Source organism: Lacibacter sediminis (assembly GCF_014168535.1).
Classification (GTDB): Bacteria; Bacteroidota; Bacteroidia; order Chitinophagales; family Chitinophagaceae; genus Lacibacter; species Lacibacter sediminis.
In genome coordinates, this window is sequence record NZ_CP060007.1 from 4,959,752 (window position 1) to 5,075,094 (window position 115,343).

The window sequence follows — 115,343 nt, forward strand, 5'->3', positions numbered from 1 at the left end:
GGCATTTGGTGTAACTGTTACATTAACTGTAACAGGTAACGCACACAGCCCTGCTGTTGGTGTAAATGTATACGAACCGCTGGCGGTATTGCTTACTGTTGAAGGACTCCAGGTACCGGTAACTCCATTCGTTGATGAAGATGGTAATAATGGTGCAGTTGCTCCTTCGCATATACTTGTTGCAAAACTGAATGTTGGAGTAACGTTAGGCGTAACCGTTACATTCACTGTAACAGGTAAAGCACATTGACCTGCGGTTGGTGTAAATGTATAAGCACCACTTGCAGTGTTACTCACAGTTGAAGGATTCCATGTACCAGCCACCCCGTTATCTGAACTTGACGGGAGTGAAGGTGCAGTTGCTCCTTCGCAAATGCTTGTTGCAAAACTGAATGTTGGGGTCACGTTAGGCGTAACTGTTACATTCACTGTAACAGGCAGCGCACATTGACCCGCAGTTGGTGTAAAGGTGTAAGAACCACTCGTTGTATTACTCACAGTTGAAGGATTCCATGTACCGGCCACCCCGTTATCTGAAGTTGTTGGGAGTGTAGGTGCCGTTGCTCCTTCACAAATATTCGATGCAATAGTAAAGGTGGGTGTTACATTCGGCGTTACTGTTACATTTACTGTAACCGGTAAAGCACATTGACCCGCAGTTGGTGTAAATGTATAGGATCCGCTTGCAGTATTGCTAACAGCCGAAGGGCTCCATGTACCGGTTACTCCATTTGTTGATGAAGAAGGCAAACTCGGAGCCGTTGCTCCTTCGCATATGCTTGTTGCAATATTGAATGTTGGTGTCACATTCGGTGTTACAATCACATTAACGGTAACAGGATTTGCACATTCTCCTGAGTTTGGAGTGAATGTATATGAACCGCTTGCTGTATTACTTACAGTTGAAGGGTTCCATGTACCACTCACACCATTATTTGAAGTTGTTGGGAGTGTTGGTGCAGTTACTCCTTCGCAAATACTCGTTGCAAAACTGAATATTGGTGTTGTACGTGGAGTTACAGTAATATTAATCGTTACAGGTAAACCACATTGACCTGCAGTTGGTGTAAAGGTGTAAGAACCACTTGCGGTATTACTTACAGTTGAAGGATTCCATGTACCTGTAAGACCATTGTTTGATGTAGTTGGTAATAGTGGTGCAGTTGTTCCTGCGCAGAAAGCCGGTATTGCTGTGAACGATGGAACAATGATTGGATTTGATAAGATAACACCTGAAAACAAGTTCGTTGTATTTCCGTTTTCTGTGATTGTAAATCCTGCATACACGCCTGCATTTAACCCGTTAATGACTGCCTGCCCAGCGCCGTTCGCAACAATAGTAACGGGGCCAACTGCATTACCATCATCGGTATAAGTAATATCATAACTTGTACCGGGTGTTAATCCATTGATCGTTACCGATCCGTCGGTACCGTTACAGGTAGTAGGATTGGAACTTGAAATGGTAGGTGCAAAAAAGGCGTGATCACTTGCAGTACCAATTTGGTCATCGGTAAGATTCCAATTATGCAACAAAGGGAAATCACCAAGTGTAAACACAGCCGGGTTGGCATTGTCAAATACTTTTCCGGAAATGCCGATTCCGTTATAATCGGTTTGATTATAGTTTATACTTCTTGCGGAAGCAAATGTTCCGAACGATTGTGCATGTGAGAAGTAAGAAAGCACCAGGAACAATAACGTTCCTGCAAAGGAAATTGGATTTTTTGGGTTCATTTTTTAGCTGTTAGTTCAGGTTAATACGGAGAATTAACGCATAAACATAACACATTCAATATTATTTTTAAAGAGATACAGTATTTTTCCTTAAAAATTGTGTGTTTATACTTACGGTGTCGGGAACACGAAAATGCGTACTACTCATGCTCAAAAAACGTAAAACAGTTTTGCTGTAATTACTTTCTTGTATTGCTGATTTCACAGTTAACTAACCTATGTGCACACTGGTATCTACGTACTGCGCAGATAATTCAAAAAATGAAAAAGGGAATGTTTCAAAAAACCTTTAGTTATAATAAGGGCTTATCATTAAAAACACAATCACACCCGTAACAGCAACATAAAGCCACAACGGCCATGTGATGCGTGCAAGTTTTTTGTGTTTATGAAACTCTGCAGTAAGGCCTCTGTAAGCTGTAAATAAAATAAAAGGAAGGATCAATCCCGCAAGGACGATATGAGTAATGAGAATAAAGTAATAGACAATTTTAATAAGGCCTGATCCGCCATAACTTGTTTCTCCTGTAAATAAATGATGACAGATATAAGACACGAGAAACATCACCGAAAAACCAATTGCCCAAAGCATCAGCTTTTTGTGTGTGCGGTAACGCTTGTCTTTCACTGCGAACAATGCGCCCAGCAACAGCAACGCAACAAACGTATTGATCAATGCATTGAGTCTTGCAAAAATGTGCTTATCAAATCCGAGATTTACTTTCAGCTCTACACGACTTAGAAAAGCTACTGCTACAAACACGATAATACTTACCGCAAAAATCAGGATGTAAGCAAGCTTATCATTCTTCTCAATTGCCGGGGGTAATTTCCCACGTCTGTGTTCTCTACTGTACGACATAGTTGTTTATTCTTATAGCTTTATTTACGGAACAGGTTTCGCTTTTTCTTCTTGTCTTTCTCTAGAAACAATAACCCGATATCTCTCGCCATCTTCGCCATTGCAATTGAATCGGTTCCATCGTACCAGCCACGTATTACACGATCTCTATCAAGCAGGTAAAATTTATTGGTATGAAGAAAAGCAGTATCAACTTCGCCTCCATCAATTGTTGCTGCTTTAAATTCATCATAAGCAAGTTTGTAAATGGTTTGTTTATCGCCTGTTAAGAACCACCAGTTGTTATGCCTCACCTTATACTTATCAGCATATCGTTTCAGTGCTTCCACGCTATCTCTTGCCGGATCAACTGTTAACGAAATAAAATGCACCAGCGAATCTGTTTTCAGAAATGCATCCTGCATCTTCTTCATATTACGTGTAAGCGTGGGACATGGATTTGGGCAACGGGTAAAAAAATAATCCACTACCAGCACTTTTCCTTTCAACGAATCAACACTTACGACTTTCCCTAATTGATTCGTGAAGCTGAAGTTTTCTACTTTATGCCACACGGTATCCTTCACCAGTTTCCCCTTCACTGTTTTTTCTGTTACTGAATCAAAAAAATAGTGGCGGGGCATATCTACAACACCTTCGCTCTGGTACTTTACAATAAGATAAGCTGTAACAGGGATACCAACTGCCAGTAATAAACCGAGAATTCCTTTTTTACTCATACACTTTTCATTCGCTGCTAAAAAAATCGTCCCGATACTCCATGAAGGAAAACCGGGACGAATATGAATCAGACAAGATAATTATTTCAATCCACCTTCATGAGCGCCACCATGTGCCGGCTCCACCTTCTGTTCGTATTTAACCGGATCTTTAGGGCGATATTCATTACGAAGATTTTTCCATGAATCACCATCCCACAAAAAAGCAATGATGAACCAGATGAATAATGCCAACGGTACAACAATGGTCATGATCATATTACGGATCTCATCACCAAGGTGCATAAAAATAGAAACGATATAAAATGCCTTAGCCAGGGAAAGAATTACAATCACTCCTTTGACAGCAATATCTAATCCTGCACTGAAATCAGTTCCGTATAATAAATAGCCGAGTGCAAGTTCAACGATGGTAATACCAGATAGAATCCAGGTTGTTCTCCAGATCCTTTTTTTCGAATCATCGCCCGGTGCATCATGTGGTATTGTTACTTCCCCGCCAAATGTTTGATGTTCCATATATAAATTATTTCTGAGTAATAGTTATTGAATAGGGTTAAACAAGATAGAAGAATAAGAATACGAATACCCACACCAGATCTACAAAGTGCCAGTATAGACCGATCTTCTCGATCATGAGGTAATGACCTCTTCTTTCAAACACACCACGCCAAGCCATGATGGTTACAATAATATTGATTACCACACCTGAAAATACGTGGAAACCGTGGAAACCTGTAATGGTAAAAAAGAAGTTGGCAAAATTGCTTGAAGCAACAGTACCGTCTGCATTAGGGAAAGGATTGCGACCCCACCAAGCACCTTCATGGTGTAAGTGATTCCACTCCCATGCCTGGCAACTTAAGAACGCTAAACCACCAATGATTGTCCAGATCATCCATTTTACTACACCTTTCTTATTCCCATGATGACCTTCGTGAACAGCCAACACCATTGTAACCGAACTTACAATGAGGATAAATGTCATTAAACTCACAAACACCAACGGCAATCCATTACCTAAAAAAGGGAACGACTGAAACACAAAGTTTGGATCGGGCCATGAAATACTGGATACACGTACTGTACCGTACGCAATCAAAAATGCGCCGAATGTAAACGCATCGCTCATTAAGAAATACCACATCATCAACTTGCCATACTCCACATTGAAGGGGCTTTTACCGCCACTCCACCATTTTGTGTTTGCTGCTACTGTTTGTGCCATTTATCTGTTTTTAATTGTTCTCAAAAATTTTACTCTCAGGATACCAGTAAGAAAAATGCAAACAGGTAGATCCATAAGAGATCAACAAAGTGCCAATACAAACCGGCTGTTTCCACGGGCGCTGTGCTGTAGAATTTAGTTTTGGTATTATAGGCACGTAAAAATAAAACCACCAGTGCTATGATACCGCCAACTACATGCAAAGCATGTACACCGGTAATAATATAAAAGAACGATCCCGCTACACTATCCTTAAATGTTATTTTGCTTGCCCATAGTTCAGAAAACCCAATGAACTGTGTTGCAACAAAAGCTAAACCTAATACTGCTGTTACTGAGATCAGCAAACGGTATCTCGCCATTTCCCTTGCAGCCATTGCTTTTTGTGCAAGGAAAATACTGATACTGCTCAGCACGATCAACGCAGTTGATAAATAAAAGATCTTCGGCACTTGCACTGCTTCCCAACCTGCCTGGTTACTCTTTACAATATATGCGCTGGTGAACCCGGCAAACATCATTGTAATACTTCCAATAGCAATCCACAATGTAAATTTATGTGGATGCATTTTTTGTGTTCGTTCGCTACTCATAACCTTCTCCATCTTTCAAACGCTTTTATGATTACTGCCGAAACAGTTTCTTTTTCTTTATTACTGTGCAATTTTATCGGCCAGTAATGCAAGCAATACAATTGGTAAATAAATGTAACTGCTGAACATTACTCTTCTTGCATTCTTTACATCCATGTTGAAATATAACCGTACACACTGTATAACCATAAACAGGTTAGCAGCAACGAGTATCCACATGCTTACTACACCACTCATGTTAAAGAAAAACGGTAACATGCCCACAGGTATCATCAACAAAGAGTAAATCACTGTTTGAATGGCTGTAAATTTAGTTGGTCCTTGTTGCGAAGGCAGCAATTTGAATCCTGCTTTACTATAGTCTGTATGTGCCACCCATGCTATAGCCCAGAAGTGAGGAAATTGCCAAAGAAACTGGATGGCAAATAATATCCATCCACCTGTCCATGAAAAATTCTCTCCATCGTAAGCTGCTGCCCAGCCAATAAGGCAAGGCAATGCGCCGGGTATTGCTCCTACGAGTACAGCAATGGAATTTACTTTTTTCAACGGCGTGTAAACAAAGCCGTAAATAAATAAACTCAGCAATGCTAACCCTGCAGCATACCAACTGAAATACAACCACAAAATCAAAGAACCAATTATTGCAGCAATAAAAGCAAATGCTGTTGCCTCCTGCACACTCATTCTTCCACTTGCAACAGGTCTGTTACCTGTTCGCTTCATTACTGCATCTGTATCTTTTTCCGTTATCTGGTTTATTGCATTGGCGCTGCCTGTTACCAACATACCGCCTAGCAATAACAACAGAATACTTGCAAAATCATATTCCACCACATTGGGCGCAAGCATGTAAGCGATCACACTGCTGAACACCACTGTAAAACTGAGCGTAAACTTGATGAGCTGTTTGTAATCCTCGATCTTGCCCATCACTCCCGACTTCACCTGTTTCTTATCTTCCGGTTGACTGCTCAATTTGTTTTATCATAATGACACATTTGTGTCTGTCAATTAATGCTTGCTTTCATCAGCGCTAACCGGTGTGGTTTGCGGAATGAATTCTTTTCCATCTTTTGCATAATCATATGCCCAACGGTGTACTTCAGGAATTTCACCGGCCCAGTTACCATGGCCAGGATTGATTGGTGTAGTCCACTCCAAGGTATTTGCACCCCAAGGATTTTGTGTTGTTACTTTTCTTCCTTTCCAGATGCTGTAGAAGAAGTTAAAGATGAACAGTATTTGTACAAGGAATACAATGATGGCTACGATACTGATGAATTTATTCAACCCGTCGTAATGCTTGAATGATTCCCAGATATCAAACTTGTAATAACGGCGTGGCACACCTGCCAAACCTTGATAGTGCATTGGCCAGAAGATGAGGTACGCACCGATCATAGTTACCCAGAAGTGAATATAGCCGAGTGTATTGTTGAGATAACGGCCATACATTTTCGGATACCAATGGTAAATACCTGCAAACATTCCGAACATACTTGCCACACCCATTACAATATGGAAGTGCGCAATTACGAAATATGTATCATGCAAATGAATATCCAATGCAGAGTTGCCAAGGAAGATACCTGTTAAACCACCGGAGATAAACAAGCTCACAAAACCCAATGCAAAAAGCATGGCAGGTGTAAAGCGGATATTACCTCTCCAGATAGTAGTTAACCAGTTAAATACTTTGATGGCACTTGGCACCGCAATCAACAACGTTAACAATACGAAGAACGCACCGAGGAACGGATTCAAACCCGTTACAAACATGTGGTGAGCCCAAACGAGGAACGCAAGAATTGTGATGGCGAACAATGAACCAATCATCGCCATGTAACCAAAGATTGGTTTACGGCTGTTTACTGATAGAATTTCTGATGCCATACCCATCGCCGGTAAGAGAATGATGTATACTTCAGGATGACCTAAGAACCAGAACAAGTGTTGATAGAGAATTGCACTACCACCTTCGTTCGGCAAAGCTTGTCCGTTTATATAGATATCACTTAAGTAGAAACTTGTTCCAAAGTGACGATCAAAGATCAATAAGATAAAACCTGAGAACAATACAGGGAATGATAATACACCCAATACCGCTGTAAAGAAGAATGCCCAGATAGTAAGTGGCAATCTTGTCATGCTCATACCTTTCGTACGCATGTTCAATACGGTTGCAATGTAGTTGAGACCTCCAAGTAATGATGATACTACGAACAAGGCCATTGACACAAGCCATAGATCCATCCCCACTTTTGAACCGGGCGATGCCTCACCCAATGCACTCAATGGAGGATAGGCTGTCCAGCCACCACTGAAAGGTCCGGTTTGTACAAACAAAGAAGACAACATGATAATACTGGCAGTAAAAAAGAACCAGTATGAAAGCATATTCAAAAATGGTGAAGCCATGTCTCTTGCACCAACCTGTAAAGGAATCAAGAAGTTAGAGAAGGTGCCACTCAACCCTGCAGTTAATACAAAGAATACCAACACGGTTCCGTGCATTGTTACTAATGCATAATAAGCTTCGGCCTGGAGTTGTCCGCCCTTAGCCCACTCACCAAGGAGTGTTTCCATCCAGGGGAATTTTGCATCGGGGTAGCCAAGTTGTAAACGGAAAATAACCGAAAACAAACCACCCAATAAAGCCCAGAACATACCGGTGATCAAAAACTGTTTTGCAATCGTTTTATGATCCTGGCTGAATACATACTTCGTCAAAAACGTCTCATGGTGATGACCATGATGCACCTCATCATGCGTTTCATGCGGAACGCTTACTACTGAAGTGTGTACGTGTGATGTCTCGTTGCTCATAATCTCTTTTTTATTCAGTTCTATTGACTATACAATTATTTATTCATGGCTACAGTTGTCTTAACTGCAGCGGGTACAGCTACCGTTGAATCAGCAGCAGGTTTAGCAGCCGCTGGATCTTTGTCGGGGAAAGCCGCATAATAGTTTGGCTTTTGTTTCGCCATCCAGATGTCAAACTCTTCCTGTGTAACTACTTCAATAATACCTTTCATTGAGTAGTGACCGTTTCCACACATCTGATCGCAGGAAATCTCAAATGCAAAATTAGGATTACCTGTGCGCTCTTTCATTTCTTTGGTTGTGTACTTAGGTGTAAACCAAAGTGTAGTAGGAATACCCGGCACAGCATCCATCTTTAAACGGAAATGGTTCAAACCAACATCATGAATTACATCACGGCTGCCAATGATCAATTTCACCGGACGGCCTTTAACGATGTACATAGTTTGTGTGGTTACCACATCATCAAAGTTGGTAGCATCAGCTTTCAGTTTCAGATCAGCATTATCCTCCCAGATCTGTCCGAACGGGTTGCTGTTTTCATCACTGATCACTTTAAAATATGTTTTACCGAATGTTTTATCTTTTCCGGGGTAACGCATCATCCAGCCAAACTGCTTTCCAACGATCTCCACTTCCAATGCGCCTTTCGGAGCATCAGATGTAATACGGAACCAGAAACGCAAACCAAATACAACGAGTACAGTTAAGAAGATAGCCGGTACAACTGTCCAGATCAACTCCAGCTTATTATTGTGCGGGAAGAAGAATGCTTTGCGTCCTTCTTTCTCCTGGTATTTCCATGCGAAATAGAACAACAGGAATTGTGTGATGACAAATACCAATCCGGTAACTGCAGTAGTGATCATGAACATCTCATCGATCTTTTCACCTTCAACTGATGCAGATCCTTGAGGGAACAATGTTGTTTTGTACAACAACTTATTGCAGTAGTACACGCCAATGAACCCTACAATCATAAAACCAAGCAGCATAAAGCCGTTGATACGGTTGTTTTGTTTGCGTGATGTTTCTTCACCTTTTAATACACTCACATACTCGCTGGCCTTCGCAATCTGGAAGATAACAATGAACACCAGGAGGGCGGCTGCAATGATCAGATATGTTGTAGTAGTCATAGCTTGCGCAAATTATTTATAGTTCGTCAATTCTTTTTTCTTTGTTCAATCATCAGGTATGGTGAATAATACTTTCTTTCACCAACGGATGATTTTTCGGTAATAACGGTGCTTTTGTTAAGTGTTTTGCCGTGAGGTAAATCACTAAACCAAGAAAACCGGCACTCACACCCAAACTGTACACGAAATGACTGATCGGGTTTGAATCTTTACCTAATTCTTTCAAAGGACCAGGTGTAACCATCTGGTAGAAATCTAACCAGTGACCGAAGATGATGATCACAGACATTAATGTTACTACTGTATAGTTACGTTTTGAACCACGACGCATCAGGATGAGTAACGGTGCAAGGAAGTTGATGATCAGGTTGAGTAAGAACATTGCTCTGAACGGACCATCACCTTTACCGCCAAAACCTAAACGGTCAATAAAGTATTCAGTTTCTTCCGGTTGGTTACTGTACCAGATCAACATGAACTGGGAGAACCAGAGATATGTCCAGAAAATAGAGAATGCAAACATGAACTTACCAATATCGTGGATATGCTCTTCGTTCACAAATTCGAGGTAACCGTGGTTTTTCAAATACACCACAAACAACATCATCAATGATAACCCTGCAACCCATGAGCTTGCAAATGTGTACCAGCTATACATGGTGCTGTACCAATGTGCGTCAATACTCATCAACCACATCCATGGCAACGTACTCAAAACAGTTAAACCATAAGTAACGAGGAAGGCTGCTGCAATTTTTAACGACTTCCAATAGAAAGAACGGTCGCCCTGGCCGGCAAGATCTTCAGCCAGTGAATTTTTACGGAACCAGTTGCGGAACCATATCCACAAACCAACTGCAGCAATAGATAACACTGTATAGAAAACAGGATTTAAGAACCCGCTTTTCGCTTGTAATTTTTCATCAAGATGAGCTGCATCTTTCCAATGATAGATGTGATGATCATCAGAGATCCAAACATATGCAAGCAATATAACCAATGCAATAGGACCCAGCACATTTATACCGCCGGAGATCGCCTCAGGTACACGACGGAACACCAATGGAAAACCTGCCTGTGCAAGGGTGGTGGCACTCACAAAAAAGAAGCTCGCCGCTACTACCAGTAACCAATAGATACTGTTATGCATTAATGCCATCCAGAATTTGGTTGCACCATATGCTTCAGCTCCATGTTCTTCGCCATGACCACCGGAAAATGGATGCAGGAAAATAATCCCCAGTATGAGTGTTAACACACCCACACCCATCAATGCATAGCTCCATTTTTTTAATCCGCCCGGTATTTCAAATTGTTCTTTCAGTGCCATTGAACTTCGTTTATAGTTGAATGTTAGTTTGGTAATTCTTATTTCGACGCCTTGGTTGTATCTGCAACTGGAGCAGCAGTTGTATCAGCAGCCACTGCTACTGGTTTTGCACCACCCGGTTGCATACTTTTTACATAATGAATGATCATCCAACGCTGTTTGGTACTTAACTGAGATGCATAACTGCCCATCAGGTTTCTACCGTAGGTAACAGAATACATCATCTGACCTGCAGGCATGTTCTCATACTTTGCATCACCAACCAATGTAGCTGGTTTTGCAGGGTATGGACCATCGCCACCTTTATACAAAGGACCATTGCCATCCAATTTTTCACCATGACAAATGCCGCAGTTAATATTGTACAACCGCTTTGCTTCCAACATATCTTTTTCATTCAATGCAGGCAAAGGGTTTACAATTTGCTTTGATGCAACGTAATTAGCTGTATCACCGGCTTTATCAATTGCCAACGGGAAATAAGCAACGTCGCCACGTTTTACTGTACCTGCAACAGGTGTTGCATCGTAGTAAATATTAGCATCTTTTAAATTACTGTGATCGGCATAAGTTTCTACTGCACGGCTGTAAGCCATATCCGGCATGTAGATCCTTCCTGTATCACGGCGTGGGCCGTTGTTGCAGGCTGCTGCTGCCAATACTACTGTAACCAATCCAATTGTAACAATCTGTGTTGAACGCATTTCAATATGTTTATGCTGTAACGATTTCTTCTTTTTCAAATGCTTTTCTTGTCTTGTCGTAACGACCAAGCCACCAACCTGTTTCCGCATCTTTCTCAAATATTTCTACTGCACCTGCACTTTGAAAGAAAGCTTTTACTTCTTCAATATTTGTTTTCTCTGTGATCTCGATAGGCATTACAAACAGATCATCTGTTGCACGCAGGTGGAAATGATCTTTCCGTACAAACGGTGCCAGTTGGCAGAGGTAGCAGAATGTTAACACCATACCTACTGCAGCACACAATACCGTTAATTCAAACACGATGGGAATGAATGCAGGTAAAGGCAAATGTGGTTTACCACCAATATTCATTGGCCAATCTTTGGTAAACACCCAGCTCATAAATGTTAAGGCAGTTGTTGTACCTGTCATAGCATAAATAAAACCGGCAGTGTGTAAGCTGGTATCACGCAAACCCATTGCATGATCTAAACCATGGATCGGGAAGGGTGTGTACACATCATGAATCTTATAACCTGCCTTGCGTGTATTTTTTACCGCAGGGAACAGCGTTTTTTCATCATCAAAACAGCCAACTACGAATTTTTTTACAGACATATTTTTTAGCTTTTAGCTTTCCGTTTTATTCAATTAATGTGCATGCACCTGTTCGTGTGCAAATTCTTCCACTGATTGTGCTTCAATTGGATCCATTTGTTCCTTGTAGCTTTCACCATTTTTCTTGAGAATATGTTTGATCTCAGCAATGGCAATTACAGGGAAGTATTTGGAGAAAAGGAAGTAACAGGTAAAGAACAAACCAAATGATCCGAGGTAGAAACCAACTTCCCAAATAGTAGGACGATAGTAAACTGACCAGGAAGAAGGCAGGTAATCACGGTAGAGCGATGATACGATGATCACAAAACGTTCGAACCACATACCAATGTTCACCACAATACTCATTAAGAACGTAAAGGCGATGTTTCTGCGGAGTTTCTTCACCCAGAACAACTGCGGAGTAATTACGTTACAGGTCATCATCAACCAGTAGCTCCATCCGTAAGGACCGGCAATACGGTATTTGAAGAAGATATCCTGTTCGTATTTCACGGCACTGTACCATGCCATGAACAACTCCGTTAAGTAAGCACAACCCACAATAGAACCGGTCAATACAATAACCTTGTTCATGTTTTCAATGTGGCTGATAGTGATATAATCTTCCAGGTTCATGATCTTACGTGTCACCAACATCAGGGTTTGCACCATGGCGAAACCTGAGAAGATGGCACCCGCAACGAAATAGGGAGGGAAGATGGTTGTATGCCAACCGGGTATTACCGAAGTGGCAAAGTCAAACGATACGATCGTGTGTACTGATAATACAAGTGGTGTACTCAAACCCGCTAACACCAGTGATAAACTTTCATGACGCTGCCAGTGCTTGGTTGAACCTGTCCATCCGAAAGATGCAACACCATAAAATGCTTTTGCCCATTTCTTTTTTGCACGGTCACGAAGTGTAGCCAGATCAGGAATCAAACCACTATACCAGAATAAAAGAGATACCGTAAAGTAAGTAGAGATCGCAAATACGTCCCACAACAATGGTGAGTTGAAGTTCACCCATAATGGACCACGTGAGTTTGGATAAGGCATTACAAAGAAAGCCATCCATACACGACCCATGTGCCAGATCGGGAACTGGCCCGCACAAATAACCGCAAAGATGGTCATTGCTTCTGCCGCACGGTTTACACCTGTTCTCCAACCCTGACGGAAGAGCAACAAGATCGCAGAGATCAACGTACCGGCGTGACCAATACCTACCCACCATACGAAGTTGGTGATATCCCAACCCCATCCGATGGTTTTATTCAGGTTCCACATACCTGTACCGTACACCACCTCTTTGTAAAGGCTCACTACACCAAACAACAGCAGGGCCACCGAAATAATGAAACCGATCCACCACAAACGTGTGGGAGCAGCTTCCACCGGCTTACAAATATCCTCTGTAACATCGTGGTAGGTTTTGTGACCATCAACCAATGGTTCCCTAACCTGTGATTCGTACCTTAATAATGACATACTTGTTTTCGCTTTTAGCTTTCAGCTTTCACCGTAAGCTTTGGTTTTATGTTTTGTACTTAGCTCCAGATTCTTTGTTCGTCTTCTGTTGCGTCGCACTCTTCAACTTAGTTCAATTCTATTCAGCAAATCCCTCCTTCGTCGGGATGACAGCAGTGATTAATGTGCTGCTGGTGTTGCTGCTTCTTTTGCTTCTGAATGCGCTTCACCATGTCCGCCTTCTTCTTCGTTACCTACTGTACGGTCAGTGTTACGCAGCTTTGCCATGTAACTTACGTTTGGCAATACGTGCAGTTGCTCCAGTACATAATAAGTACGGTTTGCAGCTTCAGTTGTACGCACTTTACGGATCGCACTTTCTTTATCATTTACATTACCGAACACAATAGCGTTTGTAGGACAAGCCTGCTGACATGCAGTTTTGATATCGCTGTCAACCATTGGACGACTGTCTTTCTTCGCTGTTAATTTCGCTTCCTGTAAACGTTGTACGCAGAAAGAACATTTTTCAATTACACCACGGCTACGAACAGTAACATCAGGATTCAACACCATACGTGTCAGATCTTCGTTCATATCAAGTGTTACTTCGTTGATTCTTCCGCTTTCGATCAATGGATTCTGATTGTCTTTAAAGCTATCAGCGCCATTCCAGTCGTGCCAGTTAAAGCGACGAACTTTATAAGGACAGTTGTTGGCACAATATCTTGTACCGATACAACGGTTATACGTCATCTGGTTTAAACCTTCACTGCTGTGGTTTGTTGCTGCCACCGGACAAACGTTCTCACATGGAGCATTATCACAGTGCTGGCAAAGCATTGGCTGGAACACAACATCCGGATTTTCCATATCGCCACTGAAATAACGGTCGATACGTAACCAATGCATGTCATGATATTTCGCCACCTGAGTTTTACCAACAACAGAAACGTTGTTCTCAGCGCTACAAGCAACTACACAAGCTCCACAACCATTACACAAGTTCAGGTCAAGGCTCATGCCCCATTTAATACCTGGTTTGTCGTAAACCGGGTACATCGTTCCCTGTTCTTCCAACCCTTCTGTACCGCCGTAATCTTTCAATTCGGCCATACGTTCATTGATGAAATGCTTTGGATCTTTTTTGAAGACAGCAAGACTTGTTTCCTTCACTACTTCAATACGATTACCATAAGTGCTGTGCGTTTGCATCTGTGCAATGTCATACATCTTATCTGTCTTTTCGATGGTTACATCGAAAGCAGCGTAATCATATGTTTGTCCGTTGAAACTTGCAAACGGATAAATGTTTTTACCAACACCCTTTGCTGCACGTCCCACTTTTTCACTGCGTCCATAACCGGTTGCAATGGCAATGGTATTTGCATTCATACCGGGGATGATGAGGATTGGGAGTTCAATTGGTTCTCTGCCGGCAACTGTAATTTTTAATACAGGTTTTGGCGGATTTACTTCAAAATCATCATCAGCCACGTAACCCAATTCTTCTGCTGTTTTTACAGAAAGAATTGCATAGTTATCCCAGCAGGCACGTGTAATTGGATCAGGCATTTCCTGCAACCAGGGGTTGTTGGCCATTTTACCATCACCAATACTTACTTTTTGGTAGATCACTAATTCGTGCTTGCCTGTTTTCTTAGCAGCACTGAGTTTAGCAACTGCATCAGTTAATGCGGCGCCGTTAAATGAAGCACCTGCAACAACAGGAGCAGCCGGTTCAATTACACCATCCTGTAATGCTTTATCAAAAGCCAGTTGGCCGCCGAGTTTGTTGATCCAGTAATTCTTGAAATATGTTTCGTAATCCGCAACAGTGCTGCCGCTCCATTTCAACAATGAAGTTGCAAATGCTCTTGTTTTAAATAACGGATGAATAGTTGGTTGAATGAAAGAGAGGTAACCTGCTTTTGCTTCAGCATCGCCCCAGCTTTCTAAATAATGATGATCAGGAAGAACATAGTTACACTCTGCAGTTGTTTCATCTTCACGTTCGTTGAATGAAACGGTGAGTGCAACTTTCTTCCATGCTGCTACAAATTTCTTTGTGTCGTTGTAAGTGTATACAGGGTTTGCACCAAGTACCAATACAGCACCAACATTGCCGGCATTCATATCAGCAATCAGTTGTTCCATATCAGCATCAACGCCTTTGCGGTAGTTAACAGTTGTACCGAAGTTTACTGTTTTACCCAATGCACCAATTTGTGCATTGATAGCGTTTACAAGTATTTGTGCATTTACATTATTGCTGCGGCTTACTACCAATGCATTACCACCGGCAGCTAATAATTCTTTTGCAGCAGCATCAATACCTGCAGCTAAACGCTTATCAGTAATAGCAGGAGCTGTAACAGCGCCGCCAACTTTTGCATATAAGTTTAATAATACAGCACCCAGTTCGCTCGGACGGTGTGTATAACGCTCATCGGCACTTGCACCCGTCATGCTGTACATCGCTTCAAACTGGAAGTGACGGCTCATGGTTGGGTTCTTCTCATCGATCTTGCGGCCGGTAGCATATTGCTTGGCAAATTCAACCGGGCTCAACCATGTACCAAGGAAATCGGCACCAAAGCTTACGATCACTTTTGCCTGGTCGAAATGATAAGAAGGAATTGCACGTTGTCCAAATGATGCTTCGTTTGCCTGTAACATGCCGCTGTAAGAAACAGCATCATAAGTTACATGCTTAAACGTTGGATATTTTGCTTTGAATTCTTCAATTACTGCAGCAACAGATGGAGAATTCAATGTAGAACTTAATAAAACGATTTGTTTGCTTCCTACAGCTGCCAAAGCAGCGGCAATTTTTTTATCTACTGCTTCGTAAGTTGGAGCTTCTTTAAAACCGTCGCCTGCTTTTTCCATTGGGTAACGAACACGGGCAGTGTCGTACAAACTAAGTACAGATGCCTGTACACGTTGTGACGTACCACCTTTGGTGAAGCCCATTTCATTTCCTTCCAGTTTAATAGGACGGCCATCTCTTACTTTCGCTAATACAGGTACCACATCACCATCCTGTATGAATGTAGTGGCATAGTAATTCGCAACACCGGGAACAATATCAGCAGGTTTATTAAGAAAAGGAATTGCCTTTTTTACGGGAATTTCACAACTGGCAGCCAAAGTAGCGGCAGCCGTGCTGAAACCGAGATACTTTAAGAAATCACGGCGTGGCGTTTTGGCTCCGTTATCATCCATCTCAAACGGAAGATCTTCTTTAAACTCGTTCTCCGCATCATTGATGTATGCCTTGGTATTGTTCAGCTCTCCGAAACTTTGCCAATATTTTTTCTTGCTCATATGCTTGTTAGATAGCTAATTTGAAAATTTGTCCTTCGACTCCGCTCAGGATTAAAAATCAGACTCCGACTATTAATAGTGACATTTTTGACATTCAGTACCACCGATCTTTTCAACGGTTACACTATCCATTTTACCGTTCTTGATATCGTTGTGGAATTTCTCGTACATGCTGTAAAAGCCGTTTTCCTGAAACTTCACATTTGTTTCACGGTGACAGTTAATACACCAGCCCATGCTCAAATTGCTGAACTGATAAACTTCACCCATGTTCTGAATTTCACCATGACAGGTTTGACATTGTACGCCACCTGCTTTTGTGTGCTGTGAGTGATTGAAGTATACATGGTCGGGCAGGCTATGGATCTTGATCCACTCGATTGGTTTGCCTTCACCAGTGTATTTATTAGCGGCAGGATCCCATCCTGCATATTTATATAACTTTTGAATTTCTGCGGTACCGTTTACTTCTGAACCATCTTCTTTAACGATCTTTTCGCCTTTGTATTCGTTGATCGCCATGTGACAGTTCATACAAACATTCACACTCGGAATATTGGCATGTTTGCCTTCCATTGCACCGCCGTGGCAATATAAACAGTTTACCTGGTTGATGCCTGCGTGTACTTTATGCGAATAGTAGATCGGTTGTTCCGGTTGATAATTTGTCTGACGACCCAAACCAATTGCACCTTGTGCAAAGAAGTAACCTGCAACAATAAAGAAGAGGATGGTTAAGGTTGACATGTAAGCCTTGTTTCTCCAGAAAGGAATTGGCTCACCACGAACCACACCTTCTTTCTCATCGGTTAATTTCTTCAGGTTGCTGTTGATCTGTAATAAAATGAGGGTAACAATCGCTAACACCATTGCAAGGATACCGAAGAGGAGAGAATTATCTTCAGCTGGCGCTTCTGCTGTTACTGCACCCGTAGTTGCACCAGGAGCTGGCTTATTTGCTTCAGCATTAATATAAGTAACGATCGCATCGATCTCAGCTTCTGCTAAACCCGGGAAACCTGTCATCAACACACCGCCAAACTCTTTGATCAGGTTTGCAGCATAGGGTTCTGTTTTTGCAAAACCCGCCGGATTGTGGATCCATGCATATAATTTCTTACGGTCACTCCATGGTCCACGTCCCTCAACACCTGCAAGTGCAGGGCCGGTCAATTTCTTACCAACTGCATGGCAGCTTGCACAATTGGCCTGGAACAAAGCTTTTCCATCCTGCGCAAACAACTTTTCAGTAATCAATAATGAAACTAAGACCAGACAGAGCGTGACCGACTTTCGGAGTAGTAATTTTGGTTGATTCATAACGTTCTGGAACCGATTGTGATTAGGAAGAATATCCTTTTAACTGGCTGCAAAAATAGGGGAGGATACTGACATAATATCCACAGTTTCAAAAAAAATTTTACTTAGTTGTGACTTGAGAATGAACAAATTGCTGAGCTTAGAACCTTTCAATTCATCCTGAAAAAACTGAATGGCTTTGTGGCATCATGTTTTTTGTAATGTGGGCAATGGTTAAACAAAGTTTTCCCCGATTTTTGTGAGATGTTTGAAAAGCTGCGTAACAAATGGAAGGTGGGGCCACTTCAACTGGCTCTTATTTTATGCACGTTTGCTATTGGCGGCAGCTTAACCGGTTTTTTGGGCAAACGCATTATGCCACTGTTTGGCATTGAAGCACCCTGGCTCTACATTCCAGTATACATTATCGTGATCACACTCATCTGGCCGTTGATGGTATTAGTAATAAGTATCCCGTTTGGTCAATTCCGTTTCTTTGCCGGCTATTTAAAAAAGATGGGGCAACGGATGGGTTTCATGAAACCCCCTAAATCCTCCTGAAAGGGGACTTGCTTTGCACAACGCCAGCTTATTTGATGAGGTTTGCAAACTCAGAATGTGAAATGAGGTCGATGTAATTCTCCGAGCATCGTTTCAGCAGCCATATAACCAAAGCTTCCCCATTGCGTTCCTTCAGTTACTCTTCGGAGGAGATCTACTCCTTCTGCAGCGTGGCCAATACTCAGATAATAGGTCGCCAGGCCAAAACCGATAGCTGCATTTGAAAGCGGACTGGTATCATCCAAAAACTTCGTTCTGATCTCAGCCGGATTTTGTTCTCCCTTATATATTAATAAGATAGTTTGGTAATCGGTGTTTTCGATGAGCTTCGTTTTCTTGTGGATCTTTTTCAGTAACGCATTTGCCTTAGCTACCTTATCCAGCTTCCATAACGTAATATAATACCAGTTGGCTGTGGCCACATACATATCCGGGTTATTGGAAACTTTCAGGCAATTCTTATATGCTTCCTCGGCTTTTGCATAATCTCTCTTTAAATAATAGGCCAACCCAAGGTGATACCAGATATTCGATTGCAGACTGCTGGTGGGGGTATTCTTTGCATTGGGTATGCCATCGGGTTCCATTTGATCCTTTTTGCCTTTGATCAGTTCACCGGCTCTTTCAAAATCGGCAATGGCTTTATCGTAGCAACGGGTAGTGAGATAACGATGTCCACGGTGGCGGTACATCCTTGCATCAGTTGGGTGAAGGGCAATGCCTTTGCTGAAGATAGCAATGGCTTCATCATACCGTGCCAGGTAAGCCAATCTTCTTCCATACCATATTATATGATCAGCATTACTGCTATCGGCCTGGTAATTTGTTTTAGCGATCTGCAGGTTGGCATTCAATTTCAATAAAGCTGAATCTGAAAAAACAGGCGCAGGATATGTTTTGCCATTACAGATACTATATTGCGCATGCAGTACATGAAAAGAAATCAGCAGGGTACAAAAAAGAAACAGCTTTTGCATTAGAGAAAGTTACAATTTTGCACGAAATGAAACCGGGCACATTCATTCTCAAAAAAGAAAGAAATAGTTGTACGGTTACATCTGGTCGATAAACAATAATAAATAATCAGATGACAAGTATCGCCATTTTTGCTTCCGGTGCAGGGAGCAATGCCCGAAAGATCATTGAGCATTTTTCCCATCACCCAAAAGTACGGGTTGATTTGATAGTTTGCAATAAACCTAATGCCGGTGTTTTAAATATTGCCGATGAGCACGGTATTCCGACCCTACTATTAGATAAGGAACAGTTTTTTCGTGGCAATGCCTATGTTGATGAATTTAAGGTAGATGATATTGAGTTTATTGTATTGGCCGGTTTTTTATGGAAGATCCCCGATGCACTCATTCATGCTTATCCTGAAAAGATCGTTAACATTCACCCGGCCCTTTTACCAAAGTATGGCGGCAAAGGCATGTATGGAAATTTTGTTCACGAAGCTGTGATCGCCAATAAGGAAACAGAAAGCGGTATCACTATTCACCTGGTGGATGAAGTGTACGATCATGGCAAGATCATTTTCCAGGCAAAGTGTGAAGTGAAGAAAGATGATACCCCTGAATCATTGGCCCAACGTATTCATGAACTGGAACACAAGCATTATGCAAAAGTGATTGAGCAGTTGGTTTCGTAAAAGCTTCCTAAAATAATTACAAGAACCCATTTTTTCAGTTTTAGCGATTATCATTGCAACAGTTTTGAAAAAACTTACCCTTTATATCATTGTTTTCCTGTTCGCAAAAACCGGTGCCGCCCAAATACAATTAACGGGAACGGTGTACGACAGTACCAAGCGTAATGTGGTGATGAGTGTGCAGGTGATCTGTACCTGCGGCACCATGAGCTTTACAGATAGCGCAGGTAACTATTCCATTTATGTGGGTGCAAAAGATTCGGTGTTCTTTTTCTTCAGCAACCGACCCACACAGAAATTTGCTGTTGCTTCCATTAAAGATTATGCATCCTTTGATATTTCCATTCAGATGCATGTGCCCGGACGTTACAAACAGCTGAAAGAAATTATTGTGTATGGTAAAAACCGAAAACAGGATTCGATTGATAACCGTGTGCAATATGATAAAGTATTCAACTTCGATAAAGGTGGTGTCCGTTTCTCAGCCTCTAATCCTGAAGCAGGCATGAGTGCAGGTGTTGATCTTGATGCACTCATCAATGTATTTCGTTTCCGACGAAACAGGAGCATGGCCCGTTTCCAGGAACGATTGATACGTGAAGAACAAAACCGTTACATTGACTACCGTTTCAACAAAACGATCGTACTCCGTTTAACTACCTTAAAAGAAGGACCTGCACTTGATGAGTTTCTTCAACGTTATCGCCCCGAGTATGATATTCTCACGCAGGTATTGGATATTGAACTCTATCAATACATTCAAACAGCAGCGAAAGCTTTTCAGAAAGAGAAGGGTTTATAGAAATTCTCTCACGGTAACGCAACAAAATAATAATTCAGCTTTTGGTAATACTGTTCTTCAAATGAAGTTTTGCTGAGCGCTTGTTCTTCTTTCAAATAATTTTTTAATAAGGAGATGGTATAGCCAAGATCAGCAAAGAAAGTGAACAGTTCAGCAGGAGTTGTATCATATACATCGCTACCACCAAGACCACATTCAAATACGATCACCGGTCGGTCACGCCTGATCAATTCTGCTGCTCCTTTCAATACACCCAGCTCCGCCCCTTCCACATCTATCTTTATAAAACTGATCTTTTTATTCTGCGATAACAATACATCATCCAGTCTTGCTGTTTTTACTTCAATTGTTTCATCGGTTTCATTCGAACGATCGTAATTTCTTTTTTTAATTCCACTATACGATGGATTACTAGTGACATGGTTGAAGCTGCTGTTACCATTGATATCACTCAATGCCAAATCGTACAACACGATATTATTCTGTTGCTGATATTTTAAGCGAAGCGATTGATAAAAAACAGGTAAAGGTTCAAACCCATAATGTGTACCGTTGGGCGATTGCTGCAGCAATACATCAAGCAGATCACCATGATGTGTACCCACATCAACCGTGTTGCTCTGTGCAGTACATACTTTCCGGATGATCTGTTTGGTCTGGCTGTCGTACTGTTGATTTCTTGTAAGTACAACAGGCAGTTTTTTTACCAAACGTTTCAACCGAAGTAAGATGCCGGTATTGAAAAGCGGGGTCATAAAATACTATAAGGTTTCTTCATTAGTTCAAAGCAGCAAGATAGCCTCTTTTACAGAGAAAGATTTACTTTGCCGTAAATTCAGGAATGCAGCAGTTGAAAAAAATATACAATGCACTTGTTCGTCCGGCAAAACTGGCGCTGCTTGATTATGCTGTTCAACCTGTGCCTGTATACAACAAACAACAGCCGCATGATCTTTTGTATAAACAGATTGCCGCCAATAACAACGGCTACACACAACTGTTGAAAACAGCATTGCAATATCAGCAACAGTTCAATGCTATTCCAATGAACGAGGTAACGGATAATAAGGTTGCCTCATGGAAGAATGGTTTTTTTCCGGGGCTTGATATGATAATGCTTTACACATTGCTCACTCAACTGAAACCAAAACGATATGTTGAGATCGGCAGCGGCACCAGTACGAAACTTGCTGCTAAAGCAAAAAACGAACAACAACTTTCATTTTCCATTACCTGTATTGATCCATCACCACGCAAAGAGATTACTGCTGTTGCTGATGAGTGGTTGAATATGCCGTTACAACAGGTGCCACTTTCGTTGTTTGAAAACTTAGATACAAATGATGTATTGTTTTTTGATGGCTCGCATTTATTACATGCCAACAGCGATGTACAATGGTTTTTTATGGAAGTGATGCCACGATTAAAACAAGGCGTGGTTGTGCAGATACATGATATTTACCTGCCTTATGATTACCCGCAAAACATTTGCGATCGTTTTTATGCCGAGCAATATATGCTGGCAACAATGCTGTTGAGTAATCCTGATCGCTACGAAATAATTTCTCCGAATTTTTATTTGAGTGAAGATGATGAATTGAAACAGATTTTAGAACCATTGTGGAAAGAGTTGCCGGGAGTTGAGAAGCATGGGGGATCGTTTTGGTTTAAGATAAATTGATTTGCCTGCTGCGAAAACTCTACGCCGTTGTTGGTCGCCTGACCAATCAACAAGCAAACATCTTCTTCTAAAGAAATTACGAACACTGGTACGTAAACCTTATAAAACTGATTTTATGGCTAAGTTGAACGTTAAGTGACCGATTAGAGACTTTGAAATTTAAAGATTATCTCGTATAATAGTTGTACTATTTCTTTTACTATTACTTATTAAAGCTTCTAGTCAATGCCTCAAGGATACTGTAGTTTATGTGGTTCTTTTTGCGAGTTGACATTTGAACATGTACCTCCCAGGTCGGCATTTAACAAAAAAACAAGGTATAAAATCGTCCCTTTTGAAAAAGTACTAAAAAGTGAAAATATTCTTGAAGCAAATTTCAGTGCTAAAATTGAACAAGGTGGACTTGGATATTATTCATTGTGCAATAAGTGTAATAATTTTTTAGGACTTAACTACGTAAAATCATACTCCGCTTATAGTAATTCGTTTATTGAATTTGCTAAGAAAACTCAATTCAATTTCTTTTCCCTTACAATGCATGATTTTGAAGCAGCAAAAGTTTTGAAACAGATTGTTTCCATGTTCCTTTCATTAAACAGTTGGGATTTTGCAAAAGAAAACCCAGATTTAAGAGAATATGTACTTAACCCTGAAAGTAAAAATCTACCTCAAAAAATTAGAGTATTTAGTTACTTAAACTCGGAAGGGCAAATTAGAACTTCAACTTTTTCTGTCATCGGGAATTTGAAAAGTAGCGCCACTATATTAGCATCTGAAATTACATTTCCTCCGCTCGGACATGTTATGACTATCGATTTTAAAGGACACCTTCCAAATCATTTTGAATTGACAGAATTTAAAAACGTTAGCCACAACGAATTAATTACTACTGACTTCAACCTCTATCGCTTACCGACTTATTTACCTTTTCCACTTGATTACAGGCAAAAAACTGAAATCGAAGATGTCATTCAAAAAAATAAATAAACACTAACATTCTTCCCTCAACACAAAAATGCACGTGTGGTTGGTCGGGAGACGCAACCACGGCGTGCTTCATCATTCTATCATCTGCGTAGCAAACATCATCAATATTATTTCCCATTTCAGTTGTACTTTGCTCTTCCAAAATTTTCGAACATGGAACAAACAAACCTCGGCATTGGCACACGCCTGCAACATACACAACACGGTCCCGGTGTGATCGTTGGTATCCGTTATGCCACGTATTTAATTTCCTTCATCCATAGTGGTGTAAAAGAAATTGATAAGACCGATACGCATCTCGATGAGATCATTCCCGAAAACGTAACAGAAGAAATTGAAACGCACAGTGAAGTGGAAAAATCGCTGCTGAAAATTTTACGTTTGTGGAATGGCGTAAGCGAAGTGGTACCACTCGGCGAAAAATGGGAAGGCGGCACCATGCTCCTGCAACCAAAAGACAAATCACTCAAGCCCAAAGAAATTCCGGTAGAAGATTTCTTTCACAAAATTGTGATGCTGCGTGATCGTTTGCGTGTGTTGGAACAAAACATCAACAGTAACAAAACCCTCAGCGACGAAGAGAAAGTAAATATCCAGCAATACATCACCCGGTGTTACGGTTCACTTACCACCTTCAACGTACTGTTCAAAAACAAAGAACAGTGGTTTGTAGGCGAAAAGAGTAATAAAGAAGATTAACCAGAAAGGCTGCAGTATTGCGGCCTTTGTTTTTCTCATGTGATTCTTTACAGCCAATCGTTTATTTACAAATGGGCTTGAGCAATTACCTCCTGCTCCAGCGTTTTCGCTTTCGGGAACAGAATATTATTCTCCAGGTGAATGTGCGTGTGCAGGTCATCCTCAAACTCTTTCAGCTTGGCGTATAACACACGATACGTGTTGCAGGCTTCCGGTGGTGCATTGTACTGATCACTGAGCGTTGCAATTTCATGAAAATGATCGCCAGCAAATTCATGTTCCGCTTCCATCATCGTAATGGGATTTTTTACCGTACCGAAATGCGGTGCCTGAATTTTTACATTGTTTCGCTTGGCGGCTGCCAGTTGGTTTACATAGGGAAATAAAATGATCTCTTCTTTTTCGAGGTGATGCGCCAGTTCATCGGCCACCTCGTTGTACAAACGTGCAATAGCTTTTGTTTCCGGACGATGACCACCATGCACGAGTGCTACTTTATTTGCATACTGACGGATGAGTTCAAGATTACTAGTTACATAGCCATGATGTTTTTCCACGATATAGTTCGCCAGTTTATCCAACGACCACTCTTTGAAATCGGTATCTGTAGTTGGAGTTGATTGACCAATACGGTTCAGTTCATCGGTCAACTGTTCGTAAGAGATATTCTTTTTAACGCAGATCTCTTCCACGGTTACTTTACCGCCACAGCAAAAATCGATACCGAATTTCTTAAACACATCGGCCGTACGGTAATCTTCGGTAACCAGTTCGGCTACTGTTCTTTCGTTTGTTGCATTCATGATTGATAGAATTTGTTGTAACGAAGCTACCGCCCTTCAAAAACAGGTATTATGAGGCAAATCATAAATAAAAACTGTGACGGTAAGATTACAATGCAGGAATATCGGCTGTTAAGTCCTCACAGATCAACATATTTCACCGTGATCTTAATATCCCTGTTGCGGCCTTTATCGTCGGTACAGGAGATTTTGATACTGCCTTCGGTTGGCAAGAAGAATTGTTTACTGCCTGCGTCGGTTGTTTTGTAAAACTGATTGTTGATGTACCAATACACCCGGCTCACATCATTTCCTGTTTCGCAAACAAGTTGCAATGGCTCGGGATTTTTTTTGCTGATGAGATATTCGGTGCCATTCACAGGTGATTTGATCTGCGGCGCACCCGATGCAAAGATCTTTTCGCATTGCGGATTATGTGGTGGAATTTGTTCAAACGCTAAACCATTTCCCTGCATCCAGTTCTGCACTTCAGCAGCAATGAGTTTATAGCCTTTGCGTTTGAAACCGGTTTGGGGTTCGCAACTTTTGCAGTAACTGATCTTTTCATCGGCACTCACTGCTATCTCTTCAAAATTGTTGCATGTTTGAGTTGAGGAAATACCGGGAACAAAATAATCCAACACCAAATTGGTACAATGTGCTGATGGCGGCAAACCCGTTTCGCTGCAGATCTTCCGTTGCTCCAGTTCTTGCGGTGGCGTAAACCATGCACGGTCGGCGTCGTAATCGAGTGTATTAAAAATGCGGAAGAGTAAAGGTGTGGCTGTATGTGCACCGCTCAACTCTGCATTGCCTTCGCCTGAAAAATTGCCAACCCAAACTCCCACCGTGTATTTTTTATTATAGCCGATGCTCCATGCATCTCTTCGTCCGTATGAGGTGCCGGTTTTCCAGGCGATCTTCGGTAAGTGTGCAGTTGCATCCCAATGCAAGGGAAAGTCGGGGCGATTGATGCGACTTAAAATATCGGTGACCATATAACTTGCATCGGCCGATAAAATGCGTTGCGGTTTTGATCCGTCATCGTGTTGCACAAACAACGGACGATAATACATGCCTTCCGTTGCAAAACAACTGTACATACCCGTTAGTTGTTCCAGTGTTGCACCGCATCCACCAAGGATCAAACTCAAGCCCAATGCTTTTTGTTTTGCCTGAACTTGTTTGAAGCCGATGCTGCTGAGTTGCTGGATCATCTTGTCCTTACCCAGCATGTTCAATGCTTTTACCGATGGAATATTGAGCGAATGTTCTAACGCATATTCCACCGTAACGGGACCGTTGAAATGTTTATCATAGTTCTCCGGTGCATAGCCTGCATAATTCACCGGCACATCATTCATCATTTTCTTTGGTGTGAGCAAGCCTTCATCAAAACACAAACCATACAGCAAAGGCTTTAATGTACTGCCCGGCTGACGAACTGCTGCTGCACCGTTTACATGTCCGCCATCGGTTGTATCAGTAAAATCGCCACTGCCAACATAGGTAATCACTTTGTGCGTTTCATTATCGATGATGATTACTGCTGCATTGCGGATCTTGCTCAACCGCAACGTTCGCACATAATCTTCCACCAGCTTTTCAGCTTTGAATTGGGTATTAAGCTGAAGATTGGTTTTAATGATCGGTCCGCCACTTTGCTTTAGTTTGTAGGCAAGATGTGGCGCAAGCTTCGGCACCACACCACGTTTTGCTGTTAACGGTTCGGCCAATGCATCTTCAATTTCTTTTTTGGTAAACACTTTCTCTTTTGCAAAACGGTTGAGCCATTTGTTGCGTTGCTTAACGATCTCTTCATTGTTCTTACCAATCACCAGTGATGACGGGCGGTTGGGGATGATGGATAGTGCCGTGATCTCCGCCAACGACAGATGATCAGGATTTTTGCCGAAGTATAAAATGGAAGCTGACTTTACACCTTCGATGTTGCCGCCGTATGGCACGAGATTAAGATAGAGTTGCAGGATTTCAGCCTTGCTGTACTTCAGTTCTAGTTGCAATGCACGGAACATCTCGATTAGCTTATTACCGATGTTGCGTTTTTTCGGTTCCAGTGCTTTGGCCACTTGCATGGTAATAGTGCTGGCGCCTGATGTTCGCCGGCCTGTAAACACATTCATTACAAACGCCCTTCCAACAGCAATTGGATTAATACCGAAGTGGCGGTAGAAATACTTGTCTTCTTTTTGAACAATAGTCTTCCGCAGCAGCGGTGAAATTTCTTCCAGTTCGGTTTTCATGCGCCACTGCTCGTTGCCGGTAAGAAAGGCGTGAATTACTTCACCTTTATCATCAGTAATAACGGTGGAGTATTCAATTTTATCGGGAAGCGGAAAAATGAGATGCAGAATAAAAAACAAAACAACGAGGCCAAGAAGGGCAATGCCTGTTCGTTTAAAGATTTTTTTCCATGCCGGTTTGGGAAGCTTCATTGCTGTGGTAGTAGTTACCGCTATAAATGTAGGGCGTAAATATACAGCTACACAATTGCTCCGAAATAATTTACAAGCATTTGCAATTCTTTAATAAATAACACTTGGAAATGTGCCAACGATTGTATTAAATTCAACTTCAAATTATCTCCACTTCAAACGTCTTTCAACTTTAACCTTTATGCGCAACCATCTGCACCTGCTGTTTATTACAGTAGCAGTAGCCTCTTTTGTTTCCTGTAACCGTAATGCCGTAAAACTAACCGACAGCAATGCCATAGGCGAAATTCAGCAATTGCAAAACCTCGTCTTCCGCTTTAATAAAAACCTGGTGCCCGATTCCTTGCTCAATCGTTGGGATTCGATTCCCTATGTTGAGTTTGAGCCAAAGATCCCCGGACGATTCCGTTGGGAGCATGGTGATGAGTTAATCTTTTCACCTGCAGCACCGCTTTCACCTGCTACTTCGTACAAAGCAAAGATCAACGATGAAGTGCTGGCATTTACGAAATACAATAAGGTATCTGTTGATGAGCCGCTGGAGTTTCACACACCTGATCTGAAGCTGGAAAACTCAAACATCACCTGGGTAATGGATGATGCTACCAACAAAGCCATTCCGCAGGTGGACCTTTATTTCAACTATGTGGTTACCCCTGCTGCGTTAAAAGAAAAGCTGAAGGTAAAACTGGATGAACAGGAAAAAGATTACAGTGTACAAACCATCAACAACGATCGAAAGGTTTCCATCCGTTTGCTGAATGTAAAAACCGAAGACCGTGATTACAATACAACCGTAACACTCGATAAAGGGTTGGTACCCGATGGCGGAAAGAATGCCACCGCTGAATCCATTGAAGAAAAATTCACCATTCCATCGCCGTACACGCTCACCATTACCAATATGGAAGCAAGGCATGATGGGTTATCTGCTACGGTAAAAGTATTCACTTCGCAACAGGTAGTAGCCGATGTGTTGAATCAATACATCAAAGTGAACCCCGGTGTAAAGTATGATGTGGAAGTGGAAGACGATGGTTTCCTTATTACCGGCGATGCGTTTGATGTATCTAAAACATATGATCTCTTATTAACAAAAGGGCTCCGTGGTAAACTCGGCGGTACCTTAAAAGAAGATCATAAAGAAACCATTGCCTTTGGTGAACTCGAACCCGGTATTTCATTTGGCAACAGCAAAGCCGTTTATCTTTCTTCGCAAGGCAATAAAAATATCGAGATCAGGATCAGCAATATACCAAAGGTGAAAGTGATCATCTCCAAGATCTACGAAAACAACTTACTCGCAGCACATAAATATGGCTATTATCCTAAAAACAGCGAAGATGATTACTATTATGATGAAGAGGGTGGCGATGCAACCTTGGGTGATGTGATCTATGAAAAAGAAATTGACACACGCAGCTTGCCTAAACTCGGTGGTAGTCGTTTGTTCAATTTCAATATTGCCGACCGTGTGAAAGATTTCAATGGCATTTATCATTTACAAATACAATCAACCGAAGATTACTGGATCAGGGACCGGCGTTTTATTTCACTCAGTGATATTGGATTGATCGCTAAAGAAGGAAAAGAAAAAATGCTGGTGTTTGCCAACTCCATTAAATCGGCGGCTTCTTTAAGCGGCGTGAATGTAACGGTGTATGGCTCCAACAATCAACTGCTCGGTACAGGAACCACCAATAACGATGGTGTGGCCGAAGTTGCTTATGCACGCAAAGAATTCAGTGGTTTTAAACCGGCCATGGTGATTGCAAAAACAGCCGATGATTTCAACTACTTACCGTTTCATAATACAAAAGTAAATACCAGTCGCTTTGATGTGGGTGGCAAAGCATGGAGTGTAACGGGCATGGATGCATTCATTTATGCAGAGCGTGATATTTATCGTCCCGGTGAAAGAGTGAACGCAAATGTTGTATTGCGCACCAACGATTGGAAAACTCCCGGCGAATTACCGGTGAAGCTCAAGTTCATTATGCCGAACGGGAAGGAACTGAAAAGCTTCCGTAAAATGCTGAACGATCAAGGTTCTGCAGAAGTAAGCATTGACTTGCCTGTTGCAGCCATCACCGGCAGTTATCAACTCGAATTATATTCAGGTAACGATGTATTGCTCAGCAGCAAATCATTCAGCATCGAAGAATTTGTGCCCGATCGTATGAAAGTGGCCGCCTTACTCAGCAAAGAATTTTTAACTGTTGGTGATTCGGCTTCATTACGCATCAACGCTGTTAACTTTTTCGGACCGCCTGCTGCCAACCGCAAATACGAAACAGAAATACAATTCAAGCAGGCTTACTTTTCACCTGATAAGTACGATCATTATACATTCTCTTTAAGCAATCAATCTTCTTTCTTCGACAAAGTGGTAAAAGAAGGCACAACCGATGCAAACGGAAATGCAACAGAAGGCGTGAGTGTTCCTGCGCTTTACAACAATCTCGGTTTATTACAGGTAGATATTTATACAACTGTGTTTGATGAAACAGGTCGACCCGTTAGTAAACTCACCAAAGCCGATGTGTTTACACAAAAAGTGTTTTATGGGTTGGGTTACGATGGATACTACTATTACCCGCTGAATCAAAGCATCAAATTTCCATTGATCGCTTTAAGTAAAGATGAAAAACTGTTGAATGCACAGGCTCGTGTGCAGGTGATCAAACATGAGTACAGAACCGTGTTGAGCAAGAGTGGTGAATATTATCGTTACGAATCGCAGAAAGAAGATAAAGTGATGAAAGAAGATGTGGTGACCATTATGGGCGAGAATACAACCTATGCATTTGTGCCTCGCCAACCCGGCGATTATGAAATACGCATTTATGCACCGAATGCTGATACATACGTGAGCCGTAGTTTTTACAGCTACGGAAGCTGGGGTGGCAACAACAGTTCGTTTGAAGTAAACACCGAAGGACAAATTGATATTGAAACCGACAAGAAAGAATATGCTACGGGCGAAAAAGCAAAGCTCTTATTCAAAACACCATTCAGCGGTCGCATGTTGGTGACGTTTGAAACAGATCATGTGGTATCGTATCAATACATCAATGTTGAAAACCGTTCGGCTTCGCTTGATCTTAACATTGCTGCTGAGCATTTACCAAATGTATTTGTAACGGCCACTCTCATCAAACCACATACAACAGGCGATATTCCATTAACGGTGGCGCATGGTTTTCAATCGTTGAAAGTTGATGAGAAGAGTCGCAAGATCGATGTGCAGATCACAGCGAATAAATCAACACGGAGCAGAACACATCAGAAAGTAAAAGTAAAAGCAGCACCGGGCAGTTATGTTACACTCGCTGCTGTTGACAATGGTGTGTTGCAGGTAAGCAATATGCAAACTCCTGATCCATATAATTATTTCTATCAAAAGAAAGAGCTGGGTGTAAATGCATTTGATCTCTACCCGTTATTGTTTCCTGAATTGCGTGCACGACTCAGCAGTACAGGTGGTGATGGAAGCGATATGGAAAAACGCAACAACCCGATGCCGAACAAACGTATCAAGATCGTCAGCTACTGGAGCGGTGTACAAAAAGCAAACGGCAGTGGCGAAGCAAGTTTTGAATTTGATGTGCCACAGTTCAGCGGTGAAATACGTTTGATGGCTGTTGCCTATAAGAACGAACAGTTTGGTGCAGCCGAAGAAAATATGACAGTGGCCGATCCGGTTGTGATCAGTGCAGGGTTGCCACGTTTCTTAAGTCCGGGTGATACCGTGCTTGTTCCTGTTACATTAAGCAACACCACTAAGAACGCAAGCAGTGCGAGTGTAAAAATAAATGTAAGCGGACCGTTACAGGTTGTTGGTGTAAGTAATCAACAGGCACCATTGCCTGCCAATGCAGAAAGCAGGGCCGTGTTCCAGGTGGTGGCACAACAACGGATTGATTCAGGTCGTATTCGCATTGAAGTAAAAGCGATGGGCGAAACATTCTTTGATGAAACACAGATCACTGTTCGTCCGCCATCAACTTTACAAAAGGAAAGTGGAAGTGGCAGTATCAATGCCGGTGCAACACAAAGCATCAATATACCTGTCAACAGGTTTATGCAGGGTAGTGCAGACTATCAACTCATCGTCAGTAAATCACCTGCCCTCGAACTGGGAGATCAGTTGAAATATTTAGTGCAGTATCCATATGGTTGCACCGAGCAAACAATATCAGCAGCATTTCCACAATTATACTTTGCTGATCTGGCCGATCAACTCAAACAAAATAAAGGTGCTTCTGCAACTTCTGTTTCAAATATCAACGAAGCCATCCGCAAAATAAAAATGCGGCAGTTATACAATGGTGCAGTAACGTTATGGGATGATGAAGGCACTGTTCATTGGTGGAGTACGATCTATGCAGCACATTTTTTACTGGAAGCACGCAAAGCAGGTTATGATGTAGATAATAGTTTGCTCGAAACCATGATGGGTTATCTCATCACCCGTTTAAAAACAAAAGAAACCATCGACTATTATTATAACCGCACACAGAAAAAGAAAATTGCCCCGAAAGAAGTGGCGTATAGTTTATATGTGTTGGCATTGGGCAACCGTGCACAGATCAGCGTCATGAATTATTACAAAGCCAATCAAAACATGCTGGCACTCGATAGTCGTTATCTCTTATCAGCAGCATATGCATTGAGTGGTGATAAGAAAAGTTATGCAGCGATGTTGCCCTCTTCATTCAGTGGTGAAGTAAGTATGCCGCAAACAGGTGGAAGTTTTTACAGCGATGTGCGTGATGAAGCCATTGCACTGAATACGCTGATGGATGTTGATCCGGGCAATGCACAAATACCATTGATGGCAAGACATGTATCAGGATTTTTGAAAGAACGCCGTTGGTTAAGTACACAGGAACGTGCATTCGGATTTTTAGCATTGGGTAAACTTGCCCGTAATGCAGGCAAGAGTAATGTTACAGCCGATGTAACCGTGAATGGAAAAACTGTGGGCAAACTCAACGGAACAGATCTCAAGCTGAATGCAAAACAATTGGGTGCAGCCAACATACAGGTGGCAACAAAAGGTAGCGGACGTTTATATTATTATTGGGTGGCAGAAGGGGTAAGTGCAACAGGCGAGTATAAAGAAGAAGACAGTTATTTAAAAGTGCGTCGCCAGTTTTACAACCGTTATGGTCAGGCGGTTGCAGGTAATACGTTCAAACAAAACGATCTCATTGTGGTGAAAGTAACCATTGAAAAAAGTTTTGCTACAAGTGTTGAGAATGTGGTGATCACTGATCTGTTACCTGCCGGTTTTGAAATTGAAAATCCTCGCACCAAAGAATTGCCGGGTATGGATTGGATCAAAGATGCAGCTAGTCCAACAGCGTTGGATGTGCGTGATGACCGGATTCATTTCTTTGTTGATCTGAATAGTGGCAGACAAAGTTATTATTATGCAGTGCGTGCGGTATCACCGGGACTCTATCGCATGGGACCGGTTAGTGCTGATGCGATGTATAATGGAGAATATCACTCGTATCACGGAGCAGGGATTGTGAAGGTGATACAGTAACGCTTAGGTATGCCATATCTACATCAACCTGATTAAATTCATCAACATGGTATAGATATGGCATACCTAATAAAAAAGTCCGCATTTCATCAAACGATAAAATGCGGACTTTTTTTATTGATCAAATTCAAATCAAATCTTTCTCCATATATACCACTTCATCCAACGGATTTTCGTAGTAAGCGGTAGTTTCTACAAACCCGTATTGTTTGTACAAGCCAATAGCAGGTTGTAATTTTTCTAATGTGTCGAGTTTCATTTTTGTATAGCCCAGCATCTGCGCATCTTTGATCAGTTGCTCCACCAACACTTTCCCGATCTTATGCTTCCGGTAAAAGGGTTTTACATAGAGCCGCTTCATTTCACAGCTACCTCTTTCACGCAGTGGTTTCAATGCAACACAACCGGCCACTTCGTTATTCCATTTCGCCAGGTATAACACCCCTTTTGGCGGACCGTAATATTTCAATGGATCTTTCAACTCATCTTCAAAACTCTGGAAGCAAAGATTTTCGTCCAGCTCCGTTTCATATTCCCGAAACAGCTTCCTCACCTCGTCCATCAACCAGCCTTCCTGCTGTATATAAATTAACTCCGTCATTTTTGTATACCTTAACTGCAAACTTACAATCTTACCTGCTCATGTTAGTACGAATTCTGCTTTTATTACTGGTACCATCTTTACTTTTTGCCCAGAACTATAAAAAGATCCATAAAGCCGCCATATTGGTGGATACACATAATGATATTCCTTCATCTGCTATTGAAAAGAAACTTGCTTTTGATACTGATCTGAGAGGCAAAACGCACTCTGATCTCAACCGCATGTTTGCTGGTGGCGTGGATGCACAGATGTTCTCGATCTTTTGTGGCGGCGAACAAAAAGAACCCTATGCTTTTGCCAACCAGGAAATGGATAGTGTATATGCATGGGCAAACCGAAATCCTTCAAAGATGAGGTTGGTGTATACGCCTGCTGATTTTAAAAAAGCCATGAAAGAAAAAAAGCTGGCAACCATGTTTGGGGTTGAAGGTGGACATATGATTGAAAATGATTTAGCAAAACTCAATGCTTTGCATAAAAGAGGTATGCGGTATATGACCATCACCTGGAATAACTCCACGCCTTGGGCAACAAGTGCAGCCGATGAAACAACTCCCGGCGGTGCTGTTAACAGCGAAGGGAAAAAAGGGCTGACAGAATTTGGAAAGCAGGTAATCAAACGAATGAATGAATTGGGTGTAATGGTTGATATTAGTCATGTAGGTGAACAAACATTCTGGGATATTACAAAGCTCACAACCAAACCCATCATTGCATCGCATAGCTGTGTATGGAATTTATGTCCGCACAGAAGAAATTTAAAAGATGAGCAGATCAAAGCCATAGCAAAAAGCGGTGGTGTCATCTTCCTGAATTTCTATGCAGGATTTATTGACAGTTCGTATGAAGCCAAACGTAATCAACTGCTGCTGCAATACCAGCCTGAGATCGATTCGCTGATAAAGACAAACATGCAGCCTGATTATGCACGCATCATCACTGCAGAAAAATACAAAGATCAGTTGCTGGGTATTCGTCCATCGCTATCGGTATTGCTCGATCACCTCGATTATATTGTAAAACTTGTTGGTGTTGATCATGTAGGCATGGGTAGCGATTTTGATGGCATTGAAGCTCCACCGCTTGAGTTAAATGGTGTAGAAGATTATCCACTCATCACCAAAGCATTACTGGAAAGAGGTTACAGCAAGAAAAATATCCGCAAAATTTTAGGTGGCAATTTTATAAGAGTATTTGCAGCAACTATGAAGAATATTGCTCAGTAATTTTAAACAGAAACGTTCGGTTTTCTATTTATTAATTGTGATACGCCACTCCTGCGGTGTTACACCATACTCCTGTTTAAACACACGTGCAAAATAACCGGGATCGTTGTAACCGCAATCCAATGCAATAGCAGCAATGCTTAATGAAGGATCCGTCAGTAATTCTTTGGCTTTATTTAAGCGTATGATGCGGATAAATTTATTCGGCGGACAACCGGTAAGAGCTTCAAGTTTGCGGTGCAGTTGAGAGTGACTCATAAAGATCATCTTGCACAACTGCTCCACACTAAATTCATAATTGGTAAAATTAGCTTCCACCAGTTCTCTTACTTTTTTAACAAACTCATGTTCTGAAGGTTCTTCAATTGTTACAATTTCATCGGTTGATGCAGTTTCTGTTTGTTGTGCAATGCCAATTTGCTTACTGTAATACTGCTGCAAATTTTTCCGGAGCTCGAGTAGTTTTTTAATACGTAGTAACAACTCTTCTTTATGAAACGGTTTCTCTAAATATACATCCGCACCTTTCTCCAGCCCTTCGAGTTTGCTTTGCAGATCAGCTTTTGCTGTAAGCATGATGATGGGGATGTGACTGGTACGTTCATCCTGTCTTAATTTCCTGCACATTTCAAAACCATCAATGAATGGCATCATTACATCCGTAATAATTAAATCAGGAATTATTTCTACTGCAATTTCAAAACCTTCTTTTCCATCTTTTCCAACCGCCAGTTTATAGTTAGGCAGGCAGCTTGCAGTATAGGCAACCACATCTACGTTATCTTCTACCAATAAGATCAATGGTGTGGTTGGCGCAGCATGTTCATTGTTGATGATAACAGGTTTACTTCTGACAAAAGCAGGCTCAGGCGCAGGTTCTTTTGCAAATACAGGAACAGTGACTGCAACATCTTCCACACTTGCTTTTTTCATTGGTAATACTATGGTAAACTCAGTTCCTTTTGTTGCACCCACCGGCGGACTTTTTACAGCGATAGTTCCGTTCATGAGCTTTACCAGTTCTTTTGTAAGCGCCAGTCCAATACCGGTACCTTCTGCTTTGCGTGTATGACTGTTATCCAATTGATAAAAACGATCGAATATATGCTGCAATTGGTTTTCAGGAATACCGATGCCGGTATCTTTTACTTTCAAAACCATAAAGGTATAACCGGGCTCTTCCGTTGCTTCCTGCGAAATACTTATATACACGTTGCCGTGTGCAGGTGTGAACTTTAATGCGTTCGATAAAAGATTGGTAATGATCTGTCGCAACTTTTCTGCATCATAGGCTACCACCAATTCATCTGCATCCGCTAAAAAGTGAAATTGCTTTTGCTGGCTTGCTGCCAATGATTGAAATGATTCTACTACATATCGTAAAAAATTGATCACATCTCCTTTTACCAAATTCAATGTCATCTTTCCATCTTCCAGCTTCGACAGATCAAGCATTTCATTTACAAGATTGAGCAAATGATTTCCATTACGAACGATCATCTCCATGCCTTCATTGAGGTGCTCATCAGGTTTTGATTTCACCTGCTGTGCCATTCCCAAAATAACGGTAAGCGGTGTGCGGAACTCATGCGTGATATTCGCATACAGTTGTGTTTTCAATGTATCTAATTCCTTTACACGTTTTGCTTCCTGTTGCTCAAAATGCAATTGCGATTGCAGTTTTGCTTTATTGATCCTGAATAAAAAATACGCTCTCGCTGCAAAACCGATCAAAAGCACATAAATAACATAAGCCCACCAGGTACGCCACCACGGAGGATTGACAATAATTTTTAACTCAGCGATCTTACTGCTCCACATGCCCTGGCTGTTACTGCCCTGAACTTTAAATGTATAGTTGCCCGGTGGCAAGTGTAAATAAGTTGCGGTTCGTCTTGTTCCGCTTTCCACCCAATCTTTATCAATACCAACTAACTGGTAACGGTATTTATTTTGATCGGGCGCTGTGAAATCAAGTGATGAATATTCAAGTGTTAAAATATCCTGCGAATGATTTAATGTAATGGACGATGATTGTTCAATGGCCTGTTGTAAGATGCCTGTTTTATCATTCGGCACTACCACTTCGTTGCCTGCTAAAATATTGGTGATAAAAACATTTGGTACAAAGCCGCTTTGTAAAACGATTGCCGGGTTAAAAATATTTAGTCCGTTAACACCTCCAAAAGCCAGATCGCCATTGTTAAGTTTAGTGTATGCGCCGGTGTTAAACTCATCGTCCTGTAGGCCCGAAGTTTTTGTAAAATGCCGGAACAACCATTTGCCTTGTTGATCTTTTTCTTTATTCAACAAACAAAAAATACCATTATTGGTACTGCCCCATATATTACCAGCATCATCTGTCAACAGTCCATACACCACATTATTACAAAGACCTTCTTTAGTAGTGATATGAGTAAATTGATTATTTGTTTTATTAAGTCGATTAAGACCGCCGCCTTTTGTTGCCACCCATAAAATATTGCTGTCGAACGCATCATTAATAATGCATGTTACATGGCTGTAGTTTAAAGCTGTTTTATCGTCAACATTTGCTTTGTACCATGTTATTCTTGGTGGCGCTGCGGCACTGAATTGAAAATTAATTTTTGCGAGTCCGTTTTCTGTACCTGCCCAAAAAATACCGGTTGCATCTTCGTGCAAGGTGGTTATCTGTGCACCTTTTAGCATAGGATTAGCAGCATCGGTGTTGATCGTAATTTTTTTATACGCTCCTGTAAAAGGGTTTAATACGATCAGCCGTCCTCCAACACCCATAAGCCATATATTGCCTTTGCTGTCTTCCATTTTTGGATCCAGCAATTCTTCTTCCCTGTTAACATTGATCTTGTAGGTAGTTGAAACGTTTGTTACCAGGTTCAATTTTTCAATTACTTCAGTATAATTATTACTGCTGATACTATTTTTACGGAGTAACCCCCAAATGGTAAACTCCTTCCCCATAAAAAATTCACGGCTATTAAACAGCGTCTTTTCCTCTTTGCCTGTTAAGTTGTTTCCCTCCGTATCAAGCTTTTTTAATTCGCCCCAGCCTTTTATAAAAATCTGGTTGTTTGGCAGGCCCATAATTTTACGCACACTAAAACCACTGGCAATATGATGAAATTTTTCAGTGTCGTTGCTGTATTTACGTAATCCGTAACCGTTCGTGCCCAGCCACACAAGCCCCGAACGGTCTTTATAAATTTTTGTTGGTGTTACTTCCGAAAAACTATGCAGCCTTGTTTGTTCCGGGTCAACCGGGCTGCCCCGTTTCCAGTTTTTAATATCAAAAATTTCCAGCCTGCCCGAATCGGTGATGCCCAGCCAAAATCTCTTCTTATCTGTTTCGTGTAAAAAAGTTCTGCCATGACCTTTGGTAATATCTTTTGAAAACAGCGGATAGGCATTGGTATCCTGCACCTGGCTAAAGAAAATATCATCGGACCATACACTGCCATCGGCAGCCGGGGCAGTTTGTCCAAATACAAAGCTGTTCTTGCGCCATATAAGCGACATATCGTTTGGCAGCAGTTCATAAACCTTATCAGAAATGATCCAGACTTTTTTCTTGCCGTCCATATACATGCAGTTAATATTTTGCGCCCCGGGCGCTGTTAAATGCGTAATGACCGGCTGTGAATTATCTTCTAAAAAATCGTCGGGTAGCGAAATAACATTTAATTTTTTTTCCTCCGGAAATACTAAAAACCGTCCATCGGGCAGTTCAATTACAGGTACAGGTAAAGAAATTTTATTACCGGAAAGGCTGTTTGCATTTTTGGGGTTGTGTAAAATGCGTCGGAAATGATCTCGTCTTTTATCATAAATATTAAGACCATCATCTGTACTTACCCAAAGCCTTCCTTTACTGTCTTCAAAAAGGCGGTTAATGTTGTTATTACTTATTGAGTTTGGGTTATAGCTATCGTAGGTATAAACTTTAAAGCTGTACCCATCGTAGCGGTTAAGCCCATCTTTAGTGCCAAACCACAGGAAGCCATCTTTATCCTGCAGTATATCATAAATATAACCCTGCGATAAACCATGTGAGGTGGTTAGCTCCTCATACTTCAATTGTCCAAATGAAGACACAAATAGCCCCACAAAGAATAGAACAAACAGCAGCTTGGTTGTGGTTTGGCTTTGGGGCATTTGCTATAAAGATAATTGAAGCCCTGTTTTTTATTTCATCTGCCTTTCACGAAACAGGCTGTTTCCCCACAGAATGGTGAATTTATCCTGACGATGCACAATTTGTCCTGTTGATTGCAGAGAAACTGAAGTTGAATGGTGGATTCGTACTCACCAAAACATTGGTTTGATGTGAGCTTTACAAAGGTTCTTAACCACATTGTTCCTAAACCAAAACTCACATGTATGAAACAGAAAATTATTGCAACGCTCAGCGCATCTATTCTTTTACTGCTGCTGCTTCCTTTTGCCGGCATCGGCCAAGCCAAGAATGTAATTTCTACACACCGGGTGTTTCCGAAAATTGACAAGATCGCAGAATTTGAAAAGGCCGTTGCTAACCATGCCCAAAAATATCACAGCGGCGATAACCACTGGCGGGTGTTTGCCATTCAATCGGGGCCGGATCTTGGCGGCTATCATATTACCGAAGGACCAAAAAGTTGGGAAAGTGAAGATGCAAGAGGAGATATCAGTCCAGAACATCAAACTGACTGGAATAAAAACGTAGCCATCTGGTTAACTGATAAGCAGAGCGGTGGTTACTCCGTTTACCAGGAATCGTTAAGCACGATTGCTTTGGGCGATTTTACTGACAAGATCCAGATCAACCATGTTTATCCCAAACCCGGGCAAGGCGATCATGTAGCAGCTATCCTCAAGAAAATAAAAAAAGCGTGGGAAGCTTCGGGTGTAACTGTTGCTGTGTACATGTCCAGCGGATCGGGTCCAACACAATACACATTAACCACAAGGTATAAGCAGGGATTGAAAGAACGTGCACCGGGCTTCCGCAAACCGTTTAAAGAAGTGTATGAAACTGTAAACGGCGAAGGTTCTTATGAACAGTATTTAAAAGATATAGCTGAGTACACACAGGAAAGCTGGAGCGAATTACTTTTTATGCGTAAAGACTTAAGTTCGAAATAACCCTTTTTCCATGTTGATAGTTAAACAACCTCATCATACTTATAATTTGGTGGGGTTTGTTTTTTCCAAAATCCTTTCAAAAACAAAAGCCGCTTGTGCCGAACACACATTGTACTGCAGATTTTCTGTAACTGCAAACAGTTATATGCTTTATGATGTGAGTGAGGGAGCCGAAGGCATGTCTGCAGACGGGAACTTCTAAAACCAACCAACTTCATGAACGAAATCAAAACAAAAGCCAGAATTAAATCACTCGATTTGTTAAGGGGTTTGGCTTTAATCTCTTCATTGTATATCTGATACGGATAGCAATCATTGCCATGCTGTATCCCTTATGCAAAAAATTTTGATGGTTATAAACAAGCGAATAAAGAAAAATGGTGGCTTCGTTATTTATAAAAAGATAGACAATGAAACGAATCTTATTTCCACATATCGAAAAATGGTTGCTCCTATTGATTCCATTTGTAGCCATTGGCTTTTACCCAGGCTATTGGAGCAAGATATTAACCAACAAAAGCACCACTATTCAGCATGTTCATGCCTTCTTTATGTCTTTATGGGTAATCATGAGTATTGTGCAGCCGTGGTTGATCATGAAGAAGAAGACCCAGATACATAAAGTTGTTGGCAAGGTAAGTTATGTGTTGATTCCTTTCATCATCATTTCCGGTTATATACTCATTCAAGCCCGTTACGAGAGAATTCTTCTTCGGGTTCAGGATAAAGTAACGACTGGTGAGCTAAAGTTAACTGCCCAAGAGGTGCTGGACAGGGTGGCCAGTTCACAAACAATCGGAATTCTTTTCTTGCTCATGCTCATTATCTTTTACACGCTTGCTATTGTCAATCGAAAAAAATTCCTCCATCATGCAACATATATGCTTGGCGCTATTTTTACATCCATTGACCCTGCATTAGACCGTATGATTGGCCATTGGGCTAAAGCAAACAACATAGAGCCCAACTTCTTTATTGATTATGGTTCACAACTGTTTGCTCTTGTTCTGCTGGTTGCACTTGCTGTTTACCAACGCTCAAAAAAACAGTCGTTGAAGCCTGTATCCATTGTGATTGGCATTTATTCCATTTGTTTTTTGATCAATGATTTGGCAAGTGAAACTGCTATTTGGCGATGGTTTGTGGAAGCCTTTTTATTTCGATAAACCGCTCTGCTACGGCTTAGAAATTATTCTAATTAATGAACCAAATAAATAATAATTATGGCGCAACCAAATAACCTTCAGGTTTTACAAAAACCAACATCCTATCTAAGACTATCCATTTTACTACTTCTCGCTCTCTATATCTGTAAAGTTACTTTTCAGGAAATATTACCCTACTTAACGCTGAATAAAGAAAGTTATGGCAGGTTTTGGGATTATAAATGGCCTTTGTTTTTCCATATTTCAAGTGGAATTACAGCCATGTTAATCGGTCCGTTTCAATTCTGGAAGAAATTCAGAAGCAGATATATCAAGGCGCATAGACTGCTTGGTCGCATCTATCTCATCGCTATCTTAATCGGTACAATAAGTGCAACTTATTTAGCATGGACCAGTGGATACAAGATAAGTTTTTCATGGGCGTTTGGTCTGCAATGTTTAGCACTTGCCTGGATTATTACAGCATCTATGGCTTATGTTTCAGTGATGAGAAGACGTATAACTCAACATAAGGAATGGATGACAAGAAGCTATGTGGTAACTCTTGGATTCTTCTTTTTTCGCATATTAAATAATTCTGTTTTTGTAAAATCATTGATGCCGGAATTTAAAGAAAGAGGCGTAACGATTATTTGGTTTTGCTGGGCAATACCGTTATTGATCACAGAAATTGTAATAAACTGGAAAAAGAAATAACAAATAAAATGCAATTGTTGTCTTACGAAAAACAAGCAGGATTAGTACCAGAAAATAATTGAACTGTGCGTTTTAAGAATTAGATTTAAATAGTCGATTCTATCCCAAATCCATCTCCCCTTGAGAAAAGTGTGTACGCTTTCCTTTTAACTCCCTATTCGTCTGCTAATGATTTTACATTGGTAAACCATTTTTAAATAAACCATGAACATGAGAAAAATATTCCTGTCTATTATCTGTTTTCAATTTGTATGTATTGTCTCAACTGCACAAAAAACAAAACCCGGTAAAGGCATTGCCGGTATATGGCAGTTGGTTGAGTTTGCTGATTTGGATTCGGTCAGCAATACTTGGGTGCATCGCTACGGAAAAAATCCAAGAGGTTATTTTATTTACTCGCCCGGTGGTATATTAAGTATAAATGTTTCCAGCGATACACCTCTGAAAATAACAGAAGAAGGATCTAAAAATTACACGATCAATTTTCATGAATTTTTTAGCAGTCATGCTTTCGGATACTTTGGTACCTATACTTACGAACCGGCTAAGGGGCAGGTGATCCACCATGTAAAAGGAGGAACGCTTCCTTTCTATACCGATACAGAACAGCCCAGGCAAATTCAACTGAAAGGCGATACAGCAATCATAGGTGATAACATAAGAACCAGAAGGGTGCTTGTGCGGGTGGAATAACGAATATTAACCAACTAAAATCAAACAGTATGCAACGCAGAACATTCATCAAAAATTCATCACTCACAGTGATCAGCATCAGTACATTCGGAGGTTTAAACTGGAATGGAACAAATTATGAAGGCGACACGCCGACGACTACTGATATTCTTGGTCCTTTTTACAGACCCGGAGCGCCATTGCGAAACAATCTCAGACTTGCCAATTCAAATGGTACACCCATCGTATTAAAAGGGATCATTTTTAAAGAAGATGGAAAAACGCCCATCAACAATGCATTTGTTGAAATCTGGCATTGTGATGAGCATGAAGTGTATGATAATGCCTCTGACGACTATAACTATCGAGGCGCACAAAAAACAAAAGCAGATGGAACCTATGCGTTCAAATCTATTTTACCTGTTCCGTATAAAGCCAACCCAACTGATGAAGCATCGTGGAGGCCGGCTCATATTCACATGCGTGTATCGGTACCCGATCAACAGGACCTGATCACCCAACTTTATTTTAAAGGGGGTAAGTATGTTGAAACCGACAACTGGGCTTCTGCTCCGCAGGCAGTCAACAGAATACTTGCTGTAACAAAGAATACATCAGGAGAAAGTGAAATTGTATTTAATGTGATCATGCGCAAAGAGATTCCACTTGATAAAAAAGTGTATGATAAGATTACAGGATTATACAATATGAATGACGATAGCAAAATTGAGTTCATTCAGAACGATGACCTCTTGTTTATGAAACGCAATGGTCAATTAATTTCAGGATTAACGTACAAAGGGAACAATAGCTTTGAGGGAGGAATTGGGTTTCCAAAAGTTCGTTTTGAGTTGTTGACAAATGGTGGCTCAAAAACATTTGTTACAACTCAAACCAAAACTTATACGGGTGAAAAATTTTTAAAGTATAGTTAGTGAAAAACTAAGATGATTAAAATAAACAGTGAAGCAGCCTTGCCATATCATCGTTATTGCCAGCAGGCGTTAACAGATCGGTTGGTGCACTTGCATTCTTCCAAACTTCTCTCTACCTTATGCAATTCGTTTGAGCAATACTAAGAAAGCCCAACAGCCAAAACCAACCAGCATGTCCACAGCCTTTACACCCGTTCGTACAAGTGAACGTATCCATATTATGGATGCCCTCCGTGGCATCGCCATTCTGGGCATTTTTATTGCCAACCTTGGCGCAGGTTTTTCGTTTTACGATTCTTCGATTAATAATGTTGGCCCCTACTTTCATAAGCTTGATCATACATTTCGTTTTTGGGAACATGTACTCATCGAAGGAAAATTTTATTCCATCTTCAGCTTACTGTTTGGTTGGGGTATGGCCTTGCAACTGAAACGGAGTGAAATAAATGGATTAACGCCTGTAAAATTTATGCGCAGGCGGTTGGGTTTTATGTTTCTGCTTGGTCTTGCACATTTACTGCTCTTGTGGACAGGTGATATTGTTTGCTTTTACTCCTTGATTGGTTTCGTGTTTTTATGGATGCGTAAGTGGAACGATCGGAAACTATTTATCACCGCCATTGTTTTGTTATGCTTACCTGTTCTTATTTACTTCCTGCGCATGAAATGGAATGTGTTGCTGGCACCCGCAGGTTTGTTGTATGGAACAGGCACAACAATTGATTCGGCTTTAACCGGTTCAAAATCATTTGATGAGTTTTTGATCAATCTGAAAACAGAAAATTATTTTTTCCAGTTAAAAAGTCTAGTTGCCGGTGTGTTTTACCGCTTTGGCGATCTAATTTTTCAAAGCCGCCCTTTAAAAGTGTTGGGTATGTTTATTCTTGGTTATTTGCTGGGACGTAATGATCGTTACAAAACCATTCTTGCAAATAAACAATTGCTCTGGATGATCGCCGGCGGTGGTTTGCTCATTGGCTTACCTGCAAACTATCAGCTATCAAAACTGATGGAAACAGGGTTATACTATCAATTGAAAATAGAAGGCGTTTATCAAAGTGTTGCTTATGCATTAGGCGTTGCGCCATTAGCATTGGCTTATGTTGCATTGTTCTTCTTATTTGCGCAAACTGCAGTTGGTAAAAAAGTTGTAAGCATACTTCAGCCTGTTGGTAAAATGGCATTTACAAATTACATCAGCCATTCAGTGATCGGCACCATTGTTTTTTACGGCGCAGGCTTTGGCCTTGCACGTGAGGTTGGCCCTGTTTACTATACTGCTTTTGCATTACTGGTGTTTATCAGCCAGATCATCTTAAGTACTATCTGGTTAAAGTATTTCAATTACGGACCCATTGAATGGTTATGGCGAAGTGCAACATATAAAAAGTGGCAGCAGTTTAGAAAGAAATCCACAGCGAATTGAGTCAGGAATCTTACAAACAGAATCGTCTTATATAGATGGCTGAAGAAATAATGATAAACGAAAGTAATGAACAACAGTTGAACAATCCTTCAACTGAACCTATTGTTCCTGCTGCTGAAACATCAGAGATCATAAATCCTACATCAGAAATAAAAGACATGGAAGTACATCATCATGCACATGCAGCTCATGGAAAGAAAAGCTGGAAAACCTATTTCTGGGAATTTCTCATGTTGTTCCTCGCCGTGTTTTGTGGTTTTTTAGCAGAGTACCAGTTAGAGCATAAAATTGAACGGGACAGAGAAAAGGAATATGCAAAGGCTTTATATGATGAATTTTATGCTGATTCAATTGTATTTGCCAATAAAATATCCGGACGGCTGGGGAAAGAAAAAGACTGTGATTATCTGGTGAGTTATATCAGAGACAGTTCATTAACAAATTTGCCCAGAGACTTTTACCCTGCCTACACTGTTGTTATGTACCTGATCACAAGCTATACGTTTGAGCCGAAGGATGGTATTCTGAATCAGCTCAAAGGTTCAGGTTCTCTCAGGTATTTTAAAAGTGCATCACTACAAAAGTTGTTTGGAGAAATTGCTGTTTACATCAATAATGTTCGTGACAGGAACGACCAGGAATACCAATTCTTCGCAAGCCCCATCAAGCAATTCAGTTTAAAACATTACGACTTTAACTGGATGAATGAATTAAGAAAGACGGATGAAACAGGATATAACATGGCACTGATTGCCCGGTACCGTACAGGTAATACCAATATTAAAGCCGATATATTAAATCTCGCCTCTTTTGACAGAAGTGAAGCAATTAATATGATCCTGTTTTATAAACAAATGCTTGTATCAACCCGAACTCTGGCGATGAAAGATTACATGACAGCCAATCAAAAGCTATTGCAGGAGCTGCGTAAAGAATATCATCTTGAATAATGAACGTATGAATAAACAACGCATCATCAGATTCATAGTTTATATGTTCATTGCTTTTGCATGTGCCTTTTTGTATCGATACCTGAAAAAGTAAAAGCTTTAGTTTTTATAGCAACCAAAACAAATTCATTATAGCTCAACATTCATTATGCAACCAGCCCTCAATCTTAAACAAAAAAGAATAGAATCCATCGATCTTCTTCGTGGATTGGTCATGATCATTATGGCACTTGATCATGTCCGGGATTATTTCCATGCCGGTGCTTTTATGTACGATCCACTCGACCTTGAAAAAACAACTCCCCTTTTATTTTTTACAAGATGGATCACGCATTTCTGTGCCCCTGTTTTTATTTTCCTCGCAGGCACTTCTGCATTCCTGACCGGTCAAAAAAAATCAAAAAAAGAGTTGTCTCTTTTTCTTTTAAAACGTGGTGCCTGGTTAATACTGCTTGAATTAACGCTCATCAATTTTCTCTGGAATTTCGACCTGGCTTTTAATAATATTTATTTCATTGTTATCTGGACACTGGGCATCAGCATGATTTTTCTTGCTGCGTTCATTCATTTGCCAAATAAATTAATCCTGCTCATAGGGGTTGTATTAGTTGCAGGTCATAACCTGCTTGACCAGGTTCATGTGCCCGGTAACACATTCAAAGCATTTGGATGGTCTTTGTTGCACGATCAAATGTTTTTTACCTGGCAGGGCAAAAATATTCTTGTTGGCTACCCGGTTCTTCCATGGATCGGGGTCATGGCTCTCGGTTATTGCTTTGGCAGGCTATTCACCACTGCATACAATCAACAGCAACGAAAAAAAATACTGCTGTTGATCGGCGGCTCTGCTGTAGCATTATTTATCATCATTCGGTTCATAAATGTATATGGCGATCCGGTGCCGTGGAGTCAGCAACCATCTCCGCTATACACATTCCTTTCATTCATCAAAGCAAATAAATACCCGCCATCGTTGCTGTATATATTAATGACGCTTGGACCATCGATCCTGTTTCTTGCATTTACAGAAAATATACGCAATAGCATTTCAAGGTTTATTTCCATTTACGGAAGGGTGCCAATGTTCTATTATCTACTGCATATTTTCCTGGTTCACCTCCTGGCCATGCTGGCCGCAGGTTTATTTACCCAACACAGCTGGAACGTATGGATATTAGAACAACCACTTTGGTTTGCAGAAGATTTAAAGGGTTATGGATTTTCGTTAAGTGTTGTGTACCTGGTTTGGTTTATTGTTGTGGTTGCACTTTATCCCCTATGCAAATGGTATGACCGATATAAAATCAATCATAAAGAAAAACGATGGCTGAGTTATTTATAAAATGCTGATTATAATCAAATAAACAACATGCAAACCGCAATAAACGTTAGCCAAAAACGCATTGAGTCGATCGACTTGCTTCGTGGCCTGGTCATGATCATTATGGCGTTGGATCATACACGTGATTTTTTTCACAGAGAAGCATTTACCGGCGATCCGCTAAATCCTGAAACAACTACGGCTGCACTTTATTTCACACGCTGGATCACACATTTCTGTGCGCCCACATTTGTTTTTCTTTCAGGCGTTTCTGCCTGGCTGCAGAGCAAACGAAAAACAACAAAAGAGCTGAGTTGGTTCCTGATCACACGTGGTCTTTGGCTGGTACTCATAGAAATAACTGTAATGACGTTTGGTGTATTAGGCGATATCTACTTCAGTACGGTTGTTCTCGCAACAATATGGTCCATTGGTATAAGTATGGTACTGCTGGGGCTTCTGATCTGGTTGCCCTTCCGGGCAATGCTGATCATTGGACTATTAATTGTTTTTGGTCATAACCTCCTCGATTTTGCGGAAGCAGAACGCAACGGTGCTGTGCCTGTATGGTGGAGTTTTTTGCATCGTCCCGCTTTTCTTCAATTGGGCAGCAATTTTACATTAGGCATCATGTATCCTTTTCTTCCGTGGACAGGACTGATGATACTTGGTTATTGCTTTGGTAAACTTTTCAGCAACACCGAAACAGAACGCAGAAATAAATTATTACTGTGGATGGGTGTTGCTGCCTTGGTATTATTTGTCATACTCCGTTCAATGAATGTGTATGGTGATTCACAACCCTGGACTACGCAAAAGACAGGGCTGCAAACATTCTTTTCATTTATGAACGTGCAAAAATATCCGCCATCTTTACTCTTTATGTGTGCAACAATTGGTGGTGCATTTATCTTCTTATCATTTGTAAAAAACACAAGCGGACGTTTTGCAAAATTCGCCATTGTGTTTGGCAGGGTTCCGCTGTTTTATTATATCGTACATTTTTATGTGCTCCATCTCATTTCAATTATTCTGTTCCTGGCAAGAGGACATAGTGTAGCAGAAGGGATGAAGGTGCCTATTCCGTTTAAGTTCATTATACCGGGCGAAGGTTATAGTTTATGGATCGTATATATTGTTTGGCTTTCGGTTGTAATTGCCTTGTATCCTTTATGTAAATGGTACGATCGCTATAAAACCAATCACAAAGAAAAGAAATGGCTGAGTTATTTATAACGACAGCTTTCAACATTACCCAAATCTGCTGCAATGGAACTCATTAACAAACTACTCGCTATCAATCCCAATTATATCCTAATTGGATTAATGGTGCTGTTTTATTCGCTTGAACAATTGCTCGGCAATCAGTTCACATTTACCAAAAGACCGCAACACCTGTTTCAAAACAGTCTATTTTATGCGGTGTTTTTTCTTCTGGGTATTCTCTGGTCCTGGGTTTCTGTTTCCAGTATTGAATGGCTGAACAATCACCAAGTCGGACTTTTTTATGTTGTTCAATTGCCACTTTGGTTAAAATTGTTTCTCGGCGTTGCGATGTTTGACCTGGTGAGTTACTGGTTCCACCGCTTGTCGCATGTAGTGCCATTCCTGTGGCGTTTTCATCGAGTGCACCACAGCGATACAACCATGGATGCTTCCACTAATTTTCGTGGTCATCCGTTAGAGAGTTTTCTTTGGTTTGGCAGCAGCAGTATTCTTGCTGCAGGCATTTTTGGTCTCGACCTTCTTACGCTTGGTTTGTATTTATTTATTACGATGATTTTCTTTGTACTGCAACACTCCAATCTTCGTTTTCCCAAATGGATCGATAAAAGTATTGGTTTAGTTATAACAACACCTAATATCCACAAAGTACACCACGAACAAGATCAGCATTATACCGATTCAAACTTCTCCGACATTTTTATTGTATGGGACCGCCTCTTTGGTACATATAAACACAAACCTGTTGAGCACATCAAACTGGGTTTGAAAGAGTTTGATGAAGACAAAAAACAAACCTTCTGGTATTTAATGAAAAGTCCGTTCATCAATGTAAAACGGATCGGTTCTGATGAACTGAAAAGTAAGTAAAAACAGTACCGTATAATTCATAAAAATTGTAAATAAATTTAAATGAAGAAAAAACTATTCCTCCTTTTACTTGCTTTGTATGCATTTACTATTCATGCACAGCAAACTTATTTTCCTGATGCTGACTGGCAAACAAAGAAACCAGAGGAACTGAAGATGAATAAAGTTTGGCTCGATAGTGCTGTGAGCTTTGCCATGAAAAATGAAAACAAAGTTGAACGTGACTTGCGTATTGCCAATATGAAATCGTATTCACGTGAACCCGGTTATAAAATGATTGGGCCCATGAAAGAAAGAGGCGGACCGGCAGGACTTGTGATCAAGAATGGTTACATCGTTGCACAGTGGGGCGATGTGAGTCGTGTTGATATGACTTTTAGTGTAACAAAAAGTTATCTCTCCACTGTTGCAGGTTTAGCAGTTGATAATGGATTGATCAAAAACGTACATGATAAAGTGGGTCAATATGTGTGGGGCGAATTATTTGAAGGACCCCACAATTCAAAAGTTACCTGGGATCATTTGCTCACACAGTCGAGTGACTGGAGCGGTAGTTTGTTTGGGTTAGAGGATTGGGCCGATCGTCCACCAAGAGAAGGAACGATTGATGATTGGAAAAACCGCAAGCTGCTTGAACCGGGAACGAATTACGAATACAACGATGTGCGTGTAAATCTTCTTGCTTATTCTTTATTACAGGTTTGGCGCAAACCATTACCTGTTGTGTTCAAAGAAAAGATCATGGATCCCATTGGCGCATCCACTACATGGCGTTGGTTTGGCTATGAAAATTCGTTTGTAACAATGGATGGATTAACAGTTCAATCAGTTAGTGGTGGTGGTCATCATGGTGGCGGCATCTTCATCAACACACTTGATCATGCACGGTTTGGTTTGTTGTTTTTGCGAAACGGCAAATGGAAAAACCAGCAACTGCTTTCAGAAAAATGGATCAACGCTGCTATTCAACCATCAACAGCTAATAAAAATTACGGTTACCTGTGGTGGATCAATACTGAACAGGGATGGAAAGGCATTTCAGCCATAGTATATTACGCAGCAGGTTATGGCGGTAACTATATCATTGTTGATAAAGAACATGACCTGGTTGTTGTTACACGATGGATGGACGACAGTAAAATAGCAGAGATGCTTAGTCTCGTTATTAAATCAATTGAAGAAAAATAATTGCAGCATTAAACTCAAGTCACACTTAACCCAAACACATGAACCCTGTTGTTCAAAAAGAAAATCTAAAACGTGAAATCGGCGTACGGTCACTCACCTTAGCGATTGTAAACATCACAGCAGGTTCTGGCATTTTTGTTATTCCCGCCATTATTGCTGAAGACCTCGGCGCCGCTGCTATTCTTGGCTATCTTGTTTGCGGCGCACTTATTTTTTTAATTGCTCTTTGCTTTGCCGAACTGGGTTCTAAAACTTCTACCAGTGGAGGCGTTTACAGTTATATCGAAACGGCATTTGGTCCTTATGCCGGATTTTTAGCCAATAATATTTTTTGGATTGGCGGCTGCATTGTTGCAGATGCAGCTATTGCCAATGCATTAGTAGATACGTTGAAATATTTTTTTCCTGTATTAGGTACAAACGTTTACCGGGCTGTTTTTCTATGCCTTGTTTTCAGCATTATTGCATTGATCAATATCCGAAGTGTAAAGAACGGTGTGCGGTTAATTGAGTTTGCCACACTGGGAAAATTAATTCCAATGATCGGGTTGGTGATTGTGGGAGCAGGATTTATCTCGTCAGAAAACTTAGCATGGACGATCGATCCAAACTTCAGCAATATTGGTAACGCATCATTACTGTTGTTTTTTGCTTTTATAGGATTAGAAGGTCCGTTAAGCAATGGAGGCGAAATAAAAGATCCAAAACGCACCGTACCACTTGGAATATTTTTCGGTGTTACTGGCGTATTGATTTTATACATCTCCATTCAATTAGTAACACAAGGCGTACTCGGTTCAACAGTTACAGCTCATAAAGATGCTCCGCTTGCAGCAGTTGCTGATATTGCGTTTGGAAAATGGGGAGCCGCCATCATTATTGCAGCGAGTGCTCTTTCGATGCTGGGCGCATTGGGTGGAGAAATACTTTCCATTCCACGTATCCTGTTTGCAGGTGCAAGAGATGGCTTGATGCCAAAGCCATTGGCGAAAGTGCATCCACGTTTTTTAACACCGTATGTCGCTATAGCGTTTTATGCTTCGTTGGGTTTGATACTTGCCATCTCAGGCGGCTTTAAACAATTGGCTACGATTTCCAGTGCCGCTGTATTGATCATTTACCTTGGCGTTGTACTGTCTTCAGTAAAGCTCAGGAGAAAAGATACCATAACAACCGAAAAAACATTTCGTGTACCCGGTGGAATCATTGTTCCACTATTAGCTTCTGCCGGTATTATCTGGTTGCTATCGAATTTAACCAGGCCTGAGCTTATTGGCATTGGCCTGTTTATGATCGTATTCTCATTCGCATACGTCATTATGAAACAGGTAAAAAAGAAAAATCAAACGGGTAAAGAGACAAGTGATTTGAAAGACGAGTGAATACATTTTATGAAAGCAAAGACAAAACAATTCCGCATGATACAAAAACTAAATCTCCTGCTTGTTTTATTACTTCTTTCAGTAATTACATCTGCTCAAAATAGTGCCAAAGAAGAAGATGCCGTACATCAAACCATTGTAAAACTGTTTGATGCTTTATCTAAACGTGACTCTGTAAGCCTGAAAGAAGTGAGTACCGCAGATATTACATTGTACGAATATGGCGGGGTGTGGACCATCGACACGCTGATTCTGAAAGCGATTAAACTGAACACAGCAAAAGAGTTTGCACGTACAAACACATTTGACTTTATTCATACAACTGTAGACAACAAGATGGCATTGGTTAATTATCGTCTGCAATCAATAATAACGAGAGATGGAAAAGAGGCAACATTAGAATGGCTGGAAACAGTAGTTCTGATAAAAGTAAAGAACCAATGGAAAGTAAAACATCTTCATTCAACGCTCCTTAAAAGAAGTTAACATCAACAGCCCGTTTATCATACAATTTCTCAACGAACATTTATGCGAATAATCATTTCCTTTTTTGTAATTGCTTTCATGCTGACGGGTCCTGCATTTTCACAACTTAAATTCAGCGATGAAACAAAAAAATATATTGAGTACAACGACTCCATAACCGTTTTCAAAAACTGCTTGCTGATTGATGGGAAAGGTAATGCAGCCAACCCTCATCAAACAGTTATCATCAGCAAAGGAAAAATTGATTGGGTGGGTGACGATGATAAAGCCATCATTCCAAAAGGCGCCAACGTTATTGATCTGAATGGTAAAACAATTATGCCGGGTTTGGTGATGATGCATGAGCATATGTACATATCAGCAGCAGCAGTCGAAGCCCGTTATATTAATTTAAAACAATTGCCCTTTAGTTTTCCCAGGCTTTACCTCGCAGCAGGTGCTACCACTATCAGAACATGTGGCAGCATTGAACCATATTCGGATTTGCGTATAAAAAAAGATATTGATCTTGGTTTATTTCCCGGCCCAACAATGGAATTGACTGCTCCTTATATTGAAGGAAAGTCACCACGCTTTCCGCAAATGAAAGACAATAAATCAGCAGCGGAAGCAGCAGCTTTTGTAAACTATTGGGCAGATCAGGGATTTACTTCGTTTAAAGCATACATGGGCGTAGACAAAACAACATTAAAAGCAGCCATTGATGCAGCACATAAAAGAAAGTTGAAAATTACCGGGCATCTGGATGTTGTTACCTATAAAGAAGCGGCTTCATTGGGTATGGATCATCTGGAGCATGGATTTATGGCCAGTACAGATTTTGCTGTTGGTAAAAAAGAAAATGAACCGCCAGCTCCCGGTGCAGCTATCTTGTCGTTGAGTAATCTTGATATCAAAAGTGACAGCGTAAAACAATTCATTCAGTTTTTGATTGATAAAAAAGTAAACATCACTTCATCATTAGCTGTATTTGAAGGATCTACTACCACACAGCCGCTACCCAATCAGGAATCACTCTTTGCAATGTCGCCTGACACAAGAGATTATTACTTACAACGATTGGCAACCATCAAATCGGCGAAAGGTCTAACTCCATACGATAAAGCATTTGCCACTACTGCCAAAATGGAAAAACTGTTTTACGAAATGGGTGGCTTACTTACTGTTGGTACTGATCCAACCGGTAATGGCGGAATCCTTGCAGGTTATGGTAATTGGCGAGCCATCGAATTATTAGTTGAGGTTGACGGTTTCACTCCGCTTGAAGCAATTAAGATTGCTACGCAAAATGGCAGCATTGCTTTAGAATTAAATCAAACCATTGGAACCATTGAACCCGGTAAGTCTGCTGATCTCTTAATTATTAATGGAGACCCTTCTAAAGACATTCATGATCTGCGGAAAATTCTTTATGTATTCAGAAACGGCATCGGCTATAACTCAAAAAAATTATTCGAATCTGTAAAAGGGAAAGTAGGATTTAATTAAAAAGAAAAACTGTTTCATATGAAAAAGTATATCGTGTTTGCTGTATTCATGCTGTGCAACTTAATTGGCGCTGCACAGAAACCAAGAGCAAGAGATATTGCAATTCCTTTTGATGGTAAGCCGGGAAAGTTCAACTCTATTACCGATGTTAAAGGAGTTGAAGTTGGTTACAGCACCATCATTTCAGGCACAGGTAAAAACATAAGAGGTAAAGGGCCAGTGCGTACCGGTGTTACAGCTATCTTACCAAGAGGTATGAATAATAATCCTGTTTATGCAAATTGGTATTCACTAAATGGTAATGGTGAAATGACGGGAACTACCTGGGTAACAGAATCAGGTTTTTTAGAAGGCCCTGTTATGATTACCAACACAAACAGTGTGGGCACAGTGAGAGATGCCGTATTGAAATGGTATGTAAAGAAAGGATGGTACAAAGAAGATTTTTGGTACACTTATCCCGTTGTTGCAGAAACCTATGATGGCTTCTTAAATGACATTTATGGTTTTCATGTAAAAGAAACTAATGCGTACGAAGCATTAGATAATGCAAAGAGTGGATTGATTAAAGAAGGCAATGTAGGTGGCGGCACAGGTATGAGGTGTTTAGGATTTAAAGGTGGCAGCGGTACTTCATCAAGAGTTGTAAAAATAAAAGACTCCACTTATACATTGGGTGTGTTTGTACAGGCAAACTTTGGAAGAAAAAGAAATCTCCTGATTGCCGGCGTGCCTGTTGGAAAAGAATTGATTGACACTTTAAACAATGAACTAAATGCACCCCCATCTTACAGACAGGAAGGTGATGGTTCTATTATTGTTGTAGTAGCAACTGATGCCCCATTGCTTCCGCATCAGTTAAAAAGAGTTGTTCAAAGAGTGTCGCTGGGTATTGGAGCAGTGGGTGGACAAGGCACAAATGGCTCCGGCGATATTTTCATTGCTTTCTCAACCGCTAATGCAAACGCTTTTCAAAGAGCAGATTTTACAAACGTTGATGTATTGCCGAATGATTTAATAGATCCCTTGTTTGAAGCAACCATCCAGGCAACAGAAGAGGCCATCATCAATGCAATGGTAGCTGCTGAAACCATGGAAGGGATCAACGGCAATAAATCATATGCTCTGCCACATCAATTGGTGATTGAAATTTTAAAAAAATATAAGCGGATCAAATGATAAAAGAGCAATCCAAACTCTACGGACTTGACCACCTTAGAGCATTAGCTATTTTACTGGTACTAGGATTCCATTACCAGCTTGGATATTTTGGGTTTCCTGAATGGACCACACAGTTCAATCAATTTGGCTGGACAGGCGTTGACCTGTTTTTTGTGCTAAGTGGGTTTTTAATTTCGTCGCAGCTTTTTGCACAAATCAAAAAGGGCAAATCTATTTCGTTGAAAGAATTCTTTCTGAAACGCTTTTTCAGAATTATCCCCATTTACTTTGTAGTAGTTGCCATTTATTTTTGCGTTCCATTTTTTCGGGAAAAAGAAGCGCTGCCTCCACTGTGGAAGTTTTTAACCTTTACTCAAAACTTTGGGTTAGATGCAGTAAACTTCGGTACATTTTCACATGCATGGTCTTTGTGTGTAGAAGAGCATTTTTATTTATTCCTTCCGTTGATCTTAATTCTTCTTCAAACCGTACAACTTTTTAAAAAAGGTTATTGGGTTTTGATAATACTGTTTGCTGCCGGGTTTGCAGCAAGATTGTATAGCTGGCATCAAGAGTATCTTCCAACAGTTGCCGGCGAAAGTTCGTTGGCATCGTGGATAAGATTCGTTTACTACCCAACCTACAATCGGCTCGATGGACTATTGGTTGGCGTTTCCATTGCAGCCATTTATCAATACCTGCCAAACACGTGGAATAAAATCTCAGCCTATGGAAATCAGATACTGCTGGTGGGTCTTGTTCTATTAACCATTGCTTATTTCTTTTGCTCCGACCTTTCAACCTATACAACTTCAATTGTTGGTTTCCCTTTCATTTCAATAGGCTATGGATTTCTTGTAACGGGAGCCATTTGTCCAACAAGCATTTTGTATAAATGGAATTCAAAAGTCACCACACTTATTGCTACACTTTCTTATGGTATATACCTTTCTCACAAAGGAGTGATCCATATGGCACAGGAAATCTTTTCTGATTGGGGAATAGACAAAAACGGGAATGTGATGTTTTTAATCTGTATTGCATTTTGTTTTCTGGTTCCATGGCTTTTGCACCTCGCCATTGAAAAGCCTTTTATGAAGTTGAGAGATGTGGTGTTGAAGAATGGAAAAACAGTGAGCAATGTTTTTCCGGGGCAGGCGGTGTATGGGAAGTTTAAAAAGTAAAATAATCAAAGTGAAAAAAACAATTCATCAAATAATTGCAACCTGCTTTTTTATTGGAATAAGTGCAGGTGTAGGATATGCACAAAAAACATTGCCTCCGGGCTTCCCATCAGATTGTCCTGCGTTTTCGCACACATCAAAAAAGGAAATCAGCAATTCACCTGCCCGTATAGTATCGGATTCATTACTGAATAATGCAGCAGCATTACTAAATGAGCTCAATAAGCAAAATGTTTTAGAGGCTATTGCTATCCTCGAAAAAGCAGTAGCAATAGATACTACCAATGCCGGGGCTTATTATAAATTGAGTGATGCCTATGGTTCAGCACCCAGGTATGCAGGAATGCTTAAAAAAATGGGAGATGAAAAAAGTTTATTGTATTTTCTGAAAGCCTTTTCTCTAAATCCTAATGCCTTTGAAGGGCGTAGAGGAATGGCTAATTTTAAATTAAAGTTTCAAACCGATTATGCTTGTGCCGAAAAACTCCTCTTACGAATTTTAGAATCGCAGCCAAAAAATGCAAGGATACGATTTGAGTACGCCATTTTGGTAGCTGCTAAAGGCAAGTTTAATGAGGCGTACCAAATCAGAGAAAAAGCTCTTACCGATGCCGACAGTCTCACAAGACTATTCATCATGAACAACTCTTCCCGTATTCGATTTATGGCACATGATTACAATTGGGTCATTAAACATTGCGATAGCCTCATCACAAGTCAATATCCAAAAACAAATTCGTTGGCTCATTTTTACAAAGGGCTTGCATTGGCAGAACAAGGGAAATTTGAGCAGGCATTGGCAGAGCAAAAACTTGGTACGCCATCGCTTAAAGGCGATGCAGGTGGCGTTGCTAACTTTGCCCGTGCCTACATTCTGGCAGGCGAACTATCAAACGGCAAACTGGCTTTACAAGAAGTGCTTGACAGGTATGCAAGAGGTGAGGGTGTGGTGAAATATCAAATAGCCGCAGTTTATGAAGCTCTGGGCGATTTCGACAACACGTTTATTTGGTTAAACAGATATGCGGATGACGGTGGTGGTATTCATGACTGGTTGCAATGGCTTAACCATGACCCCCGCTGGAAACGCATTAGAAATGATGCAAGATTTAAGGAGCTTAAATTAAGGGCGGGGTTGTAATAGGCTCCCCAACATTACTCCTATTGTTTAGTTTAAGAAAATCAATTTTAAAATGAAAATCAAACCATCAACCTTTCTGCTTATTGCACTGATAAATCTTTTTTCTTTTCAGTTGTTGGCGCAAAAGAAAAACCAATTAGAGTCATTACTGGAACAGTACTCAAAAGAATACTATGCACTAAATCCATTGCAGGCTACAGAAGCAGGCATCAACGATTATAACAACCAACTTGAAATTACGATCAGCGAAGACTATATTAAAAAAGCAAAAGCACTCAATCAAAAATATCTCAGTCAATTAGCTGTTATTAACAAAGCAGGCTTAACAGCTTCGCAGTTATTAAGTATTGATGTGCTTACTTACAAATTGAAATCAGAAAACGAACGGCTAAATAATTCGTTAGGGTTTTACAGACCTGTTGATCAATTCGTATTTAGTTTTTCAACAAAGTTTGCAACGTTAGGTTCAGGAGCAGGCTTTGTTCCTTTTAATACCGAGAAAGATTACAGGAATTTTATCAGCCGTATGAAAGGTTTTCAAACCTGGGTTGATCAGGCCATCGCAAATATGAAAAAGGGTGTTGAGCAAAACAATACCAATCCAAGGGCTTCGATGGAAAAAGTGCCGGCACAATTAAAACCACTATTTCAAGGTGCGCTGGAGATGAATGTTTTTTATAAACCTTTACTAAAACTACCAACCAACTTAGATAGTGCTGCAGCCATTCAACTAAAAAAAGACTACTCGTCAGCCATTGAAACGATCATTCAACCTGCATATAAAAAACTGCATGATTATATTGTTACCGAGTACATTCCAAAAGCAAGAAAAACATCGGGCTTATTAGATAATTACAATGGAAAGAAAGAATATGAATTGTGGTTAAAGTATTACACCACCACCAACATCAGCGCCGAACAAATTTTCAATTTAGGACTCAGTGAAGTTGCACGTATTCGCAAAGAAATGGAAACGGTAAAAACACAAGTGGGCTTTAAAGGCGACTTAAAGTCCTTTTTTGAATATGTAAAAACCGACCCTAAATTTTTCCCCTTTAAAACCGAAGAAGAAGTACTGGATAGGTTCAGGAGTTTTTTGGATAAAATGTCGCCACAGCTAAACAACCTTTTTAATTTAACACCCAAGGCAAAATTTGAAGTAAGAGCTACTGAAAAGTTTCGGGCCGCCGGTGCAAATGCACAATACATGGCAGCATCAAGAGATGGAAAGAGACCGGGTATTTTTTATGAAGTGATTCTTGACCCGGCTACATACAATTATTTTTCGATGGAAGATTTATTTATACATGAAGCTATTCCCGGTCATCACTACCAGGTAGCTATTCAACAGGAAGCCGATATTCCGGAATTTAGAAAAGCTTATTTCACAAGTGCTTTTGGTGAAGGCTGGGCATTGTATGCAGAAAGTTTAGGTAAGGAGTTAGGCTTGTTTACAGACCCTTATCAATATTTGGGTAGACTAAATGGTGAAATAGAACGGGCTGTTCGATTGGTTGTAGATGCAGGTATCCATTACAAAGGATGGAGCCGTGAAAAAGCCATTGCTTATGTGTTGGAGAATCAACCCGTATCAGCTGTTGAAGCGGAGCAACGGATAGAACGGTATATGGTTACAGCAGGGCAAGCAGTAAGTTATAAAATAGGTGAGTTAAAAATTATTGAGCTGCGTGAAAGAGCAAAGAAAAAATTGGGTAACAGGTTCGACATTAAAGAATTCCATGGTGAAGTGTTGAAAGATGGCTGTTTACCGCTGATTATTTTGGAAGCAAAAATCAATCGGTGGATAGAAAGTAAAGCAGCTAAAAAATAATAAGATCATGCTCAATCGAATTTTCAAAATGAAAAGACGGCAAACAATAATCATGTTTATCGCATTGATAAATGTGTTTTCTTTCCAGCTATGCGTTCCATTCGATTTGACAGCACAGGATCATACAGTGGATTTTTCATCTGCATTGACAGTTGTAAATTCTTTAGACAGCACACAAAGAGCAAAAGCGGTTTTTCCTTTTGATGATATGTCCCGATACGATTGGCACTATCTTCCTCCCAGTTTAATTCCAAGAAAAGGTGTTTGTTTAAAAGATCTGGATAGCATACAAAAGAGTCATGTTTATGCCTTACTGAAAAACTTTTTAAGTGATAAAGGGTTTTTAAGAACACAGAACATCATGAATAATGAGTATTATTTGAAAGAGTTAGAACCGAACATGATACATCGGATACCTGAAAATCATTTCATCGCATTTTATGGTGAGCCGGCAAAGGACAGCGTTTGGGGATGGAAATTCAGCGGGCATCATATTGCGCTGAATTTTACAATCGTAAATAATCAATTAGCATTAACGCCCATCTTTTTTGGCGTATATCCTGCAGAAATTAAAGAAGGAAAAAATAAAGGAAGGCGCATCATAAAAGATGAAGAAGATATCGGCTTTGAATTAATAAACATGCTTACTAATGAGCAAAAGGCAAAAGCAATTTTTCAATCAAAAGCATTTAGCGACATCGTAACTACAAACGCTATTCAGGTTGGCCCGCTTGCACCAGTGGGGATAGTAGCCAACGACCTGACAACTCAACAAAAAACGATTTTAAATAAATTAATTGTTAGTCATCTTTCTTCAATGCCAACCAAAATTGCAGAGATGAGAATGAAGCGAATTGTATCAGAAGATTTTAATCAAATAAGATTTGGTTGGGCAGGAGGCTTACTAAAGGGAGTTCCACATTATTACAGAATACAAGGGAAAACTTTTTTAATTGAGTTTGATAATACAACGCACAATGCCAATCATATTCATATCGTTTGGCGTGATTTCAATGGTGACTTTGGGGTTGATCTTTTAAATGAGCATTACAAAAAAAGTAAGCATCATCATGAATAGCTGCCCCGGCTTGGGGAAGACACGAACCAAGGCAGAGAAAGCAAATTGAAAAATAAATAAACGTAAAACCAAAGCAATATGAATAAAGTAAATCATCACCTGCATTCAAGAAGAAACTTCATCGGAATGTTTGCTGCTGCTGTTCCTTTATTATCATTCGGTAAAATAGAACCTGAAATTATTTTATACAACGGAACTATTTTCACCGTTAACCCCAAAGAACCAACAGCACAGGCATTGGCAATTGCCGACGGAAGATTAATAGCTGTTGGCAGTAATGCCGACATTTTAAGAATGGCAACCGCCAAAACAAAGAAGATTGATATGGGCTATAAAACAATACTGCCCGGCTTTATTGATGCACACTCACATCCTGCTTATTCCGGCATCAAACATTTAAAAATGGTGGATTGTGATTTGCGTTCCATCGCAGCGATTAAAGAAGCCATCCGGCAACGGGCAGCTGTTACGCCAAAAGGCAAATGGGTAGAAGGATTTAAATATGATGACACAAAAACCACTGAAGGCCGTAAAATAAACATCGCTGATTTAGATGCTGCTGCTCCTGATCATCCGGTGAGAATAACACATCGTGGCGGTCATACTTATTATTGCAATTCACTTGCTTTTAAAATAGCAAACGTTGATGAAGCTATTCCAAATCCGCAGGGCGGAGAATTTGAAAAAACAAGCGATGGAAAATTAACCGGCTGTGTAAAAGAAACAGCAGCTGATGTTTTTGATAAAATCATCCCCGATATATCTAACCGTTCTGAAAAACAGGAAGGAGTGAAACTCATTTCAAAGATGATGGCGAAAACCGGTATTACATCTGTTACTGATGCAGGGGGAAATCCGGAATCTTTACAGGCTTATGAAGATGCATATGAAGCAGGAGAACTAGATGTACGCATCTACTGTATGATTCGTCACAATCATATCGATAAAATGATCGCTGCCGGTGTAAGAACAGGTATGGGAAATGATTGGGTAAAGATCGGCGGTATGAAGATGGCTTGTGATGGTTCTATTTCTGAGCGTACAGCAAGGTTGTCGCAACCTTATGCCGGCCGTCCCGATGATTATGGAATCATTATGATGGATGATGAACAAATGTATCCGGATGCAAAAAAAGCATATGATGCCGGCTGGCAAATCGGTATTCATGCAAACGGCGATGTAGGTATTGCTACTACACTCAAATTATATGAACGTCTCCACAAAGAAAATCCGAAGAAAGATCCACGGTTCAGAATTGAACATTGCACCATGATCAATGAGAACCTTGTTCAACGGATGAAATCGTTAGGTGTAATACCTACTCCTTTCTCTACTTATGTTTATTATCATGGAGAAAAAATGAAAGCATACGGAGAGGAACGTTTGAAAAATATGTTTGCGTTACGAAGTTTTTTGGATGCTGGTCTTCGTCCCACACAGACATCCGATTATCCACCCGGACCATTTGAACCAATGATGGCTTTGCAATCAAGTGTTACAAGAACTGATATGAAAGGAACTGTTTGGGGAGCCAATCAAAAAGTAACAGTTGAAGAAGCTATTAAAATTGGAACCATCAATGGAGCCTATGCTTCTTATGAAGAAAAGAGTAAAGGTTCTTTGGAGGCCGGTAAACTTGCAGATCTTGTAGTACTTGGCCGCAATCCATTTAAAGAAGATCCATCAACCTTAATTACAATTCCCATTGAACGGACGATGACGGGAGGTAAATGGGTGTATGAAAGCTGAAAATAAAAATAAACAGCATCACTCAATTTTCAGATACATCATCCATACAACAGAAACGAATTTTTAAACTGAACAACTTATGCAACGCAGAAACTTCATCAAACAATCATCACTCACCGTTATCGGCTTGGGTGTGTTCGGCTCACTGCTTTCCAATAATAAAAAAGCCGGAGCCGCTTTAAGCGTAAACGGCAAACGTATTGAAAGCCGCATTTTTGAATTGGCAAAATTTGGTGTGGATGAAAAAGGACGTAATTACAGAGTAGCTTATACCAAAGGTGATATCGAAGGCCGTGCATGGTTTATGGAACTCATGAAAAAAGCCGGGCTCAATCCTACCATTGATGCAGCAGGTAATATCATCGGTAAACGAAAAGGAAAAAATTCATCACTCAAACCCATTGCATTCGGTTCGCATATTGATATGGTTCCAGATGGTGGTAACTATGATGGTACGCTCGGCTCCATCAGTGCATTGGAAGTAATAGAAATATTGAATGAAAATAATGTTGTTACAGAACATCCGTTGGAAGTGATCATTTTTGCGAATGAAGAAGGCGGCACCATTGGCAGTATGGCCATGGCAGGTCATTTAACTCCGGAAGGTCTCAAACAAAAAAGCCAGAGTGGATTAACACAGGCAGAAGGCATTAAAGCTCTTGGCGGCAATCCTGGTAACATACAATCAGCGAAGCGTACGAAAGGCGATTTACACGCATGGATTGAATTGCATATTGAGCAAGGTGGCATTTTAGAAAGAGAAAAGATACAGATCGGTGTAGTGGAAGGTATTGTGGGTATTGTGCATTGGGAAGTAACGGTTGAAGGTTTTGCCAATCATGCAGGTGCTACGCCAATGAACCTTCGACAGGATGCGTTGCTGGCTGCATCAAAATTTGTTATTGCAGTAAACGAAGTGGTGAACAGTGTAAAAGGAACGCAGGTTGGTACTGTTGGAAAAATTAATGTACAGCCCGGAGCATATAATGTTATTCCTGGCAAAGTAGTGTTAGGATTAGAGATTCGTGATTTAAATGCTGCAAAAATTGAAATGCTTTTTAAAGAAATGGAGAAGCATGCTGCAACCATTGCCACATCCACCAAAACAAAGATCAGCTTTGAACGACAGGCCAATGAATCGAAACCGGCATTAACAGATAAAAAATTACAGCAAGTGATCAATACATCAGCAAAAGCATTGGGCTTTACAACAAAGTTTATGCAAAGCGGTGCAGGTCATGATTCGCAGGAAATAGCAGAGATAGCACCTGCTGCTATGATTTTTATTCCGAGCATTGGCGGCATCAGTCATTCACCCAAAGAATTTTCAACGGCAACGGATATGGCCAATGGAGCAAATGTGTTGTTGCAAACGATTTTGAAAATAGATAAAGAATAATTCAACTATGCAGGAAGAAGAAAAGAAAGATAGTCCACAGTCAAAAGACGATAGTCCACAGCAAAATGAACAGTTGAATAGTCCTTCAACTGATGAACCCATTGTGCCTGCTGCTGAAATATCAGAAATCATAAATCCACCATCAGACATAAAAGATATGGAAGTACATCACCACACTCACGACCCGGCCGCACCTCATCATAAGAAAAACTGGAAAAGTTATTTCTGGGAATTTTTGATGTTGTTCCTTGCTATTACACTTGGCTTTCTTGTAGAAAATCAACGGGAGCATTATATAGAACACCTCCGTGCAAAGGAGTTTGCAAAATCATTAATAAAAGATTTGGAAAGTGATAAATTGTCATCAGACTCACATCAAATAAAGTCGGAGCGTTATATTGTTTTTGTAGACAGCCTGCTTCAGGTTTCTAAAAGAAAGCTGGAAGGTAAAGATGCTGCTGTATTTTCCTTTTACACCCGATTTTTATACTGGACGGAAGCATTTTCGTGGAACCGGGCCACATTTGAGCAAATTAAAAATTCGGGTAGCCTTCGTTATTTTAAAAATTATTCGTTGTTAGAAAAATTAATGAAGTATGAAGCCATGGTAAACCAAACGGAAGCAGAATTCAGCAATCACCAAATAAGAGGCAATACGTTATTAAACAGCATCAATGAAATTATCGACCCATCTTACCATCAACTTTTATCAAAATACAGAATTGCATCCATTGATTCGTTGTCACCGGCACTAACCGAAAATTACTTTTCAATTAAAACGGAATCGCTCGAACCAAAAAGGGATAAAATAATGGTGCTGTTGAATATGGCTATTGTGCAGCAACGGAATCTTCGTTTTAATATTGATAGCCGGTTAAAGCCGACGAAGTTGCTGGCCGATGAATTGATAAATGAACTTAAGAATGAATACCATCTAAAGTAAAGAATGGAACAAAATAAACCCATCCCCAACGAAGAAGAAGTAAAGCCGCCAAACAATGAACAACAGTTGAATACCCCCTCAACCGATGAACCCATTGTACCTGCTGCTGAAACACCCGACATCATAAATCCACCATCAGACATAAAAGAAATGGAAGTACATCACCACGCCCACGACCCGGCTGCCCCACATCATAAGAAAAACTGGAAAAGTTATTTCTGGGAATTCTTAATGTTATTTCTTGCAGTGTTCTGCGGGTTTTTAGCGGAGTATCAGCTGGAGCACAAGATAGAAAGAGACAGAGCGAAAGAGCTGGCAAGAAGCTTTTATGGAGAACTTAAAAAAGATTCTGTAACTGCAGCGATAAAAGTAGAAAACAGACTAAAACAAGAAGCAGCATTAAAATATCTTATATCTTTTTTCAAGGATAGCAGTCTTAATAATGTTTCAAAAACATATGCCATCAACTTTGAATATGGAATAAGTTTTCGAAGCCCAACCCTATTTGAACCACGAGCCATGATGCTGGACCAGTTAAAAAACTCCGGGTCGCTTCGGTATTTTAAAAATGAAACATTGCAGGAACTGATTGGCGATTTAACCGTGGCTATAAAAAATATTTACAGCCGGCAAGATCTTGAACATGAACAACGGTTATTATATATAAACCCAATATTGATTAACCATTATGATTATGATTTTAATGATGTCATGAAAAAAGATGGGAAGACGATCTTTGAAGCAATTCATCAATATGAAACAAGCAACAAAACTCTACCGTATAAAATAAACCAGGTTGAAATACTTGACAGACAGAATACTATAAACAAACTGAATTTTTATTTAGGCAATGTATTAAGCTCAACCCGTCAGGTTCATATTCAAAAATATATTGAGGTTAATGCTGAGCTGCTTAAGCTTCTTCGAAAAGAATATCATCTCAAATAATTTATAGAAGAAAATAAACCCATCCACAACGAAGAGGAGGCAAAGCAGCCGATCTTATTGTGGTGATTAAATAAAAATTTATGAAAAAATTCATTTTAATAATCTTCGTTCTCAGCACTATCACAGGTCTTTCACAACAGTCTGCAGAAACAGAGAAAAAGATCATTCTCGAAAAAGTAAATTTGTTTTTTCAATCGCTGGAAAATCAGGACACTGCATTGTACAGCAGTCTTTTCCTGCCCGAAGCCCAGGGGTGGGCAGTACGTTTACGGAATGATTCTATCATATATACCTCCTGGCGAAACTCCGATCGTGTAAAAAGACTGATCAACCCATCGGCAATCGTACAGGAAAAATTAATCAGCTACGAAATAAAAGTGCATGAACAAATAGCTATGGCCTGGGTACCTTATACACTAAGTATAAGCGGGAAGTTTTCTCATTGTGGCGTGGATCTTTTCACCTTCATTAAAACGAGCCAGGGATGGAAGATAAATTCATGTTCTTTCACCATTGAGCCAAACGGATGCGGAGTATTTGAACCAAAGGAAAAACAAGGCAATCATTAATGTAAACCAGGTTAACCGGAATTATATGAGTGAAGAAGAAAACAAAGAAAGCCCACCCTCAACAGACGATAGTCCACAGCAAGAAGCACAGTTGAACAACCCTTCAACTGATGAAACCATTGCTAAAGCTGAGCAACCCATAACTCATAACCCACAACCCGTAACTGAACAAGATATGGAAGTACATCATCACGCCCACGACCCTGCTGCACCTCATCATAAGAAAAACTGGAAAAATTATTTCTGGGAGTTTCTCATGTTGTTCCTCGCTGTATTCTGCGGTTTTTTTGCTGAATACCAGTTAGAGCATAAGATTGAAAAAGACAGGGAGAAGCAATTCATGCAATCTTTGGTGGAGGACCTAAAGTCTGATATAGTTTCCATTACAAGTTTAAATCAATGGAGAGATACAAGGCTTCAGATGGCTGATTCTTTAACGAATACTTTAATTGAAAACAAGCAACTCCAAAACGGGTCTGAGGTTTATTACTGGGGGCGGAGTATTTCCCGTAGAGGTGTATTCTTTTCTGCTGATGGAACTATACAACAGTTAAAAAATTCAGGGGGGCTCCGGCTAATTCGGAATCAATCCATTGCTGATAAAATAATTGGTTATGATGTACTATACAGACGTATTCTCAGGCAACAGGAACAAGAAGAAACCCTGCTCACAGATTATCGTTTTTATTCCAGTAAATTGTTTGACGCTGCTGTTTTTAAAAAAATGACAAACTTGATGAAAGACACTGTTTTCGTTGCTAAACCAGAAGGGAATCCACAATTAAAAGAGAATCCCCCTACTGTTTTAAATGAAACAATTAATAAACTTAATTATTGGGCTACCAGTTCTACACTTTTACGCCAATTTTTAGAACAATTAAAAGAAAAAGCGGCCATCTTAATTGAGTTAATTCAAAAAGAATATCATCTAAAATAATTTATGGAAGAAAAAAGTCCACCGTCAACAAGCGATAGTCAACAGCAAGAACCGCAGTTGAATATTCCTGCAACTGATGAACCTATTATTGAAGGAGAACAACCCATAACTCATAACCCACCACCCGTAACTGAACAAGATATGGAAGTACATCATCATGCCCACGACCCCGCCGCACCTCATCACAAGAAAAACTGGAAATCATATTTCTGGGAATTTTTAATGTTGTTCCTCGCTGTGTTCTGCGGATTTTTAGCGGAGTATCAACTGGAGCAAACGATTGAGCGGCACCGGGAGAAAGAATTTATTATATCAATGATTGAAGATGCTGAAGCTGATACAGCTATGATTCATGAAGTCATTCCAGAAAACCTGAGCAGGATTGCTTATGCAGACAGTCAGGCAATTGCCAGCATTAATTATAAGGGTACACAAATTGAAAATTCACGTATCTATAGATTTCATAGATATTTTGTGTACCGCCCCGACCTGATTTATCCTACTGATCGTACTTTATTTCAGTTAAAAAACTCCGGTGGTATGAGGCTGATCAGGAATAAGAAAGCTGCAGCATGCATTGATGCATACGACAGAAGGGGTAAAATGGTTATTAACCAGCAAAGCTATTATGAAGAATATCTGACACAGACAACAGAAGCATCAGCAAAACTTCTGAATTATGTGGAGCTTCATAAAAAAAGCAAAACTTCTCGTTTAACATACGATTCTGTAAAACTTATCAATCCGGATCAAACAAAGTTATTAGAGCTCGCCAACAAGTCGATAATGTTTAAAGGCGTTATGCAGATGTATGTAGTCCGGCTGCAAGAAATGGAAAAAGAAGCGATCAATCTGATAGCTACTTTAAAAAAAGAATATCATCTTGAATAATATGAGCGAAGAAGAAAAGAAAGAAAGTCTATCGTCAACAGACGAAAGTCCACAGCAAGACTCACAGTTGAATATTCCTTCAACTGATGAAACTATTATACCTGCTGCTGAAACATCAAACATCATAAATCCTACATCAGAAACAAAAAACATGGAAGTACATCATCATTCACACGAAAGCCATGGAAAGAAAAACTGGAAAAGTTATTTCTGGGAATTTTTAATGTTGTTCCTTGCTGTGTTCTGTGGGTTTTTAGCAGAGTATCAGTTGGAGCATGTAATAGAAAATAGCAGGGAAAAACAATTCATTAAATCTTATATAGAGGATCTAAAAACAGATACGGCTTCCATCAACCGAAATCTTGTGTATCAAATATCAAGAAAAGAACAGTTGGATTCCATGATGAAGTTTTTAGAAACACAAACGATCAAAGGCAATGAGGGTGAATTTTATTATTTGGGAAGAGTTCTTATACGAACCAGGCGTTTTCAACCAAGTGACAGAACCATTACTCAGTTAAAAAATTCAGGAGCATTACGACTGATCCGGAATGAACAGGCAGCTGACAGTATCATCAGTTATCAGAAACTGGTTGAAACAATTCTTGGCAATATAGCAGATGAACGGGATGAGCGAAGAGATGTTGATCCTTTAATGTCAGCGATATTTGACCCCTATGTTTTTGATAAAATGCTGGACGATAACAATATCATTAATAAACCTGCCGGTAATCCGCCGTTACGTTCTTATGATGCCTCATTGCACCAGGATTTAGCTTATCGTATTCATCAATTAAAAGGGAGTAACCGGATTCTTGATACAAGGCTCACCCAATTGCGTGTAAAGGCAGTACGTATTATTGCTTTTTTAGAAAAAGAATATCATCTTGAATAAAAATAGTAACATGAAATCAATCACGTTTCTCCTGCTTTCTGCTTTCTTTATTCTTAGCTGCAACTCAAACAAACAACAACGTGCACCCGAAACATTTTACATGCCTGCCGAGTGGGAACAACATGATGCGGTATGGCTAGGTTGGGAAAAAGACAGTCTGCTTGATTACTATCCTGTGGTTGTAAATATTCTTAAATCACTTGCGGGGAATGTAAACGTAAAAATTGCTTTTCATAACGATACACTCATGCATCAAGCCAAAGCATACCTCAGTGCACATGGCATCGACAGTAACAGTTATCAATCTTACATTATGCCCGGCGACCGTTACTGGATAAGAGATCATGGTGCTGCATTTCTCATAAATGCTAATGGTGAATTAGGCGTTGCAGATTTTGGTTGGAATGGGTATGGCCTGCCTGGTTTTCTCGAAGAAAAATACAACGGCAACAAGGATAGTGTCAATAAATATCTTGACCGCAGGAAAGCGATGATGAATGCAACAGAAAATGTTGACAGCCTGATGGCAGTAAACGAAAAAGCGGCTCTGCTTACTACAAACGTTGTACACGAAGGCGGTGCCATTGAAGTAAATGGAGAAGGAACTCTCATCCTATGCGAAGCAACGGTACTCCAAAGAAATCCCGGCATGACGAAAGAATACATTGAAACAGAATTTAAACGTGTGCTGGGTGTTACAAAAATCATCTGGATGAAAAAAGGACTGGCCGATGATCCGCATCGTTATTTCAGAAGAATCAACGGAAACTACGTTGGCGGTGGCACGGGTGGGCATACCGATGAGTTTGTCCGTTTTGCAAACAGCAATACCATCCTGCTTGCATGGGTTGATGAAAAGGAAAAAGATCTCAACCCCATCAACCAAATGAATTATGAACGCATGAGTGAAAACCTGCAGATACTTGAACAGTCAACCGATCAGGATGGTCAACCGTTCAACATTATTAAAGTTCCTTTACCCGACCTGATCACTAAAAAAATTGTGGCTAGAGAAACAATCGGTGATACTGAAAAAACATTTGATGTAACCGTAAACAGTTTTGTTCCTAAAGAAGCACCAAAGGTGGGTGATAGTTTATTGCGGGTGCCTGCGTCAAGCTATATGAATTATTTAGTAACGAATGGCGTTGTGCTGTTACCAAAGTATTCGCACACAGGTTCGTCCAACGAAAAAGAAGAACAGGTGCGCAAAATATTTGAACAACAGTTTCCCGGACGAAAACTTGTGTTTATTGATGCCATGAATCTTAACTGGAGCGGTGGCGGTATTCATTGCAGTACACAGCAGCAACCTGCAAAGAAGAAATAAAACAATCTTTCATTTACAAATAATGCTGATTACATTAGTATAACCAAAACTCCACTTGTCATGAGTATCGAAACCAATTCATCTCCAGGCAATGAGCAACCAACGCTCAATCGAGTACTTGGATTAACTACCGGTATTTTGCTGGTAGCAGGAATGATGATCGGTTCCGGTGTGTTCAAGAAGATCGTTCCCATGGCACAAACCGGTTTGAGTGAAACATGGATTCTACTCGCCTGGGCGGGCGCAGGTATCATTACCATGTTTGGTGCTTTTACATTAGCCGGGTTAGCTTCTTTAACCGAAGAGTCAGGTGGTGTGTATGAATACCTGCGTCTTTCATTCGGCAATTTCTTTTCGTTTATTTTCGGCTGGACCGATTTCAGCATCATTGGCACTGCATCTGTTGCTGCATTGGGTTTCATCTTTGCACAAACAGTGAATGTGTTTATTCCGTTGGGTAATCCATTCCACTCGTTGGAACATCTGTCCATTGGCGGTTTTGTTTTTCCATTTGCGGAAGGAGGAATTAAGTTACTGGCAATTTCTGCTATTGTATTATTAACATGGATCAACTATCGTGGTATACAACATGGCGGTCTCGTAAACAATATTGTTACATCAGCCAAGATCCTCGGTATTCTTTTACTCATCGTCCTCGGTCTTTCGTATTCACATACAGCTGATGCGCAGGTAGTGATTGCAGCAGAAACAACTGCTCCTTTAACAGGTGTTCCATTATTAAGTGCGGTGCTGGCAGCCATGCTCAGTGCCTTTTGGGCTTACGATGGATGGAGCAATATTTCATTCATCACCGGCGAAATAAAAAATCCGAAACGAAATATTCCCATTGCCATTATGAGCGGGGTTGCTATTGCCATGTCGCTGTACCTGCTGGCAAATGCGGCATACATGCATGTGCTTCCGCTAAGTGCATTGAGAGCAGTAGAGCAAACCCAGATCGGTGCTGCAGTAGTTGCAGAAACACTGTTGGGTAAGGCAGGACAAACCTTGCTCGTTGCACTCATCATGGTATCTGTATTTGGTTCTCTCAACGGAATCATTCTGGCGCATGCCCGTATCTATTTCCGTATGGCACAGGGAGGTTTCTTTTTTAAACATGCAGCAAAAGTGCATCCTGTGCATCGTACACCTTCTGTTGCGTTGCTATATACAATGACATGGAGTTCTGTATTGGTGATGTCCGGTACGTTTGATATGCTTACCGACATGGTTATTTTTGTGGGCTTCCTCTTTTATGGTCTAGTGGCAGTGGCACTGTTCAAAATGAAAAGCAACGGAAGCATTAAGGTGAAAGTGATCGGCTATCCTGTTATACCTGCAGTTATTATATTATTCTCGCTTGCACTGGTCATCAATACAGTTGTTACACACCCAAAACATTCGCTCATTGGCTCCGGATTAGTGCTGATCGGGATGTTCTTCTATTTCTATTTCAAACATAAAAAAAGTAACACGGTATAACCGGATTGAAAGAGAACACCTTTAAAAGATCTAAGCCCATCATCTGCTGCATTTGAAGTGAACAGGAACAGCCAAAGTCAGTAAACTATCTTACATTGTAAAACAAACCCAACTCACCCTGCATGAGCCTCAAAAACCGCACTGATACTATAAACTGGAAACAGGTTTTAAAGTTGAGTAACCTGATGCAAACCATTATTGGTTGTGCGCTCGCAGTACTTGCTATGCGTGGTTTTATGATTCCCAACAAGTTTTTAGATGGCGGTATTACCGGCATCTCTATTCTTTTACATGAAGTGTTTCATGTAAATATCAGCTTACTGGTACTGGTGCTTAATCTTCCCTTTATTTATCTTGGTTATAAACGTATTGGTAAAACCTTTGCAGTACAAACAATTCTTGCTGTGTTGGTATTGGCAGCGGGGTTGCTGTTTATTGATATTAATCCCATTACTACAGATCGTTTGCTGATAGCCATTTTCGGGGGTTTGCTTATTGGCACGGGAGTGGGCCTGGTACTCCGCTCAGGTGGAGTGATTGATGGTGCAGAGGTACTGGCCGTTTTTACCAAACGAAAAACAGGTTTTTCGAACAGTGAGATCATTTTACTTTTTAATGCGCTCATTTTTGCGGCGGCTGCGTTCCAGTTTGGTTTAGAAACAGCGATGTACTCGCTCATTACTTATTTTACTGCTACACGTGCAACAGATTATGTGGTTGATGGTATTGAACAATACACTGCCATCAACATCATTTCAGCACAGCAGGAAGCTGTAAAAGACTACCTCGTTAATGAACTGGGTAAAGGTATTACCGTTTACAAAGGAGAAAGAGGATACCTGCCGGGCAGCTTTGAAATAAAAACAGATTGCGAAATTATTGTAACCATTGTAACCCGTTTAGAAGTTCATCAAATACAAAATGCCATTATGGGTATCGACAATAAAGCATTTGTATATGTTCAAAGCATTAAAGAAGCAGCGGGAGGCATTTTAAAAGCAAAAGCACATGGGCATTCCTGAAGCAAAAATGCAACAATTTCTTGCAAGCCTGTTAAGCAGCAAACTGCCTGCTCATTTTATATATCACAATTTTGAGCATGCGCTGTATGTTACAAAAAAGGCCGAAGAAATTGCCCGTCATGAGCATTGTACCGAAGAAGAGATAACACTCATCCGCACTGCCGGATTGTGGCATGATGCAGGTTGCATTGTAGTGTATAACGGTCACGAAGAAGAAAGCTGCAGACTTGCACAACAATACTTACCTCAATTCGATTTTTCAGCTAATGACATTGAGATCATTTGCGGAATGATCATGGCAACAAAAGTTCCGCAATCACCTACAAACAAATTAGAAGAAATACTGGCTGATGCTGATTTGGAATATTTAGGCACCAACACTGCAGCAGAAAAAGCAGTAGATTTATTTAAAGAGTTACAATCGCTGACTCCCTCTTTAACCCAGGCTGAATGGAATAAAATGCAAATTAATTTTTTGCAAAACCATCAATATTTCACATCGTATTGCAAAGAAAAAAAAGAGCACTTAAAACAGGCTTACTTAAAAGAGTTAATAGCTGCCAGCGAATAATTTTTTATCAGAAGCACTGTCCTGATTTAATATCCTTAATTAAAAGCCGCCACGCTTTTATATCTGTATTCTCCACCCAAATTCAATTTAATAAACCAGCTACACATGCGGGCTAAATCGCTTTGCGGAAACTCAACTGAAAAAATAAAAACTGAATTGGAGCAAATGGTGGCCAGTGGTAAGACGCCTGCGCCGGTAATCATTTTCATTCAACCGCCTGTTGCCGTGTAACATTAAAAGAAAAATAAGAACAACGCATTATAATAATAATCAAAACCCCAAAATTTACAATCATGCAAAACTTAACCATCATTAAAGACATGTATCAGGCAGTGGCCACCGGCGATTTCCCGGGTTTTTTAAACGGTATGGACGCAGCGATTGAATGGAACGAAGCCGAGAACTTTCCTTATGCAGACAACAATCCTTATATAGGACCTGGTGCTGTTGCAGCAGGTGTGTTTGGTCGTATTGCTGCCGATTGGGAATACTGGACCTTGTCTGATCATGAGTATCATGAATCAACCGGCGACAAAATTATTGTAACCGGCAGATACAATGCAAAACATAAGATCACAGGGAAAGTTATCAAAGCCCAGTTCACACATATCTGGACGTTGAGTAATGGTAAAGCAACAGGTTTCCAGCAATATACCGATACGAAACAGGTTACAGACGCTATGAAATAATTGTATCAACAGTTTTTAAAAAATTAATTTCTATCATGCAGGCAAAATCAATCAAAGGAAATTCAACCGAAGAAATAAAAAATGCCTTGCTGCAAAGCATGAATGATGGTTTTAAGCCCACCCTTGCGATCGCTTTTGTATCTATCAAACAAGACCGTAAAGCCATCTGCAAATTGTTAGATGAAGCAGACATAGCCATATTCGGCACCACTACCAATGGCGAGTTTATTGATGAAGAAACAGAAAAAGGTTCGGCAGCTATTCTTCTGCTCGAGATCAATAAAAATTACTTTGAATTGTACTTTGAAGAGTATCCTGAAAAAAATTATCGTGCCATAACAAATGCTGTTGCACGTAAAGCGAAAGAGAAATTTGCTACGCCTGCCTTTTTTATTGCAGGCAGCAATATGGAAACCGATGCAGAAGAATTATTATTTGGTTTCGAAGATGTGGTTGGAAAGGATGTAAATGTGTATGGTGGTATGGCTGGGGATGATTTTACTTTTTCCGATCAGTTTGTATTTACCAATGAACATGAAAGTTCACGGGGAATGGTATGTATTGCTTTCGATGAAGAGAAGGTAACGATCAAAGGTGTTGCTACCTGTGGCTGGAGAGCAGTGGGTACTGAACGAACCGTAACAAAAAGTACAGGCAATCACGTGTACACTGTTGATGATATACCTGTGCTGGATATTACTACCAAGTACGGTGGACTTGAAAACGTATCGCCGGATAATGAAGGACTCCTATTGGAAATTGCTGCTAATTTCCCGTTGCAGTTACAACGTGAAAAAGGCGATCCTGTTATGCGGCCGGGATTAGTGATCGACTGGAGCGACCGTTCATTTTACTGCAGTGGCTCAGTGCCCCAGGGATCAAAAGTTCGTTTTTCCCTACCTCCTGATTTTGATGTAATGGAAAAAGTAATTAAAGGCGTGGAAAATCTGAAAGCAACAAAAATGCCTGATGCTGATGCGTTGGTCGTGTTTAGTTGCGCCGGAAGAATACTTTCATTGGGTCCTTTGATGACACAGGAAATTGAAGGTATCAAAAATGTGTGGAATGTACCGATGCTGGGAATGTTCTCAAATGCAGAACTGGCAAGAGCTACCGGCGGAAATTTAGAAATGCATAATCTCACAACCTGTTGTGTGGCATTAAAAGAAAAATAAATGAATCAGCATTTACAAAACATATTGAGTTTAATTCAACAGGATGAAGCGTTAACAGGTGAACAGAAGAATGCGATTACAAAATTGCTGAAAGATGCGGATAAAGAATTAGAGATAACAGCGTTCAAACTGGACCGTACCGAAAAAGTTAAACGCACCACGGCTATTTTACTAGAGGAAACGATTGAAGAGCTGGAGCAGAAAAGAAAAGCCATTGAAGAAACAAATGCCGCATTGACAAAATCATTAGAAGAATTAAAAGCTGCACAGGCACAGTTGATCCAATCAGAAAAAATGGCAAGCCTTGGTGAACTCACAGCAGGTATTGCTCATGAAATTCAAAACCCGTTAAACTTCGTCAACAATTTTTCGGAAGTAAGTACAGAGTTGGTGGATGAAATGAATGAAGAGATCGAAAAAGGAAACTTAGAAGATGCAAAACAAATAGCAAATGATTTAAAACAGAATCTCGAAAAAATAAACCATCATGGCAAACGTGCAGGTGATATCGTAAAAGGAATGTTGCAACACAGCCGCAGCAGCAGTGGGCAAAAAGAACTGACCGATATCAATGCACTGGCCGATGAATATTTACGGTTAGCTTATCATGGCTTACGTGCAAAAGACAAAACATTTAATGCAGCCATGAAAACAGATCTTGATGCAACAATAGGCTTAATAAAAATTATTCCGCAGGATATTGGCCGTGTGGTGCTTAATCTGATCACCAATGCATTCTATGCCGTATCAGAAAGAAAAAAACAACAGCCCGAACACTACGAACCCGTTGTTTCGGTGAGTACAAAAAAACTGAACGATCGAATTGAGATCCATGTAAAAGACAATGGTACAGGCATTCCACAAAAAGCACTGGATAAAATTTTCCAACCTTTCTTCACGACTAAACCAACCGGACAGGGAACTGGTTTGGGCCTATCGTTGAGTTATGATATTGTAAAAGCACACGGTGGGGAGTTGAAAGTCGAAACAAAAGAGAATGAGGGGTCAATGTTTATTATTCAACTACCAGATTCGTTATAACTATGAAGCAACTCATCATCATACTTCTTTTTGTATCCGTTTCCCTTGCTGTAAAGGCTCAGCAAACATTGCCCGATAGTTTAAAAATTTCTTTTCAGGAAGCTCCAAATGATTCAGTGAGGTTTAAAGTATCCAGAGCCATCTATACTTTTTATGAAGAAACCAACCGTGATTCAGCACTTCACTATGCAGAGCTGCGGTATGCCATTGCTAAAAAGTATAATCGTCCAATTGAAGAAGCACATACACAAGGTCAAATAGCTTACCAGCAAATTTATCTTGGTCGCTTTAGCGAGGCATTAACCAATCTTACAGAAGCAATGCAAATTGCTTTAAAAAGTAAGAACACAGCAACCTGGGAACTTACCCCGTTTATTACACCGGGTAAAAGCCGGGAGATTGCCTTATCAATGATCAACCACATGTTTGGTCATTTAAAATTGCAAACCGGCAGTAAAGAAAGCATTCATTATTTCAAAGAAGGGAGAAGAATTGGTATAGAAATCGGCAATGCCTTTCGGGTTACTGTTGCCGATATGGTGCTGGCCACAAATTACTTACAGTTAAACCAGCCGGATTCTGCATTGCTATATGCAAATGAAGGTGAAGTGTGGGGCATTCGTGGCGGTATTTCAAAATACCTTTCTAATATTTATTCTGTTATAGGAGATATTTATTGGCAAAAACGACTTGACAGCATGGCATTGAATTATTATCACAAGTCGCTTCAATATGCCATCCCGGAAGCAAACTTTACTGTTGTTGCCGGTGTATATGAAAGCCTCACTAACTACTACAAAACAAAGAGCAATGCCGATTCATCGCTGCATTATGCAGCTAAAACCCTTGCAGTAGTTGAATCACTTGGCGGTGTTACTACCTTCTGGTCCAGAGACATAAACCTTGGTAAAGTGTACCAGAATCTTGCTATGGCCTATTCACTAAAAAGAAATACCGACAGCAGCAACAAATATCTTCAACTTGCAATTACGGTGAAGGATAGTTTAACAACCAATAAATTAAGCAGACTTTCGGCCTTTCAACGTTTAATATTAGATGAACAGATGCGGTTGCAGGAAGAAGAAAAGAAGCGAACAGAAGCCGAAAACAAACGAAGGATGTATATTTTGTTTGCAGGTATTGGGGTGGCCATGATTATCATTTTGCTGATCTATCGCAACAACCGGCAAAAACAGAAAGCCTATACTCTGTTGCAAATGCAAAAAGCTGAGACCGATTTGCAGAAAGAAAAAGCTGATGCTGCTTTGCAGGAACTGAAATCTACACAATCGCAACTCATCCAATCAGAAAAAATGGCCAGCCTTGGTGAGCTCACCGCAGGTATTGCTCATGAAATTCAAAACCCATTGAACTTCGTCAACAATTTCAGTGAAGTAAGTAATGAATTGATTGATGAAATGAATGAAGAATTAACGAAAGGAGATATTGAAGAAGCAAAAGCGATTGCGAATGATGTAAAACAAAACCTGGAAAAAATCAATCATCACGGTAAGCGGGCCGATGCTATTGTAAAAGGAATGTTGCAACACAGCCGCAGCAGCAGCGGCGTAAAAGAGCCAACAGATATTAATGTATTGGCAGATGAATATTTACGGTTAGCTTATCACGGTCTTCGTGCAAAAGACAAATCGTTCAATGCAACGATGAAAACAGATTTTGATGTAACCATCGGCAACATCAACATCATTCCGCAGGATATTGGAAGAGTCATTTTGAATTTAATTACCAATGCGTTTTATGCTGTGGATGAAAAATCGAGGCAAAATATTGCCGGTTATCAACCAACTGTTACCGTTACAACAAGTTCGATTCAGCCCCCTTCAAGGGGTCGGGGTGTTCAAATAAAAGTATCTGACAATGGGGGTGGCATTCCGCAAAAAGTACTGGATAAAATATTTCAACCCTTCTTCACCACCAAGCCAACGGGGCAAGGAACAGGATTGGGATTGAGTTTGAGTTATGATATTGTAAAAGCACATGGTGGAGAGTTGAAAGTTGAAACAAGAGATGGTGAAGGAAGTGAGTTTATTATTCAATTACCAATTAATACGACCAACGGATGAACGTAACTCCAGCACTAAAAGAAGAATTGGCTAATTGGCTTGATACCTATTGGACCACTTATTTAAAAGGTGATATCGAAACATGGTCAACATTCATTCGTGACGATTACCGGAATATAGGAGGAACGAAAGAAGAGATTTGGAACAGTAAACAGGAAATTATTGATTACACCAACAGCATCCTGGATCAAATGCTGGGCACAGTTGATATACGTAATCGTAAAGTAGAGTTGATCCCTTATGGCGAATACATGATGGTGCATGAATTCACCGATCTGTTTGTGAAAATTGAAGGCGAATGGACATTCTATGGTCCTTTTCGAATGTCAACCTTATTAGAAAAAACAGAAACCGGATGGATCGCTTTACATCAACATGGTTCCTATCCCGATATGAAAGCAATGGAGGGAGAAGCGTTTTCCATTGACGCATTAAAGGCAGAAAATGCAAAGTTGCAGGCAGCAGTGAAAAGCCGCACTGTTGAATTGGAAATTGAAACTGCCCTAGAAAAAGTAAGAGCTGAAGCAATGGGCATGAACAAACCCGATGACATTCTTGCGATCTGTAAAATAATGTTCACAGAATTGCAATCACTCGGTTTCTCCCAATTAAGAAATACGCTGATCAATTTTTGGGATGATGAAAGCAATTCACTAATTGATTATGATTATTCAGACGAAACAGGAGGAAATAAAGCCATCCTATCATACAGCAGTCATCCTGTGTTTGAGGAATTCCAGAAAACTATCAAAAACTCAAAGGATGCATTTGCTGAACTGATTGTAACAAATGAGCAATTGGAAAGCTGGAAACAACGGCGAAGAGATAGTGGTGAATACGAAGATCCACGGCTGAATAATATTACTGCACTTTACTATTATTTCTATTCCATTGAAGTGGGCGCTATCGGCATTTCAACATTCAGTCCTATTACAGAAGAACAACTGAATGTACTGAAGCGATTCAGAAATGTGTTTGACTTTGCGTACCGCCGTTATGCAGATGTGGCGCAGGCCGAAGCACAGGCCAGAGAAGCAGAAATAGAATTGGCATTGGAAAGAGTGCGTGCAAGAACAATGGCTATGCAACGCAGTGAAGAGTTGGTGGATGTTGCCACTGTTTTATTCCAGCAGGTAAAAGGGTTGGGAGTTCCTCAATGGAATTGTGGGTTTAATATCTGGAACATCGGTGATAAGGAGTTTACGTATTACCCCGGAAGCCCTGATGGTATCATATCTCCTTCGCCCTGCAAAATTCCATTAACTGAACATCCGGTTTTTAAGCGTTTCGATGAATCGAGAAGACGAGGAGAAGAACTTTTAGTATTTGAAAAAGAAGGCGAAGAACAGACGGATCATTACAGGTATATGCTTTCGCTTCCCGGAGTGGGTGATTTGCTGCAAAGTATGCTGGATGCCGGCTTTGAGTTACCCAAATTTCAAATTGATCACCTTGCCAATTTCGCATATGGTAACCTGATATTTATTACCTACGAGCATTTCCCAAAAATGCATGATGTGTTTAAACGCTTTGCAAAAGTATTTGAACAGACTTACACAAGATTTTTGGACTTACAAAAAGCAGAAGCTCAGGCAAGAGAATCACAAATTGAAGCTGCATTGGAAAGGGTGAGAAGCCGTTCCATGGGTATGCAAAAAAGTGAAGAACTGAAAGAAGTCATTAAAATTGTTTACCAGCAGCTCAGGCATTTAAACATTCATCTTGACCATGCCGGCTTTGTTGTTGACTATAAGCCGAAAGGCGATTGGTATTTCTGGATCGCTGATGAGCAGGACATTCCTTCTAAAATAACACATCCATATTTTGATTCTGTTTGGGCCAATCAATTTAATGAAGCAAAAGAAAAAGGAATAGATTTCTTTGCCACTCATTTAAATTTTGAAGAAAAGAACAAATTTTATAGAGAGCTTCTATCCTTCGTTCCCGGTTTACCGGAAGCATCAAAAGATTTTTATTTAAACTGCCCCGCTCTTGCAGCATCAACTGTGTTGTTAGAAAATGTTGCCCTGTATATCGAAAATTTTTCAGGCAATCCTTATACCGATGATGAAAACAATACGCTCTTGCGTTTTGGAAAAGTGTTTCAACAAACCTATACCCGTTTCCTCGATCTGCAAAAAGCAGAAGCACAGGCAAGAGAGGCAAAAATTGAAACGGCACTGGAAAGAGTAAGATCCCGGAGCCTGGCCATGCATCACTCATCAGAGTTATCTGCTGTGGTTGATACACTTCTCAGGGAGTTTACGAATCTTGAATTTACGCTTACCTTCTGTATCATCAACCTGATAGATGAGCAAGACAAGAGCAATACAGTTTGGGCAGCTAACCCCGAAACGGGAAAGGACCCTGAATCCTATTACATGAAATTCGAAGATTATCCTTTTCATGATGCGATGTGGGATGCATGGAAAGAACAGAAGAAAAATTTTATCTATACCATAGAGGGAGAAGAGAAAAAAATCTATGATGAATACCTTTATACAAAGACGGAATTCCGGCGTTTCCCAACACATGTTCAGCAAGCGAATAGAGCTCTGAAAAGATATGTGGCGGGTTTTACATTCTTCAAGTATAGCGGACTCCAAACAGTGAGTGAAAACTCGATATCAAACGAAGAATTGAATATTCTTGAACGTTTCGGCAAAGTTTTCGAGCAATCCTACACCCGCTTTCTAGATCTGCAAAAAGCAGAAGCACAGGCAAAAGAAGCACAGATAGAAGCAGCATTGGAAAGAGTGAGAAGCAGGAGTATGGCTATGCACAAAAGCGATGAGTTGCTCGAAGCTGGTGAAATACTTTTTTTAGAAATGCAAAAGCTCGGCATTGAAATCCTAACGGCCGGTTATGTATTAATAGATGAGGAAGAAAAGAATGGATTGAATTACACACCTCATCCGGGTACAAAAAAAATAATGCCAGTGCCTGTGATCATTCCGCATAATGAAACTATTCATATGCAACAGGTGGTGGAGAACTGGAAAAAAGGAAATTCTTTTTTCATTGTTGAAATGGATGAAAACGAAACGATCAAACACCAAACGTTTATTGCCGAACGAAGTACAAATTTTCCGTTAAGCGCAGCGGAACTGATTGCCATTTCGCCCGCAAAATTATTTCTGCATAATTTTTATTTTAAGGAAGGGTATATATTGATCGTTGGCGGCACAAAATTATCTGCGGAGCAAACAGATATTATGTTGCGTTTTGCGAAAGTATTTCAACAAACTTATACCCGTTTTCTTGATCTGCAGAAAGCAGAAGCACAGGCAAGAGAAGCTAAAATTGAAGCTGCTCTCGAAAAAGCAAGGTCACGAACAATGGGTATGCAATCCAGTGATGAATTGCCTGAGGTAGCCAACGTATTATTTTTGGAAGTGCAGGGATTGGGTATTCCTGCCTGGAGCTGCGGTTATAATATTCTAGCTGAGGATAAAACATCTGCTATCTGCTGTATGAGTAGTGAAGGAACATTACAAACACCGTTTAAGCTTCGGCTGTTTGGTGAAGCTTCCTTTGCTGAAATGGGTGATTTCATTCGTAGTGCACAAACAATGTTGGTGCAGGAACTCGGTGGTAAGGCATTGGAAGAACACTATGACTATATGAAATCCTTTCCCGATTTAAAACCCACGTTTGATCAGATCGACGAACTGGGACTATCGCTACCTACGTATCAGATCAACCATCTCTGTAAATTCACGCAAGGTTTTCTGCTGTTCATCACCTATGAAAAAGTTCCTGACTCACATGACATTTTTAAACGCTTCACAAAAGTATTCGAACAAACCTATACCCGTTTTCTCGATTTGAAAAGGGCAGAATCGCAGGCACGCCAGGCAAAAATTGAAACGGCATTGGAGAAAGTACGTGCAAGGGCCCTGGCTATGCAAGAGCCCGAAGAATTGATAGAAGTGGCTGAAGTACTTCGCCATGAAATGGGTTTGTTAGGTGTAGAAGAACTGGAGACCTGCAGCATTTTTATTCATGATGAAACAATTGACCGAACAGAATGCTGGTATGCGTTGAAAGACAGCAGGTCGGAGGAAAAGAAATTAGTCAGTGATCATTTTCCGCTGCAACTGCACGACACATGGGTAGGAAGAGAGATGGAAAAATTTTATAGCTCCGATGCAAAACAGGTATCCGTTCTGATGCAGGGAGCCAACCGGAAAGAATGGATCAACTACTGCGAAGAACAATCCATTTCATTACAGGGATATTATGGAGAGAGTATACCCGACAGAACCTACCATCTCTATAAATTCTCACATGGCGCCATTGGAGCTGCATCAGCCGGCGACATATCTTCTGAAAGCTGGGACCTTTTACAACGGGCTGCTTCTGTTTTCTCATTGGCCTATTCAAGGTTTAAGGATTTAACACAGGCAAGGTTTGACTTGCAACGATTGAAGGAAGAAAAACAAAAAGCGGAAACAGCTTTATCAGAACTGCAAACCACACAAAAGCAACTCATTCAATCCGAAAAGATGGCATCGCTCGGTGAACTCACTGCCGGCATTGCCCATGAAATTCAAAACCCGTTAAACTTCGTCAACAACTTTAGTGAAGTAAGTAAAGAACTGCTTGATGAAATGAAAGAAGCCATTGATAAAGGTGATACAGAAGAAGCAAAAGAAATCATGCAGGATTTAATTCAGAATTTAGAAAAGATCAATCATCATGGAAAACGTGCTGATGGAATTGTAAAAGGAATGTTGCAACACAGTCGTTCAAGTTCCGGGCAAAAAGAACCCAATGATATCAATGCATTGACGGATGAGTATTTCCGATTGGCTTATCATGGTTTACGAGCAAAGGATAAATCGTTCAATGCCTCATTAAAAACTGATTATGATGAAAGCATTGGCAAGGTAAATATCGTTCCGCAGGATATGGGAAGAGTAATTCTGAACCTAATTACAAATGCATTTTATGTAGTGAATGAAAAATCAAAACAAGGCATTGAAGGTTACGAACCAACTGTTTCAGTTAGTACAAAAAAGATTGGCGATAAAGTTCTGATTTCTGTAACGGATAACGGCAATGGCATTCCTCAAAAAGTATTCGACAAAATCTTTCAACCCTTCTTTACAACAAAACCAACAGGGCAAGGAACCGGCTTGGGCTTGAGTTTGAGTTATGATATTGTAAAAGCACATGGCGGTGAATTGAAAGTAGAAACAAAAGAAAACGAAGGAACATCTTTTATTATTCAATTACACACAAAAGAAAATTGAGTATGAGAAAATTTTTATTGCCCTTTTTATTGTTGGTTGTTATTGCTCAAATAACCACGGCACAGCTGCCACAGTTCAATTTACAGGTAGATGAAAAAACGCAACACTTTGGTCAGGCCAATGCATTGATACAGGATCAGCAAGGTTATATCTGGTTTAGCAGTTTTACAAAAGGCCTTATTAGATACGATGGCAAGACTTTTAAAACATTCAGACATGATCCTGAAAACTCAAATACTCCTGCCAGCAACTTCATCATTTCTATGGCATTAGATCCTTCGGGTAAAATTTGGCTATCACCCGTGGGTAGTGGACTTGATAGATTCGACCCCGTTACCAACAGTTTCACACACTTCAGGCACAACAAAGCTGACCCCAAAAGTATCATTTCCGATACTGTTTTTAGTGTCATGATTGATCATACAGGCAAGCCATGGCTTGGAACTAACAAAGGCTTGGAAACATTCGATGCCAAATCCAATAGCTTTATCCAAATCCCAATAATCGCTCAAGAAAAGTCGGCTAAAATCAGTGCATCAGTTTTTATAGTGTACGAAGACAAAAAAGGAATCATCTGGTTTTCGAGTGGTGACCCAATTAACAATGTCACGAAAAATGGAGGGCTTATTCGGCTTGATCCTGCTACAGGCAAACAAACGTTTTACAAAGCAGATCCGTTAAATCCGAACGCTCTTATTAATTCATTCATTGTGGCCATTTTTGAAGACAGTAAGGGTAATTTTTGGGTAGGTACAAGCGGAAACGGTTTACATACGCTCAACAGAGAAACGGGTAAGTTTACAAGGCATTTATTTGACCCTGCACAACCGGGAAAATTAAGTTCGCCAATTAAAAACGACACTACTGATGCCATTACTTTTATAAGCGAAGACAACGCAGGTAAAATTTGGATTGGATCGTATGCTAACGGTATCAATTGGTATGACCCCAAAGACCAACATACCTATCATTTTGGGATACCTCAAAGCAAAAAAAATATCTCCACATTTGAAAAGGACACGATTACAGGTTTTAAGGAAAATGGTGCTCTTCGTATACTGATAGCAGCCGATAGTACAACTTGGATTACGGGTGTTGCAGGCAATATTTATACAGTATCCTATGGCAAAAAATCAATTCCTTATTACCCGAATACAAAAGCAGTCAATGCATTCTATCTAGAGCCGAATGGTAAAATACTTTGGTTTGGTACGGAATCCGGGCTTGTACGAAAGGATCTTGCTGCTAATACCTTACAATACTTGACTCATGATCCAAAAAATTCCAATAGCATCAACCATAATTCAGTTGTAGCTGTACAACCCGATGAAAATGGTAAGCTATACATTGCTGCCCATGCGGGTGGGCTTGATCTTTTTGATCCGGAAACAGGGAAATTTACACACGTCAAACCGTTGAATGCAGGCCCTGGAAATACATTGGATTCTCTTCACTGCATTTTTATAGAAAACAAACAATACCTGTGGCTGGGAGGTGAACATGGTTTAGCAAGAGTTGATCGTTCTACTAATCAGTTCAAAGTGTATCGTTTCAACGACGAAGATAAAAAAGGTATCAGCGGCAACACTGTTTACAGTATCACCAAAGACAAAAACAACCATCTGTGGTTTGCCAATTTTGGCGGAGTGGATAAATTTATTAGCGATAGTAATTATTTCAAACACTATTTGAATGGTTACATTGTGAAAGCTGTATTAACCGATGCAAAAGGCATCGTATGGGCAGGTACTGATGTTGGCTTGTTTCAGTATGATGAAGTAAAAGACCAATTTGTGCCTTTTAATTCTCCCAGTTTTCCTGCAGGTATAGAGTCGATACTAAACATATTAGAAGACGACCAACAAACACTTTGGATTACAACGGCTAATGCTATCTTAAAAATTAATGCCAACCGGGAACGTGTGCAACTATTTAATGCAGACTATGGCATTTTTTCGTCCAATTGGAATTGGTTGAATAATTATAAGGCATCGGATGGTCGATTATTTATTGGTGGTCACAATGGGTATTACATGTTTAATCCCCAAGAGATTAATGTAAGCAGCCCGGCACCGGTATTAAATTTTACTCAACTCAGTATTGGAGGCAAAGAGATATTTCCAGGTGAAGATGGTATTCTTAAAAACCCTATTTGGAAAACAGAAGTAATCAACCTTGCTTATAATCAAAATTCATTTTCAATTGATTTTATAGCGCTCAACTACAATTCTTCGGAAGCTATCAAGTATAGCTATCAACTCGAAAATTTTGACAATGGCTGGAATAATCTGCTGACAGAACACAAAGCTTCTTTTTTTAATGTCCCTCCTGGTCGTTTTACCCTTCGGGTAAGAGCAATTAACAGTGAAGGTTCTGTAACAGAAAAAACAATCACCATTATTGTTTCTCCGCCATGGTGGAAAACCTGGTGGGCTTATGGATTATACGCTTTGCTATTTATCCTGTTAGGGTATTTCATTTACAAGTACCAAAAATATTATATCGTAAAAAGAGAAAGAGAAAGAACACAACAAAAAGAACTGGCACAAGCCAGGGAAATTGAAAAAGCATATACAGAGTTGAAGGCAACACAGGCACAACTGATTCAATCAGAAAAAATGGCTTCATTGGGAGAACTCACAGCCGGCATTGCACATGAAATTCAAAACCCGTTAAACTTCGTCAACAATTTTTCGGAAGTAAACAAAGAATTGCTGACAGAAATGAAAGAAGAAATGGAAAAAGGAAATCTGGATGATGCAAAAGCAATTGCCGATGATGTAATCAGTAACGAAGAAAAAATTATTCAGCATGGAAAACGGGCGGACTCAATTGTAAAGGGAATGTTGCAACACAGTCGTTCAAGTTCCGGGCAAAAAGAACCAACTGATATTAATGCATTAGCAGATGAATACTTACGACTTGCATATCATGGTCTTCGTGCCAAAGATAAATTATTCAATGCAACATTGAAAACAAACTATGATGAAAGCATTGGCAATATCAATATCATTCCACAGGATATGGGAAGAGTGATTTTGAATTTAATCACGAATGCATTTTATGTGGTGGACGAAAAAAAGAAATCTGGAGTGCAGGATTACGAGCCAACAGTTTCTGTGAGTACCAAAAAGAATAATGGAAGGATTGAAATAAAAGTAAGTGACAACGGTAACGGAATTCCTCAAAAAGTATTAGATAAAATATTTCAACCGTTCTTTACAACAAAACCAACCGGGCAAGGAACGGGTTTAGGTTTATCGTTGAGTTATGATATTGTAAAAGCACATGGCGGTGAATTGAAAGTAGAAACAAGAGAAGGACAAGGCACAACATTCAGTATTATTTTACCCATATAATCTTACATTGAACATGAAAATTTTAGTTGTTGACGACGAACAGGATGTACAGACATTATTCGAACAACGTTTCAGAAAAGAGATCAAAAACGGTGAGTTCAATTTTGTTTTTGCATTCAGCGGCGAGGAGGCACTTACTTATTTAAAGAATCACGAGCAAGAAGCGGTTCTCATTCTCAGCGATATTAATATGCCGGGCATGAGTGGACTCCAGTTGCTTGAAGAAATCAAACAAAAATATCACAAACCACCGCCGGTTGTTATGATGATCACTGCCTATGGGGATGCAGAAAATTTCAATACTGCAAAGCAATTAGGAGCAGATGATTTTTTAACCAAGCCCGTTGATTTTACTGTATTAAAAGAAAAACTCAAAACCATCAAGTAATGGCAAAAATATTAGTGGCCGACGACGAAGCGGATCTGGAAGTATTGATCAAGCAGAAATTCAGGCAAAAAATAAGAGAGCAGGAGTATGAATTTGTTTTTGCAGTAAACGGAACAGATGCACTGGAAAAAATTCTGCAGCACCCCGATGTTGATATTGTATTGAGTGATATCAATATGCCGGAAATGGATGGGCTTACACTACTCTCCCGATTGGGTGAATCAAATCCGTTGATCAAATCTGTGATCGTATCGGCCTATGGTGATATGGAAAACATCCGCACAGCCATGAACCGTGGTGCATTTGATTTTATTACCAAACCCATCAACTTTGAAGACCTGCAGCTTACCATGGAAAAAACATTGAAGCATGTACTGCACATCAAGGATACATTAAAAGCAATTAAGGAAAATAATATCCTGAAGATGTATGTAGATGAAACGGTACTCAATTTTATGGGCAGTCGTGAGTATGAAAGTTCGTTAATGGAAAATGAAACGCTGGAAGCTACGGTGATGTTTGTTGACATCTGCAGCTTTACTTCCATCAGCGAAACAACCAGTGCCGATGCAGTAGTACAACTGCTCAATAACTATTTTGATGTAATGGTGAAAGAAATTATTGCACAGGGCGGCCACGTTGATAAGTTTATCGGCGATGCTGTGATGGCTGTGTTTCGTGGCAATTTTCATCTCGACCGTGCCATTGATGCAGCATTGAGTGTTCGCAGCAAAGTAGCCATGCTTCCGTCTGTATCAGATGAATTTACACCCAAAGTATCCATTGGTATTAACAGTGGCGAAATGATCTCTGGTAATATCGGCTCTATCACATTGAAGCGGCTGGACTATACGGTTATTGGGGATGCGGTAAATACAGCTCAACGTTTACAGTCCATTGCAAAACCCAACCAGATCATCATCAGCGAAGCAGCATGGAAAAATGTAAAGGAATCATTCAACTGCAGAAAAGTTGGTGATGTAGCGTTGAAAAATAAACTCCAGGAGGTAGCTGTGTATGAAGTATTGGATTGATCCGGTATTTATGCAGCATTTCTTCTGACTGATTCAGGAGCTGAATGAATGATAAATAAAAGCCTGAACTGTCTAACTTCTATTGGTAACAGGTGTGACCAACGTCACATTTGTTCTTTCTGCGATCGGATAGCTTTGCAATTCGATCAAACTATACAATCGTTGAAACAGGTTTATCTTTTCGTTGTATTAATTTTCATCACAATATCCGCTGTTGCACAGGATAACCGTGAGGTGCAAACGCAAAACCACTTCTGGACAAGCGTCAATACACAGGCACGCATCAGTAATAAATGGTCGGTTATTGCCGATCTGCACATCCGCCGCACCAACTATTTAAAGAATAATAACTTTTATTATACAAGAGTTGGCGCAGCCTATCATATCAATAAAAATCTGAGTGTTTCGCTTGCGGGAGGGCATATGTGGCTCGCCAATAAAACGGCTACCACCGAACTCTTTGTGAATGAAAACAGGCTGGTGCAACAAATTCAACTCAATCAGCCTTTGGGTAAAATACAATTGTCGCAGCGTTTGCGGATAGAAGAACGTTGGATACAGAGAGTAGTGAACAGTGAACTGACTGATACCTACAGGTACAGCACCCGTTTCCGGTATCAGTTAGGTCTTTCCATTCCGCTCAGTAAAAAAAAATACATTCCTTCACTTGCGTTTGCGGATGAGCTGATGATGCAGACGGGTAAACATATTATCTACAACAATTTTGATCAGAACCGTTTCTTTGCCGGCATCAAGCAACAGATCACTCCTTCATTGGCTGCCGACTTTGGTTATATGTACGTATGGCAGCAACGGCTGAGTGGCTACCAGTATAACCGTAACCACACTATTCGCTTGTTTTTTTACTGGCAACCTGATTTCCGAAAAAAGCATACGGCTACTCCAACAGCACAAAACAACCTACCGCTTCTGTAAAGCTTTTTGCAGGCATGCAATGAATACTTAGCTTAGTGGAATTGACCAATCAAGCATGAGTTATGAAGTATTTATTGTTATTCTTTTTACTGCCATTACAAATTTTTGCGCAATCATTTTCACAATCAGAGATCAAACGCTGGAAACAACAGGCACAAGGTGTTACAATTATTCGTGACAACTGGGGTATTCCGCACATCTATGGAAAAACAGACGCCGATGCAGTGTTTGGTTTGTTATATGCGCAATGCGAAGATGATTTCAAACGGGTGGAAGCAAACTACATTGAGAAGCTTGGTCGTAAAGCTGAAGTTGCAGGTGAGAGTGAATTGTATAATGATCTGTATGTACGTTTAGTGATCGACAGTGCGGAAGCAGTTGCTGATTATAACAAAGCGCCGCAAGGGTTAAAAACATTATTACAGGCTTATGCTGATGGGATCAATTATTATCTCTACACACATCCCGATGTAAAACCTGCATTGCTCACTCGCTTCAAACCATGGTATCAATTATTATGGACCGATGGAAGTATTGGTGCCATCAGTACAGGTGATATAACGGCAGAAGATGTAAAGAATTTATATGGTAATACAAATGCAACGGTTGCCTATCGTCCAAAAGAATTTGAGGATAACAGCAGTGGTTCCAATGGTTTTGCCATTGCTCCATCAAAAACAGAAAGCGGCAATGCCATTTTGTACATCAACCCGCATGTAACATTTTATTTCCGTCCTGAAGTGCATGTGGTGAGTGAGCAAGGTTTGAATGCTTATGGTGCCGTTACATGGGGACAGTTTTTCGTGTACCAGGGTTTTAATGAATATTGTGGCTGGATGCACACCAGTGCAAATGTTGATGTAGCTGATATGTATGCAGAAAAGATGAGCGGCAGCGGTACTAATATGACCTATGAGTACAACAATGAAAAACGTGCGGTGAAACAAAAGCAGATCACGATTAAAGTGAAGCAAGGAAATGAACTCATCAGCAAAACATTCACCACCTATTCAACGCATCATGGTCCGGTAATGGCAAAACGTAACGGACAATACATCAGTGTACGCTCCAGCAATCGTATGATCAATGGATTGCTTCAAAGCTGGCAACGTACCAAAGCAAAAGGACTGGATGATTACAAAAAAGTAATGGCACTTCGTGGCAACACCAGCAACAGTACTGTGTTTGCAGATTCCAAAGGCAACATTGCTTACTGGCATGGCAACTATGTACCGAAGCGTGATACAAAATTCAATTGGGGTAAAGTTGTTGATGGTACAACACCTGCAACTGAATGGCAGGGTTTGCATGATGCAGAAGAAGCTGTGCATGTGTACAATCCATCAACGGGCTGGATACAAAATTGCAACTCTACTCCGTATACAGTGAGTGGTGAAGCAAGTCCAAAGAAAAAAGACTATCCCGTTTACATGGCGCCCGATGGTGAAAATTTTCGTGGCATCAACGCAGCAAGAGTGTTGAGCAAAGAGAATAAATTCACGATCGATAAAACCATTGCTGCAGGTTATGATACCTATCTGTCGGCGTTTGAAGTGCTGATCCCTGCGTTGGTGAAAGCCTATGAAACAGGCGTACAACCGGGCGACAGTCTGCACCGTTCATTGGCAGCACCTATTGCTGTATTAAAAAACTGGAACTACCATTCTTCCAATCATTCCATTGCTACAACATTGGCGGTAGAATGGGCACAACGTTTAAATGCATCGATCCGCAGAATTTATATTGAGGACGGTGATGATGACCAGGTTACTGCTACCAAACGTTTTGCTGCAACAGCTATTCCTTTACAATTATTAGCGCCTTTGAATGAAACAGTAAAACAATTGAAACAGCAATTTGGCACATGGGAAATTCCATGGGGCGATATCAACCGTTATCAACGGGTGAGTAATGATCTTGTTCAAAAGTATGATGATAGCAAGATCAGTTACCCGGTTCCATTCGCTTCAGCATTATGGGGCATGTTGCCTTCATACAACAGTCGCACTTTCACGGGAACAAAAAAACGTTACGGCTTCCATGGCAATAGTTTTGTGTGTGCTGTTGAGTTTGGAGATAAAATAAAAGCAAAATCGTTGCTGGCCGGTGGTAACAGTGGCGATCCCAACAGTAAACATTTCACTGATCAACTGGAAATGTATACGAAGGGTCAATTTAAAGAGGTGCTTTTTTACAAAGAAGATGTACTGAAACATGCTGAGCGAACTTATCATCCCGGAGAATAAGTTTTAACTTGTAATATCTCCTTGTGTGTCTCCATGTATTCTCTGTGAACTTTGTGTAACAATTTTTAGCAGCAGAGAAAACACGGAGTATTTCGCAAAGAACACAAGCAATCATAATTCAACGATATGAAATCATTTTTCAACCTACTGTGTCTGCTTCCGTTGTTTGCTTTTGCCCAACAATATGATATACTCATTACCAACGGAAAAATTCTCGATGGTACGGGCAATCATTGGTTCTATGCTGATCTTGCTGTGAAAGATGGAAAGATCATCGCCATCGGTAAATTAAAACAGCAGGATGCAAAACGTGTAATTGATGCAAAGGGATTAATGGTGGCACCCGGTTTTATAGATGTGCACACGCATATTGAAGGTGAAGAAAAACGAACACCCACAGCAGAGAATTTTATTTATGACGGCGTTACAACTGTGGTTACCGGCAACTGCGGTTCATCGCAGGTGGAGATGAAAAAGTATTTTGCATTCATCGACAGCTTGAAAACCTCTGTCAACATTGCAGCATTGATCGGACATAACGATGTTCGCAGAACAGTATTGGGCAGAGCAATGAAAGATCCAACTGAAAATGAAATGCAGCAAATGATCTTACTCGTGGAAGAAGCAATGAAGAACGGAGCAGTTGGATTTTCAACCGGGCTCATTTACATTCCCGGTACTTATTCCAAAACAGACGAAGTGGTGAAGCTTGCAGGTGCTGCTGCAAAATACAACGGTGTCTATGCAAGTCATATCCGTAACGAAGGTGATAGTATAGCTGTTGCTATTCGTGAAGCGATCCAGATCGGTTACTTAAATAAGATGCCGGTTGAAATTTCGCACTTTAAAGTGAGTGGTCAGCAAAACTGGGGGCGCAGCAAAGAAACAATTGCGATGATCGAAACTGCAAGAAGAGATGGAGTGGATGTAACCATCGATCAGTATCCATATACTGCCAGCAGTACATCACTAGGCACATTGATACCTGATGAAATTCTAGCTGATGGACAGGATTCTATTGTTGCACGACTGAATCGGCCTGATGTAAAGAAATATGTAATTACATCGATGCTCAAAAGTTTAAAGAAACGCAAGCTGAAACATTTCAGTTATCCTGTTGTCGCCAACTACCGTTTCGATACAACATTAAATGGAAAAAGTATTGAGCAGGTAAATCTCATCAAAGGAAGAAAACACAAAGCAAGTGCAGAAGCCGAAACAATCATTGAGATGGTGATCAACGGTGGCGCACAGATGGTCTTTCACGGAATGAGTGAGAACGATGTAAAACGCATCATGCAATATCCGTTCAATATGTTTGCAAGCGATGCGGGCATTCGTGCGTTTGGCAGCGGCGTTCCTCATCCACGTGGCTATGGCACCAATGCAAGAGTGTTGGCAAAATATGTACGTGACGAAAAAGTGCTCACACTGGAAGAAGCTATCCGCAGAATGACATCGTTGCCTGCACAAAAATTTCAATTGAAAGATCGAGGTTTATTGAAAGAAGGCATGGCTGCTGATATTGTGATCTTTGATGCAGCGACTGTAAAAGACAATTCTACATTTGAACTGCCGCATCAGTACTCAACAGGATTTTCGTTTGTGTTGGTGAATGGAGAGCTTGTTGTTGAAAACGGAAAACATACCGGTACAAGAAGTGGTCGTTCGTTGAAGGGACCGGGATTTCAATTGCAAACGAATCAATAAACAGGAATGAAGTTTTTTTCTCTCACCGTTTTTTTACTCTTATTTATTTCCGTTAAATCACAGCAGCGAAAATCTGCTGAAGCATACGGTATCAAAATAGGTGTGATGCAAAAAGGACCAACCAACTCTATTGTTGATGTGGCAGGAGTGAAAGTTGGCCAGGTTACATTGATCGTTGCTGATAGTATCCGCACGGGTGTAACAGCTATCCTGCCACATGGCGATAACCTGTTTCAACAAAAAGTACCTGCAGCAGTTTTTACCGGAAATGGTTTTGGAAAACTAGCAGGTACTACGCAGATAAAAGAACTCGGTAATATTGAATCGCCGATCATCTTAACGAATACATTAAGTGTTGCAGAAGGAATCAATGGCGTCATCAATTACACACTTGCGCAAAAAGGAAACGAACAGGTGCAATCGGTAAACGCCGTTGTTGGCGAAACCAACGATGGCGCATTGAATGATATACGAGGCAAGCATGTAAAAGTTGAGCATGTGTTGCAAGCCATCAACAGCGCATCAAGTCAAAAACCACAGCAGGGAAATGTGGGTGCAGGTACTGGTACTGTTTGCTTTGGATTTAAAGGAGGTATTGGTACAGCATCACGAAAACTACCTGCATCATTAGGTGGTTATACCGTTGGCGTGTTGGTACAAACAAATTTTGGCGGGGAGTTACAGATCGATGGCGTACCTGTTGGTGAAAAGCTTGGTCGTTATTCGTTTAGCGATCAATTACAAAATCCTGTTGACGGCTCTTGTATGATCGTTGTGGCAACTGATGCACCGCTCGACAGTCGCAACCTTGAACGTTTAGCAAAACGTGCATTTATGGGTTTGGCAAAAACAGGTGGCATTGCATCAAACGGCAGCGGCGATTATGTGATCGCTTTCTCTAACAATGCATCTGTGTTGATTGCCCACGACAGTAAAACAGCTACGATCACAACAACGGTGTTGCGTAACGATGTAATGAGTCCGCTGTTCATGGCCGTGATTGAAGCAACAGAAGAAGCCATCATCAATTCCTTATTTATGGCAACCGATATGAAAGGCAAAGGCGGACGAACCATTGAAGCCTTACCGTTAGATAAAGTATTACCGATCCTAAAACAATACAATCGCATCAACTGAGTATGTGGGCATTCATCAACAATCAATTTGTAACAGCAGATCAGGCAGTATTGCCTGTAAGCGATTTGTCGATTCAACGTGGCTATGGCATATTTGATTTTTTCCGTACAGTTGAGCACGTGCCGCTGTTCATCGATCATCATTTAGTTCGTTTGCAACATTCAGCTTCAGTTCTTCGCTTGCAACTTCCGTTTAGCAATGATGAGTTGAAAAATATTGTTCGTGAGCTCATCAATAAAAATAATCTTCCAACCTCCGGTATCCGCATAACAGTGACTGGCGGCAATGCAGCAGATACCTACACACCAACAACACCAAACATCGTCATCACACAAAGTCCGCTAACGATGGACGCTGCGTTTGATGCATCAAAAGGTTTGCACCTTATTACTGAAGAATATGTAAGAGAATTGCCCACCGTAAAATCAATCAACTACCTGATGGGCATATATCTGCAGCAAAAAGTAAAAGATGCTGGTGCAGATGATGTGCTGTATGTTAAGAATGGACATATCAGTGAGCTGGTGCGTTCGAATGTGTTTGCGGTAACACATCAAAACGAGTTAATCACATCCGACGCTAATGTGTTGTATGGCATCACACGAAAACATATTCTGCAGGTTGCAGCGCAAACGATGGGCGAAAAAGAACAGGCTGTATCGTTACACGATGTGCTGCATGCTAAAGAAGTTTTTGTAAGCAGTACCACCAAACGTCTGCTTCCTGTGTTCTCAATCAATGGAAATAAAATTGGTAACGGCATTGCAGGAACTGTCACCACTGATCTTTATCAACGTTTTCTTGAACTGGAGCATCAGGTCATCGGTAAAGGTTGGTAGCAAATTTATCGAAGCTAACTTTTTCTATTACTGATATAAAAATCACGCAGCAGTTCAGCGCCTTTTAGTTTACCCGGATCTTTCCACCAGCTTTGTTTCTGCCACTGCATATACTGCTTCCGTTCCTCTAACAAAAAAGATTGCAGAAAAGGAGCCGGTGTCTTTTGTTGTTTTTCATTTACTGATGCAGGAAATGGATAATTAACTGCAAGTGGTGCAATCGACTGAGCCTTTCCAAACCGGGTGGTTAATGGTTGACCATAATTTGTACTGAACTTATAAGTAACTGAAGATTGTGGTAATTGCTTTTGTTGCCAATTCTGCTGTTGCTTGTTATGATAGCCCGCAAGTTGCTGAAGCGTTGGCTTTCTCGGGAGATTTTGTGCGGTTACTGTAAAAGCATTTGCGAGTAAGAGCACTGCTAACCAAATTGTATTTCCCTTATCCGGGAACATTAGTTTCGGAAGATGATACTTACTGAACATACACTGATTTTTAATTAATGATCAATTACAGGGCATGATTAAACTGTAAAGAACTTGTTCTGTTAAGTTACAACACTAAACAAACAAATCAAATAGCTGTTATAAGAATCCGGGTCGACGAATCATTTTGTAACTTGTGCGCCTCTCTCACATAATATGAAAATACTCTGGCAATATTTAAAACCCTACCGTAAGCTGGTATTTGTTGCACTGCTGCTCGCAGGTATTGCACAAATACTTTCGTTATACGATCCTATAATTCTTGGCCGCATCATTGATGATTATACACTTAATCCCGATAGCAAAACTGAAGCAGAACAGATTCGTGGAGTGCTGGTATTATTAGGGATTGCGCTGGGTATTGCGCTGGCTGCCAGATTGTTCTTATCCTTTAAAGATTATGTGATGCGATTGGTGGTGCAGAAATTCGGGATGCAGATCTTTAACGATGGGCTGAGACAAATGCTGCGGCTACCTTACCAGGATTTTGAAGATCAGAGCAGTGGTGAAATTTTATCCATCCTGCAAAAAGTACGGAACGATACGGAACGTTTCATTACCGCCTTTATTAATATTTTATTTTCTTCCATTGTTGGTATTGCATTTCTTATCTGGTATGCATGTACTAAACATTGGGCGTTGATTCCTGTTTTCTTAATTGGTGTTGTGTTATTAGGTGGACTCACAAGTGTGCTCAGTCGTTCAATAAAACTCTTGCAACGTTCGCTCATCCGGCAAAACAGACAAATGAGCGGAACCATCACCGAAAGCTTACGCAATATTGAATTAGTAAAAAGTCTTGGCCTTACTTATCCTGAGATAAAACGATTACGTACACACACGCAGGAAATTTTTGATCTTGAAATGCAGAAGGTGAAAAAGATCCGTTCACTTTCTTTTTTCCAAGGAAGCATTCTAATTCTGCTGAAACAATCGATCCTCTTTATTTTATTATGGCTCATTTTCCGCAAAGTTTTATCACCCGGTGAATTAATCTCAATGCAATTCATTTCAACCGGTATCATTGGTCCTTTGCAGGATCTTGGCAGTATCATTCTTTCTTATCGTGAAGCAGAAGCATCGTTGCAATTGTTTAATGAGTTAATGTTGAAAGAAACGGAATATCGTCCGGAAGAACCGGTTGATGTGGGAGAAATTGAACACCTGCGTTTTGATGAAGTTACTTTTCGTCATCGCACTGCAACAACCAATGCACTGGAACGTATTTCGTTTGAGGCATCCTTGGGCGATACCATTGCATTTGTTGGCCCATCGGGTTCAGGTAAATCAACACTGGTAAAATTATTGGTTGGATTATATACGCCGGTGGGTGGTGATATTTTGTATGATGATGTTTCATCGAAAGACATCCGTTACAACCGCATGCGCAAACAGCTTGGCTTTGTGACGCAGGAAACACAATTATTCTCTGGCAGCATCCGTGATAATATGAAATTTGTAAAAGCTGATGCAACAGATGAAGAAATTTATGCTGCCTTGGAAAAAGCATCTGCACTCAGCATCATCAATAATAAAGACCTAGGATTAGATACGTTGCTGGGCGAAGGTGGAAAGAAATTATCGGGTGGTGAAAAACAACGTTTATCCATTGCACGTGCATTATTACGCAAGCCACGGTTATTGATCTTTGATGAAGCCACTTCTGCATTGGATTCAATTACGGAAGAACAGATCACACAAACAGTTCGTGAAATTTCGAGTTTAAAACAACAGATCACCATTCTCATTGCACATCGTCTTTCCACCATCATGCATGCAGATACGATATATGTATTGGAAAAAGGTAAGATCGTTGAACAAGGAAGTCATGATGTATTGGTCAGTAATAAAGGATTGTACTATGCCATGTGGCGGCAACAGATTGGTGAACGGAAGACAATGGTATCTGTTGTTGATGAAGAAGCAGACGAGATTGAAGAAACAGACTAACGGTTGTGTCCCACCGAAAAAAAATTTTGATCGACTTAGCAGCAGGCCCTGCAGATTTATACAGGAAGTGGCTGATTATAATTGCTGTTGTATATAACAATTAATACTCATTCTTATTTTTCATCATGAGTGTTAAATGTCTACGGGAAAAATACCCCTTCCGAGGTATTGCATACCATAGGAATTTTATCTTTCTTTAATGTATATCAGTATTCAGCTTACTTAATATTGATTTTTTACCTTCTAGATAATTACAGTCAAAAAAACGGTTTCAACTAATCATTGTAATTGTTATGTTTTCTTGTAAAGCATCTCGTTATCCATCCTTCTCTGAATAGCCAAAGAAAAATTTGATCAGCCCTCTGCAAACGACAGGTAATTCCTGCAACCCAAATCATATTGTATCACCAACAACTGTTATTATGAAAAAAGTTGTCTTCAGCATTCTAATGCTGTGTACTTACGTGGCAGCCATCTCTCAAAACCCGATTTTACTAAAAGATGTTTCTCCCGGCAACAATTCGGGAACTATTCAGCAGATTGTTAAAACAAGCAACTACACTTTTTTTAATGAAAATGACGGAGGGGCTGCTACCGACAGAAGCTTGTACCGTACAGATGGTACTCCTGCAGGCACTTTAAAATTAAATCTTACATATCCCGGTTATATAAGCACAAAAGCTGAAAAGCTTACAGCTTTAGGTAACAAAATAATTTTTGCAGGCGACAATTCTGCCAACTATGGTGAAGTGTGGATAAGTGATGGAACGCAGTCGGGCACGGTTGCACTGGAAAGATTTCAACCCAACTCTAACAGGATACCGGTTGTAGAAATAAATGCAATGGACTCTTATGCCTATTACAGTGTAATTAATAAAGATGCATCAAACGTTAACCATGCATATTTAAAAAGAACCGATGGTACTGCGGCAGGCACATCATTAGTTTATGATTTTTCAGCTTTTACAGGCGTTCCGCAGGTTGTATTTCTTACACCTGTAAATAATATCCTTTACTTTATAGTTTATGATCAGTTTGGAACGGGGGCTGATCAATTATGGCGAAGTGATGGTACTACGGCAGGTACTTACATGGTGTACGATTTTACCACTGCCGCTTTTGTAGAAGGATTCATTATGCCGGCGGGCAATGTTTTTTATATTCTTATTGGCAGTGTTGTTAGTGGAGTACGTCAGAATACATTATGGAAAAGTGATGGTACTGCTGCTGGTACTGCTCCTTTAAAACTAATAGGTACGGGCAACAACTATATTTATCCTGCTTTTGCAAGCATTGGCTCTACCTTATACTTTGCGGGGCAAGACGGCAACGGAAGAGAGCTTTGGAAAACAGATGGAACCGAGGTGGGCACAGTTCGCTTAGCAGATATTAACCCGGGTGCAGCCAGTGCTAACCCGATTAACTTTACTGTTTTCAATAACGCTCTTTATTTTTCTGCTAACAATGGAACAAACGGCACTGAATTATGGAAATACAACGGTACTGTTGCTGCAATGGTGGAAGATATTTTACCGGGATCGGGTAGCAGCAGTCCCTCTTTCTTAGTTGAATCCAATGGAACCATTTTGTTTCAGGCAACAAACGGCATAACCGGTAACGAATTGTGGATTACAGATGGTACTGCTGCTAATACTAAATTAGTAGCAGACATAAATATTGCCGGCTCTTCTTTACCAAACCTGTTAACAACAGGCAATCCGGTTTATTTCGCAGCAAATGATGGAGTGAATGGCTTTGAAGTATTTAAATACGATAACTCTGGGGGCATACAGAATATAAAAACCAAATTATATGTAAACGATAACAGCACTGCAGGTGATGTGTTTACAACCGCCATTGGTAATAACGAAAATGCAGGTACAGCAGCAGCGCCCTATGCAAGTTTGCAATATGCAGTATCGCAAGCAGCTCCCGGTGCTGTTATTTATGTAGATGCAGGCGCCTTCTCAGAACAGGTAATTATTGATAAAGGCATTTCTATTATTGGTGCCGGAGCCACACTTACCTTTTTTACACCACCGGCTTCATCATTAGTACCTGCTCCCGGTCCGTTTACCGAAATAGGATTATTTGAAACAACGCAGAATATTGGTGATGTGCATATCTCCGGTCTTTCTTTAAACAGTAACAATGCTTCACAAAACATCATTATACAAAGCGGAGGCAGCGTAAAGAATTGCTCTTTACTTAACGGAGGTCAGGGAATTTTCTTCCGTATTGAATCGGCAACAAAAACAGCAGTCATTGAAAACAACTTTATTCAGCCGCAGGGTATTGGAATTAATTGCCAGGGAGCAGGGTTAACGGCACTTATAAAAAACAATACCATTACAAATACTACAGAATTTTATTCCGGCATTTTTGCAGGGCTTGATTTCGGGCCCCTGCCATCACTAACGGTTACAAACAACATCCTCAATAATTATGCTTCGTATGGCATTGGAATTTCAGGAGCCAGTTATAATGGCACGATTAACCAGAATAGTTTCACAGGCGCAGGTGTTGCTATCAACCGAAATGGAAACGGAGGCAATACCCTGCTTGCATCTTGTAATTGGTTTGGTTCCTCTGATGCAGGAACTGTAGCATCGAAAATAATTGGAACAGTTAACTACACACCTTTTCTCACCAGTGGAATTGATGGCAGCAGCAATGTGGGCTTTCAACCAACCGCTACTTGTCCTGCAGGTAATACATGGTATGTAAATAATAACAATTTAAGTGGTGATCTGTTTACAACTGCTGTTGGTAATAATGCCAATGCAGGAACTAAGACAGCTCCATTTGCCACTATACAGTACGCAGTAAATATTGCTGCTACAAATGATATCATTTATGTAGATGCGGGAACATATACCGAACAGGTAACCATTACAAAAGGAATAACAATTATAGGTGCAGGTCAAAACCTCACTTTCATTTTGAAACCAACTACAACAGCTCCACCTCCAGGTCCGTTTACCGAACAGGGGGTAATACAAACCTCACAAAATATTGGTGATGTAAACATAAAAGATTTGTCTGTAACCGGTGATTATAATATTAATGTAACACCTCTGATTATTCAAACTGGGGGAAGCGTAAGAAATTGTAAACTGCAGAATGGCAATCAGGGCTTATTTGTAAGGATTGATCCTGCTACCAACCCCACTTCAAAAACATTCGTCATAGAGGGAAACACAATTGATGCAGAATATATTGCCGTAAATGTAGCTGGCACAAATCTTAGCGCTACGCTAAATAACAATACACTCACTGCAAATAACACAGGGTTCTCTTCGGGCCTGTGGGCTGGGATGGATTTTGGTCCATTAGGTCGATTGACGGCAACTAATAATTTATTCAATAAATACGTTACTAGTGGCATACAAATCTCCGCCTCCAATGCAAGTATTACACAAAATGCATTTATAGGTACTGGTACATTAGCTATTAATAGAACAGGTGGTGCTAATATTACCGCCAACTGTAACTGGTACGGCACAACTAACCCAACATCTATTACAACAAAAGTAAATGCAGGTGTTACTTATTATCCCTGGTTTACCGACGGTACAGATGCCAGCAGCCAACCCGGATTTCAGCATAATGAAACTTGCGGAGCAAGCAGCAATATTTATTATGTAAATGACAACAGCACCTCAGGGGATCTTTTTACAACTGCAGTTGGTAATGATGCGAATGCAGGCACCACACCCACATCTCCACTTGCAACAATTAATGCAGCACTTACAAAAGCATCTCCAGGGGCTACCATTTATATAGATGCAGGAACCTATTCAGCACAAAACACGACAATAGGTAAACAGGTTCAAATCATTGGAACAAATTATAATGCATCACCCAATAATCCATCTGATCCTTTGTTGATAAATCCTGTACGTAATGCAGAATCAATCATCGATAACTCAACCTGGACAATTGGTGCTGATGGTATAAGTATTACAGGTTTAACCTTTACCCCAACAGGTAATGCTGTTGTAGTAAATAATACATCTTTTGGGGGTATTACTTTGAACAGAAACCGGGCAAAATTAAACAGCATATTCCCTGCATTCGTTTTCCTTGGCTCAGGCACCGGTACGAGTATTTCTTCCCTTGTTAACTGGGGTTTGACTATAAATGAAAACAGATTTGAAAAAGAAGATGCTTCCTCAGGAAATTCAGTGAGGGTAAACCGTTTTGGCAATGTGAATATTAATAATAATTCATTTGTAGTAACGGGTAGTACAGAGCGTACACAAAACAGTATTGCAATTGGTAATGCAGGTGTTGTAGCATATCTATTTGTAAACAATAACATTTTTGACAGGGCTGCAATAGCGTTAAACACAAACAGCCTGGGCTTTACAAATATTAATAAGAACATATTCAGTAACACAGGCTCTGCGTTTGTTGGAAACAACAGCTTTGCTGAATCTTCTGATGTTTTGTTTACTAATAATACGCTCGATGGCAGTGGTGGTATTGTACCTTTTGTGCAATATACCCGACAAGGCGGCAATGCGGTTGGCGCTACATCATCGTTTACAGTTGAAGGTAATAGTATTACGGGTACGGCTATTGCAGGCACAACTACTCTGTTGGGCAGTATGAATTTAATTTTCATGAACAGTGTTTTAAACCCGTCATTAACAGTACGGAATAATAAAATATCATACAGTGGAGATTTAAGTTCGGTGCCGGCGCATCTCATTCGTCCCATTATGCTTCGTGGAAACCTGCTAAACGCTGTAGTTGAAAAAAATGAAATCACTTTAACAGGAACCAATCAGCAACCAAAAACAGCAGGAATTGATTTACCCGTGAGCCCTGCAATTACATTACATCCGGATAACGGAAATAATTCGTTCCTTCAAACCGGCTCTGTTATTAACATCCGCAACAATAAAGTACATGGTTTTAAACACTCCTTTGTAGTGTTTGATAATTCAACAGGAGCAAATCCATATGTAGGGTTTGGTAATCTTCCGTTTGGTGCTACGGTAAACGTAAATAACAACAGTTTTACTGGAGACTCTATGAGTATTAATCACAGCAATGTTGGAGAGGTGGTGAATGCTTCCTGTAACTGGTATGGTTCAGCAGCAGCACAAGAGTTTATCAATAAGCTTTCATTGCCTACAGTTGATATTGCTCCCTGGTTAACTAATGGTACAGATAATGATGCAGCAACAGGTTTTCAACCGGTGCCAAATTCATGTGATGGTTATCCTACATTAATCACATTAAACGGATCAACCAATGTAACCTGTAATGGAGCTGCCAATGGTACGATTAACATTACCACATCTTATGGTAAGGTACCATTTACTTACACATGGACAAAGGAAGGCGATGCGAATTTTGTTTCGCATGATGAAGACCCAACCGGATTAGCATCTGGAACTTATCATTTAGCAATACTTGATGGTAATGGTTCAAACATATACATCACAGATCCTGAAGCTGACGGACCGGGCACCATTACCATAACCATTACCGAGCCGGATGTATTAACAGCATCTGCAGGCGGCAGCAACAATGTTTGCTTCAATGGTACCATTGGTACGGCATCGGTTCTTCCTGCTGGCGGTACAGCTTCTTATACGTATCTGTGGAGCAATGGGGCAACAGCCAATGAGATCACGAATCTTGCAGCAGGTGTTTACAATGTTACGGTTACAGATGCAAAAGGTTGTACAACAACAGCATCTTATGAAGTAACACAGCCAACTCAGGTAATCGCATCCATCACCAACACTTCAACTGCATGTTCAAATATTGCAACAGTTGCAGCAGGTGGCGGCACAAAGGGTTACACTTACCTGTGGAGTAATGGCTCTACTTCTCCAACTATCAGTGGTGTTCCGGTTGGTACTTACAATGTTACCGTAACAGATGCAAACGGATGTACCGCAACAGCAAGTGTTACACTAACAGTGGCAGAAGCATTTAATCCATCAGCATCTGTAACAAATGTTACCTGCTTTGGTGCAAACAATGGCATCATTACAGTAACCAACGCAAACGGTACAGGACAATTAATGTTCAGCAAAGATGGTGGCGTAAGTTTTGTAAATGGGTCATTGCCATTCAGCTTCACAAACCTTGCACCAGGTACATACAATATTGCAGTGAAAGATGTAAATGGTTGTACAGGCTTTGTAGAAAAGACCATTGCACAACCAACAGTATTAACGGCAACAATTGGTAGTGTTCAAAGCACTTGCTTTGGTACAAGTACAGGCGCAATAAATATAACAGTGAGTGGAGGTACTCCTTCTTACAGCTACAGCTGGACTGGTTTGGGCGGCAGCTTCTCATCCTCTCAGCTGAATATAAGCAGTCTGGCCGCAGGTGATTATACATTAACTGTTAGAGATAATAATAATTGTACTTACAGCTTGCCGGTAACAGTTCCCTCCATTGCTGCAATACTTGTAAGTGAAACTATAAACAATGTAACCTGCCGTGGTGCAGCGAACGGGTCTATTACTGTTAATGCAAGTGGCGGAACAAATTACCCGCCTCCCAGCTTCAATTACTTGTGGAATACAGGCGCAACTACAACAACAATCAGCAATCTTGCACCGGGTAATTACAGTGTACGTATTACCGACAATGGAAGTGGTTGCTTTATCAACAAGTCTTATACTGTTACACAACCTGCGTTGGTATTGGCTCTTACAACAACGAAAACGAATGCAACAGGTTGTAACAGTCTTGGTACTATTACAGCAACGGGTAGTGGTGGTACTGCGCCCTATACTTACACTGTGAACGGTAATGTTATTAATGAAAGTAGTATTGGTGGATTATATGCAGGAGATTATACCGTAACGGTTACTGATGCTAATGGATGTACAACAAGTAAGATTGTAACAATTACAGATAACGGTAGTGATGAATATGAAGGAAATAACAGTAAAAATCAAGCGAAGCAAATACCCACCAGCGGATCATTAACAGCACGGCTTGCTTTAGCTAATGATGCAGCAGATTGGTTTAGGTTTACCGCTCCGGTTAGTGCTTCCGGTTTGTATAGTATTAAAACAATGACAACCGCTCCTAATGTCGCTTACGCTATTAATGTATATGCATCAGGTAATAATACACCTGCCATCGTTCCAGTAAATGTGATCAATAATGGTGAGAAACATTACCAGCTTACAGCAGGTACTACTTATTTTGTAAGTATTACAACAGCAACCCTTTCATTTATTTGTTATAATCTAACAGTGAGCGCACTTGAACCTGTTGAAATAACGGCGAATACTCCTCAAAGCAGAATTACTGTTGAGGCGACTCCTGTTATAGATATGCTCAAAGCGTTTACTTATCCTAATCCACACAACGGCAACTTTACATTAAGCATTGAATCGCCGGAAGAAGGTGTAGCTACTGTTGAAATGTATACAGTTAATGGACAGAAACTAAGCGAACGGAAAGCAAATGTTACAAAAGGCAAAGGAAATACAGTGAAGTACAGTAACATGAATTATGCAATACTCTTCTATAAGGTGCGTATTGGTAAGCATGTTGCAACAGGTAAAATTATCAGTCCGAATTAGAAGGTGAAGATAGATACCAACAAAAGCCTCCGGATCTTTCCGGGGGCTTTTTAATTGATTTGAAGTTTTCGCCTACAGTTACCGCACAGATTCTTTTCTCTATCTAATTTCATCTGTCCTTCAGCATCAACCATAATGCAGGTTTCAGTTGGACAATGATGCAAACCGAAATTGTGACCCATTTCATGCACAACTACTTTGAACAGTCGCTGCTGAAAATGTTTTTGTGATGTAGCTGTTTTCCCTAACCGATATGTTGAAACAACGCAAGACTTGCCGGGTTTATATCCCAAACCCATAACACCATAATCTTTATGTGCGCCTTTATTAACAGAAACATCCTCATTGGTAATTCCAACAATTGTTCGGGCTGAATCAGGTTTGATCTGTCTTAACCACTTGATGGTTGAATCAGCACGGTAGCGGTTACGTGGTTTGTAATAAGAATTTGCCGGAAAGTTTATTACATCAGCAATTATAATTTCAACAGGATAGAATTTCTCAATACTGTCTTTCAGGTAGGCAAGCATTTTTGTATCATCAAACTGCAGGGGTTGTAAAATAACAATTGGCTTTCCCTTCATATTCTGCTGTTTGATTCTTTGCTGTTCGCAAGCAAAAAGAGAAATAAAGGAGAAGCCAATTATATAGAAGATGCTTTTACGGTATGAAAGCATTTCTATTTTTTGAAATAAGGAGTGTGCCTGTCTGCAAAATCTTTATCTGCCTTATTGTATGTATTGATGATATTTGATTGCGTATCGCCAATAAACTTACCCGTGCTGTTAAAAGTATTTACAGCAGCATTCATTTCGTTCACTGCTTTATTATAGGCATCAATATCCTGTTGTGTTCTGTCTCTTTGCGATTTGCTGTCGAATGATTTTTTTACTTTTTCAAAGTTTTCGCTCTTCAAAATAAAGTCGGTCATTTTTGGCACATCGTTTTCACTCATGCGTTTAAACTGGTTGAGTGCATACTTGCAGGCATTGGCAAGCGAAGGGTCACCTGAAAAGTTTTTCATTGTATCTAATACGGCAAGCCCTTCTTTCGCATAAGTGATCACTGCATTACGAGCCTGCTCAATATCAGTTACTTTATTTGTTTTGATAGCCTTGTTCAGTTCATTCCACTGCCAGTTGCATTTGAAGAACAGGAGATAAACAGTGTTTCGGTATTCAACCACATCGCCTGCCTTTTTCATTTTTTCTGCAAATTCATCTGTTCCTCCATCAACCAACTGTACATTATTTCTTGCGGCAAATTCTTTTGTTGCTAGCTGGCGTTTCATATTTGCTTCTGATAATTTTTCTGAAGTTTTTTCCTGCAGCAAAAGATAAGCCTGCATTTCGTTGAACGATTGCTCGGCAATATCTTCCATGTTAACGATCTTCGCATAGTCTTCGCTGAAAACGAGGTATAACAGTTTCAGATAATCAATACTGCTTTGCCAAAGCGTTTTATCGCTTTTGTAAATTGGTAAGCCTATTACTTTGTTACGGCTGCTCACAATACCATCTAATACCTGTTGACGCATACGTTCAATTTTTTTAACCCTGCCGCTATGTGCCGCTGTGCTTATATAAGCCAGGTATTTTTGGTTGGCTTCCTCTTCAGCCTTCTCGATCATATTCATATACTCAACCGGGTTGTCCGGTTGTGCAGTTACGTTTACAAGACAAAATAGTTGAATCAAAAAAAAGAGTGTCAGATGTTTCGCTTTCATATGCTATTTTTATAATGAAGATTTATTTTGTTGTCATTTGCATAACCAATTGGTAACAGATCTGGATATAAGGATCAGTAGAAATAAGTTCTTTTGTTTCTTCGTCTGATTCAGTGAGCCACTCACTTGCTTTCAATCGCTGCTTTCTTAATTGATGATTATCGACTGTAAAAACTGAAGCAGGCTGATACTCTTCAAAGAAAAGAATATACTCCTGCTGTTTCTTTTTCAGCATCAGCATGTCATCAAGCTTCAATGATATTTCTTTCAGCTGTTCAATTGATTTCAGCCACAACACATATTCTTTTACTTTTTTAAAGTAGGTGGATGTATCAGTTGTTGAAAGAGCAACCTGCGTTAATTTTTCTTTACCTGTTGCTGCCAGTGGCTTGTAATATTTATTTGGCTCAATGGATGTGAGTTTGAACGAAGTTGTTTTGTCCTTCTCTTTTTCTCCAATTGATTGCAGCAGATCAGGCAACACAACATCGGGTTGCACACCTTGTTGCTGTGCGGTTGTACCGGTAAGCCTGTATAAAGCAGACGTTGTTATTTTCAAATAGCTTTCAGCCTTTACCTTACTGAATGTTTCATTGGTAACAGTTGTATCAAGTGGAAAAATGATCTGCCCCGTTGATTTTCCGTATGTAGTTGTACCGGCTATCACTGCACGGTTATAATCCTGCATGGTTGCTGAAAAGGTTTCTGAAGCCGATGCACTGTATCCATTCACCATTACCAACAATGGTCCATCAAAAATGCGCCCGCTGTTGACATCTTTCAAGGTATAAGGTTTGGGCTCTTTTGTTTTTAATTGAGCCACCGGACCACCATCAATAAAAATTCCTGCGAGATCAACCGCTTCTTGCAAAGAACCTCCACCATTAAAACGGATATCAATAATAAGACCTTCAATATTTTCCTTTTTAAGTTTGATGATCTCTTTCGCTACATCATTGGCGCAACCATTGATACCGGCGCTTGTATTTTCCCAATCAAAATAAAAATCAGGAATTGAAATATAACCGATATTTTTTGTTCCTTTCAGCACATATCCCTGTACAACATCTTCTTCATCTTCTTCTGTTGAGAAACGTTCTTTATAAAGTGTGACTACTCTTGTTGTGCCATCAGGTTTTTTAACCGTTACAAGAAGTTTGTCTGACTTCATTTCACTCATTACGCTATCAACTACCAACATAGCAGAGGTGCCGGTTTGTACAACTTGTTTACCGGGTTCCTGTATGGCAACAATTTTATCACCGGGGTTAATGGCTCCGCTTTTAAATGCCGAACTTCCCGGTTGCAACCGATCAATCACAACATCGCCATTTTCGTCTTGATCCAACTCAAAACCAAAACGTTTGGGTGTTTGTCCAACTCCTTCATCAAAGCTTTCTTTTTCTTCTTCAGGCAAAAACACAGTATGAGGATCGTAACAGTTAGCCAATACCTTGCAGAAAAGATTACTGATAACTTCTTCGTTACGACCCGGTACTTGGGCTGTTGTCATCTTCTTTTGCGAAGATGTTTGTATCCGTTTCCGGAAAACATTTTCCAAACTGTCGATCAGTTTTTTTTGCGTAGCCCGCTCAGGAAACTCAGCAAGAATATCGGTTATCAGATCCAGCGTTTGCCACTTTACCTGTTTATAGAGCTTTTGTTGTTTTGCAGTAACTGACACAGAAAACGAGCTGTCGTCTTTCAACACAATTTTATCAGGTGCAGAAAAGTTGAAAGGCGTTTTGCAAATAAGTTGAATAAGCGAGTCGTTTTCACGAACACGTTTCTTCATGATGGAAGCAGCTGTTTGCAGGAAATTTGTTTTGCGTTGAAGAATCTCTTCATCAAGTGTATTTCTGAAAGCTGAAAGTGTTGCAATATCATCGGCCTGGAAAATAAGATGATCTTTATCGGCCGCAGCAATGAATTGTTGAAATAAATATTGACTGAATGCATCATTCAATGGCTTTGGTTGAATGTGAAATTTCTCCACCATTCTTGTAATAAGAAAAGCCTGTTGCATTGCTTTTGGAAAATCCTGGGCACGAACCGTAAAGATGTTTGTAACAAAAAGGAGGATCAGCAATAAACCCTTCATTTTAAATGCTGTGTTTTTGGTCAGGAAAAATAATTGAAATCTCTGGTTTTTTAGGTGATTGTGGATTAATAATCGACCAGTTTTTGCAACACTTCGTGCAGTCTTGCTTTTGCCAAGAAGTTTTGTTCCAGTTCAATATTGAAAGGAATAGGTGTATCCAAACTTGCACAACGCATCACCGGTGCATCCAGTAATTCAAAACAATGCTCAGCGATCCATGCTGCAATTTCACCACCAATACCACCGATCAACGTGTCTTCATGCAACAATAACACACGACCGGTGCGTTGCACGGCTGCACGGATGGCTGCATAATCCAACGGAGCAAGCGAACGTAAGTCGAGTATGTCAATTGAAATTTCCGGATGCTCGGCTGCATAATCTTCGGCCCAATGCACCGCTGCACCATAAGTAATGATCGCTACTTCATCACCACTTCTTACATGACGAGCCTTGCCAATTTCAATTTCATAATATTCTTCAGGCACTTGTCCGCTTATTGCACGGTACAATGCTTTGTGTTCAAAATATAAAACAGGATTGGGATCATTGATGGCAGCGATCAGCAAACCTTTTGCATCCATTGGCGTTGATGGATATACAATTTTCAAACCTGGTGTTTTGGTAAACCACGCTTCATTGCTTTGCGAGTGAAACGGACCAGCGCCAAGGCCGCCACCTGTGGGCATTCGAATCACTACATCAGCATTTTGTCCCCAGCGGTAATGGATCTTGGCGAGATTATTTACGATTTGATTAAAGCCTACTGTAACAAAATCAGCGAACTGCATTTCCATAATGCCTTTGTAACCTTCCAGACTTAAACCGAGTGCTGCACCAACAATGGCGCTCTCGCAAATAGGTGTGTTGCGCACACGCTCTTTGCCAAACTCCTGTACAAGCCCTTCTGTTATTTTAAATGCACCACCATATTCAGCAATATCCTGTCCCATCAAAACAAGATTGGGATGTTGGGTCATGCTTTGATGAAGGGCTTCTTTGATAGCATCAACGAAACGTTTGTCGTGAGTGGTGAGTGGTGAGTGGTGAGTGATGTCCGAATGATCGATCTTTACTATCGACTTATTCCTATCGGCTATCGGCTGAAAAAGATCATCCAACTCTTCTTCCGTATCTACTTCCATTGGCTTCGCTTGATTCGCCAAGAGAAGCTCACTATCAATTAAGTTTTTCAATTCTGCTCGGATCGATATTACATCGTCTTCTGTTAACACCGCTTCACTCAATAAATAATTTTCATAGTTTTTGATGGGATCTTTTTCTTCCCAAATCTCAAACAAATGCTTGGGTACATATTTTGTGCCGCTGGCTTCTTCATGTCCACGCATGCGGAAGGTCATACATTCGATCAAATATGGTTTCTGATGTTCGATGCAATATTCACGCACTCCTTTGATAGTATCCATCACCGAAAGAATATTATTGCCATAGATCTTCACCCCATCCATGCCATAACCTCTTGCACGTTCCACTAAACTTTCGCAACGGTATTGTTCGTTGGTAGGTGTGCTCAACCCATAGCCGTTGTTTTCAATGATAAAGATCACGGGCAGATCCCATACAGCAGCCACATTCAATGCTTCATGAAAATCGCCTTCGCTGGTACCGCCTTCACCGGTAAACGCAAGCGAAACCTTTTTATCCTTTCTTAATTTATGAGCTAATGCCACCCCATCAGCAATGGCCAGTTGCGGACCGAGATGCGAGATCATACCACAAACATGATGCTCTTTACTGCCGAAATGAAAACTGCGTTCACGTCCTTTGCTGTACCCTTCTTTGTTACCCTGCCATTGCATAAAGAGTTTGTGCAGCGGCATATTCCGTGTGGTGAACACACCAAGATTTCGGTGTAAGGGCATGATCCATTCGTCAGAATCCAGCGCTAACGTGGCTCCCACGGCAATTGCTTCCTGGCCAATTCCACTAAACCATTTGCTAATTTTTCCCTGCCTGAGCAATAAAAGCATCTTTTCTTCGATTAATCTGGGGTACAGCAAGCTTCTATAAATACTCGTTAACTCGGTATTGGTAAGGTTTTTGCGTTCGAAGAGCATTTTAAAATTCAATATCTGATGAGAAACAAAGTTCAGGTTTCGTTCTGTTTAAAAAAGGATTTTCTTTTACTAATGTTTGTAATCGGTTGCCAGCTTCCGGCAACGATAAGGGCACAAGGTCAATCTGCCGAGAACAGCAATACCAAAGTCATTATTAAATCAGCTGAATTAAAGGTGAAACAGCAGGGCAGTAACTGGCAATTTGCCTTTCCCCGCATTCAGTTCAGGTCAGCACTGAAAGTGACCAACAGTAATGGAGCTGTGGTAAAAGCAGTAATGGTTGATGAAGGATTGGAAGCCATCAATGTTTCACTCAACAATCTGCCCAAAGGCATTTATCAATGTGTGTTGGAAAACCGCACGCAACGGTTTGCAGCCAGAGTAATGGTTCGTTAATTTATTTATTCTCCTTCCCTTCTTCTTTCAACACCATCTTGTGTACAATGGAGTTGATGATGGATAAACAGATGCTGAACAGTAATGCATACCAAAAGCCATCAACAATAAATCCTTTTACAAAATAAGCATCGAGCAGGATGATACAGGCGTTGATCACAAACAGGAACAAGCCTAATGTAAAGATGGTGGCAGGCAACGTAAACAGTACAAGAATAGGTTTCACCACCGCATCGAGCAGTGCTAACACAAATGCCACTGCAATTGCCGTAAAGAAATGATTGATGCTGATACCTGGTAACAGGTAAGCTAATACAAAGGCGTTAACAGCGGTAATTAGAACTTTTAAGACAAACTTCATACGTTATTGCTTTCTGATAAAGGAAACTAAAGATACTATTTACTGCTAATGATTTTCCAAATTATATAAATGTAAAACCGGCTTGCTTAATTGAAAGCAAGCCGGTTTGTATATACCTATCAGTTGAATTACTTGATGTTAAATGAAACCCGTGCAAAGACAAACCTTCCGTTAAATCCCATTTGCTGTACACGACGACTGTACATAAATCTTCCTAACGACATGTTGCTTGAATGTTTGTGCAGATCCTGGTATTCATCAAACAGATTATTTGCACCGGCAGTAACTGTAAAGAACTTGCCTATCTCATAACTCACAGAAATATCTGTTACCGTTTTTGGTGCAAACTCCTGGTCAAGCGTTTCACGTTGATTATTATTAAATGCATTCATTGGAAAAGCACCCGGGTTAGCAGGATTTATACTTGGATCGAGATAAGTAACTTTTCCAAAATAGGCCGTACGCAACATTACCCCTAGTTTTTTGAACTTATAATTCAACATAAAACTTGCTTTTGATTGTGGGTTGGCCACTTCAATACGACTTTGATCTTCACGATTAAAATAATTACCGAGCTGACCACTGTTGATCAAAACCTGGCTTGCTTTGATGATCGGCTTTCCATCTGCACCTTTACGAACTTCGTTCTTAATAAATGTTGCCGCCGCTGTAAAACGGAATTTATGTTCTCTTGCAATGTTGAATGAATAATTCACCACCGCTTCTATTCCTTTGTTACGTGTATCAATTGCATTGGTAAAGAAGTTGGCTGTTTGTGCACCTGCTGCACTTAGCAAAGCCTGCAATGCAGGATCGTTACCACCGTTAAAATTGTTGGTTAATACAATTCTGTTATCGATCTCAATAATATAACCATCCACTGTTATTTCAAGACCGGTAAACGGTTTTGCTGTAATGCCTGCACTATAGTTTCTGCTTGTTTCCTGTTTTAATTCCGGTATACCAAGAATTTTTGCAGGTGCACTTCCATTTGGAAATGTTCCGCTTTCAGTTGCTACTAATCCACCCGGGCCTGAAACAAACAACGTGTTTGTTTTTGCATAAAAACGTTGCTGCATACTTGGTGCTCTGAAACCTGAACTTGCTGCTGCACGGATTGTAAACTTATCGGCGATCTTATAACGGGAAGCGAGTTTGTAATTCAACGTGCTGCCAAAGTCGCTGTAGTTTTCAAAACGCAATGCTCCTTCAACCATCCACTCTCTTGTGAAATCCTGCTCCACATCAGCATACAATGCAATGTTATTTCTGCTGAAAGTTCCTGCAAACGGAGGTGTAAAGCCTGCAAATACCTGTGCGCCTGCTGCTGCACCGGACGGTACGTCGTAATTCCTGTAGGATGATTCCTCGCCGGCTTTCTGTCCGTACTGATCAACCCTCAGTTCAGAACCAAATGCCAGATTCATGCCATGCAGTACATTAAAATTCCTGCTGAAATCGATATTGGAAGTGATCTGTTGAAACTTCAATTCACCTGCATTAAATTTTGTTTGAGCATTGGTTGGTGTTTGCACAGCAAACTGCGAATAGTTCACAGAATTATCAACCGTAAAACCAAATGTGTTTACACCAAAGGTTTCACTGAAGCTTGCATTCCATTGTCCCACTTTTCCTTCAAATGCTGCGGATATAGAATAATCCTGGATGTTTGTTTGAATGAGCGGAAGAAATCCTTCAGGATAAAGTTCTAACGCTTCACCTCTGTAAGTTGAACCTGCACCGCTGAATACTGAACTCGGGTATCTGTAAAAACCTGCGGCCTCACCATTTTTCTTATTGTATCCACCAAACACATTCAGGTTCCAGCCACCACCTAACGGAAACTGGCTGTTAACCATCAAAGAACCACCGGCAATTTTAGAGTTACCGATACGCATGTCAAATGTATTACGGTTGGTTCCTCTTGCTGCCATGATGCTGTCGTCTTTATTTTGTCCTCCAACCGATGGATAGATCTGTCCTGTGTATGTGCCGGTGCGGTTACTGAAATCACGCAGATTGTATTCACCACTGAAATTCATGTACCCTTGATTTTTAAATCCAATACCATAATTCAATCCGGCCTGGAACGTACCACCATCATTCACCTTTTGATCGGGAGCCTCGCCTCTGTTTGTGGTTTTAAATAATGCATAATCTTTTGGGTAAGCAGTAATATTTTGTCCGTATGAAACACTGCCATTCAGAATGCCTGTACTTTTTTTCAATACAATATTTATTACACCTGCTATGGCATCGCTACCATATTGTGCTGCTGCACCATCACGTAATACTTCCACACGTTCAATTGCGGTTACCGGAATTGCACTCAGATCTGTTCCCACCTGTCCACGGTTTACAGTCCCGTTTACGTTTACCAATGCACTTTGGTGACGTCGTTTTCCGTTGATCAAAACAAGGATCTGATCTGTACCCAAACCTCTTAGTTGAGCGGGATCCACATGATCTGTTCCATCAGCAATAGTTTGTCGGCTACTTTGAAAGGATGGCGCAACATAAGTAAGTATCTGGTTCAGATCTGTCTGCCCCACCTGGTTAGCAATTTGCGTGATGGGGATGATGTCAACCGCAACCGGTGTCTCAGTTCTTGTTCGGCTAAGATTGCGGCTGCCAACCACAACAATATCGGTTAACTGTTCTGTTGGTACGAGCGAAATTTCAAGTCCTGATGTTACAGAAGAAATAGCAATGTCTTTGCTTTCATAACCTACATAACTTATGGTGATTGTTTTTGCCTGGTCAGAAACAGACAACGAAAACTCACCGGCCGTATTGGTGCTTGTTCCTCCCGTTCCTCCCTTTACCACAACGGATGCGCCTTGCAGTGGTTGCTTTGTTTTGTAGTCTTTAACCGTACCGGTAATAACTTTTTGTGCCACAGAAAAGATTGGCAGAAATAATAACACGATGTAGAAGATTCTCTTGCTCATATGCATTTGCTTTAGTTAGTGAAATAATAAGGGGACGGAACTACAATGTGAATAGAGAGGGGATCAGGTAAGGAGTTTCACACAGATAAGAAACAGCTAATTCCTATATGAAATTTAAGCATTAATAGCCGAAAAAAAATGGATAGCTGTTATTTATTTTTCGACGGCATAGAACAGGTATCGGTGAGCAGTATGCGTAAAAAACAAAAGCATCTTACTTTGAGTAAAATGCTTTTGTTGAAGTAGAATAGAAATTCGTTACACCACCACCAGTTCATAAAACTTCTCCGGATGTAAATATTTATTCGCCAACTCCTGTAATTCTTTGGCTGAAATGTTTTTGATGATGTTGACAGATTTATAAAAATACTGTTCATCCAATCCGTTCAGAATTAAATTTTTCCAACGGCCGATGATATGAAACGGTCCGTCGAGATCGCCAAGGATAGTACCGATTAGATAGTTCTTCACCAGTTGCAGTTCTTCCTCATCCACCAGTTCTTCACGCAGGTCTTTCATTTCATTGTATATCTCAGTGATCGTTGCTTCACTTACATCCCTTCCTGCTTCTGTACTCACCATCCATGCAGTTGTAGAAATATGATTGAGAATATAACTGTGAATACCATAGGTATAACCTTTGTCTTCACGGATATTACTCATCAACCGTGAGCCAAAGAAACCACCAAACAAGGTATTCAACACCTGCACGGGTTGAAAATCGGGGTGATGACGGTTTGGGAATGGTTGTGCCAAACGAATAGCGCCCTGCACGCCATTGGGATCATTTGCAATTCTGTATTTCTTTTCAACAGCAGGTGTTACCGGGTGAAGAATCGTTGGAATTTCTTTTTGATTCAACGGCAGTTGACCAATTGTTCTGTTGAGCTCCTGTTGAAAATTGGCAGGTAATAAACCCGCTGCAAAGATGATA

Annotated in this window: 85 protein-coding genes (2 of these 85 running past the window's edge); 56 read left to right on the plus strand and 29 right to left on the minus strand. The window is 40.4% G+C overall.

Features of this window, described 5'->3' with window-relative positions; all coding sequences use genetic code 11:
* The 15 genes from H4075_RS20955 to H4075_RS21025 all read right to left on the minus strand — a co-directional run.
* A protein-coding gene (locus H4075_RS20955) for a T9SS type B sorting domain-containing protein (RefSeq protein WP_182802759.1) crosses the window boundary here: on the minus strand, nt 1-1,737 show its start. Its footprint begins 1,773 nt before the window's first position; 1,737 of the gene's 3,510 nt are visible here — the first part of the coding sequence; its start codon is at nt 1,735-1,737; the stop codon falls past the left edge of the window.
* A 289-nt stretch (nt 1,738-2,026) separates the two neighbouring features.
* Nucleotides 2,027-2,599: a DUF420 domain-containing protein gene (locus tag H4075_RS20960; protein WP_182802760.1), complete on the minus strand. Its 573-nt coding sequence runs from the start codon at nt 2,597-2,599 to the stop codon at nt 2,027-2,029.
* A gap of 20 nt (nt 2,600-2,619) precedes the next feature.
* Nucleotides 2,620-3,318 carry an SCO family protein gene (locus H4075_RS20965; RefSeq protein WP_182802761.1) on the minus strand — a complete coding sequence of 233 codons (699 nt, stop codon included), beginning with the start codon at nt 3,316-3,318 and terminating at the stop codon, nt 2,620-2,622.
* Between the two features lie 81 nt (nt 3,319-3,399).
* Nucleotides 3,400-3,837 (minus strand): cytochrome C oxidase subunit IV family protein, encoded by a 438-nt coding sequence (locus H4075_RS20970; RefSeq protein WP_182802762.1) that lies wholly within the window; start codon nt 3,835-3,837, stop codon nt 3,400-3,402.
* Between the two features lie 37 nt (nt 3,838-3,874).
* Nucleotides 3,875-4,546 (minus strand): cytochrome c oxidase subunit 3, encoded by a 672-nt coding sequence (locus H4075_RS20975; RefSeq protein WP_182802763.1) that lies wholly within the window; start codon nt 4,544-4,546, stop codon nt 3,875-3,877.
* 35 nt (nt 4,547-4,581) lie between these two features.
* On the minus strand, nt 4,582-5,151 hold the full coding sequence (locus tag H4075_RS20980) for a cytochrome c oxidase subunit 3 (protein ID WP_255460255.1): 570 nt from the start codon (nt 5,149-5,151) through the stop codon (nt 4,582-4,584).
* A gap of 48 nt (nt 5,152-5,199) precedes the next feature.
* Nucleotides 5,200-6,117, minus strand: coding sequence for a heme o synthase (gene cyoE, locus H4075_RS20985; RefSeq protein WP_255460257.1), 918 nt, complete (start codon nt 6,115-6,117; stop codon nt 5,200-5,202).
* A 36-nt stretch (nt 6,118-6,153) separates the two neighbouring features.
* Nucleotides 6,154-7,968 carry a cytochrome c oxidase subunit I gene (locus tag H4075_RS20990; protein ID WP_182802764.1) on the minus strand — a complete coding sequence of 605 codons (1,815 nt, stop codon included), beginning with the start codon at nt 7,966-7,968 and terminating at the stop codon, nt 6,154-6,156.
* Nucleotides 7,969-8,003: 35 nt separating this feature from the next.
* Nucleotides 8,004-9,107, minus strand: coding sequence for a cytochrome c oxidase subunit II (locus H4075_RS20995; RefSeq protein ID WP_182802765.1), 1,104 nt, complete (start codon nt 9,105-9,107; stop codon nt 8,004-8,006).
* Between the two features lie 52 nt (nt 9,108-9,159).
* On the minus strand, nt 9,160-10,437 hold the full coding sequence (locus H4075_RS21000; RefSeq protein ID WP_182802766.1) for a quinol:cytochrome C oxidoreductase: 1,278 nt from the start codon (nt 10,435-10,437) through the stop codon (nt 9,160-9,162).
* A gap of 38 nt (nt 10,438-10,475) precedes the next feature.
* On the minus strand, nt 10,476-11,141 hold the full coding sequence (locus H4075_RS21005) for a c-type cytochrome (RefSeq protein ID WP_182802767.1): 666 nt from the start codon (nt 11,139-11,141) through the stop codon (nt 10,476-10,478).
* Between the two features lie 10 nt (nt 11,142-11,151).
* Nucleotides 11,152-11,742: a DUF3341 domain-containing protein gene (locus H4075_RS21010; protein ID WP_182802768.1), complete on the minus strand. Its 591-nt coding sequence runs from the start codon at nt 11,740-11,742 to the stop codon at nt 11,152-11,154.
* A gap of 33 nt (nt 11,743-11,775) precedes the next feature.
* Nucleotides 11,776-13,218 (minus strand): NrfD/PsrC family molybdoenzyme membrane anchor subunit, encoded by a 1,443-nt coding sequence (gene nrfD / locus H4075_RS21015; RefSeq protein ID WP_182802770.1) that lies wholly within the window; start codon nt 13,216-13,218, stop codon nt 11,776-11,778.
* Between the two features lie 159 nt (nt 13,219-13,377).
* Nucleotides 13,378-16,527, minus strand: coding sequence for a TAT-variant-translocated molybdopterin oxidoreductase (locus H4075_RS21020; protein ID WP_182802772.1), 3,150 nt, complete (start codon nt 16,525-16,527; stop codon nt 13,378-13,380).
* 72 nt (nt 16,528-16,599) lie between these two features.
* Nucleotides 16,600-17,847 carry a c-type cytochrome gene (locus tag H4075_RS21025; protein ID WP_182802774.1) on the minus strand — a complete coding sequence of 416 codons (1,248 nt, stop codon included), beginning with the start codon at nt 17,845-17,847 and terminating at the stop codon, nt 16,600-16,602.
* Between the two features lie 243 nt (nt 17,848-18,090).
* Here H4075_RS21025 and H4075_RS21030 point away from each other — a divergent pair, with 243 nt between their 5' ends.
* Nucleotides 18,091-18,387, plus strand: a complete 297-nt coding sequence (locus H4075_RS21030; RefSeq protein WP_182802776.1) for a DUF6787 family protein — start codon at nt 18,091-18,093, stop codon at nt 18,385-18,387.
* A gap of 50 nt (nt 18,388-18,437) precedes the next feature.
* Here the strand turns inward: H4075_RS21030 and H4075_RS21035 are convergent, their stop codons facing one another.
* Nucleotides 18,438-19,364 carry a tetratricopeptide repeat protein gene (locus H4075_RS21035; RefSeq protein WP_182802778.1) on the minus strand — a complete coding sequence of 309 codons (927 nt, stop codon included), beginning with the start codon at nt 19,362-19,364 and terminating at the stop codon, nt 18,438-18,440.
* Nucleotides 19,365-19,474: 110 nt separating this feature from the next.
* Between H4075_RS21035 and purN the strand changes: the two genes are divergently transcribed.
* On the plus strand, nt 19,475-20,038 hold the full coding sequence (purN, locus tag H4075_RS21040) for a phosphoribosylglycinamide formyltransferase (protein WP_182802779.1): 564 nt from the start codon (nt 19,475-19,477) through the stop codon (nt 20,036-20,038).
* Nucleotides 20,039-20,102: 64 nt separating this feature from the next.
* Entirely contained in the window at nt 20,103-20,840 is a 738-nt protein-coding gene (locus tag H4075_RS21045; protein ID WP_182802781.1) for a hypothetical protein, read from the plus strand.
* Between the two features lie 8 nt (nt 20,841-20,848).
* Here the strand turns inward: H4075_RS21045 and H4075_RS21050 are convergent, their stop codons facing one another.
* Complete coding sequence (locus H4075_RS21050) at nt 20,849-21,595, minus strand: FkbM family methyltransferase (protein ID WP_182802783.1); 747 nt, start codon at nt 21,593-21,595, stop codon at nt 20,849-20,851.
* Nucleotides 21,596-21,681: 86 nt separating this feature from the next.
* On the opposite strand from H4075_RS21050, the gene H4075_RS21055 reads away from it, so the two are divergent.
* From H4075_RS21055 to H4075_RS21065, 3 genes are all read left to right on the plus strand, one after another.
* Nucleotides 21,682-22,521: a class I SAM-dependent methyltransferase gene (locus H4075_RS21055; RefSeq protein ID WP_182802785.1), complete on the plus strand. Its 840-nt coding sequence runs from the start codon at nt 21,682-21,684 to the stop codon at nt 22,519-22,521.
* 225 nt (nt 22,522-22,746) lie between these two features.
* Nucleotides 22,747-23,508: a hypothetical protein gene (locus tag H4075_RS21060; protein ID WP_182802787.1), complete on the plus strand. Its 762-nt coding sequence runs from the start codon at nt 22,747-22,749 to the stop codon at nt 23,506-23,508.
* Nucleotides 23,509-23,661: 153 nt separating this feature from the next.
* Nucleotides 23,662-24,207 carry a hypothetical protein gene (locus tag H4075_RS21065; protein ID WP_182802788.1) on the plus strand — a complete coding sequence of 182 codons (546 nt, stop codon included), beginning with the start codon at nt 23,662-23,664 and terminating at the stop codon, nt 24,205-24,207.
* A gap of 65 nt (nt 24,208-24,272) precedes the next feature.
* Here H4075_RS21065 and ric read toward each other — a convergent pair whose 3' ends face one another.
* Nucleotides 24,273-25,010: an iron-sulfur cluster repair di-iron protein gene (gene ric / locus H4075_RS21070; protein ID WP_182802790.1), complete on the minus strand. Its 738-nt coding sequence runs from the start codon at nt 25,008-25,010 to the stop codon at nt 24,273-24,275.
* Nucleotides 25,011-25,129: 119 nt separating this feature from the next.
* Nucleotides 25,130-27,445, minus strand: a complete 2,316-nt coding sequence (gene pbpC, locus H4075_RS21075; RefSeq protein ID WP_182802792.1) for a penicillin-binding protein 1C — start codon at nt 27,443-27,445, stop codon at nt 25,130-25,132.
* A 181-nt stretch (nt 27,446-27,626) separates the two neighbouring features.
* On the opposite strand from pbpC, the gene H4075_RS21080 reads away from it, so the two are divergent.
* The gene (locus H4075_RS21080) at nt 27,627-33,002 is read left to right on the plus strand and encodes an alpha-2-macroglobulin family protein (RefSeq protein WP_182802793.1); all 5,376 of its coding nucleotides are present in this window, start codon (nt 27,627-27,629) and stop codon (nt 33,000-33,002) included.
* Nucleotides 33,003-33,129: 127 nt separating this feature from the next.
* Here H4075_RS21080 and H4075_RS21085 read toward each other — a convergent pair whose 3' ends face one another.
* The gene (locus H4075_RS21085; protein ID WP_220494818.1) at nt 33,130-33,603 is read right to left on the minus strand and encodes a GNAT family N-acetyltransferase; all 474 of its coding nucleotides are present in this window, start codon (nt 33,601-33,603) and stop codon (nt 33,130-33,132) included.
* Between the two features lie 41 nt (nt 33,604-33,644).
* On the opposite strand from H4075_RS21085, the gene H4075_RS21090 reads away from it, so the two are divergent.
* A complete protein-coding gene (locus tag H4075_RS21090) occupies nt 33,645-34,832 on the plus strand; it encodes a dipeptidase (RefSeq protein WP_182802795.1) in 1,188 nt (395 codons plus the stop codon).
* 24 nt (nt 34,833-34,856) lie between these two features.
* Here H4075_RS21090 and H4075_RS21095 read toward each other — a convergent pair whose 3' ends face one another.
* A complete protein-coding gene (locus tag H4075_RS21095; protein WP_182802797.1) occupies nt 34,857-38,987 on the minus strand; it encodes a hybrid sensor histidine kinase/response regulator transcription factor in 4,131 nt (1,376 codons plus the stop codon).
* Between the two features lie 225 nt (nt 38,988-39,212).
* On the opposite strand from H4075_RS21095, the gene H4075_RS21100 reads away from it, so the two are divergent.
* From H4075_RS21100 to H4075_RS21315, 45 genes are all read left to right on the plus strand, one after another.
* Nucleotides 39,213-39,956 (plus strand): hypothetical protein, encoded by a 744-nt coding sequence (locus tag H4075_RS21100; protein ID WP_182802799.1) that lies wholly within the window; start codon nt 39,213-39,215, stop codon nt 39,954-39,956.
* A gap of 410 nt (nt 39,957-40,366) precedes the next feature.
* Nucleotides 40,367-41,122: a hypothetical protein gene (locus H4075_RS21105; RefSeq protein ID WP_182802801.1), complete on the plus strand. Its 756-nt coding sequence runs from the start codon at nt 40,367-40,369 to the stop codon at nt 41,120-41,122.
* Nucleotides 41,123-41,179: 57 nt separating this feature from the next.
* Nucleotides 41,180-41,818, plus strand: a complete 639-nt coding sequence (locus tag H4075_RS21110) for a DUF2306 domain-containing protein (RefSeq protein ID WP_182802802.1) — start codon at nt 41,180-41,182, stop codon at nt 41,816-41,818.
* A 210-nt stretch (nt 41,819-42,028) separates the two neighbouring features.
* Complete coding sequence (locus tag H4075_RS21115) at nt 42,029-42,511, plus strand: lipocalin-like domain-containing protein (protein WP_182802804.1); 483 nt, start codon at nt 42,029-42,031, stop codon at nt 42,509-42,511.
* 29 nt (nt 42,512-42,540) lie between these two features.
* Nucleotides 42,541-43,425 carry a dioxygenase family protein gene (locus H4075_RS21120; RefSeq protein WP_182802806.1) on the plus strand — a complete coding sequence of 295 codons (885 nt, stop codon included), beginning with the start codon at nt 42,541-42,543 and terminating at the stop codon, nt 43,423-43,425.
* A 172-nt stretch (nt 43,426-43,597) separates the two neighbouring features.
* The gene (locus tag H4075_RS21125; RefSeq protein WP_182802808.1) at nt 43,598-44,851 is read left to right on the plus strand and encodes a DUF418 domain-containing protein; all 1,254 of its coding nucleotides are present in this window, start codon (nt 43,598-43,600) and stop codon (nt 44,849-44,851) included.
* 35 nt (nt 44,852-44,886) lie between these two features.
* Nucleotides 44,887-45,801, plus strand: coding sequence for a hypothetical protein (locus tag H4075_RS21130; RefSeq protein ID WP_182802810.1), 915 nt, complete (start codon nt 44,887-44,889; stop codon nt 45,799-45,801).
* Between the two features lie 148 nt (nt 45,802-45,949).
* Entirely contained in the window at nt 45,950-47,143 is a 1,194-nt protein-coding gene (locus tag H4075_RS21135) for a DUF1624 domain-containing protein (RefSeq protein WP_182802811.1), read from the plus strand.
* Nucleotides 47,144-47,170: 27 nt separating this feature from the next.
* Nucleotides 47,171-48,358, plus strand: coding sequence for a DUF1624 domain-containing protein (locus H4075_RS21140; protein WP_182802813.1), 1,188 nt, complete (start codon nt 47,171-47,173; stop codon nt 48,356-48,358).
* A 33-nt stretch (nt 48,359-48,391) separates the two neighbouring features.
* Nucleotides 48,392-49,216: a sterol desaturase family protein gene (locus H4075_RS21145; RefSeq protein WP_182802814.1), complete on the plus strand. Its 825-nt coding sequence runs from the start codon at nt 48,392-48,394 to the stop codon at nt 49,214-49,216.
* Nucleotides 49,217-49,258: 42 nt separating this feature from the next.
* Complete coding sequence (locus H4075_RS21150; protein ID WP_182802816.1) at nt 49,259-50,404, plus strand: serine hydrolase domain-containing protein; 1,146 nt, start codon at nt 49,259-49,261, stop codon at nt 50,402-50,404.
* Nucleotides 50,405-50,442: 38 nt separating this feature from the next.
* A complete protein-coding gene (locus H4075_RS21155; protein WP_182802818.1) occupies nt 50,443-51,786 on the plus strand; it encodes an APC family permease in 1,344 nt (447 codons plus the stop codon).
* 36 nt (nt 51,787-51,822) lie between these two features.
* On the plus strand, nt 51,823-52,272 hold the full coding sequence (locus tag H4075_RS21160; protein WP_182802820.1) for a nuclear transport factor 2 family protein: 450 nt from the start codon (nt 51,823-51,825) through the stop codon (nt 52,270-52,272).
* 42 nt (nt 52,273-52,314) lie between these two features.
* Complete coding sequence (locus tag H4075_RS21165; protein ID WP_182802822.1) at nt 52,315-53,760, plus strand: amidohydrolase family protein; 1,446 nt, start codon at nt 52,315-52,317, stop codon at nt 53,758-53,760.
* 18 nt (nt 53,761-53,778) lie between these two features.
* Complete coding sequence (locus H4075_RS21170) at nt 53,779-54,939, plus strand: DmpA family aminopeptidase (RefSeq protein ID WP_182802823.1); 1,161 nt, start codon at nt 53,779-53,781, stop codon at nt 54,937-54,939.
* Nucleotides 54,936-56,105, plus strand: a complete 1,170-nt coding sequence (locus H4075_RS21175; protein ID WP_182802825.1) for an acyltransferase family protein — start codon at nt 54,936-54,938, stop codon at nt 56,103-56,105. Before H4075_RS21170 ends, H4075_RS21175 begins: the two co-directional genes overlap by 4 nt.
* A gap of 10 nt (nt 56,106-56,115) precedes the next feature.
* On the plus strand, nt 56,116-57,246 hold the full coding sequence (locus H4075_RS21180; protein WP_182802827.1) for a tetratricopeptide repeat protein: 1,131 nt from the start codon (nt 56,116-56,118) through the stop codon (nt 57,244-57,246).
* 52 nt (nt 57,247-57,298) lie between these two features.
* A complete protein-coding gene (locus tag H4075_RS21185) occupies nt 57,299-59,077 on the plus strand; it encodes a DUF885 domain-containing protein (protein WP_182802829.1) in 1,779 nt (592 codons plus the stop codon).
* Nucleotides 59,078-59,129: 52 nt separating this feature from the next.
* Nucleotides 59,130-60,155, plus strand: a complete 1,026-nt coding sequence (locus tag H4075_RS21190) for a DUF3500 domain-containing protein (RefSeq protein ID WP_182802831.1) — start codon at nt 59,130-59,132, stop codon at nt 60,153-60,155.
* Nucleotides 60,156-60,233: 78 nt separating this feature from the next.
* Nucleotides 60,234-61,904: an amidohydrolase gene (locus H4075_RS21195; protein WP_182802833.1), complete on the plus strand. Its 1,671-nt coding sequence runs from the start codon at nt 60,234-60,236 to the stop codon at nt 61,902-61,904.
* A gap of 79 nt (nt 61,905-61,983) precedes the next feature.
* Nucleotides 61,984-63,303 carry a Zn-dependent hydrolase gene (locus H4075_RS21200; RefSeq protein WP_182802834.1) on the plus strand — a complete coding sequence of 440 codons (1,320 nt, stop codon included), beginning with the start codon at nt 61,984-61,986 and terminating at the stop codon, nt 63,301-63,303.
* A gap of 7 nt (nt 63,304-63,310) precedes the next feature.
* Nucleotides 63,311-64,246, plus strand: coding sequence for a hypothetical protein (locus H4075_RS21205; RefSeq protein ID WP_182802836.1), 936 nt, complete (start codon nt 63,311-63,313; stop codon nt 64,244-64,246).
* Between the two features lie 150 nt (nt 64,247-64,396).
* Complete coding sequence (locus H4075_RS21210; RefSeq protein ID WP_182802838.1) at nt 64,397-65,194, plus strand: hypothetical protein; 798 nt, start codon at nt 64,397-64,399, stop codon at nt 65,192-65,194.
* 80 nt (nt 65,195-65,274) lie between these two features.
* On the plus strand, nt 65,275-65,763 hold the full coding sequence (locus tag H4075_RS21215) for a hypothetical protein (RefSeq protein ID WP_182802840.1): 489 nt from the start codon (nt 65,275-65,277) through the stop codon (nt 65,761-65,763).
* Between the two features lie 25 nt (nt 65,764-65,788).
* A complete protein-coding gene (locus tag H4075_RS21220; RefSeq protein ID WP_182802842.1) occupies nt 65,789-66,700 on the plus strand; it encodes a hypothetical protein in 912 nt (303 codons plus the stop codon).
* Between the two features lie 3 nt (nt 66,701-66,703).
* A complete protein-coding gene (locus H4075_RS21225) occupies nt 66,704-67,591 on the plus strand; it encodes a hypothetical protein (RefSeq protein ID WP_182802844.1) in 888 nt (295 codons plus the stop codon).
* A 1-nt stretch (nt 67,592) separates the two neighbouring features.
* Nucleotides 67,593-68,486 (plus strand): hypothetical protein, encoded by an 894-nt coding sequence (locus H4075_RS21230; protein WP_182802846.1) that lies wholly within the window; start codon nt 67,593-67,595, stop codon nt 68,484-68,486.
* Nucleotides 68,487-68,496: 10 nt separating this feature from the next.
* Complete coding sequence (locus tag H4075_RS21235; RefSeq protein ID WP_220494819.1) at nt 68,497-69,816, plus strand: agmatine deiminase family protein; 1,320 nt, start codon at nt 68,497-68,499, stop codon at nt 69,814-69,816.
* A 60-nt stretch (nt 69,817-69,876) separates the two neighbouring features.
* Nucleotides 69,877-71,298, plus strand: coding sequence for an APC family permease (locus H4075_RS21240; protein WP_182802847.1), 1,422 nt, complete (start codon nt 69,877-69,879; stop codon nt 71,296-71,298).
* 122 nt (nt 71,299-71,420) lie between these two features.
* Nucleotides 71,421-72,320, plus strand: a complete 900-nt coding sequence (locus H4075_RS21245) for a YitT family protein (RefSeq protein ID WP_182802849.1) — start codon at nt 71,421-71,423, stop codon at nt 72,318-72,320.
* Nucleotides 72,307-72,891 (plus strand): HD domain-containing protein, encoded by a 585-nt coding sequence (locus H4075_RS21250; protein ID WP_182802851.1) that lies wholly within the window; start codon nt 72,307-72,309, stop codon nt 72,889-72,891. The genes H4075_RS21245 and H4075_RS21250 overlap by 14 nt, the downstream gene beginning before the upstream one ends.
* Before the next feature lie 105 nt (nt 72,892-72,996).
* Nucleotides 72,997-73,122, plus strand: a complete 126-nt coding sequence (locus H4075_RS21730) for a hypothetical protein (RefSeq protein WP_255460259.1) — start codon at nt 72,997-72,999, stop codon at nt 73,120-73,122.
* A 62-nt stretch (nt 73,123-73,184) separates the two neighbouring features.
* On the plus strand, nt 73,185-73,580 hold the full coding sequence (locus H4075_RS21255) for a nuclear transport factor 2 family protein (protein ID WP_182802853.1): 396 nt from the start codon (nt 73,185-73,187) through the stop codon (nt 73,578-73,580).
* Nucleotides 73,581-73,615: 35 nt separating this feature from the next.
* Nucleotides 73,616-74,755: an FIST signal transduction protein gene (locus H4075_RS21260; protein WP_182802854.1), complete on the plus strand. Its 1,140-nt coding sequence runs from the start codon at nt 73,616-73,618 to the stop codon at nt 74,753-74,755.
* A complete protein-coding gene (locus H4075_RS21265; RefSeq protein ID WP_182802856.1) occupies nt 74,756-75,796 on the plus strand; it encodes a sensor histidine kinase in 1,041 nt (346 codons plus the stop codon). It abuts the gene before it with no gap.
* Nucleotides 75,797-75,798: 2 nt separating this feature from the next.
* Nucleotides 75,799-77,880: a sensor histidine kinase gene (locus H4075_RS21735; RefSeq protein WP_255460260.1), complete on the plus strand. Its 2,082-nt coding sequence runs from the start codon at nt 75,799-75,801 to the stop codon at nt 77,878-77,880.
* Nucleotides 77,877-83,138: an ATP-binding protein gene (locus H4075_RS21275; RefSeq protein ID WP_182802858.1), complete on the plus strand. Its 5,262-nt coding sequence runs from the start codon at nt 77,877-77,879 to the stop codon at nt 83,136-83,138. Before H4075_RS21735 ends, H4075_RS21275 begins: the two co-directional genes overlap by 4 nt.
* 2 nt (nt 83,139-83,140) lie before the next feature.
* A complete protein-coding gene (locus tag H4075_RS21280) occupies nt 83,141-86,497 on the plus strand; it encodes a two-component regulator propeller domain-containing protein (protein ID WP_182802860.1) in 3,357 nt (1,118 codons plus the stop codon).
* A 13-nt stretch (nt 86,498-86,510) separates the two neighbouring features.
* Nucleotides 86,511-86,885 carry a response regulator gene (locus H4075_RS21285; RefSeq protein ID WP_182802861.1) on the plus strand — a complete coding sequence of 125 codons (375 nt, stop codon included), beginning with the start codon at nt 86,511-86,513 and terminating at the stop codon, nt 86,883-86,885.
* A complete protein-coding gene (locus tag H4075_RS21290) occupies nt 86,885-87,919 on the plus strand; it encodes an adenylate/guanylate cyclase domain-containing protein (RefSeq protein WP_182802863.1) in 1,035 nt (344 codons plus the stop codon). Before H4075_RS21285 ends, H4075_RS21290 begins: the two co-directional genes overlap by 1 nt.
* Nucleotides 87,920-88,081: 162 nt before the next feature.
* On the plus strand, nt 88,082-88,855 hold the full coding sequence (locus tag H4075_RS21295) for a DUF2490 domain-containing protein (protein WP_182802865.1): 774 nt from the start codon (nt 88,082-88,084) through the stop codon (nt 88,853-88,855).
* Nucleotides 88,856-88,917: 62 nt separating this feature from the next.
* The gene (locus H4075_RS21300) at nt 88,918-91,101 is read left to right on the plus strand and encodes a penicillin acylase family protein (RefSeq protein WP_182802867.1); all 2,184 of its coding nucleotides are present in this window, start codon (nt 88,918-88,920) and stop codon (nt 91,099-91,101) included.
* A 126-nt stretch (nt 91,102-91,227) separates the two neighbouring features.
* Nucleotides 91,228-92,811, plus strand: coding sequence for an N-acyl-D-amino-acid deacylase family protein (locus tag H4075_RS21305; RefSeq protein WP_182802869.1), 1,584 nt, complete (start codon nt 91,228-91,230; stop codon nt 92,809-92,811).
* A gap of 6 nt (nt 92,812-92,817) precedes the next feature.
* Nucleotides 92,818-93,948: a DmpA family aminopeptidase gene (locus H4075_RS21310; RefSeq protein WP_182802871.1), complete on the plus strand. Its 1,131-nt coding sequence runs from the start codon at nt 92,818-92,820 to the stop codon at nt 93,946-93,948.
* Nucleotides 93,949-93,950: 2 nt separating this feature from the next.
* On the plus strand, nt 93,951-94,787 hold the full coding sequence (locus H4075_RS21315) for an aminotransferase class IV (RefSeq protein ID WP_182802873.1): 837 nt from the start codon (nt 93,951-93,953) through the stop codon (nt 94,785-94,787).
* A gap of 14 nt (nt 94,788-94,801) precedes the next feature.
* Here H4075_RS21315 and H4075_RS21320 read toward each other — a convergent pair whose 3' ends face one another.
* Nucleotides 94,802-95,272: a hypothetical protein gene (locus H4075_RS21320; RefSeq protein ID WP_182802875.1), complete on the minus strand. Its 471-nt coding sequence runs from the start codon at nt 95,270-95,272 to the stop codon at nt 94,802-94,804.
* A 156-nt stretch (nt 95,273-95,428) separates the two neighbouring features.
* On the opposite strand from H4075_RS21320, the gene H4075_RS21325 reads away from it, so the two are divergent.
* Both H4075_RS21325 and H4075_RS21330 read left to right on the plus strand, forming a co-directional pair.
* A complete protein-coding gene (locus H4075_RS21325; protein WP_182802877.1) occupies nt 95,429-97,222 on the plus strand; it encodes an ABC transporter ATP-binding protein in 1,794 nt (597 codons plus the stop codon).
* A 422-nt stretch (nt 97,223-97,644) separates the two neighbouring features.
* A complete protein-coding gene (locus H4075_RS21330; RefSeq protein WP_182802878.1) occupies nt 97,645-104,796 on the plus strand; it encodes an ELWxxDGT repeat protein in 7,152 nt (2,383 codons plus the stop codon).
* Between the two features lie 50 nt (nt 104,797-104,846).
* Here H4075_RS21330 and H4075_RS21335 read toward each other — a convergent pair whose 3' ends face one another.
* The 4 genes from H4075_RS21335 to H4075_RS21350 form a co-directional block, all read right to left on the minus strand.
* Nucleotides 104,847-105,380 (minus strand): zinc-dependent metalloprotease family protein, encoded by a 534-nt coding sequence (locus tag H4075_RS21335; RefSeq protein WP_182802880.1) that lies wholly within the window; start codon nt 105,378-105,380, stop codon nt 104,847-104,849.
* Between the two features lie 95 nt (nt 105,381-105,475).
* On the minus strand, nt 105,476-106,522 hold the full coding sequence (locus H4075_RS21340) for an LIC11966 family surface protein (protein WP_182802882.1): 1,047 nt from the start codon (nt 106,520-106,522) through the stop codon (nt 105,476-105,478).
* A 22-nt stretch (nt 106,523-106,544) separates the two neighbouring features.
* Complete coding sequence (locus tag H4075_RS21345; protein WP_182802883.1) at nt 106,545-108,623, minus strand: S41 family peptidase; 2,079 nt, start codon at nt 108,621-108,623, stop codon at nt 106,545-106,547.
* A 65-nt stretch (nt 108,624-108,688) separates the two neighbouring features.
* Entirely contained in the window at nt 108,689-110,701 is a 2,013-nt protein-coding gene (locus H4075_RS21350) for an alpha-ketoacid dehydrogenase subunit alpha/beta (protein WP_182802885.1), read from the minus strand.
* An 18-nt stretch (nt 110,702-110,719) separates the two neighbouring features.
* On the opposite strand from H4075_RS21350, the gene H4075_RS21355 reads away from it, so the two are divergent.
* A complete protein-coding gene (locus H4075_RS21355; RefSeq protein WP_182802887.1) occupies nt 110,720-111,097 on the plus strand; it encodes a hypothetical protein in 378 nt (125 codons plus the stop codon).
* A gap of 1 nt (nt 111,098) precedes the next feature.
* Here the strand turns inward: H4075_RS21355 and H4075_RS21360 are convergent, their stop codons facing one another.
* The 3 genes from H4075_RS21360 to H4075_RS21370 all read right to left on the minus strand — a co-directional run.
* Nucleotides 111,099-111,458 carry a phage holin family protein gene (locus tag H4075_RS21360; RefSeq protein ID WP_182802888.1) on the minus strand — a complete coding sequence of 120 codons (360 nt, stop codon included), beginning with the start codon at nt 111,456-111,458 and terminating at the stop codon, nt 111,099-111,101.
* Nucleotides 111,459-111,586: 128 nt separating this feature from the next.
* Entirely contained in the window at nt 111,587-114,409 is a 2,823-nt protein-coding gene (locus H4075_RS21365) for a TonB-dependent receptor (protein WP_255460261.1), read from the minus strand.
* A 258-nt stretch (nt 114,410-114,667) separates the two neighbouring features.
* Nucleotides 114,668-115,343: the 3' portion of a M16 family metallopeptidase gene (locus H4075_RS21370; protein ID WP_182802891.1), read on the minus strand. The gene runs 605 nt beyond the window's last position; only the last 676 of its 1,281 coding nucleotides appear in the window; its start codon lies beyond the right edge, outside the window; it ends in the stop codon at nt 114,668-114,670.

Coding starts and splice junctions, on each gene's coding strand:
- H4075_RS21285 (WP_182802861.1), top strand. CDS start 86,511: ATGAAAATTTTAGTTGTTGACGACGAACAGGATGTACAGACATTATTC.
- H4075_RS21025 (WP_182802774.1), bottom strand. CDS start 17,847: ATGAATCAACCAAAATTACTACTCCGAAAGTCGGTCACGCTCTGTCTG.
- H4075_RS21340 (WP_182802882.1), bottom strand. CDS start 106,522: ATGAAAGCGAAACATCTGACACTCTTTTTTTTGATTCAACTATTTTGT.
- H4075_RS21200 (WP_182802834.1), top strand. CDS start 61,984: ATGCAACGCAGAAACTTCATCAAACAATCATCACTCACCGTTATCGGC.
- H4075_RS21335 (WP_182802880.1), bottom strand. CDS start 105,380: ATGAAGGGAAAGCCAATTGTTATTTTACAACCCCTGCAGTTTGATGAT.
- H4075_RS21300 (WP_182802867.1), top strand. CDS start 88,918: ATGAAGTATTTATTGTTATTCTTTTTACTGCCATTACAAATTTTTGCG.
- H4075_RS21325 (WP_182802877.1), top strand. CDS start 95,429: ATGAAAATACTCTGGCAATATTTAAAACCCTACCGTAAGCTGGTATTT.
- H4075_RS21060 (WP_182802787.1), top strand. CDS start 22,747: ATGCCTCAAGGATACTGTAGTTTATGTGGTTCTTTTTGCGAGTTGACA.
- H4075_RS21140 (WP_182802813.1), top strand. CDS start 47,171: ATGCAAACCGCAATAAACGTTAGCCAAAAACGCATTGAGTCGATCGAC.
- H4075_RS21255 (WP_182802853.1), top strand. CDS start 73,185: ATGCAAAACTTAACCATCATTAAAGACATGTATCAGGCAGTGGCCACC.
- H4075_RS21280 (WP_182802860.1), top strand. CDS start 83,141: ATGAGAAAATTTTTATTGCCCTTTTTATTGTTGGTTGTTATTGCTCAA.
- H4075_RS21360 (WP_182802888.1), bottom strand. CDS start 111,458: ATGAAGTTTGTCTTAAAAGTTCTAATTACCGCTGTTAACGCCTTTGTA.
- H4075_RS21240 (WP_182802847.1), top strand. CDS start 69,877: ATGAGTATCGAAACCAATTCATCTCCAGGCAATGAGCAACCAACGCTC.
- H4075_RS20990 (WP_182802764.1), bottom strand. CDS start 7,968: ATGAGCAACGAGACATCACACGTACACACTTCAGTAGTAAGCGTTCCG.
- H4075_RS21230 (WP_182802846.1), top strand. CDS start 67,593: ATGAGCGAAGAAGAAAAGAAAGAAAGTCTATCGTCAACAGACGAAAGT.
- purN (WP_182802779.1), top strand. CDS start 19,475: ATGACAAGTATCGCCATTTTTGCTTCCGGTGCAGGGAGCAATGCCCGA.
- H4075_RS21350 (WP_182802885.1), bottom strand. CDS start 110,701: ATGCTCTTCGAACGCAAAAACCTTACCAATACCGAGTTAACGAGTATT.
- H4075_RS21135 (WP_182802811.1), top strand. CDS start 45,950: ATGCAACCAGCCCTCAATCTTAAACAAAAAAGAATAGAATCCATCGAT.
- H4075_RS20980 (WP_255460255.1), bottom strand. CDS start 5,151: ATGGAGAAGGTTATGAGTAGCGAACGAACACAAAAAATGCATCCACAT.
- nrfD (WP_182802770.1), bottom strand. CDS start 13,218: ATGTCATTATTAAGGTACGAATCACAGGTTAGGGAACCATTGGTTGAT.
- H4075_RS21205 (WP_182802836.1), top strand. CDS start 63,311: ATGCAGGAAGAAGAAAAGAAAGATAGTCCACAGTCAAAAGACGATAGT.
- H4075_RS21065 (WP_182802788.1), top strand. CDS start 23,662: ATGGAACAAACAAACCTCGGCATTGGCACACGCCTGCAACATACACAA.
- H4075_RS21120 (WP_182802806.1), top strand. CDS start 42,541: ATGCAACGCAGAACATTCATCAAAAATTCATCACTCACAGTGATCAGC.
- H4075_RS21265 (WP_182802856.1), top strand. CDS start 74,756: ATGAATCAGCATTTACAAAACATATTGAGTTTAATTCAACAGGATGAA.
- H4075_RS20995 (WP_182802765.1), bottom strand. CDS start 9,107: ATGACTACTACAACATATCTGATCATTGCAGCCGCCCTCCTGGTGTTC.
- H4075_RS21215 (WP_182802840.1), top strand. CDS start 65,275: ATGAAAAAATTCATTTTAATAATCTTCGTTCTCAGCACTATCACAGGT.
- H4075_RS21315 (WP_182802873.1), top strand. CDS start 93,951: ATGTGGGCATTCATCAACAATCAATTTGTAACAGCAGATCAGGCAGTA.
- H4075_RS21145 (WP_182802814.1), top strand. CDS start 48,392: ATGGAACTCATTAACAAACTACTCGCTATCAATCCCAATTATATCCTA.
- H4075_RS21085 (WP_220494818.1), bottom strand. CDS start 33,603: ATGACGGAGTTAATTTATATACAGCAGGAAGGCTGGTTGATGGACGAG.
- H4075_RS21250 (WP_182802851.1), top strand. CDS start 72,307: ATGGGCATTCCTGAAGCAAAAATGCAACAATTTCTTGCAAGCCTGTTA.
- H4075_RS20960 (WP_182802760.1), bottom strand. CDS start 2,599: ATGTCGTACAGTAGAGAACACAGACGTGGGAAATTACCCCCGGCAATT.
- H4075_RS21305 (WP_182802869.1), top strand. CDS start 91,228: ATGAAATCATTTTTCAACCTACTGTGTCTGCTTCCGTTGTTTGCTTTT.
- H4075_RS21115 (WP_182802804.1), top strand. CDS start 42,029: ATGAGAAAAATATTCCTGTCTATTATCTGTTTTCAATTTGTATGTATT.
- H4075_RS21030 (WP_182802776.1), top strand. CDS start 18,091: ATGTTTGAAAAGCTGCGTAACAAATGGAAGGTGGGGCCACTTCAACTG.
- H4075_RS21735 (WP_255460260.1), top strand. CDS start 75,799: ATGAAGCAACTCATCATCATACTTCTTTTTGTATCCGTTTCCCTTGCT.
- H4075_RS21185 (WP_182802829.1), top strand. CDS start 57,299: ATGAAAATCAAACCATCAACCTTTCTGCTTATTGCACTGATAAATCTT.
- H4075_RS21195 (WP_182802833.1), top strand. CDS start 60,234: ATGAATAAAGTAAATCATCACCTGCATTCAAGAAGAAACTTCATCGGA.
- H4075_RS20965 (WP_182802761.1), bottom strand. CDS start 3,318: ATGAGTAAAAAAGGAATTCTCGGTTTATTACTGGCAGTTGGTATCCCT.
- H4075_RS21005 (WP_182802767.1), bottom strand. CDS start 11,141: ATGCGTTCAACACAGATTGTTACAATTGGATTGGTTACAGTAGTATTG.
- H4075_RS21170 (WP_182802823.1), top strand. CDS start 53,779: ATGAAAAAGTATATCGTGTTTGCTGTATTCATGCTGTGCAACTTAATT.
- H4075_RS21730 (WP_255460259.1), top strand. CDS start 72,997: ATGCGGGCTAAATCGCTTTGCGGAAACTCAACTGAAAAAATAAAAACT.
- H4075_RS21365 (WP_255460261.1), bottom strand. CDS start 114,409: ATGAGCAAGAGAATCTTCTACATCGTGTTATTATTTCTGCCAATCTTT.
- H4075_RS21310 (WP_182802871.1), top strand. CDS start 92,818: ATGAAGTTTTTTTCTCTCACCGTTTTTTTACTCTTATTTATTTCCGTT.
- H4075_RS21330 (WP_182802878.1), top strand. CDS start 97,645: ATGAAAAAAGTTGTCTTCAGCATTCTAATGCTGTGTACTTACGTGGCA.
- H4075_RS21105 (WP_182802801.1), top strand. CDS start 40,367: ATGAAACGAATCTTATTTCCACATATCGAAAAATGGTTGCTCCTATTG.
- H4075_RS21055 (WP_182802785.1), top strand. CDS start 21,682: ATGCAGCAGTTGAAAAAAATATACAATGCACTTGTTCGTCCGGCAAAA.
- H4075_RS21210 (WP_182802838.1), top strand. CDS start 64,397: ATGGAAGTACATCACCACGCCCACGACCCGGCTGCCCCACATCATAAG.
- H4075_RS21150 (WP_182802816.1), top strand. CDS start 49,259: ATGAAGAAAAAACTATTCCTCCTTTTACTTGCTTTGTATGCATTTACT.
- pbpC (WP_182802792.1), bottom strand. CDS start 27,445: ATGAAGCTTCCCAAACCGGCATGGAAAAAAATCTTTAAACGAACAGGC.
- H4075_RS21000 (WP_182802766.1), bottom strand. CDS start 10,437: ATGGCACTGAAAGAACAATTTGAAATACCGGGCGGATTAAAAAAATGG.
- H4075_RS21110 (WP_182802802.1), top strand. CDS start 41,180: ATGGCGCAACCAAATAACCTTCAGGTTTTACAAAAACCAACATCCTAT.
- H4075_RS21125 (WP_182802808.1), top strand. CDS start 43,598: ATGTCCACAGCCTTTACACCCGTTCGTACAAGTGAACGTATCCATATT.
- H4075_RS21090 (WP_182802795.1), top strand. CDS start 33,645: ATGTTAGTACGAATTCTGCTTTTATTACTGGTACCATCTTTACTTTTT.
- H4075_RS21080 (WP_182802793.1), top strand. CDS start 27,627: ATGCGCAACCATCTGCACCTGCTGTTTATTACAGTAGCAGTAGCCTCT.
- H4075_RS21020 (WP_182802772.1), bottom strand. CDS start 16,527: ATGAGCAAGAAAAAATATTGGCAAAGTTTCGGAGAGCTGAACAATACC.
- H4075_RS21095 (WP_182802797.1), bottom strand. CDS start 38,987: ATGCCCCAAAGCCAAACCACAACCAAGCTGCTGTTTGTTCTATTCTTT.
- H4075_RS20970 (WP_182802762.1), bottom strand. CDS start 3,837: ATGGAACATCAAACATTTGGCGGGGAAGTAACAATACCACATGATGCA.
- H4075_RS21160 (WP_182802820.1), top strand. CDS start 51,823: ATGATACAAAAACTAAATCTCCTGCTTGTTTTATTACTTCTTTCAGTA.
- H4075_RS21235 (WP_220494819.1), top strand. CDS start 68,497: ATGAAATCAATCACGTTTCTCCTGCTTTCTGCTTTCTTTATTCTTAGC.
- H4075_RS21345 (WP_182802883.1), bottom strand. CDS start 108,623: ATGAAGGGTTTATTGCTGATCCTCCTTTTTGTTACAAACATCTTTACG.
- H4075_RS21190 (WP_182802831.1), top strand. CDS start 59,130: ATGTTTATCGCATTGATAAATGTGTTTTCTTTCCAGCTATGCGTTCCA.
- H4075_RS21320 (WP_182802875.1), bottom strand. CDS start 95,272: ATGTTCAGTAAGTATCATCTTCCGAAACTAATGTTCCCGGATAAGGGA.
- H4075_RS20975 (WP_182802763.1), bottom strand. CDS start 4,546: ATGGCACAAACAGTAGCAGCAAACACAAAATGGTGGAGTGGCGGTAAA.
- ric (WP_182802790.1), bottom strand. CDS start 25,010: ATGAATGCAACAAACGAAAGAACAGTAGCCGAACTGGTTACCGAAGAT.
- H4075_RS21050 (WP_182802783.1), bottom strand. CDS start 21,595: ATGACCCCGCTTTTCAATACCGGCATCTTACTTCGGTTGAAACGTTTG.
- H4075_RS21220 (WP_182802842.1), top strand. CDS start 65,789: ATGAGTGAAGAAGAAAACAAAGAAAGCCCACCCTCAACAGACGATAGT.
- H4075_RS21275 (WP_182802858.1), top strand. CDS start 77,877: ATGAACGTAACTCCAGCACTAAAAGAAGAATTGGCTAATTGGCTTGAT.
- H4075_RS21175 (WP_182802825.1), top strand. CDS start 54,936: ATGATAAAAGAGCAATCCAAACTCTACGGACTTGACCACCTTAGAGCA.
- H4075_RS21260 (WP_182802854.1), top strand. CDS start 73,616: ATGCAGGCAAAATCAATCAAAGGAAATTCAACCGAAGAAATAAAAAAT.
- H4075_RS21245 (WP_182802849.1), top strand. CDS start 71,421: ATGAGCCTCAAAAACCGCACTGATACTATAAACTGGAAACAGGTTTTA.
- H4075_RS21100 (WP_182802799.1), top strand. CDS start 39,213: ATGAAACAGAAAATTATTGCAACGCTCAGCGCATCTATTCTTTTACTG.
- H4075_RS21355 (WP_182802887.1), top strand. CDS start 110,720: ATGAGAAACAAAGTTCAGGTTTCGTTCTGTTTAAAAAAGGATTTTCTT.
- H4075_RS21130 (WP_182802810.1), top strand. CDS start 44,887: ATGGCTGAAGAAATAATGATAAACGAAAGTAATGAACAACAGTTGAAC.
- H4075_RS21225 (WP_182802844.1), top strand. CDS start 66,704: ATGGAAGAAAAAAGTCCACCGTCAACAAGCGATAGTCAACAGCAAGAA.
- H4075_RS21010 (WP_182802768.1), bottom strand. CDS start 11,742: ATGTCTGTAAAAAAATTCGTAGTTGGCTGTTTTGATGATGAAAAAACG.
- H4075_RS21290 (WP_182802863.1), top strand. CDS start 86,885: ATGGCAAAAATATTAGTGGCCGACGACGAAGCGGATCTGGAAGTATTG.
- H4075_RS21035 (WP_182802778.1), bottom strand. CDS start 19,364: ATGCAAAAGCTGTTTCTTTTTTGTACCCTGCTGATTTCTTTTCATGTA.
- H4075_RS21165 (WP_182802822.1), top strand. CDS start 52,315: ATGCGAATAATCATTTCCTTTTTTGTAATTGCTTTCATGCTGACGGGT.
- H4075_RS21155 (WP_182802818.1), top strand. CDS start 50,443: ATGAACCCTGTTGTTCAAAAAGAAAATCTAAAACGTGAAATCGGCGTA.